The following is a 115,343-nucleotide window of genomic DNA, read 5'->3' as shown; positions in this document are numbered from 1 at the left end:
GCAGCTGGCGGAGCTGCTCGGCGAGTCCCGGCGACCGGCGGGCCGGCTGCGGTACCTGGAGGACGCCGAGGGTGCCCACGACCCGTCGGAGTGGTACCAGTGGGCGGACGCGGTGGTCTCGCACTTCGGGGACGGCCATGGCACGCGCTGAGAACGACCGGTGGTCGTGGGCGGGGATGCGCGGGCGGGCGGCCCGGCGCAGGGCGTTGTGGACGCTGCTGTGGCGGGCGGCCGGGTGGCGGGCTGTCGGGGTCGGAGCGCTGGTCGTGCTCCAGGGGCTGGCGCCGACCGCGGCGGTGCTGGCGTCGGGCGTGCTGATCGACAGCCTCCCGCACGACCCCGGCCGTGCCGTGCTCGCCCTGGGAGGGTTCGCCTGCGCGTTGCTCCTCGGAGCGGTTCTGGGGCCGCTGACCGGCTATCAGGTCCAGGTGATCAACGGTCGCTACGGCCGGACCGTGCACCGGACCGTTGCCAGGGCCACGCTCCGGACCCGCGGAGTGGCGGAGCTCGACGATCCGCTCGTCGTCGGCGAGCTCGCGGCGCTGGGGGAGTTCGAGCGGGCCGACGGGTTCGTCGCCACGGCCACTCACCTGCGCGAGCTGGTGCAGCGCCGGACTACCGGGCTGAGCGCGTTCGTGGTGCTGCTCATGTTCGCCTGGTGGGCGCCACTGGTGATGCTGGCGGGATGGCGCGCGCTGAGCCACGGGATCGACCTGTGGCTGGAGAAGGGTGTCGAGCTCGGTTCGAGCGCCGCGGCGACGGGGATGCGCCGGTCGCGGTACCTGCGGCGGCTCGTGGTCGGCGCGCAGGCGGCGAAGGAGGTCCGCGTCTTCGGCCTCGCCGACTGGCTGGTGCGCGGGTACGCCGACACCTACGTCGCGGCGCTGCGGGCGGTCTGGGAGGGCAGGAGACTGGGGATGCGCACCGTCCTGGCGGCGACGTCGGGCGTCGTCTGCGCGCACGTCCTGGTGCTGGGCTCGCTGGGGTGGCATGCCGCGTCGGGCGCGCTGTCGGCCGGGCAGCTGGTGGTGTTCGTGCAGGCGGTCCTCGCCGGCAGCGCGCTGGGACACGTCTTCGGCGCGGAGATCCCGCTGGCCAAGGCACGCCACGTGGCCTGGCAGGCGTTGCGGCTCGAAAGACTCCTGGCGAACGAGCCTCCGGTGGCGGTGACCCGGCCCGCCACCGGTTCCGCCGGGCCGGTCGGCGTCTGCCTGCGCGACGTGTGGTTCACCTACCCCGGCAGGGAAGAACCCGCACTGCGCGGACTCGAGCTGTCCGTCCCGGCTGGACAGTCGCTGGCGGTCGTGGGCGAGAACGGTGCCGGCAAGAGCACGCTGATCAAGCTGTTGTGCGGGCTGTACGAACCCGGCCGCGGCAGCGTCGAGGTGGCGGGTGTCGCGCCCGCGGACGCGCGGGAGCGGATCGGCGCGATCTTCCAGAACTTCGTCCGGTACGAGCTGCCGCTGCGGGAGAACGTGGCGTTCGGCGACCTGGCGATGTCCGGGGACGAGGAGGCACTGGCCGGCGCACTGGCCGACGCGGGCGCCGGTGGACTGGCCGATCGCCTGCCGTCCGGCTGGGACACGGTGTTGTCGTCGGGGCATCCCGGCGGCCAGGACCTGTCCGGTGGACAGTGGCAGAAGGTCGCGCTCGCGCGGGCACTGGCCGCGGTGCGCGGTGGCGCCGGCCTGCTGATCCTCGACGAACCCACCGCCAGCCTGGACGTGCGGGCTGAGCGGGAGCTGTTCGACCGGTTCCGGTCGGGCACCGCCGGGACCACCACGATCCTGGTGACCCACCGGCTGGCCTCGGTGCGGCACGCCGACCGGATCGTGGTGATCGCCGGTGGGCGGGTGGTGGAGGACGGTTCGCACGAGGAACTGATGGCGACCGGAGGACGGTACGCCGCGATGTTCCGGTCGCAGGCCGAACGGTTCACCCGCGCCGGGGAGAAGGTGGCGTGATGGGCGGCACCCGGCGGGCGATCACACTGCTGGTCTCGACGGCGTGGAACGTGGACAGGCGGCTGACCCTCGCGGTGGTGGCCGAGCCGATCGGCAACACCCTGGGACTGCTGGCCGGGCTGTGGCTGGCCCTGATCACGACCGGCGCGCTGCGAGGCGACACCGGCCTGATCGTGCTGGGCGTCGCCGGGCTGGTGCTCGGAGCGGGACTCGGCTGGCAGCTGGACCTGTCGAGCAGCCAGTGGCGCATGGTGCTCAGCGAGAAGGTGGCACACGCCTTCGAGGTGGAGATCGCCCGGATCTGCGCGGGCCTGCCGGGACTGGAACACCACGAACGCGACGACTACCAGGACAGGCTGGAGCTGCTGCGGCAGTCCCAGGGGCTGCTCGGTGAGTCCGTGAGCACCCTCGCAGTGACGTTCAAGGCGATCTGCGGCGGGATCACCGTCTTCGCGCTGCTCGTCGTCGTGCACCCGCTGATGCTCGCCCTGGTCGTGCTGGCACTGCCGTCGATCTGGATCGCGGGCGTCCAGCAGCGGTGGCTCCGGCACGCGGAGGAGGAGTCCGCGGCACCGGGGAGAACCGCGAGACATCTGCGCGCGCTGGCCTACGACCGGGACGCGGGCATGGAGATCCGGGTGTTCGGGCTGGCGGAGGAGATCGAACGCCGGGCCACCCACGCGTGGGACGTGCATCGCCGCCCGGTGGAGCGGGCGGCCCGGCGGGTGGCGGTGGCCGGCCTCGTGCGCGAGGCGCTCTACGCGGCCGGTGTGGTCGCTGCGGTCGGATTCGTGCTGTGGCAGGCGATCCGCGGGCGCGCGACGCCCGGCGACGTGGTGCTGGCGATCTATCTGAGCGGCCAGGTGCAGACCGCGGTGAGCTGGCCGATTCAGCAGGTGGCCGGATTGGGACGGACGTTGCGCAGCCCGGAACGGTTCCTGTGGCTGCGCGACTACGCCGCCACCGCGGCCGCCCGGAGCACCGGTACCCGGCAGGCGCAGGTGGCGCTGACCGACGGCGTCGTGTTCGACGACGTGTCGTTCCGCTACCCGGGCACGGACACCTGGGTGCTGCGAAGGGTGTCGATGCGCATCCCGGCCGGATCTGTGGTCGCGGTGGTCGGGGAGAACGGCGCGGGCAAGACGACACTGGTGAAACTGCTGACCCGCATGTACGAGCCGACCGAGGGACGCATCCTCGTCGACGGCGTGGACCTCGCCGACATCGACGTCGACAGCTGGCGGCAGCGGGTCTCGGCGGTGTTCCAGGACTTCGCGAAACTGGAGTTCACCGCTCAGCACTCCGTCGGGGTGGGCGACCTGGCCACGCTCGACGACGAACGGCACGTCCTCGGCGCGTTGCGCCGCGCGGGCGCGACCGATGTGCTCGCCTGCCTGCCCGGCGGCCTGGCGACCCAGCTGGGAACGCGCTGGGACGGCGTGGACCTCTCCGCGGGGCAGTGGCAGAAACTGGCGCTCGGCCGCATGATGACGCGCGCCGGACCGCTGGTCGTCTTCCTCGACGAGCCCACCGCGTCGCTCGACACGCACACCGAGCAACAGCTGTTCGAGTCCTACGCGGCCACAGCCCGCGCCGGTGAGCCACGCGGAATGGTGACTTTCCTGGTGTCGCACAGGTTTTCGACCGTGGGCGCGGCCGACCGCGTCCTGGTCCTCGCGGACCAGAGGGTCGCCGAGCAGGGCACCCACGACGAGCTGATCGCGGCCCGTGGGCTGTACGCCGAGCTTTACACGATGCAAGCCCGGTCCTTCAGATGACCACGATTTCGCACGGAGGGGGAAGCAACAGATGAGGTCGTTGTCCAGAGCGGTGGTCTTCGTGCTGACCACGGTCGCGGCGATGTTCGCGCCATCGGTGGGCACGGCGGCCGAATCGGACGTGTGGGCATTTCTGCACGCCGATCAACCGACCGTGAAGTTCTACGAACCCGCAAGGCAGGCGGCCGGGAGCCCCGGTGTCCGCGCCGAGGTGGCCAGGACAGGCACCGGCAGCTACCTGGTCCGCCTCAGAGGCGCGTCCTCGGCCGGGGTGCCGATGGTGACCGCGGTCAACAGGGCCGCCGTGCACTGCCAGGTGGCTCGGTTCGCCCCGGCCGGCTCGGCGGAGGAGATCCGGGTCGAGTGCTACGCGGGCACGACCCGTGCGGACAGCAGGTTCACCCTGTCGTACTTCGCTTCATCCAAATCGGACAGTGGGGCGGTGGGTGCGTACGGCTACGTGTTCAACGACCAGCCGCTGCTCCCGGTGCACACCACCGCGCCGAGTCACAACTCCGCGGGCGGGCCGGTGGAGATCTACCTGGACCAGCGGACCGGTACGTGGACGGTCCGCTTCTTCGGCCAGGCGTTCAACAACATCGCGGGCAACGCGCAGGTGACCGCCCTCGGGGGACAGCCGGTGCGCTGCGCGATCGTCGAGTGGTATCCGCACGCGCTGGGCGTGGACGCGCGAGTGCGGTGCGACAAGCTCGTTCCGCTGGCCGGCTTCTCTCCACAGTGGACACTCGTGTACGTGCACGAGCGTTCGATCGTCGGTGCCAGGAGCGGTCAGTTCGCCTACCTGCAGGCAGACCAGCCGGGCGCGTCGTCCTACGTCCCGTCCCAGCCCCGCAACCTCGGATCAGACGGCTTCGTGCACTCCGTGACCCGGTCAGGAGCCGGCCGGTACCAGGCCCAGCTCTACGGCACGTTCAAGGGCCCGGACACGCTGCAGCTCGTCGTCAACGGCGACACCAGCGACTTCTGCAACGTGGCCGGCTGGACCCCGCAGCCGGGCAGCCAGCCAGGAGGCCTCGTCGACGTCGCCTGCTACACGTCGGCAGGCGTGCCGAAGGACAACTGGTTCTCGTTCAACTACTTCGCATCCCCGTGAGGTGACCTCGGGGTGCGGCGGCGCCGATCTCGGCGAGGAGTGCGGCCGCGGCACTCCGCCGTGCCCGGGACTCGTCGGGATCGCCTCCGCGAGCGGAGATGTCCGCCAGCACGAGCAGGGCGTCCGCCTCGCCGAGGAGGTGGCCGGTGTCGTGGTGCGAGGTGCGTGCCAGTTCGGCCAGGTCGGCTGCCTCGCGCAGCTCGCCCTGGCCGAGCCGGATGGTGGCCAGCACGGCGCGGGCCTGACCCGCGAGCACCCGATACCCCGTGGTGCTCGCCAGCTCGACGGCTTCCCCGGCCGGTGTGGCGTCCTGTTGCGTCGCGGCCAGGCCGATCAGCGCGCGGGTCTCGCCGTAGCGGTGCGCGGTGTCGCGGGTCAGGTCCAGCGCCTGCCGGTGGTGGTCGGCCGCGGCCACCGGGTGACCGAGGCGCCGGTGGATCGTGCCCAGGGTGTTCAGCACGTCTGCTTCGCCGTGGCGGTAGGCGATGTCGCGGGCGACGGTGAGCGCGGTCTGCGCGTGGTCGAGTGCGGCGGTGAGGTCGCCGGTGTCGGCGAACACCGCCGCGAGCCCGTTGCCGGTGTCCACCTGCGAGCCGCGGTCGCCGACCTCGAGGTGCAGGGAGAGGGCGAGCCGGAGGTGGTCGGCGGCTTCGCCGAACCGGCCCAGATCGTGCAGCACCACGCCGAGGTTGCTCAGGCTGATCGCCTCGGCGTAGCTGGACCCGATGGTCCGGCTGATCTCCAGTGCCTCCTCGTGCCGGGTCAACGCCGAGCGCAGCTCGCCGAGGTGCTGGAGCGCGATGCCCAGGTTGCCGAGGTTGTTGATCTGGTTGGGGAGCCGGCCGGTCCTCCGGTTGATCGCGAGCGCGGTCCGGTGGTACTCGACCGCCTCGCGCAGCCTTCCCGACATCGTGTGCAGGTTGGCCAGGTTGTTGAGCGCCGCCGCCTCGCCCTCCAGCCAGCCGGTTCGCCTGGCGTTCTCGAGCGCACTGGCGGAGAAGCCGATGGCCCGCCGGTAGTTCCCCTGACGGAAGTTCACGTCCGCGAGGCTCAGCAACGCGCCGGTCTGCGCGGTCAGGTCGCCGCACGCCCGCGCCGCGGCGAGACCTGCCGCGGCGACGGTCAGCCAGTCCACCGTGTGCATGCGCATCCAGAAATATCCCCGCATCGCGTCGGCCAGCAGACACACGACCGGTAACGGCCGGTACCGGGAGTCGTGGCTGACAGCGGCGACGAGGTTGTGCCGCTCGGCGTCCAGCCATGCCAGCGCCAGCACGTCGTCGGTGAACGCGCCGGTCGGCGACCCGGTGTCGGCGATCGGCAGGGTGAGCCGCCGCATCTGCGGGTACAGCAGCGTCGCCGCGGTGTCGACGGTGTGCAGGTACCAGTCGTAGAGCCGGCTCACCGCTTTCTCCTGCTGGGCCGATGTGTCCTCGTGTTCGCCCCGCTCGCGCGCGTACAGGCGGAGCAGGTCGTGGCAGCCGTATCGTCCGGACACGTGCTGGTCGACCAGGTGCGCCGCGGCGAGCTGGGTCAGCAACCGTTCCGCGGTGTCTGGTGCGACACCCCCGAGCGCGGCGGCCGCATCCGCCGTGACGTCCGTGCCGGGCACCAGGCCCAGAAGCCGGAACATCCGTCCGGCGTCGTCGGGCAGTGCGGCGTAGGAGAGGTCGAACGCGGCGCGCACGGCCGTCTGCTCGTCGCCCTCGACCTGCAGGGCGGCCAGCCGGTTGCCCGCACGGAGCAGGGCGCAGTGCTCGGCGAGGGTGCGGCTGCCGAGGTTGGCCGCGGTGATGCGCAGGGCCAGCGGCAAGCGGGCGCACAGCTCGGCGAGCTCGCTGAGGGCCGCCGAGTCCGCGTGCGCACGATGGGCGCCGAGCAGGTCGGTGAGCAGCGCGTTCGCCTCGTCCGCGGTGAACACGCCGAGGCGGAACCCGCGTGCCCCGTCCCTGGCGACCAGGCCGGTCAGCGCGTCCCGGCTGGTGATCAGGACGAGGCAGCCGGGTGCTCCCGGCAGCAGCGGCCGGACCTGGTCGGGGTGGTGGGCGTTGTCGAGCAGGACGAGCACGCGCCGGCCGGCGAGCAGGCTGCGGTACAGGGCGGCGGCCTCCTCGACGTCGGCCGGCACGTTCTCGGCGGGCACGCCCAGCGCGTGCAGGAGCCTCGCCAGCGCGTCGATCGGCTCCACCGGCGGCCCGCTGTCATACCCCCGCAGGTTCACGTACAGCTGGCCGTCGCCGAACCGGTCGCGCACGCGGTGGGCCCAGTGCACGGCGAGCGCTGTCTTGCCCACGCCGGGAGTGCCGGCGATCGTCGCGATCGGCACCGCCCGTCCCCCGGAGGGCATCAGGTCGTCGAGTTCGCGCAGAAGCGAGTGACGGCCGGTGAACCCGGCGACGTCGGCCGGAATCTGTGCCGGGGTGACGCGCGGGGAGCCGGTGACGTTCAGGCTGGTGTCGTCGGCGAGCACGGCGCGCTGCAACTGGTGCAGCTCGGGACCTGGTTCCATGCCGAGCTCGGTCACCATGATGGCGCGCCCGTCCCGGTACACGTCCAGCGCCTCGGCCCGGCGGCCACACCGGTACATCGCGAGCATCAGGTGGCATCGCAACTGTTCGCGCAGCGGATGTTCGGCGACGAGGTGCCGCAGCTCGTCCACGACGTCGTTGTGCCTGCCCAGCGCGAGCTCGGCGCCCAGCCGCACCTCGAGCGCGGTCAGGCGGCGCTGCTCGAGCCGGTTCACCTCGGCGGTCACCGCGGGAGACGCCGGCACGTCGGACAGGGCATGGCCGCGCCACAACGCCAGCGCGTCGGCGAGCCGGCCGGCACCTTCGGACAACCGGCCGGTGGACACGTCGCGCTGTCCCGACTCGGCCAGTCGCTCGAACAGCTGGGAGTCCACCTCACCCTCGGCGACCTCGAGCACGTAGCCGCGCCCTCGGGTCACCAGGCGGATCTCCGGCCCGTTGCCGAGCAGCTTCCGCAGCCGTGCGACGTACCCCTGGACGGTGTTGAGCGCGGTGCGCGGAGGCCGGCCGCCCCAAAGCTCGTCGACCAGCTGCTGCGCGCTGACCACCCGTCCCGCCTCGATGAGCAGGATCGCGAGCACCACCCGTGGCTGGGTCGCCCGGATGGACGACCACGCCTCGCCGTCCCAGACCTGCACAGGTCCCAACACGCGCACATGCACGCCGGTCACCCCCTGCCCGCCATTATTCAGCGTTGACCCGACGCCGGTTCATGCCTTTGGCGGTCGCGTCGCGCGGACTGTCCCCGGCTGCCGTCGCCGCTGCTTCGCGTTCGGCCGAAACGGCCGCGGCAAGGGGAACTGACCGTTCAGCGATGTGAAGTCCAAGCGCGGCAATACTTTCGCGGGTCCAGTGGAACGGAGGGATGGCTGCGGATGAGCCGGCTGCCGGGCCACGGGGTTCTGCCCCGGCCAGATGTGCCGCCCAGCGCGGTTGCGACCGGACGCCGTGGCAGGTGCTCGGCTATCGGGAGCTCGCCGGGCGGGCCGTCGCCGTCGCCGGTGGGCGGGCCAGGCTGGGCGTGCGGCGACGGCGACAGTGGCCGGCATGTCGTTCGACCGCGACGAGTCCAGCCGCACCACCTGCCGGCAACTGTGCTCGACGGCCTCCACCTGCGTGACGAAGCCGCCCGCGAGGTTCCCGGCGCACGTGGCCTCGCCGGTGCAACCGCGCGCGTACCGGGTGCTCGCTCACACAGCACCGGCGGCGCGGTGGTTCGCACTCAGTCGGAGCTGTCCGTCTCCTGTGGACGGAGCTCGGCCATCACCTCGTCCGGCGAGGCGTAGTCCCGCTCGGGCAGCCGGTGCAGCCGTCGCCGGACCGCGGCCTCGAAACCGTGCACTTCGGCGCAGCTGACGATGTGCACCTTGTCGACCGGGTAGGTCAGCCCGTCGACGACTTCCTGCAACTCCGTGCCGACGTCGTCCATCAGCGCACTCATGGGGTTCGACTACCCGGCTGAGCGCGACATGACACCAGAGGTGTTCGTGAGAACCGGACTTCGGCGTTCAAACGTGGGTGTGGGACGGCTTGTCGTGCTGGTCCTCGGCCTTCTGCCGGCGCTTCCGGTCGAGCAGCCACATGATCGGCGACGCGGACAGCCCGTGCACCAGGATGGAGCCGATCACGACGAGCGCGACCACTCGCCAGAGCGCGTCCTGCTCGGGAAACCTGCCCGCCTGCAGGGCGTAGACGAGGTAGAACAGCGAGCCGACGCCGCGCACGCCGAAGAACGAGATGACTGCGCGTTCCCGAGGCCCGGACCTGCCGCCCAGCAGGCCGATCCAGCCGGCCAGTGGCCGCACCACCACGAGGATCGCCGCGGCGACCAGGATCTCGGCCCAGGTGGTGCCGGTGAGCAGGCCCGTGGCCGCGGCGCCGCCGAGCAGGAAGACGATCACCACGGTGAGCATGCGCTCGGCCTGTTCGACGTAGCGGTGCAGCACCTGGTGGTAGCCGTCGCGGCGTTCACCGGCCCGGATCGCGCAGGCGCCCACGAACACGGCGACGAACCCGTAGCCGCCGATCAGTTCGGTGAGTCCGTAGGCGAGGAACGTCGCGGCGAGGGCGACGAACCCCTCCGCGTGCTCGGCGAGCCGGAACTTCTTCGAGGGCGCCGAGAAGAACAGCTTGCCGAGCGCCCAGCCGACGAGCAGGCCGACGGCCAGCCCGGCCAGCAGCCGCCAGAACACGTCCAGCGCGAGCCAGTGGCCGAGCCACCCGGAGGGGGCGACCCCGGCGAGGCTGATCGCGATGGCGGCGTAGGTGAACGGGAAGGCCAGTCCGTCGTTGAGCCCTGCTTCGGAGGTGAGCGCGAACCGCGCCTCGTCCTCGTCGGACTCCGGGTTCTCCGCCGGCTCGGCGACCTGGACCTCGCCTGCCAGCACGGGATCGGTCGGGGCGAGGGCCGCCGCGAGCAGGACCGACGCCGCGACGCCGAGACCGAGCACGCCCCAGCCGAGCAGGCCGACGCCGAGCATCGACAACGGCATGGTGATGGCGAGCAGCCGCCAGGTGCTCGCCCACCCGCGCAGGCTCACCACCCGGTTGAGCGCCAGGCCCGCGCCCATCAGCGAGATGATCACGCAGATCTCGGTCAGGTGCAGCAGCAGACCGCTGTGCTCGACGGGATCGGGTGCGGGCAGCGGCTCGACCACGGAGAACGTCAGCGCGCCGGCACCGAGGAAGAGCATCGGCATGGAGATCGGCGCGCGGTCGAGCAACCGGGGCAGGAGAGCGGCGGCGAGCGTCGCAAGCCCCGCGCCGGTGTACAACAGGGGCCCTGCGTCCACGGTGTGCCTCTCGTTCGACCCTCGAACAGGCGACATACCCCGTTTGGTGCAAAGAGGAACCCCAAGGTGGCGGCGGACACTGCGGACGCGGCGACGTGGGTGGCTAGTCGATCGTCCGGAGCGCCTCGTAGGCGTCCGCGACGGTGTCGAACACCGCGAACTCGCGGTCGAGACCGCTGACCTCCAGTGCGCGCCGCGGGGCGTGTCCGGCTGCCACGACGGCGAACGCGACATGCTCGCGTTCAGCACGCTCATGGGCCTCGAACAACGTGGTCAGGCCCGCCGAGCCGAAGAAGTCCACGGCGAGGTCGACGATCAGGACGTCCGGGCGCGTGTCCAGCTGCGACTGCAACGCCGACCGCGTGTCCTGGGCGTTCGTCGTGTCGATCTCACCTGTCAGCGTCACCAGGACGACACCGTCCTGGGAGACCGTCTCCGCCTGCGCCAGCCGGGTGTCCTCACCACGCTCGCTCACCACAGCTCACGCTAACGCTTCTTGAGCCCCACGGCCACGAGAACGCCCAGCAGCAAGCCTCCAGCCACGTCGGTCGGCCAGTGGACCCGTGTCCGCAGGCGGCTGTAGGCGACCAGGAGCACGAGCGGCGTGACGAACAGGGCCGCCGGCGGGTCCTCCAGAGCGACCGCCGCACCGAACGCCGCCGCGATCATCGCGTGCTTCGACGGGAACGACGAGGAGCTCGGATGTTCGGGCAGCGCGCGACGGGCGGGCAGGTTCGAGTGCGGCCTGCTGCGGGGGATGAGCAGGCTCAGCAGGTGGCCGAGCGGCATCGCGACCGCGCCTGCCCGCAGTGCCAGCAACGCGGTCCTGCGCCGTCCGGACCCGGCCAGCAGCCAGGCGACCGGGAGCCACAGCGCGCCACCGCGTGCGGCGATGCTCGCCGCGATCACGGCCAGGCCGGGACGTTCGGCCGGGAGCAGGTCACTGTCCTGTGCGGACTTCCGGTCCAGTTCCTCCGGCGTCACAGCGCTGGGCTCGCGTCGACCCGGCCGCCTCGGCCGATGCCCCGCACGATCTCCCGGAGCGCCTCCTCCGAACCGAACGTGGGCTGCCAGCCCAGCTCCGTGCGTGCCCGCGACGCGTCCAGCAGCGGCGACCTCAACGCCAGGTCGACCCATCCGGACGGGGTGGGCTGCAACCGCAGATGCCAGGTGACGTTCGCCAGGTGCCGCAACACCCCCGGCGCGACGGGCACGTGCCGTGCGCCCAGCACCTCGGCGAAGGCACGGGGCGTCATGACGGGCTCTGCCACGAGGTTGACCGCGCCGGGCAACCGCTTCGCCAGGATCAGCGCCAGCGCGTCGGCCACGTCGTCGGAGTGCACGAACTGCAGGACCATGTCGTGTGGCAGCGGCAGCACCGGGATCCGGTGCCGGAACAGGGTTCGCGGTACCAGTCGGCCCAGGAAGTAGTCGCGGATCTCCGCTCCGGCGTCGGACTGCAGGATCAGTCCCGGACGCGGCCGGCTGATCACGAACCTGTCCTCGAACATGTTCAGCATGTGTTCCACGGCGGCCTTGTGCCTGCTGTAGAACGACGTCGTCACGCCGTCGACCGGCCACGTCTCGTCCACGCGGTGATCCTTGCTCCCCGGCGAGTACGCGCCGACCGACGACATGTGCACCAGGTGCGGCACACCCGCTGCTGCCGCCGCCTCGAACACCCGCGCCGATCCCGCCACGTTCGTCGTGTACAGCAAGCGCTCGTCACGAGCGGGCTGGATCATCCAGGCGAGGTGCACCACGGCGTCCGCGCCCTCGAACGCGATGCGGAGTGCTCTCTCGGCACCCTGCTTGCTGATGTCGACAGGGGTCCACTTCACGTCGTAGGGAGGTTCGGCCGCCGGACGTCTGCGGGAGATGCCGTGCACCTCGATGGCAGGGTCCTCGGCCAGTCGCCGGAGCAGCGCGGTGCCGACGTTGCCGCTCGCACCTGTGATGACGACCTTCATCGACTCACGCCCTTGCCGTGCCGCACGACTGCCTTCACGTCCGCCTCCCGGGATTTCCTCAGTGGTCTTCCCTCGATTCAGCGAAGCGAACCGCGGGTAGTTCAGGTGCGGGTGGTGATGTTGTGACCGAGAAGGACTCGCGCAAGGTGACGATGGTGCCGAACGGCCCGATGCTCGTCGAAGGACCGGTCGAGATCGTCACCGACGACGGGGTGACGCACACCAGCGACCGGTTCGTGGTCGCGGTGTGCGCGTGCCGCCGCAGCAAGCGTTACCCGTTCTGCGACACCAGCCACCGCAAGCGGGTCCGCAGCGACGACTCGCCCGCCTCCCACGACGACAGCAGGTGAGCGGAGAGCCGTTCTTCGAGCAGGTTGGTGGCCTGGACTCCGAACGTCACGTCGGCTTTGAGCGATGGTTCCTGCTCCAGCAGTGAGCCGATGACGTCGCGGCGCATGATCTGTTCGTGCACCGCGTCGGCCTCGATGTGCTCGGTGTAGAACTCGACACAGCGCGGGTCGGCGTTGAGCCGCGCGAGTGCCCGGGTCATGCGGTACGCGCTCGGTCCCGTGGTGATCTCGGCGGCGGCGAAATGGCCGACCAGTGCACCTCGTAGCGACTGGTGCAGGCCGAACAACGACATCATGTTGACGATCGCGATGGCCGGTGCCGGCACGTCGTCGAGGTAGTGCAGGTACTCGGACCGCATTCCGGCGCCGTCGAGCAGGTCCGCGAACAGCTGCGAGTGCATCCGGTCGGCGCGCCCGCCGCCGTACTCGTCGAACTCGACGGCGACCAGCGCCGCCTTGGCCTTGCCCCGAAGGCGGGGGATGACCCACGCGTGCGGGTCTGCCTCCTTGTGGTGGTACACCGAACGATGCGCGAAGAACTCGCGCATGTGGTCCCAGTTCCCGTTGTCCCGCAGGTAGTGCGACACGCCGTTGCCCGGGATCTGCTCGACCAGCAACGCGTCCAGCTCGGCGTCGAGGTCGTCGCCACCGTCCACATCGGAGCGAAGCTGTTCGAGGAAGACGCGTTCGATCCGGGCCCGCAGGCGCAGCAGTTCCGGATCCCACTCCCACGCGGGATTCACGGCGTCGAAGCCGCCGTAGTGCAGTTCGTACAACGTGTGCAAGGCGATGGTGAGGTCCTCGCCGTGCGGATCGGCCGCCACGAACGCGATCTCGCGCCCGTCCGGTTCACTGTTGAGCGCGGTGACGACCTGTTCGGACAGAGGGCCGCGCGGCGAAGGAAGTTTCACCTACCAGTCATACCCGCGTGGAGACGAGCCCAAGCACCAACGACAGCTCGCCGCGTTCGTCCAAAGCGGACGTCACGTGCTTGAGCAGGTCGTCGACCAACGCGGTCGCGGGCACCCGGCACTCCCGCCACGGATCGACGCCGGTGCCGTCGATGCCGTACCTGGACGCGGCCCACACCGCGGCTGCGAGCACGTCGTCCCGCACCACGGGAGGTTCCTTGTCTGCGAGGATGTCGTCGTAGGCGGTGTGCACGAGCGCGCGGCAGAGCGCCGCCTGCAGCACCGCGTCGTCCACCTCGGCGGCGGCATCGGCCACGCGGAACTCGACGGTCGGCAGCGACGAGCCGAGGCGCACCAGCCAGAACGACTGCGACGGGTCCACGAGCGTCCCGCAGGCCACCATCCGGCCGACGTGCGCGTCGTACTCCTCCGCGCCGGAGAACAGCGGAGGCACCCCCGCGCCGGGGAACCTCGACTGCAGCACCGTCCGCCAGCTCGCGTAGCCGCGGTCGGGGGAGTTGGCGGACAGGGCCAGCAACGTGGGCAGCCACGGCCGCACGTGGTTCAGCACGGCCACGGCGGTCTCGCGGTCCGGCACGCCGACGTGCACGTGGCATCCGCTGGCCTCGTAGTCGTCGATGACGCCCGCGTAGGAGTCGAGGATGCGGTGATACCGCGCGCCTTCCGTGACGATCGGATGCGTCGCGGTTCTGGGCGGCGTGCCACGGGAGAGCAGTTCCACGCCCTCCTCGCGGGCAGCGTCCGAGACCACTGCGCGGGCGTGCGCCAGTGCCTCGCCGAGAGCGGCCATGGTGGTGCACGGACCGGTCGAGGCCTCGACCTGCGTTCCGGCCAGTTCGGGGTGGAACTTGGTCAGTTCCGTGTCGTGCAGCCGAGCCAGCACGGCTTTCGCGCGCATCACCGTGCGACGGGAAGCCGGATCGACGAGCAGGAACTCTTCCTCAACACCCACGGTGTCGGCGCACGCGTCTGCCAAGTGACCGTCTCCGCTCTTCCTGAACATTGCGATCTGCGGTTACCCGTGCGGGGTAGGCGCGAACCGCCGCGGGGTATTCGGGTCGGCATGGACGACAAGACGACCGAGGCGCTGGGCAAGCTCCGCAAGGCGCTGGAGACCACCGAACGTGCTCGCGGGCACCTGTACTCGTTCCACCAGCTCACCGGTACCGCGGACTTCGAGCTCGACGACGCGATCGCGGCGCTGCGCGAGGCGGGTCACAGCGAGCACGCGAACCGGGTGCAACGCGACCTGCTGGGCCGCAACGTCCTGCCGGGACGGTGGACGTTCCAGATCGTCGAGGAGTACGACGACATGTACTACGACGTGTTCCGCGAGGTCGAACGCGCCGCCCGCGCCGACCTGGCCGGTGGGCAGCGGCACGGCCTGGAGAAGGAGCTCAAGCGCGACCGCCAACGGCGCAGCGCAGCCGCGTACGCCGACAACGACTGAGCGCGCCCTCACCGGGTACCCGGAGCACATCTCCAACGAAAGGTTCGACCCATGACCACCGTGTCCCGCACGTTCACCGTCGAAGCCCCGCCCCAGACCGTGGTGCCGTACCTGGCCGACTTCGGCAACGCCGTGCAGTGGGATCCCGGCACCGAGAGCTGCACCCGCAACGACAGCGGCCCCGTCCAGGTCGGGGCGAACTGGCACAACACCTCGAAGATCGCGGGCATCAGCACCGAGCTGACCTACACGCTCGAACAGCTCACCGACGGCCTGATCGTGCTGGTGGGCCGCAACGACACCGCCACCTCCACCGAGACCATCGAGATCACGCCTAGCGGCACGGGGTCGAGCATCACCTACACCAACGACCTCGAGTTCAACGGCGCGGCCAAGCTCGCGGCTCCGCTGGCCAAGGTCGTGTTCGAGAAGCTCGGCAACGACACCGAGAAGCAGATGACCGAGGTGCTCAACGGGCTGGCGCGCTAGTGCGCGGGGTGGACACGGCCGGCCTGCGGCGTGTGGTGGGCCTGTCCGCGGCGGCCGTGGCGGCGATCCAGGCGACCACCGCGGTGGTCGCACTGCGCAAGGGGCGCCGCGACTACGCCGACGTCGCCTGGGGACCGGGGCTGGCGGCGGTGGCGGTCACAGGAGCGCTGGCCGGCCGCGGTGACGCACGCCGGCGTTGGGCGCTGGCGGCCGCGGTGACGGCGTGGGCGGCCCGGCTGGAGCACCAGATGCTCGGCCGGGTGCGCGGCAGCGACGAGGAGGATCCGCGCTACACGGAGTTCCTGGACGGCGACTCGACCGCGGCTGTGATCGGGAAGGTCTTCGTCACGCAGGGGCTGTGCCAACTGCTGGTGTCCGTGCCGGTGCAGGTCGCGGCTGCCAGCGCGCTGCCGCGGACCGCTCGCCGCTGGCTCGTGCCCGCGGGCTTGGCCGTCATGGCCGGCGGCGCTGTGATCGAGGCGCTGGCCGATCGCCAGAAGACCGAGTACTCGAAGCAGGACGAGGACGAACGGCCCGACGTGCTCGACACCGGCCTGTGGGGGTGGTCGCGGCACCCCAACTACCTCGGCGACTCGCTCGTCTGGGACGGCGCCTGGCTGACGGCTGCCGCGTCGTCTCCGGGCGGTTGGACGTTGGCGGCGCCGGCGTTGATGAGCTATCTGCTGATGTTCGCCACCGGCGCGAAGCGCACCGAGCAACGGATGCAGGACCGCCCGGGATACCGCGACTACCAGAGGCGCGTCGCCTTCTTCTTTCCCCGGCCGGTGTAGCGAGACGCCTTCCTCAGCCGGCTCAGGGGAGCTGAAGGCCGACGACGCAGGTGTCGTCGTCCGTGTTCGACTCGCTGGCGGCCAGCAGGTCGTCCAGCAGGTCGTCCAGTCCCTTGTCGTTGTCCTGCAACGACGAGCGGAGAAGCTCCAGGCACTCGTCCAGCGGCATGTCCCGGCGCTCGACCAGCCCGTCGGTGTAGAGCACCAGGGTGTCGCCCTGCTCCAGCCGCAGCTCACCCTCCTCATAGGACACTTCGGCCACCGCGCCGAGCAGGACGCCGCGCAGCGCCGGCAGGAACTCGCTCTGCCCGTTCCTGACCAGCACGGGCGGCAGATGGCCCGCGCGAGCCCAGCGCAGGATCCGGGTGGCCGGGTCGTAGATTCCGCAGATCGCCGTCGCGATGATGTTGTCGGCGAGGTGGTGGGCCACCAGGTTCAGCCAGTGCAGCAGCTGCGAGGGCCCGGCGCCCGTGGCGGCGAGACCGCGCAGGGCGTTGCGCATCGCCACCATTCCGGTCGCGCCCTTGATGCCGTGCCCGGTGATGTCGCCGACGGACACCAGGATCTGCTTGGACGGCAGCACGATCGCGTCGTACCAGTCACCGCCCACCATCTCCTCCTGCGCAGCGGGCTGGTAGCGCACGGCGACGCGCAGGCCGAAGGCGTCGATCGTGGGGTGCGTCGGCGGCATGATCACCTGCTGGAGCTGCAACGTGAGCTTGTTGCGCTCCACCATCTCCTGCGCCGTGATGGCGAGCTGGTCCTTCGCCGCGGACAGCGCGACCTCGGTCCAGTGCTGCGCCGACACGTCCTGGTACGCGCCCCGGACGGAGATCAACGAGCCGTGCTCGTCGAGCACGGGTTCGGCGATGACGCGGACGTGCCGGATCACGCCCTCGGCGCGCTGCAGCCGGAAGGCCGCGGATCCGGGCCGGTGGTGGTGCAGGACGTTGCGGAGGAACCCGTTGAGGGAGGCGAGGTCGTCGGGGTGGGCGTGGGCGGTGATGTCGGCCAGCGGCACGGGATCCTCGTCGACGCGCAGGCCGTACAGCGCGTACAGCTGGCTGTTCCAGATGACCTTGCCCTGGTGCGGCTCCTCCTCGAACCCTCCGATGCGGCCGAGGCGCTGCGCGTGCTGCAGGAGGTTCGCCAGGCGCGTGGTCTCGTCGTGCACCCGCCACACGACCAGGACCAGGACGCCGTGCCTGGTGATGCTCACGTTGGCGTTGACGGCCAGGGGCACGTCGTCGACGAGTGCCGCCAGGGTCATGCGCTCGGTGCGGAACGGTTCACCGGTCGCGTGCACGCGCTCGACCTTGTCGAACAGGTTGCCTTCGGCCGCGGCCAGCGGATAGGCCTCCAGCAGCAGTTTTCCGGCCACCGCGTCGCGTGGCCTGCCCGCGAGGTCGGCGAAACGGCCGTTCACGTGGTGCACCCGGAAGTCGGCCAGATCGCCGTTCGCCGCGATCTCGGGTCCCAGCACGAGAGCCGGGTCGAGCAGTCCGTCCGCCAGGTCCACGAGCTCGGACGGTGCCGACAGCACGTGCCCTGCGGGCTCGGTGACGTTGAGGGTCGAGGCGCACAGCTCGGCCAGTGCCTCCACCTGCTTGCGCACGCTCAGCGGTTGCGGCTCGACCGCGCTGGGCCAGCAGATCTCCAGGACACCGGTGATGCGGCCGCCGGTGCCGGCGGGGACGGCGACGCGGCCGGGCAGGCCGGCGCCGATCGACGGCGGACCGGACTGGCCGAGGTCGCTGATCCAGACGGCGCTGCGTTCGTTGAGCGCGCGCCGGGCGAGCGTCGCCACGCCGGGCGGGACGTAGTGCCAGCGCTGGGCCTCACCCAGCGCGAAACCCGCGTGCCCCACGAGGTTCAGCGACGAGTCCGCGCCCGCGGACCAGATCGCCACCGCGGTCGCACCCAGCGGTGCGAGCGCGTGCGCGAACAGGGACCGGGCGACGGACTGGGTGTCGTCCGCGGAAAGGGCGCCGCTCTGGGCTTTCCGGAGACGGACCTCGACGCCGTTGTCCTGCTCGTCCGCCGGCTCGGCCGGCACGACGCCGAACCGGTCGCCGGACGCCTCGTTGATGATGTCCACCGCGAGGTCGAGCTGGGTGGTACCCGCACGCTCGGCGAGCAGGGCGAGCTGCTCGGCGGCCTGGGCAGGACCGCAGCGCAGCCGTTCGACGAGCACACCCTTCGCGAGCTCGACGACCGCACGGCTGTCGGCTGCGGACCGGCTCTCGTCGAGCTCGCGGCGCAGGCGCTCGACCGTGCCGGCGAGCCGGTCGACGCCCACCTCGTCGGTCGTCACCGCGGTCGCATCCAACGCCGCACGCAGGAGACGAGCTGGTCGGCGTCCACCGGCTTGGTGACGTAGTCGTTCGCGCCGGAGGCGATGCTCTTGTCCCGGTCACCGGGCATCGCCTTCGCGGTCACCGCGATGATCGGCAGCCGTTCGTGGTCGGGCATGGCGCGGATCGCCGTTGTCGCGGCATAACCGTCCATCTCCGGCATCATCACGTCCATCAGGATGAGGTCGATCTCCGGATGCCCGACCAGAGCCTCGATTCCCTCCCTGCCGTTCTCCGCGTGCAGCACGCAAACGCCGTGCAGTTCCAGGATGCTGCTGAGCGCGAACAGGTTGCGGGCGTCGTCGTCGACGATGAGCACGGTCCGTCCGGCGAGCTGACCGTTGGCCTGCTCCGGCATCGGCGGCCTCGGCTGTTCCGGCCGCACCAGCGGCAGCACGTCCTGCGGGCCCTTGGCGTTGAGGTGCAGGGCGATCCGCTCGCGCAGCTCGTCCAAACTGGACAGCAGCTCCAGCTGGCGGGAGCCGCCCCGTTCCAGCAGCTGCCGCTCGTAGGCGGCCGGGAGCCTGCGGTTGTGGTGCGCCAGCACGGGAACCGCGCCCGCCGCCGGATCGCCGTCGAGGGCTTCCAGGAACCGCAGGGCCGCCTCGTCGGGCATGTCGAGCTCCAGCACCACGCAGTGGCACGGCTCGGTGGCCAGCGCGGCCGCCGCCTCCACCTGTCCCGCGGCGGTGACGACGTCGACCGGGCCGCGGGGATCGTCGCTCGCGGACAGGTCGTTCACCGCGCTCTGCGCGACCAGCGAGAGCAGGCCCTTCGGTCGTTCCTCGATCACCAGCAGCCTGCGCCGGTGCGCGGTGACGGCGGCCGGCGCCGGAACCACCGGAAGCGCCTCCTGTCCTGATGCCCCGGGGGTGAGCTCGGGGAAGTCCGGGCGGTGCACCGGCAGGTAGAGGGTGAAGGTGCTGCCGGCGCCGAGCGTGCTCTCCGCCGCGATCGAGCCGCCCAGGAGGTAGGCGATCTCCCTGCTGATCGACAGGCCGAGCCCGGTGCCGCCGTACTTGCGGCTGGTCGTGCCGTCGGCCTGCTGGAACGCGCCGAAGATCGACTCGAGCTGGTGCTCGGCGATGCCGATGCCGGTGTCGCGGACCCGGAACACGATCGCCGGCCCGTGCTCGCGCACGCCCGCGGGCAGCTGGTCCGGGTCCGCGAGCTCGATGCGCAGCTCCACGCCGCCGGTCTCGGTGAACTTGACGGCGTTGGAGAGCAGGTTGCGCAGCACCTGCTGCAGTCGCGTGTCGTCGGTGACCAGCTCCGGGGGAGTGCCGGGAGCGGTGGTGATCTGGAAGCCCAGGCCCTTCTGGGAGGTGAGCGGCCGGAACGACACCTCGACGTAGTCCAGGAGCTGCCGCAGGGACACCCGCTCCGGCGTGATGTCCATCTTGCCGGCCTCGATCTTGGACAGGTCGAGGATGTCGTTGATCAGCTGCAGCAGGTCGGAGCCCGCGGAGTGGATGATGCCCGCGTACTCGACCTGCTTCGAGGTGAGGTTGCGGCTCGGGTTCTGGGCCAGCAGCTGGGCGAGGATCAGCAGGCTGTTGAGCGGGGTGCGCAGCTCGTGGCTCATGTTCGCCAGGAACTCCGACTTGTACTTCGACGCGAGCGAGAGCTCCCGCGCCCGCGTCTCCAGCTCCTGGCGCGCCTGCTCGATCTCCAGGTTCTTCGCCTCGATGTCGCGGTTCTGGGTGGCCAGCAGGGCCGCCTTCTCCTCCAGCTCGGCGTTGGAGAACTGGAGTTCCTCCTGGCGTTTCTGCAGCTCACCCGACCGGTTCTGCAGTTCGGAGGCGAGGCGCTGCGACTCGGCCAGCAGCTCGTCGGTGCGGGCGTTGGCGATGATGGTGTTGACGTTGACGCCGATGGTCTCCATCAGCTGTTCGAGGAAGTCGCGGTGGATGTCGGTGAAGCGGTGCACGGACGCCAGCTCGATCACGCCGAGCACCTGGTCCTCGACGACGATCGGCAGCACGACCAGGTTCACCGGCGTGGTCCGCCCGAGCCCGGACGTGATGGCGATGTAGTCGCCCGGCATCTCGTCCACGGCGATGATGCGGCGGCTGCGGGCGGCCTGGCCCACGAGTGACTGCCCGAACCGGAACCGGGTGGGCCTGGCGTCGTCGTCGGGGTGACCGTAGGAGCTGATCAGCCGCAGCTCCGGCCGGTCGTCGGCGTCGTCGGCCAGGTAGAACGCGCCGAACTGGGCCGACGCCAGCGGGGTCAGCTCGTCCATGATCAGCTCGGCGACCACGGCGAGGTCCCTGCGGCCCTGCATGAGACCGGAGATGCGGGCCAGGTTGGACTTCAGCCAGTCCTGGTCCTGGTTGGCCTTGGTGGACTCGCGCAGCGACTCCACCATCGAGTTGATGTTGTCCTTGAGCTCGGCGACCTCACCGGACGCCACGACGGTGATCGACCTGGTCAGGTCGCCCTCGGCGACCGCGCTCGTCACCTCGGCGATGGCGCGCACCTGCCGGGTCAGGTTGCCTGCGAGCTCGTTGACGTTCTCGGTGAGCCGCTTCCACGTGCCCGACACGCCCTCGACCTCGGCCTGGCCGCCCAGGCGCCCCTCGCTGCCGACCTCGCGCGCCACGCGCGTCACCTCGGCGGCGAAGCTCGACAGCTGGTCGACCATCGTGTTGATCGTGGTCTTCAGCTCTAGGATCTCGCCGCGGGCGTCGACGTCGATCTTCTTCGTCAGGTCGCCCTGCGCCACCGCGGTGGTGACCTGGGCGATGTTGCGCACCTGGTTCGTCAGGTTGTTCGCCATGAAGTTGACGTTGTCGGTGAGGTCCTTCCAGGTGCCGGCGACGTTCGGCACGCGGGCCTGGCCTCCGAGCATGCCCTCGGTGCCGACCTCACGTGCGACACGGGTGACCTCGTCGGCGAACGCGGACAGCGTGTCGACCATCGTGTTGATCACGCCGGCCAGCGCGGCGACCTCGCCCTTGGCCTCGACGGTGATCTTCTGGCTGAGGTCGCCGCGGGCGACGGCGGTGGCGACCTGCGCGATCGACCGCACCTGGTTGGTCAGGTTGGAGGCCATGACGTTCACGTTGTCCGTCAGGTGCTTCCACGTGCCGGAGACACCGCGGACGGTCGCCTGACCGCCCAGGTTGCCCTCGGTGCCGACCTCGCGGGACACGCGGGTGACCTCGTCGGCGAAGCCGGACAGCTGGTCGACCATCGTGTTGATGGTCTCCTTCAGCTCCAGGATCTCGCCGCGGGCGTCGACCCGGATCTTCTGGCTCAGGTCGCCCTTCGCCACCGCCGTCGTCACCTGGGCGATCGACCGCACCTGCGCGGTGAGGTTGTCCGCCATGACGTTGACCGACTCCGTGAGGTCCTTCCACGTGCCGGACACGCCCTTCACGTCCGCCTGACCGCCGAGACGGCCGTCCGTGCCGACCTCGCGGGAGACGCGGGTGACCTCGTCGGCGAACGAGCTGAGCTGGTCGACCATCGTGTTGATGGTGTTCTTGAGTTCCAGGATCTCGCCGCGGGCGTCGACCCGGATCTTCTGGCTCAGGTCACCGCCGGCGACCGCGGTCGCGACCTGGGCGATGGAACGCACCTGCGCGGTCAGGTTGCCCGCCATGAAGTTCACCGAGTCGGTCAGGTCGCGCCAGGTGCCGGAGACACCCTTCACGTCGGCCTGGCCGCCGAGCGCGCCCTCGGTGCCGACCTCGCGGGAGACGCGGGTGACCTCGTCGGCGAAGGAGCTGAGCTGGTCGACCATCGTGTTGATGGTGTTCTTGAGTTCGAGGATCTCGCCGCGCGCGGTGACCGTGATCTTCTGGCTCAGGTCGCCCCGCGCCACGGCGGTGGTCACCTGCGCGATGTTGCGGACCTGGTCGGTCAGGTTGCCGGCCATGAAGTTCACGGAGTTCGTGAGGTCCAGCCACACACCGCCGACGCCCGGCACCTCGGCCTGGCCGCCGAGCCGGCCCTCGCTGCCCACCTCGCGTGCCACGCGGGTGACCTCGTCGGCGAAGGAGCTGAGCTGGTCGACCATCGTGTTCACGGTGTTCTTCAGTTCGAGGATCTCGCCGCGCGCGTCAACGTCGATCTTCTGGCTGAGGTCGCCGCGCGCCACCGCCGTGGCGACCTGGGCGATGTCGCGGACCTGGCTGGTCAGGTTGCCCGCCATGGCGTTCACCGAGTCGGTGAGGTCCTTCCACGTGCCGGAGACGCCCTTGACGTCCGCCTGCCCGCCCAGGTTGCCCTCGGTGCCGACCTCGCGGGAGACGCGGGTGACCTCGGAGGTGAACTGCGACAGCTGGTCGACCATGCCGTTGAACACGGTGGCGATCTCGCCGAGCAGCCCGTCGGAGTCGTCCGGCAGACGGATCCCGAAGTCTCCGTCGCGCACGGCGGTGAGGCCCGCGAGAAGTTGCCGCAGCTCCGGCAGGTCGACGGCTCTCGGCGTAGTGGTGGTACCACTCATTCCTGCTGCCTCCACGGCACGGCGCAACCCAGGGGGAGAGGACACACCTGTGTGCTCAAGCGCGCCTTCGTGAACTCGATCGAGATTACTGGAACGACGAGGTCGTTCAGGTCCGTTGGACCTTGTCGAGAAGGTCGACGGCGATGTCGCGGAGCTTGATGTTCTCGTGCTGGGATCGCTGCACCAGCATCGCGAACGCCTCGTCCGCCGTGCACGAGTGCACGGCCATCAGCGCGCCCTTCGCCTGTTCGATCGTGGCGCGCGACTGGAGTGCGAGCTCCATGTGCTCGAGCTGGTCGCGCAGGCGTTGCCACCGCTGGGCGCTGGTGATCGTGGCGGACGCGGCCGTGGTGAACAGCCGCATGAGGCCCTCGTCGAACGGGTCGAACGCGGTCGCCGTGTAGCTGTAGATGTTGAGCGTTCCCACGTGCCGCGCCTTGGCGGTGTCCGACGCGGGGAGGACGACGGGAACCGACAGGTACGCGCGGACACCGGCCTCGCCGGCCGCGGCCTCGAACTCCGGCCACAGCTCGACGTGCTCGCCCACGACCGCACGGACCGGTTCCAGGGTCTGCGCCGACTGCAGGCACGGCCCGCGTCTGGCGCTGTACTGCTTCTCGTCGACCTCGATCAGGCGGGCATCCGTCGTCGCGGCCGTGCGCGGATGCTCGGGCGTCATCACGGTGACGGTCACGGCGTCAGCGTCCTGCACGGCCCTGGTCGCCGTCTCCGCGAGCCGCTGGAGCGCTTCGTCCAACGGCTCGTCACCGGTGAAGACCTCACGCAGCAACTCGAGCGCGTCCGCGGTCTCGTCGAGACGCACCAGCGGGTCAGGACGCTCTTCGTCGACCGAAGGTTCCTGTCCTTGTGCACCGTCTGTCATGCCGCGGCACCCTTCGCCATCCAGGTGGAGTTCGGGGCGCCGGCTGCTTGACGCACGTTCAGCGCATCGTACGGCCACAGACCGGCGGCGAAGGGAATCGGGCGAGGACGGCTCACCCAGAACCTGGACCGGTAACGGGACGCTGGAGTGTTCAACGTCCGGTCACCGGTCCAGGCCGGACCACCCGAAGATGGTCCTCCAGTGCGTGCACGCGTGCACGGCGATCCTTCAGTACCCCGCTCTCGTGCAACTCAAGCGATCTCGCCCGTTTCCGGTCCATCTCAATCCGGTACCGACGTACCGGGAGCGCACATGTAGCTTCGTGGCGACCGGCCAGCGGACCTGCGGAGGCGCCCGAGTGACTGCCGTCGGCGAGGACTCCACCTCGTTGGTGCTCGACCTGGCCATCGAGTGTGGTGCCGACCTGTCGCTGCTGCGAGGTCGTATCACCGGCGCGTTGTCCGATGTCGACGAGGACGACCGCTACGACGTCCTGCTCGTGGTGACCGAGCTCGTGAGCAACGTGCTGGACCACACGCAGGGATCGGGCCGGCTGCGGCTGCTGCGCGACGAGGCGCGGGGGGAGATCACGGTCGAGGTCGACGACTCGTCGCCGGAGAGACCCGTTCGCGGCCGCTCGCGGTTGGACGGCTCGCGTGGCCGGGGCATCGTGATGGTCGACGAGGTGGCTAGTGACTGGGGCGTGCGTGGGCTCCCTGGAGGCGGGAAGACGGTCCACGCCAGACTGCGCTGCACCGCTGCCGGTCCGCCTTCGTAGCCCGCTCGTCCGAAGAGGACCGTCCACGGTGGTCGAGCCGGCTGGCCCTAGATCACCCGGCGCCGTACCCGCCGCACCACCACACCGATCAGAACCGCCGCGACAGCGACGAACAACGCCGTCTCGATGAGCTGGAACGTCCAGAACCGGTCGGCCGGGTGGTAGACCTCGAACTGCTGGACGCCCCGCGCGTGCAGGAACTGGTCGAGGTCGGTGCCGGCCCGCTCGGCGGCGTCCTCCAGCTCGTAGTACTCGGTCGAGCTCAGCCTGCGCCCGGTGGCGTCCGCGTAGCCGTGCTCGATCACCCAGTCGGCGAAGCCGGGCGGCTGCGCCTGGTCCTTCGAGCCGCGGACGGGGACCGGCGCCGTGGCGGTGAGCGGCGTGGCGTACGCGGGACGCGCCAGCAGCGCCACCAGCATCCGGGCGCCCAGGAACGCCCCGAACGCGACGCCGAACGCGGGCAGGCTGCGCCGCAGGATCGCCCCGGCGGCGGTGGCGGCGCCGAACGCGAACAGCGCGTACGCGACCGGGACCAGTCCCTGCAGGTCGAAGGCGTCGTACTGGAACCGCCCCTCCCACGCGTCGAACGGCTGCCGGAACCAGGTGAGCACCGCGGTGAACATCCCGGTGAGCGCGACCGTGACGCCGGCCAGTGCCACGAGCTTGGCCGTCAGCCAGCGCATCCGCGGCACGGCCTGCGTCCAGGCGAGCTGCCAGGTGCCGTCCTCCAGTTCACGCGCGAGCAGCGGCGCGCCGAGGAACGCACCGATGACGACGGGGGCCACGTAGAAGGCCGCCAGGAGGTTCTCGACGAACCCGTACTCGTCGTCGAGCCGGCGGAAGGAGGCCGTGCAGGCCTCGCTGACGCGGGCCTCTCCCGCGCACCGGGCGGGACCGCCGGGGAACAGGTCGTGGGCCTGCGCCCCGAGCACGAGCAGGGCAACGCCGAACATGCCGACGAGCAGACCCAGGACGCAGACCTCGGTCCGGTGCTGGCGCCAGATCAACCACGGCATGCCGTCACCTCCGGCGTGTCCGCGCTCGGCCGGCGCAGGTACGCCAGCACCAGGTCCTCCAGCGACACCGGCTGGGCCTGCCATCCAGGTGCGGCCGGAATCGCGCCGTCGCGCACCAGCAGGGTCGTGTGCCGGTCGCTGTGGACGGCCTCCACGACGGAGCCGGCCCGGTCGAGGTCGGTGGGGGTGCGCGGACCGACGAGCAGCCGGTGCTCGGTGAGGAGGGTGTCGATGTCGCCGGCGAGCGTGACCCGGCCGTTGTTGAGCACGACCAGGTGGTCGCAGACGCGCTCCAGCTCGTGCACGACGTGGGAGGAGAACAGGACGGTCACCCCGTCCTCGGCCACCGCTCCCATGAGGACCTGCAGGAACTCGTGCCGCGCCAACGGGTCGAGGCTGGCCACCGGCTCGTCGAGGACGAGCAGGTCCGGCCGCTTCGCCAGGGCCAGTGCCAGCGCGACCTGGGCCTGCTGCCCGCCGGAGAGCGTGCCGGTCCTGCGGTCGAGCGGGATGTCCAGCTGCGCCAACCGGCGCTCGGCCAGCCCCTGGTCGAACCGCAGGTTGCAGGCCCGTCCGAAGTGGAGCATCTCGGCGACGGTGAAGCGCTTGTACAGCGGGTGGTCCTGGGCCAGGAACCCGATCCGGGACAGCGTGTGCGGCGTGCTGGCGGTGACGTCGTGGCCGAGGACCTCCACCTGCCGGTGCTCGGCGTCAGCAACCCGACGGCCAGGCGCAGCAGCGTGGTCTTGCCCGCGCCGTTCGGCCCGACCAGGGCGATCACACCGCCGGCCGGCAGGGCGAGCGTGCAGTCGCGCAGCGCCCAGGCCTTCCGGTACCGCTTGCCCACACCGTCGGTGCGCAGCGCGAACTCGGTCGCTGTCACGCCACGCCCTCGTTCCTCGTCTGCTGGTGCACGGAGGTGAAGAGCGCGTCGACCGCCTGCTCGTCGAGGCCTGCCGCGTAGGCGCGGCGCAACCAGGTCGCCAGGCCGCGCTGCAGCGACGTGTAGGTCGACGACGACATCGCGGCCGACTGCTGCTCGTTGACGAACGTGCCCTGGCCGGGCCTGCCGGTGACCAGGTCCTCCTGCTCCATCTGCCGGTACGCCTTGGCGACGGTGTTCGGGTTGATCGCCAGGTCCTCGACCACCTCGCGGATGAGCGGGAGGCGGTCACCGGGGTGGAGGAAGCCCAGCAGCACCGCCTGGCGGACCTGCTGGACGAGCTGCAGGTACGGCGGCACGCCGGAGTGGGTGTCGAGCCGGAAGACGAACACGGTAGCCCCTCACTGCTTTACTAGCACCATAGTAAAGCAGTAAAAGGCGGTCAGGACGTCAGATGCTCCACGAGGTGTGTGAGCGCGTCGGGGTCGTCCGTGATCTCCGGAACCGCCGACGGCGTGGCTCGCCGGAGCTGGACCCACCCGACGTAGGCGGCGTAGGCGACCACCGCCTGATGTCGTGCCTTCGCGGGCGGCAGGCCGAGTTCGGTGTATCCGTCGGTGAGGAACGCCAAGCGGCGTTCGGTGACGCGGTGCAGGACGGGTGCGACCACCGGGTCGTCGGCGTGCGCCACGAGCGCGGGCTCCAGCCCGCTGGTCGGGTCCTCGGTGATCGCGACGCGGAAGAGCGTGCGCATCCGCTGCCTCGGGTCCGCGATCTCCGTGACCCGTTCGATGACCGCGTCTGTGCCCTGCTGTTCCCACCACTCGAGCGCCTCGCGCAGGAGTGCGTTCCGGTCGGCGAAGTGCCAGTAGAAGCTGCCACGGGTCACGCCGAGCCGTTGCGCGAGCGGCTCGACGGCGACGGCGCCGACCCCGCCCTCTGCCAGCGCGGTCAGCGCCGCGGCAAGCCAGTCCTGTTTCGAAAGTCGGGGCTTCGCCACCTTCCATACAGTACTGTACGGACGACCATACAGGTCTGTATGGAACGTTGTGGAGGTCTCGATGACCGTGTTGGCCCTGTTCACCGCCACTGCGCTGACGCTGGTCGGAGCACTGCACGTCGTGTGGATGTTCTCGCCGTGGCCGCTGCGCACCCGTGAGGAGTTCGCCCGCCGAGTGGTCGACGTGCCGGTCGAGAAGCTGCCGACGCCCGGACTGACCGGAGTCGTGGCGTTGCTGCTCGGCGTGGCCGGCTACCTCGTGGTCGCCCGCGCGGGGCTGGTCACCGCTCCAGGGCCGGGATGGCTCTCGTTGGCGGGCACGCTCGGTGTGGCGGCGGTGCTGGCGCTGCGCGGTGTGGGCGGGCTGGTGGTGTCGTCCCGCAGGAACACGGAGTTCGCGCTGCTCGATCGGCGGTACTACTCGCCGCTGTGTCTGGTCCTCGCCGTGTCCTGTGCCGCCATCGCGGTGCTCGGCCCCAGTTCGGTGTGACGACCTATCGGCACCCGGCGGGCAGGAGCAGGGAGATGGTGAAACGCCAGCCTTTCTCGCCTCGGTGGGCAACGTGCACGGCGCTCGCACCGACGACGAGCGCTGTGCCGCCGCGTTGCAGGACGTGCCGCGGCGCGGCGACATAACCGTTCTCCAGCAACGATGTCGTGATGAACTGGTTGCCTCGGACCTGGTGTCCGTCGAGGACGCACAGAGCGTCCCGTTCGAACAGCAGGGACAGCGCCGCCCGGTCGCGGAGCAGGGCGGCGTCCTCCAGCAGGTAGTCCAGCTCTTCCGGGGTGTGTGCGCCTTGGGGTGGCACGACTTCCGCCTAGAACAGCAGTCCGTGGCGTTCGACGAGCGGGCCGGTGGCCGCGAAGTCGACGTCGCAGCCGTATTCCGCCGCCATGTCCGCCAGCGCCGACGGGTCGGGCGGCTCGGTCATCGTGCCCAGGGTGCGGAACAGGTTCTCCAGGCCCGAGGGCGAGATGATCTCGAGGAGGCGCGCGGGTTCGTCGCCCGCGTTCCAGAACGTGTGCCATTGGCCGCGCGGTTTGAAGATCAGGTCTCCAGGCCGGCCGACGATCTCCTCCTCGCCCAGCAGCACGCCGACCTGGCCTTCCAGCACGAAGCTGTACTCGTCCTCACGGCTGTGGCGGTGCACGGGCGCGGCGAGCGCTCGGGGTGCCATCGCGTGCTCGACCAGCGCGAACCGGTCGCAGCTGATCAGGTATCTGTCGGTGACGGCGGCCGGGTCACCGGTGATCTCGCCGGTGCCCGCGGTCAGGATCGTGGTCATGGGTCCTCCTTCGTCCTCACTCGAAGCTAGGAGCGGACGCGGCCGGAGCCCATTCCAGGTTTCTGGTATTTCTCGCGGGCGGGGACGCTCGTAGGCTGCTCCGATGGACGCGATGCGGCGGGCCGGGAGCGAGATCGCCCGGCTGGCGGGCAGGCAGCTGGACCTCGTGTCGTTCTGGCGCGAGGCGTCCGACGTGCTCGGCCACGCCGTGCCGCACTACCTGTCGCCCTGCTGGTACACAGTGGACCCCGCGTCCCTGTTGATCACGAGCCACTTCCAGGAGGGATTGCCGGAGTTCCCGGAGGAGTGGCTCACCGCCGAGTACTTCGCCGACGACGTGCACAAGCTCACCGACGTCAGCCGGTCGGCGGACGGCGTGTCGACGTTGCTCGACGCCACCGGCGGCGACCCGTCGACGAGCCCGCGATGGCGGGCCAACATGGAGTACGGCGCCGACCAGGAGATGATCGCGGCGCTGCGCACGCGTTCCGGCGAGGTGTGGGGCGCGGTCGGTCTCTACCGGGAACCGGGACGGCCGCTGTTCGACGCCGCCGAACTGGCCTTCGTCCGGGCCGTCGCACCGCATCTGGCCGAGGGTGCGCGCCGGGCGTTGCTGGTGGGCGAGGCCCAGGACCCGGAACGGCCCGAGGCGCCCGGTCTGCTGGTGCTGCGGGAGAACGGCGCGGTCGAGTCGGTCACGCCGGGAACCGAGCGGTGGCTCGACGACCTCCCGGACGGTGGCGCCGGCCGCCTGCCGTCCTCGGTGCTCGCGGTGGCGGTGCGGGCGTTGCGGTCCGCGCCGGATCCGGGCGATCCCGGTGAGGTGGCGATGTCACGGGTGTTGTCGCGGTCGGGCCGATGGGTGGTGCTGCACGGCGCGAGCCTCGTCTCGTCGGGGGAGCGGCGCGCCGCGGTGATCGTCGAGCTCGCTCATCCTGCCCGCATCTCACCGTTGCTGATGTCCGCGTACGGGTTGACCGAGCGGGAGCAGGAGGTGACCCGGCTGGTGCTGCAGGGCGACTCCACCACGGAGATCGCGTCGGCGCTGGTCGTGTCGGCCCACACCGTGCAGCAGCACCTCAAGAGCGTGTTCGACAAGACGGGCGTGCGCAGCAGGCGCGACCTCGTGGGCAAGATCTTCTTCACGCACTACGAGCCTCGGGTGAGGGACAACGAACGTCGCGCGGTGAATGGACAGCCGTTGCGCGGTGGCCCGTTCACCTCCCCGAGGTGACCACCTCCACCGGACGCTGCCGCGGCACCGGGTGTGAGCTGAGCGCTTTGTCGTAGCTGTGGAGCACGTCGTCGGCGATGCGGTCCCACGAGTACCGGACGCACGCCCGGTCGCGGGCGGCGATGCCGAGCAGCGTCCGCTGTGTCGTAGCGGCGAGGAGTGAGCGCAGGGTTCGGACCAGGCGCAGCACGCTGCCTTGCCGCACGTGCAGTCCGGTGATGGCGTGCACCATCATGTCGCTGGGGCCGCCACGCAGGAACTCGACGACCGGAACACCGCTCGACATCGCTTCCAGGGTCAGGTTTTCCTGTTCGGCGGACACGCCAGTGCAGACGGCGACGTCGGCGGACCGCAGAAGTGCCGCACGGCTGCCGGCCGAACCCCCGATGGTCGTGAACTCGACTTCCGGCATCAGCTCGGCGATGCCAGGACCGTTGCCCGGCAACGGTTCTCCCAGCCACACGACGCGGTGCGGTGGCACGCGGGGCTCTTCGGAGTCCTCCGGTTGGAACAGCTCGGTGTTCACGCCCGGTGGCACCACGCAGATGCGGGACCTGCGAACCCCCGCGTTGATCAGTGCGGCGGCCTTGAGTTCGGTCGTGGCGATGATCGCGCCCGCCGAGTGGTACAGCGCGTAGTCGTCCGGTGTGATGTGGCTGCCCGTCTCGTGTGCGGTCTGCACGACGGTGACTCCGGCCCGGCGCGCGCCCAGTGAGCTCACCAGATTGGAACTCCACGACAGCGAGTGCACGACATCCGGCTTGCTCGTCTGCCACCGCGCGACGAGCTCGTCGACGAACTCCGCCGGGCCGGAGTCGGCGGCGTACACCTTCACCTCGTGGCGCTGCCGGGAAAGTGCGGCGGCCAGCTCGTCGACATCAGCCGTCAGGGGACTGGCATCGAGGGACACCAACGCGATCTTCACCGGGAAGGCTCCTTCGGAGTGCTCGGAAGCGGGGAAACCGAGCTGTTGCCTCAACCCGTTGATGTGAAGCGACTACCCACCCGGACGAAGGTCGAAACCCGCGGAGGTGGAGCAGACTCCACCACGAGAACGCCCCTGCGCTGCACTGACTCCGGCAAGATCGATTTCTAGTGTTCCGACCATGACCTCGACCCCCACCGCAGGCTCCGGCCGCGCCGCATCGAACCGCTGGCAGGCGCTGGTCCAGCGCTTCCCGCTCATCACGTTCTTCACCCTGGCCAACGGCATCAGCTGGGTGGCCTGGTTGCCCTACATCCTGTCGCTGGACGGGTTCGGCGTGCTGCACTTCCGCTACCCGGACCTGTTGGTGGGCAACCAGCTCACCGCGATCCTGCCCGGCGCGTACCTCGGCCCGCTGGCCGCCGCGTTCACCGTCACCGCGGTCACCGAGGGCAGGGAAGGACTGCGACGGTGGCGCAGGCGGCTCTTCCAGTTCCGCGCCGGCGTCGGGTGGTACGCCTTCGCGTTGTTCGCCGTCCCCGCGGCGGTGCTGCTGGGCACGCTGGCGGTGACCGATGGCGAAGGCTTCCAGACGCCCTCACTGATGCTGCTGGCCGTCTACGTGCCGATGCTGGTGCTCCAGTTCTTCACCACCGGCCTCGCCGAGGAGCCGGGCTGGCGCGACTTCGCCCTCAGCCGCCTCCAGCAGCGCCACCAGCCGATGATCGCCACGTTCGTCCTCGGCGTCCTGTGGATCATCTGGCACCTGCCGCTGTTCCTCACGCCGTGGGCAGGCCCTGACGTCACGCCCGAGACGATCGCCCGCTTCGCCGTCGTGGCCATGGAGATGAGCGTCCTGATCACCCTGGTCTACAACAAGGGACGCCAGAGCCTGCCCCTGGTCATGCTGCTGCACTGCTCGATCAACAACTTCCAGTCCGTCGCCTTCGCGGAGTTCTTCCCCAACGCGGGCGACGAGGTGCTGTGGGGCTCCGTGCTGGGCCTCGGCGTGCTGTGCCTCGTGGTGGTCGTCGTCACCAAGGGACGACTCGGCTACACCGAGCCGGAACTGGTGACCGTCAGCCCTCGCGAGCCGGTCCGCGGTGAGGACTCGCCCGCGCGGTGAGCAGCGTCACCATCTCCGTGAGGTCGAAGTACCGGGCGATGTCGAGGGCGGACCTCCCTCCCAGGGCGGGGTCCGCCCCCGCGTCCAGCAGCAGTTCGACGGTGTGCCCGGAGCGGCGGAAGACCGCCGCTCCGAGCGCCGTCTGTCCCCGGTCGTTGACCCGCGCGGTGTCGGCACCTCGCTCGAGCAGCGCCCGGACGGTCTCCGGATGGTCGTGATAGGCGGCGAGGATCAGCAGGGAGTCACCCGCGCTGGTGGTGAGGTTCGCCGGGATCCCCGCGTCGACGGCCTCGGCCAGCCGAGCCGTGTCGCCGGCTCGGGCCAGGTCGAACATCGAGCGGAGAAAGGCGAGCTCCTCGTCGGTGAGTGCCTCGGTCACGACCGGTCTCCTCAGGCGATCGTCGCGGGGAAGCGTTCCCACACCCGGTGCGACTCGAGCAGGATCGTCGTCGCCTTGAGGACGTCCGCCGGGTCGTCGCCGATCACGATGCCCGGCGCCGCGGAGTACCCGGCGGCCTCGACGGCGAGGCGTCCGTTGCCCCAGGCACCGATCGCCTTGGCGTGGCGGTAGCACTCCTGGACCATGCGGATGACGCGCGGGTCGATCGCGTCACCGGGCTCCGTCGCCGCCCCGCCCGGGGTGTCCGCGCCGGCCGGGGAACTGCCCGCGACCAGCAGGGCGTCGAACTCGACCGACCGCGCGGTGAGCAACGTGCGCTGCGCCACCAGACCGCTGTCGGCGTCGAGCGGCCCGCCGGTCGGGGCGATCAGGAGCGGCACCATGCCGCCGGCCAGGACGGTCTCGCGGACGGTCCGCACGCCGTCGAGATCGGCCGGGTCGACCACGATCCCGATGACGCGCCCGTCGGTCGGCCACGTCTGCCCGATCTGGGACAGGACGGGACTCGGCTCGACCTTCCTCGGCCGCTTGGTGGCGGCCGGCACGGGAAGCCCGAGACCCCTGGCCACCTCGGCGCACAGCGTCTTGTCGACGTTGGCCAGCACGAGCAGCTGGCGTTCCTTGACGGTCTGCTCGTAGCACTTGCCGAGCTCGAAGGTGAACGCGCGCACGACGTGTTCCCGCTCGACCGGCGAGAGGCTCAGCCAGAACAGCCTCGGCTGCGTGAAGTGGTCCGCGAACGACGTGGGGGACTGCCGGATCTTCGTCGACCTGGGCAACGGCTGGGCCACCTCGACGAGCGGCCGGTCCGAGGCTCCTGCCTCGAACGGGTTGCCACCGTCGAGGGTGTTGGGGTGGTAGGGCGCGACCCCGGCGTGCACCGCGTGCTGGTGGAACCCGTCGCGGAGCATGTCGTTGACCGGCACGTGCGGGCGGTTGATCGGGATCTGGTTGAAGTTCGGCCCTGCCAGCCTGGACAGCTGGGTGTCGAGGTAGGAGAACAACCGGGCCTGCAGCAGCGGGTCGTCGGTGACGTCGATGCCGGGCACCAGGTTGCCGAGGTGGAACGCGACCTGCTCGGTCTCCGCGAAGTAGTTCGTCGTGTTGCGGTTGAGCGTCATGATCCCGACCGGCTGCACCGGCGCGAGCTCCTCCGGCACGATCTTCGTCGGGTCGAGCAGGTCGATGCCCTCGAAAGTCTGCCGGGGCGTGTCGGGGAAGATCTGCAGCCCGAGCTCCCACTGCGGGTACGCGCCGGACTCGATGGCGTCGGCCAGGTCGCGCCGGTGGAAGTCGGGGTCGACGCCACTGATCATCTGCGCCTCCTCCCACACCAGGGAGTGCACGCCCAGCTTCGGCTTCCAGTGGAACTTCACGAGCGCGGTCTCCCCGTCGGCGTTGACGAGGCGGAACGTGTGGACGCCGAAGCCCTCCATCGTGCGGTAGGAGCGGGGGATGCCGCGGTCGGACATGTTCCACAGGACGTGGTGGGTGGCTTCGGTGTGGGTGGACACGAAGTCCCAGAACGTGTCGTGCGCGCTCTGCGCCTGCGGGATCTCGCGGTCCGGGTGTGGCTTGGCCGCGTGGACGACGTCCGGGAACTTGATGCCGTCCTGGATGAAGAAGACCGGGATGTTGTTGCCGACCAGGTCGAAGTTGCCTTCCTGGGTGTAGAACTTCGTCGCGAACCCGCGGGTGTCGCGAACGGTGTCCGCGGAACCCCGCGAGCCCAGAACGGTGGAGAACCGCACGAACACCGGCGTCTCGACACCGTCGCCCAGGAAAGCGGACGTGCAGACGTTCGCAGCCGTGCCGTAGCCCACGAACACGCCGTGTGCGCCGTAGCCGCGGGCGTGCACGACCCGCTCCGGGATGCGCTCGTGGTCGAAGTGCGTGATCTTCTCGCGCAGGTGGTGGTCCTGCAGCAGCGTCGGCCCGCGGTCACCGGCCTTCAACGAGTGGTCGGTGTCGTACAGCCGTGCGCCGGCCGACGTGGTGAGGAAGTCGCCCTGCTGCCCGTTGGCCACCTGCGGGGCGCCGGTGGGCGCACCCGTCGGGGACACCGTCTCCGGCCCCTTCTGGTCCGGCTTGGGCGGCAACGGTCCACGCGGGACGGTCGGCTCGTCGAGAGCGGGCGGCTCGCCGGCCGGAGCGCCGGGGATCGGCGGGTTGGTCAGTTCGGTGACCTTCTCCACCGCTTTCTCGAGTGCCGCCTTCACGAGCTTGCCTGGTTTGCGGGTGGTGGCCACTGCATCCTCCTCGACCCGGCGTGTGTGCCGGCAGTGCGAGCTACCCCGCAGCGAACGGCGGAAACCAGGTCGAGTCGGTGGGAAGTTATTGCGATATAAGGATTTTGAGCGCCGATAGTGGGTAGAGCCCCGCCGGGCGGGCGTGCGAAACCCGGGATCCGGCCACGCCACGTCGTCCTGACGGGACAGAGCGGTTCGGTCAGCTGTAGATCAGGTCCTGCAGAGCCCTCATTGATCGCCCGTACAGCGCGCCGCCGACGCCTGCCCTGGTCAGAGCGGCACGGGCGGCGTTGGCTCCCGGCCCTCCGTGCACCGCGCCACCCGGATGTGCCGAGGCCCCGGCGAGGTAGAGCCGGTCGATCGGGGTGTCGGCGCGCCCTGCGCCCGGCAACGGGCGGAACACCAGCTGCTGGTGGATCGCGGAGGTGCCGCCGTTGATCGCACCGCCGACCAGGTTGGCGTCCTGGCTCTCCAGGTCGTGCGGGCCGGACACGTGCCGGCCGCGGATCGTGGCGGTGAAACCGGGTGCGTGCCGCTCGACGACCTGTTCGACGCGGTCGGCGTGGCGGCGGACCGCGTCGTGGTCCCAGCGCATCCCCCGCGGCACGTGGGTGTAGGCCCAGGCGGCTTCGGTGCCCTCGGGGGAGCGGGACGGATCGGTCGTGGTCATCTGGCCCAGCAGGAGGAACGGCCGGTCGGGCAGACGGCCACCGGCCAGCGCCGCCCCGAAGTCGGTGAGGCCGCCGAGATCGGCGTCCAGGTGCACCGTGCCGGCCGAGCCTGCCGCCGGGTTGTTCCAAGGGATGGGGCCCGACAGCGTCCAGTCGACCTTGACCGTGCCGTCGTCCCAGTGGAAGTTCCGCAGGTCGTCGAGCAGGCGCGCCGGCAGGTGCCCGGCGTCCACCATGCGTCCGTACAGGGTGGGGGCGGGCACGGTGGTCAGCACCGCGTGCCGCGCCCGGACGTGCGTGCCGCCGCTGTCCGTCACACCGACGGCACGACCGCGCGCTACGAGCACCTTCGTCACCTCGCGCCCGCACTCGATCCGGCCGCCACGCGCGGTCAGCCTGCGCACCAGTGCCGCGGTCAACGCGCCGGCTCCGCCTTCGGGCACCGGGAAACCGACGTCCTGGGCGAGCATGCAGAGCAACCAGCCGAACACGGCGCTGCCGGACTGGCCTGGCCCCAGGTCGGAGTGCAGGGCGTTGCCGGTGAGCAGGATCCGGGCGCCGTCGCCGGTGAAGCGTTCCTCGGCGAGCGTCCTGGCCGGCATGGTCAGCATCCTGGCCGTGCGCAGGGCCTCGGCGACGCCGAGCTTCCTGGCCAGCCGCGCGCCCGGCCGTACCGGCGGGAACGGGGTGAACAACGAGTCGAGCAGGTCTTCGCGGATGTGGCGCCAGAGGGCGAACTCCTTCTGCCACGCGTCTCCGTCGGCCGGCGCGAAGGAGGCCAGCGACGCGACGGTCTCGTCGAGGTCCCGCGACAGGACGGCGCACCGGTCGTCGGGCAGAACGTGCGCGACGACGGCGGGTGCGTGCACCCAGCGCAGCCCGTGGCTTTCCAGGTCGAGCCCGCGCAGGATCGGCGACGCCGCGCCCAGCGGGTAGAACGAGCTGAACAGGTCGCTGTGGAACCCCGGTTCGATCAGTTCGGCGGTGCGCACGGCCCCGCCGGGCTCGTCGGCCGCCTCCAGGACCAGGACGTCCCATCCGGCGTCGGCCAGCAGGTTCGCCGCCACCAGCCCGTTGGGGCCGGCGCCGACCACGACGGCGTCCACGGTCGTCGTCACTGAAGCGGTGCCTCGGTGGTGTTGTGGGCCGCCGTGTCGCGGCCGAGGGCGAGGTCGCCGAGCCTGGCGAGCGACTCCGTGTTGCGCGGCCGGAACATCACCCCCTGGACCAGGGCGGGCAGCCGTTTGGCCGGTCCGCCCACGATCTCCTCCTCCATGATCACCTGGGTGCCGGTGCCGTTGTGCATCGGCGCCATGCTGATGCGGACCTTGGCCGTGCCCAGGACCCAGAGATGTGCTTCCAGCTCGAGGTACTTGCCCGGTGCGACGGCCAGGACGGTGGTGGTGTCCTCGATCTGCGCGGGCCATGCTCCCGCGCTGTGGTGGATGCGGGTGCCGACCGACGGCCAGCCCGCGTCCACGTCGCGGATGTGCGAGTTGCCGACGACCCAGCCCGCGTAGGACCAGCCGTCGGCCAGTACGGCGAAGACGTTGTCCGGGCTCGTGCCCACGACCCGACTTGTCTTGATCATGACTGGTCCGATCTGTGCTTTTCCGAGTGGTGCCGTGTCCACTCTGTTCCCGGAATCGGAGCGTTCATGCGGCACGAGGCACACCGGCTGTGTGTTTGAGGTCGTTCATTCGGGCTACTCGCCTGGAGGAGCTTCAGTGGCCGCCCGGACCCGCGACCTCGTTGACCGGGGGAGGGTCGTGCCCGTCGCCATTTCCCGAACCCAGCCTGCTTCTGCGCCGTTCTCCCGTGCTTCCAGGAAGGCCTCACCTCATGACACGTACGGCCATCAGTTCGGTCCGCGACCCGTCGTTGCCCGCACCCGTTGCGAAGGCCGTCGGCTGGACCGATGCCGATGTCCGTGCCGTGGACACGGCCCGGGTATTGGCGGCAGACGCCGTCCAGCGCGTCGGCAACGGCCACCCCGGGACCGCGATGAGCCTGGCGCCGCTGGCACACCTGCTGTTCCAGCGGGTGCTGCGGCACGATCCCGCCGACGACCAGTGGCTCGGCCGCGACCGGTTCGTGCTGTCCTGCGGTCACACGAGTCTGACGCTGTACGTGCAGCTCTACCTGAGCGGCTACGGACTTGAACTGGCCGATCTGGAAGCGCTGCGCACCTGGAACTCGGCCACCCCCGGTCACCCCGAGCACCGGCACACCCGCGGCGTGGAGATCACCACCGGCCCGCTCGGGCAGGGGTTCGCGAGTGCGGTGGGCATGGCGCTCGCCGCGCGACGCGAACGCGGCCTGCTCGACCCGGACGCCGAACCAGGGCGCAGTCCGTTCGACCACCACGTCTACGTGCTCGCCTCGGACGGCGACCTCATGGAGGGCGTCACCGCCGAGGCCGCGTCGCTGGCGGGGCACCAGGAGCTCGGCAACCTCGTGGCGTTCTACGACTCGAACCACATCTCCATCGAGGACGACACCGACATCTCGTTCAGCGAGGACGTGGCGGCCCGCTACGCCGCCTACGGCTGGCACGTCCAGGTCGTCGACTGGACGAGCACCGGCCGCTACGTCGAGGACGTGGACGCGGTGCTCGCCGCGACGGAGGCGGCGAAGGCGGAGACCGGCAGGCCCTCGCTGATCGTGGTGCGCACCGTCATCGGCTGGCCGGCGCCCACCAAGCAGAACACCGGTGCCGCACACGGTTCGGCACTCGGTGACGAGGAGGTCGCCGCTCTCAAGACGCTGCTCGGGTTCGATCCGGAGCGGAGCTTCGTGGTCGAGGACGAGGTGCTCGCGCACACCCGCGAGGTCGTGGAGCGAGGTGCGGCCGCCCATCAACGCTGGGAAACGACTTATGAGCGCTGGAGGTCAGAGCACCCGGACCGCGCGGAGTTGCTGGATCGCCTGCGGGACCAGCGGTTCCCGGAGGGATGGACGGACGCGCTGCCCGTGTTCCCCGCCGACGCCGAGGGAATGGCGACCCGCAAGGCCTCCGGGCAGATCCTGACGGCGCTGGCGCCCGTGCTGCCGGAACTGTGGGGCGGTTCGGCGGATCTGGCCGGCAGCAACAACACCACGATGGACGGTGAACCGTCGTTCGTCCCCACCGGCAAGCAGACCGCGCAGTGGCGGGGCGGACCCTACGGCCGCACGCTGCACTTCGGGATCCGCGAGCACGCCATGGCCGCCGCCCTCAACGGCATCGCGCTGCAGAGCCTGACCCGTCCCTACGGCGGCACGTTCCTGGTCTTCAGCGACTACCAGCGTCCGGCGATCCGCCTGGCCGCGTTGATGAAGCTTCCGGTCACCTACGTGTGGACCCACGACTCCATCGGGCTCGGCGAGGACGGCCCGACCCACCAGCCGATCGAGCACCTCGCCGCGTTGCGCGCGATCCCCGGCCTGGACGTGGTCCGCCCAGCGGACGCCAACGAAACCGTCGTCTGCTGGCGGCGGATCCTGGAGAACCGGGACCGTCCCGCGGGCCTCGCCCTGACCCGGCAGGACGTCCCCGTGCTCGACCGCGGTCCCGGCGGTGCGGCCTCGGCCGAGGGAGCTGCTCGTGGCGGCTACGTGCTGGCCGGATCCGAGGAACCCGACGTGATCCTGATCGCGACCGGCTCCGAGGTCCAGATCGCCCTCGACGCCCGGCGACTGCTCGCCGACGACGACGGCATCACCGCCCGCGTGATCTCGATGCCGTGCCGGGAGTGGTTCGCCGCGCAGGAACTGTCCTATCAGGACGAAGTGCTGCCGCCGGAGGTGCGCGCCCGCGTGAGTGTCGAGGCCGCGGTCGCCCAGGGATGGCGAGACGTCGTCGGTGACGCCGGCCGGACTGTGTCGCTGGAGCACTTCGGCGCTTCCGCCGACTACCGGCGGCTCTACGACGAGTTCGGCATCACCGCCGCCGCGGTGGCAGCGGCGGCGCACGACAGCCTGCGCGACGCGGCCGGCCCGGTCCGTCCGGGAGGGGTGCAGCAGTCCGCCGCACCCACCACGGGCGGCACCGGCGACCGTCCTGCCTGAACCACGAGGATTTCCGACTACGGAGGCATCATGCCCACGGGCCACGACCACCCGCTCGCCGAACTCGCCGCCGCAGGGGTGTCGATCTGGCTCGACGACCTGTCCCGCGAGCTCCTGTCCGACGGCCGGCTGGAGGCGCTGATCGCGGACCGCGGCGTCGTCGGCATCACGACCAACCCCACGATCTTCGCCTCGGCCCTCGCGAAGGGCGAGAGCTACACGCCGCAGCTCAGAGAGCTCGCGGAGGCGGGGGCGGGTGTCGAGGACACGGTCTTCGCGATCACCACCGACGACGTTCGCGCCGCGTGCCGCGTCCTTCGCCCGATCTACGACCGCACGGACGGCGTCGACGGCAGGGTCTCGCTCGAGGTCGACCCCGGCCTCGCCCACGACACGGAGGCGACCATCGACCGGGCCCGCCTGCTGTGGGCGGCGGTGGACGAGCCGAACCTGCTCATCAAGATCCCCGCGACCACCGAGGGGCTCGCCGCGATCACCGCCGTCGTCGCGGAGGGCATCAGCGTCAACGTCACGCTGATCTTCTCCCTCGACCGGTACCGCGACGTGATCGACGCCTACCACACCGGTCTGGAGACAGCGGCGTTCAACGAGTACGACGTGTCCGCCATCCACTCGGTCGCCTCGTTCTTCGTGTCCCGTGTGGACAGTGCGATCGACGCGCGCCTCGACGACATCGGCACCGGCCGCGCGAAGGCGGCCAAGGGAAAGGCGGCGATCGCCAACGCCCGCCTGGCCCACGAGGTCCACGTGGAGAGCCTGGCGTCCGAACGCTGGCAGCGCCTGGCCGCGTCCGGTGCGCGCCCGCAACGGCCCCTGTGGGCATCCACCGGGGTGAAGGACCCCGCCTACCCGGACACGATGTACGTGTCCGAGCTGGCCATCCCCGGCACGGTCGACACGATGCCGGGGCCGACGCTCGAAGCCTTCGCCGACCACGGCGCTGTGCCCGCCCTGGTGCTGGAAGAGCTCTACGGCCCGGCCCAGGACGTGCTGGAGGAGATCGCCCAGCTCGGGATCGACTACCGCGAGGTCACCGACGAGCTGGAACGCCAGGGTGTCCGGAAGTTCGCCGACAGCTGGGACGAGCTCGCGGACACCGTGCGCGGCCAGCTCGGCCACGCCCTCACCGAGGAGACGTCATCAAAGCGCTGACATGGCAAGGCAATGAGAAGGTCGAAGTCGTCGACGTGCCGGACCCGCGCATCGAGACGCCGACCGACGCGGTCATCAGGGTCACCTCGACCGCCATCTGCGGCTCCGACCTTCACCTGTACGGGGTGCTCGGGCCGTACCTGAAGCCGGGCGACGTGCTCGGCCACGAGGCGATGGGCGTGGTCGAGGAGGTCGGTTCCGAAGCGAGCGGCCACCTGAAGGTCGGCGACCGCGTCGTCGTGCCGTTCAACATCTCCTGCGGCCACTGCTGGATGTGCGAGCGCGACCTGTTCGCGCAGTGCGAGACGACCCAGGTGCGGGGTGAGGGCAAGGGCGCGAGCCTGTTCGGGTACACCTCGCTCTACGGCCGGCAATGTCTTCGAGCCGGTCGCCGCCTTGGAACGGACGCATGGACGGTGGCCCGTCGAGCAGTGACTGCGGACGCGTCGAGCAGTTCTACCGCGTGCCGGTCGCGGAGTGTTGTCGGTCCACGGTGGCCGGGACCGCCGGCGATCACCGGGACGGACGCCTCCACTTTGGACAGATGCGGATCGTTGTCGTTGAAACCCTTGTGCGGCAGCGGTCTGCCCACCGCGGTTCTCCTCACGACGAGGTGACGAGACCGCGGGTCCGGGCGGTTGCGGCATTGCCGACGGCTCAGGCTACCTGCGCGTGACTGATCCGACACGCTCCGGCGCGGCCACGTGGCCGGTGACCCAGGCGGCGAGCCGTGGCCGCAAGGCGGTGTAGACGTCCGGGGCGACACCCATGCCGATGTGGGTGCTGTTCACCTCGACGCACTCGGCGGACGGGTCGAGGCTCAGCCGCCACGGCACGACGGCGTCGGAGCGGGAGTACATCGACACGGCCGGAACTCCGTGCGGCAGCGGCCCGGCCAACGCCTGGGTGCTGTTCTCGTAACAAGTCCCGTTGAAGCACTCTCGGTCCATCAGTCCGGGGACCCCCACCGCGGCGAGCCTGGTGAGGGCGTGCGCCGCGAGCATCACGTTCGCGTTGGCGGCCATCGGGTCGACGACGGGGCTTCCCAGCATCACGAGACCGCGGACCAGTTCTGGCCTGCGCACGGCGGCGAGCCGGGCGAGGCCACCACCGCGGCTGTGGCCGATCAGGACCACCGGTCCACCGGTGGTGTCCGCGTGTTCCTCGAGCCTTTGCTCGATCCGGTCGACCAGTTCGGTGGTGCACCCCAGGTTGAAGCCGATGCGGGCTCCGGCAGGACGGTAACCGCGGTGGGCCAGCCAGATGCTGGTCGGACTCAGCGCAGCGTCCGCGGCCCCGAAGCCGGGCACGAGCAGGACGCCCGCACCGGCACCTTCGTCGGGATCGGCGTGACGCCACGCGGGATGGCCCATCAACTGGATGCCGAGCATCGCCGTTCCTACGTGTTCACGGGCGATCGAATGCAACGAACGCAATGCGCGCATGCGCGGTTCTCCTCGGCTCAGTCAGTGGAGGGAGGATTGCCGCGCGAGAACACCACAAACGCGAGCCACGCGACGTTTTGCGTGTGAGATCTGCAACGTGGGCGCGGTTGTGCCTCACCAGGCAGAGGCATAGCGTTGAGGAGGTTTTCGGGACAACGGCAACGCGTGCGAGATGGGTCTAGGGTTTTCCGGTTGGGCAGCGGCGGACGTCGGCGCTTCTCGCGGTGGCCGATGGAGGTGTTCACGTGGTTCAGCAGTTCGGCGGGACTTTGGACGTGCTGACCGCTGATCCAGCGGACAACGATGGAATCGTGGTCGTGACCCTCGTCGGCGAGATCGACATGACGACGGACAAGTCTCCACTCGCTGCGACGCTCGACGTCGTGCAGGGAAACCCCGCCGGACTGGTCATCGATCTGCAGGCCGTGTCCTTCTTCGGTTCGTCCGGCATCAACATGCTCGTGGCCGTGCAGCGAGCCGCGCGGTCCAGGAACGTTCCGTTCGCGATCGTGGCAGCTCACGCCGTGCTGAGGCCGCTGGCCATGACGGGCACGGACGTGTTGTTCCTCCTGTGTCCCGACCTGCCCGGCGCTCTCGCCGCCGTTCGGGCGTTGCCTCCCTCGGTGCCACCTCAGTCGCGGCGCTGACGGTTCGAGTCACGGTCTTCTGGCGGTCGCGTGGTCGCGGCGCCGCATCCCGCTTCAGCGGCCTCCCGGAGCGCGCGGTTACTGTTCGCAGACACGCGACAGCCTGAGGAGGCTTGAGTGACTGCAGACGCAGGGCACGGCCAGCGCTTGACCGAGCTGGTGCGGGCCAGTGCCGACTCGTTGATCGACAGGTGGGTCGACGCGGTGTCGGCCCAGCTGCGCGGCCGGTCCACGAAGGCCGAACTGGAGCGTGACTTCCGGGAGCTCTTCGAGGCCCTGCTGCCGCTGATCGGCCTGGACGGCAGGGACATCTCGGGGCCGGAGTTCGGCGACATCAGATCGTGGCTGGACGAGTACTCGCGCTCCAGGGTGCGGGCCGGCTTCACGCCGTCGGAGACCGCGTCGAGCGTGTTCTCACTCAAGCGCGAGGTGTTCGACCTCAGCGCGAGCGACGACGACCCGAAGGTGTTCCGGCAGGTCCTCGCGTTCTCGGGGTTGCTGGACGCGCTGGGGCTGTGGACGTTCGAGTCCTACGCGCGGGCTCGCGAGGAGATCATCAAGGAGCAGTCGGAGCAGCTGCTCGAACTGACCACTCCCGTGGTGAAGATCTGGGAGGGCGTGCTGGCGGTGCCGCTGGTGGGCACGCTGGACTCCGCCCGCACGCAGGTGGTGATGGAGAAGCTGCTGCAGGCACTGGTGGACACCGGTTCCGAGCACGCGATCATCGACATCACCGGTGTGTTCGCGGTGGACACCCAGGTCGCGCAGCACCTGCTCAAGACGGTGGTGGCGGCGCGGCTGATGGGTGCGGAGTGCATCGTGTCCGGCATCCGGCCGCAGATCGCGCAGACGATCGTCGCGCTGGGCATCGAGTTCGGTGACATCGTCACGAAGGCCTCGCTCGCCGACGCCCTGAGGCACACGTTGCGGGACGCGCAGGTCCGCGGCGCCGCCGATGCGGTGCGTGGCGAGGTCGGCTGATGGAACGCGTCCCGATTCTGAAGATCGGCGGTCTGCTGCTCGTCTCCATCCAGATCGACCTGCAGGACCAGAGCGTGCTGGCGCTGCAGGAGGACCTGGCGGAGAAGATCAGCGCCACCGGTGCGCACGGTGTGATCATCGACATCTCGGCGGTGGAGATCGTCGACTCGTTCATCGGGCGGATGTTCGCCACGATCGCGTCCATCTCCAGGCTGTTCGACGCCGACACGGTGGTCGTCGGCATGCGCCCGGCCGTCGCGATCACCCTCGTGGAGCTGGGTCTCACGCTCGGCGGGGTGCGCACGGCACTCGACCTGGAGCGCGGGATGAGGATCCTCCAGCAGCTCGGCCGTCAGCGCAGGGGTGCGCTCGCGCGCCCCGACGAGTTCGCGCAGGACGCCTGATGCCGCCCCGGCCCGACGGGCCGGAAGAGGTCACCATCAGCGGGGACGACGACGTCGTCCGCGTCCGCCAGCTCGTGCGGGTGTACGCGCAACGGGCGAAGCTCTCCCTGGTGGACCAGACGAAACTGGTCACGGCGGCGAGTGAGCTCGCCCGCAACACGCTCGTGTACGGCGGCGGAGGTACGGCCCTGGTCGAAGAGGTCGACGACGGCCGCCGGACGGGTGTGCGCGCGTCGTTCCGCGACGAGGGCCCCGGCATCCCGGACCTCACGCTGGCGCTCGCCGACGGCTGGAGCAGCGGGAAGGGGCTCGGCCTGGGCCTGAGCGGTGCCCGCCGGCTGGTCGACCACTTCGAGCTCGACACCGAGGTCGGCCGCGGCACGGTCGTGACGGTGGTCAAGTGGAAGAGGTGATCGGCAGGACGTGCCTGCCCCTCGTGCGGGACGAGGTCTGGCTGCCCGTCGAGGAGACCGCCCAGGTCGGCAGGGCACGCCGTTCGGCGACCTCGCTGGCCGAGCGGCTGGGGTTCGACGCGACCAGGACCGCCGAGGTGGGCCTCGCGGTCACCGAGGTCGGGACGAACCTCTACAAGCACGCTCAGCAGGGTGCCGTCCTGATCCGGACCGTCCGCGGTGAACGGGATGCCGCGATCGAGATCGTCGCGCTGGACCGCGGACCGGGCATCAGGGACCTGACGCTCGCGCAGCAGGACGGGCAGTCCACGACGGGCACGCTCGGCGTCGGACTCGGCGCGGTCGCCAGGCTGGCGACCACCTGCTCGATGACCTCGCAGCCGGGGCGGGGGACCGCTCTGGTGGCGCGGTTCCTGCTCAAGGCGGATCGTGTGCCGGAGTGGGGCGAGGAACCCGCTGCCGGCCTCACCAGGCCGATCGGCGGAGAGGACGTCTGCGGCGACGCGTACGCCGTGTGCCGCAGTGCGGACAGGTTGGTGCTGATGATGTGCGACGGGTCCGGCCACGGACCGCTGGCGGCCGCCGCGTCCGAACTCGCGGTGCGGATCTTCCGCGACGAGCCGGCCGGGCAGCCGGAGGCGCTGGTCGCGCGCCTGCACACGGCCCTGCGGGGTACCCGCGGTGGTGCGGTGGCGGTCGCCGACATCGACCTCGTCACCAGGAAGGTGCGGTACTGCGGGCTCGGCAACATCGGCGCGGCGGTGCTGGCGGACGGCCGCAAGCAGGGCATGATCTCGGTTCCCGGCGTGGCCGGGCATCAGGCACGCACGATCCGCGCGTTCGACTACGCGCTGCCGGAGAGGGCCGTGGTGGTGATGCATTCCGACGGCCTCACCGAGCGGTGGGGCGCAGACCAGGCCGGCGACCTGATCGTCGATCCACCCGTGCTGGTCGCGGCGACGTTGCTGCGGGAGGCGGGTGTCCGCAACGACGACGCCTGCGTGCTCGTGGCCAGAACCGCATGACCGCTACCGAACTGCTGAGGCTGGTGATCGGCGGCGAGCCGGACGTGTTCCTGCTGCGCCAGCGCGGTCGCCAGGTCGCCACCGCGGTCGGCCTGGACGGGCAGAACCAGGTCCGGGTGGCGACCGCGTTGAGCGACGTCGGCCGGGAGCTGGTCAGGCAGGGCGTGACGACGACCGCGGTGTTCCGGTTGCGGCGCGGCAGAGCACCCGCCCTGCTCGTCGAACTGTCGTGGCTCGGCTCCGTGTCGACGGAGTCGGGTCCTGGCTGGGACACCGCGCGCAGGTTGATGAACGAGGTGCTCGTCACCGCCACGGGTGCCACGCTCACGAAGAACATGACCTCCGACGCCAAGACGGTCGACGAGGACCTGCTGCGCGGGCTTCAGGAGAACGTCGGCGGGAACGCGCTGGACGAGCTGCGCGCGCAGAACCAGGAACTGCTCGAAACGCTGGAGAACCTGGAGCTCAAGAGCAAGGAGCTGGAGAGGCTCAACGCCGAGCTGGAGGAGACCAACCACGGCGTCGTCGCGCTCTACCAGGAACTGTCCGACGAGCTGGAGCAGACCAACCAGGGCGTGGTGGCCCTTTACGCCGAGCTCGACGCCAAGTCCGCCGAGCTGCGCGACGCGGCCGCCGCACGCATCCGGTTCTGGTCCAACATCAGTCACGAGCTGCGCGCCCCGCTCAACTCGGTGGTCGGCCTGACCCGGCTGCTGGGCGCCCCCGGCGGCGACCCCATGACCGACGACCAGCGCCACCACGTCGACCTGATCAACGAGTCCGCGGCGACGTTGCTCGCGCTGGTCAACGAGCTCCTCGACACGGCCAAGGCCGAGTCGGGCAGCCTTCAGCCGAGGCTCGCGCCGGTCGCGCTCGACTACGTGATCACGCAGCTGCGCTCCGCGGTCCGGCCGACACTGCGCTCCGGTGACGTGAGCCTGGTCGTCGACCCCGTCGGTGACCTGCCGGCGCTGGTCACCGACGAGACCATGCTGGTCCGGATCCTGCGCAACGTGCTGTCCAACGCCGTCAAGTTCACCCAGCGCGGCGAGGTCCGCTTCACCGTTTACCAGGGCGACGGCCCCGACGAGATCCGGTTCGTGGTCACCGACACCGGCATCGGCATCCCGCCGGCCGAGCAGAGCAGGGTGTTCGAGGAGTTCTACCAGGTGCCGAACGCGCTGCAGGTGGGTGTGAACGGCACCGGCCTCGGCCTGTCCTACGCGCGCAAGCTCGCCGAGATCCTCGGCGGCACGCTGACGCTGAGCAGTACACCGGACGTCGGTACCGAGGTCGTGCTGACCCTGCCCAGCGCGAGGGACGAGTCCGCCCGGCCCGCGCCGGTCAAGCGCGCGCTGATCGCCGACGGCGGCGACGAGGGCAGGCGGCGGCTGCGCGAGGCGTTGAGAGGCCTCGCGAACGAGGTCGTCGAGGCCGAGGACGGTCGCACCGCCCTGAGCCTGGCCAGGTCCGAGAGGCCTGACCTGGTGCTGGTGCAGGCCAGCACGCCGCTGATGAGCGGCAGTGCGATCCTGTCGGTCCTGCGTCTCGACCCGGACCTGAACGACGTGCCGGTCGTGATCGTGTGCGGCGACGACCCCGGTGGCCTCTCCCGCACGGTCAACAGCCTCGGCGCCGTGATGCTGCACGAGTCCCGGATCACGGTGGACTCGGTGAGCCGAGCGGTCCGCGACGCCCAGCTCACCGCGCGCAGAACGGACAGCCGATGAACCCCACAGCCATGAGTGGCGGACCGGCCAGGGTCCTCGTGGTCGACGACCTGGACGCGAGCAGGTTCATCGCCAGCAGCTGGTTGCGCCGCAGCGGCCACACGGTCGTCGAGGCCACGACGGCGGCAGAGGCGTTCGTTGCGCTGGACGAGCAGTTGTTCGATCTCGTGCTGCTCGACGTGCATCTTCCCGACATGAGCGGGTACGACGTCACCGAGCGGATCAAGGCCGATCCCAGGACGAGCTCGATCCCGGTCGTGATGCTCTCGGCGACCTACATCGAGCCGGAGGACAAGGTCACCGGGCTCACCCGAGGCGCGGACGCCTACCTGACCGAACCCGTCGACCCCGGCGAGCTGCTGGCCAACGTCGAGGCGGCGCTGCGCTACCACCGCGCCCGTGCCCTCGCCGAACACCTCGCCGACCGGCTGACCCGGTTGACGGCGGCGACCTTCACGATCAACGCGGCGGCGACGTTCGACGCGCTGGTGGAAGCCGCGGCGGTCGGCGCGGCCGACGTGCTGGACGCCGAGGCGACCGCCGTGCTCACCACGCCGTCCGGTGCCGTCCGCGTGGCCACCGCCGCGGACCGCCGCTCGCCCGCGTGGTCGCACTCCGACGTCGCCGGTGTCGAAGCCTGGACGTCGGCCCTCAACCCCGGCGTCGGGGTCACCGTGACCGAGGCCGACGCCCTGCCGTGGCTACCGGAAGCCCCCGCGGTGGTGGCGCTGGCGCGCACCAAGCTGCGCAGGCAGCCGATCTGCATCGCGGTCGACCCCCATGCCGTCGTGACCGCGGACGACCGCAACCTGCTGCGGCAGCTCGCCCAGGCGACCGCGCTGGCCGCCGAAGGACTGCACACCTTCGCGGAGGAGCACTCGCTGGCGTTGACGTTGCAGCGCAGCCTCCTGCCGCGCACGTTGCCGCACCACCCCGCACTGCCGATGACCGCTCGCTACGAGCCCGCGTCCAGCAACGCCGAGATCGGTGGCGACTTCTACGACGTGATCGAGCTGGACGGCCGCATGCTGATCGCGATCGGCGACGTGTGCGGCCACTCGATCGAGGCCGCCACGGTGATGGCCGAGGTGCGGCACACGTTCCGCGCGTACGCCCTGGAAGGTCATTCCCCGGCCGAGATCCTGCGCAGGGTCGACACCATGCTGGAGCGGTTCCACCCGACGGGCGGCCTCACCACCATGTGCCTGCTGCTCGTCGACCTGGAGGCGGGCACGATGGCGGTGGCGAACGCCGGTCACGTGCCGCCTCTCGTCGCTGACGACCAGGGCACGCGGTACACGGAGGTCAAGGGCCCGTTGCTGGGCCTCGGCATGGACCGGCCGGAGGCGACCGAACTCCCGCTGCCGCGCGGCACCACCGTCCTGCTGACCACCGACGGTCTCGTCGAACGCAACGGCGTGGACCTGGACGAGGGGATGGAGAAACTGCGCGCGGCCACCTCGTACGCGGACGACATGGACGAGCTCGCCGACCGGCTGATCGCCCAGCTCGGTCAGGGCAAGCAGGACGACATCGCCCTGCTCCTGCTGCGCAGGCTCGCATGACGGCCCCCGGTGAAGAGGCCGGCGCGGTCCTGGACCTGCCGGTCCAGCCGGGCCTGACGATGTCGTCGGTCCGCCGCGCCCTCACCGCCGCGCTCGCCGATCTCGGCGAGGACCACCTCTACGACGTCCTGCTCGTGGTGACCGAGCTCGTGAGCAACGTGCTGGACCACACGCCGGGCGGGGGATGGTTGCGCGTTCTGCGCAGGCAGGCTCCGTGCGTGGTCACGATCGAGGTCGACGACGAGTCGACCGGCGAACCGGTGCGCGGCCGCTCCCGTCTGGGCGAGCACCGGGGCCGGGGGATCGTGGTGGTCGAGAACATCTCGCTGGAATGGGGAATCCGGCCCCGGAGCGACGGCAAGACGGTGTTCGCCCTGGTGAGCTGCGCCGGTTAGGTCACCGGACCGTGTGGTCCACTCCGGACAGTTCGAGGATGCGGGCAGGGGCGCCGTTCCGCTGTGCCGCCACGGAGAGCAGCCTGCCGCGTTCCTTCGCGTGCGCTGATGCCTCCAGCAGCAACGCGACGCCCGAACTGCTGAGGTACCGCAGTCCGGAGAGGTCGATCTCGACAGGGCGGCCGTCCGGCGTGTCGATCCTCGCCAGCAGCGGATCCCGCAGTTCGTCCACTGTGGACATGTCGAGGTCGCCGGTCAGCAGGAGCAGCTGGACCGCTTCGTCCGCGCCGTCCGTCCACCCGGTCACCACCGGCGGCCGGGTGGAGCGCGGAGGGCAGGCCTTCTGCACGCCCGACGTCGCGGGCACGTGGAAGCGGATGGTCGTCCCGTCGTCGCCGACGACCAGGTCGACCTCGTCGCCGATCGCGCGGATCATGGTCAGGCCGCGGCCCAGGTACCCCTTGTCCTGCGGCTCCGGGCGCCAATGACCGTGGTCGGCCACCGTCACCCGCACCCCGCGGCCGGTCCACTCGAGCGAGGTGTCGAACTCACCGCCGCCGTCCGGATAGGCGTGGTCGACGACGTTGGCCGCCGCTTCGCCGAGCGCGAGCTCCACGTCGTAGGTCGCGTCCTCGTCCAGGCCCACCAGTTCCGTCCACCTCGTCGCCGCTCGCCGCAGCGCTGAGAGTTCGTACGAGGACGCGGGCAGATGACGCTGCAACGGCGCCGGCAGGTGTCGTGCCACCACGAGGGCGACGTCGTCGGACCGGCCGTCCGTGAGGAGCGCCTCGATGACGTGCTGCGCCAACGCCGCCGGCCCGAGCGCGCCGCTCACGGCGCCGACGAGTCTGCGCAACCCCTCGTCCAGAACCTCGCCGCGCCGCTCCACGAGGCCGTCGGTGTAGAGCACGACCGACGCACCCGGCGGCACCAGCGCGGTGTGCTCGCGCGGCCTCGTCGGACCGCCGGCGCCGAGCGCCGGCCCGATCTCGTCGACGAGCAGCCGTGCCCCCGCCTCATCGACCACGACGGGCGGTGGGTGACCTGCCGCGGCCCAGCAGAGTTCGCCGGTGCCCCAGTCGAAGACGACGCACACGCAGGTGCTGCCGACCGCTCCGTTCACCCGAGTCGTGAACATGTCCAGGCGTCGCAGCGACTCGGCGGGGGAGTGCCCGTCGAGGAGGTATGCGGTGAGCGCGCTGCGCAGCTGACCCATGACCGCGGCCGCGGCGGGTCCCTTGCCGACGACGTCGCCCACCGACAGCCCCGCGCGGGTGGCCCCGAGCGGCACCACCTCGTACCAGTCGCCGCCGATCTGCGAGTGCTCCGCCGCCGGCAGGTAACGGGCGGCGGTGGCGAGCCGCGGCAACATCGGGAGTTCGCGCGGCAGCAGGCTTTCCTGCAACGCGGCCGCGATCGCGTGCTCGCGCTGCAGCGTCAGTTCGCGCTCGGTCACGTCCCGGCCGATCGCCTGCAGACCCAGGGGAGTGCGCTGGACGCTGAGCTCCAGTGCGACCGTCGTGCCGTCCGCGCGCCGCAGGTTCACCACGGGCGACGTGGACAGGTCCGCTGGCAGGTCGGCGAGGTCCGACAGCGGCGTGCCGAGCAGCCGGCCGGGCTGGTAACCGAGCAGGTGCTCCGTCGCCGGGTTCACCGACACGAACCGGAGGTCGTGGTCCAGCAACCAGATCGCGTCGGTCGCGCGCTCCACGAGCTGCCGATGCCGTTCCTCGCTGTCGCGCAACGCCCGGTCGGCGTGCACCCGCTGCATCGACTCCCAGCACCGGTTCACCACCACCGACACCAGGTCGACCTCGTCGCGCGTCCACTGCCGCACGGACGCGTGATGCACCGCCATGGCCGCCACGAAACGCCCGCCCTTGAGCAACGGCAGGCAGATCACGGCACGAATGCCCGTCTCCCGGTACGCGGTGAGGTCCTCGGCGTCGAGCCGTGGATCGTCGAGCGAGTCGACCACCACCCACGGCTCACCCGCCCGCATCGCCGCCAGCGCACCGTTGCCGAACTCGCGCATGGCGAACCTGCCGGGCAACGGCGGCAGCCCGGTGGCGTGGTCGCCGCTCATGACGAAGTGGTTCTCGTCCTCCTCCGTCCGGGCATACGCACACCGGTCCACATTCATGTGCTCGCCGAGCATCCTGGTGGCCTGCGCCATGAGGTCCTCGGCGTCGTCCAGCCGTTGCGACTCGCGGTCCAGCAGGTCCAGGAACTGCTCGCGTTGCTCGGCCGCGCGTTGCACGGTCACGTCGATCAGCACGCCGCTCCGGCGCGTGCCGCGCACGCTCGCCTTCTCCAGCAACCACATGAGTTCGCCGGATGCCGTGAAGACGCGGTACACCGACTCGTAGTCCCCGTCGGAGGTGGACTTCTCCCTGTCGTCGGGATGCGTCATGCGGTCCCAGAAACCGGTGTCGCCGAGCCAGTGCTCCAGCGGATGACCGAGCAGCTGCTCGATCGAGCGGCACAGGTAGGTGAGGGCGCGGGAGTCGGACTCGCCCTGCCAGACGACGACGGGCAGCTCGTCGATGAGGGAGGCGAAGTCCTGCCCCGGACCACTCATTCCAGCCGCCTCCACAACGCCGCGAACTCGCGAGGAGTGGCCTGGCTGCTCAAGCGCGCCTCGGTGACCGACTCTGCTGGAGCCGCCTCACCTGCACCGATCTCTGCCGCAGCTGAGGCGACCCAGACCGGCTGAGCCCAGGTGCCTGGCAGACCCGGCAACGGCTGCGGCCATGCGGACACCCGGTGGTCCCGTGCCGTGATCAACGGCACGGGACCACCGGGTGGAAGAGTCCGGGCGGCTCGCGGAGTGCTGCGCCCATGCGCTCGGGTGGCTTCAGCTCGGCTGGCCACCGCGGGGTCGGTCCGACAGTGCGAGCGGTCGGCCGGACTTGTTCCTGTTGTTCACCGTGTCCACGCATCACCTGCCTTCCGTGACGGAGGGGAGCGTTGCCGTGCCGATCGTCCCAGCGGGACGTGGTCGCGCCACTGCGGGCGGAGCACGTTCCGATACGGCGTCGACGGGACTGGCGGGCGCGGTGCCGGGGGAAGCGGTGGCTCCCCCCAGTTCGCCGAGATGATGGCGTCGAACTCCGCGCGCACCAGGTCCTCGTCCTCGCACAGCAACGCGACGAACTCGTCGTCGATCGTCCGCGCGACCATGACCGGTCCTCGTCAGGCGTCGATCTGCTTGACGTCCTGTTCGGTGTTCTTGATGGCGATCTTGCGGGGCTTGGCCTTCTCCAGCACCGGGATCCGCAGGGTCAGCACACCCGCGTCGTAGGCGGCCTGGATGCGTTCGGTGTCGAGGGTGTCGCCGAGGAACAGCTGGCGGGAGAACACGCCCAGCGGTCGTTCCGCGACCTGCATCTCGACGTTGTCACCGGTGATCGTCGGCCGCCGCTCCGCCTTCACGGTCAGCACGTTGCGTTCGACGTCCAGCTCGATGGCGTCCGCGGACACGCCCGGCAGGTCGAACGCCACCACGAACTCGTCGCCCGCGCGGTAGGCGTCCATCGGCATCGCCGTGGGCCGTGACCACGTGCCCGGTCCGGTGAACACCTGCTGCGCCAAACGGTCCAGCTCCCGGAACGGGTCAGTGCGCATCAACATCCGGCACCTCCTCGATGTTTTCGACTGCTGTCAACGCGCACATCTGTTGTAACATGTCGTCGGAACGATGACAAGTAGGATGTCGTCGAAAGGATGACAAGATGCCGATCGGCGATTACGAGGCCGTCCGCGCCGCCGCGAACGCGGACGCGGACCTCAGCTCGACCCAGGTGCTGGCGGCACTGGTCCTGCTGCGCGAACTGCGAGCCGAGCTGGCCGACTGGGAACCCCGGCTGATCGGGGCCGCCCGCGCGCTCGGCACCAGCTGGGCGGACCTGGCGCCCGCGCTGGGGGTCGCCAGCCGCCAGGCCGCGGAACGCCGCTACCTGCGCCTGCGCCCGTCCGACCTCGGCGGATCCACCGGTGACGAGCGCGTGCAGGCCGAGCGCGACCGGCGTGCGGGTGATCGCGCGGTGTCGTCGTGGGCCCGCGACAACGCGGCCTCGTTGCGCAGCCTGGCCGGACATGTCGGCGCGGTCGACCCGTCGGTTCTCGAAGCGCTGTCCGGCAACGACGCCGCGGAGCTGCTCGGCCCGCTGGCGGACGCACACGACCAGCTCCAGGCGACGCACCCGGCCCTGGCGGACCAGATCGCCGCGATCGGCGCGCAGACCGACCAGGTGCGCCGCGACACGCAAGACCGCCGTGCGGGACTCGACTGAGCACCTGGCCAGAAGTCTTGTCCGAAACCTCGGTTCCCTGTTGGTGCCGAGGCGTTTGCAAGTACCACCAACTCTTGATCGAATCGCCGTCAACCACACCCAACCTGTTCGCCGCCTGACGAACAGATGCGGTGCTCTCGGGGCTCGCCAGTCTGTTGGTAGTAGGAAAGTGCCTGTTGATGTTGAGTTGGTGGTGAGCCTTTTCCATCCTGATCTTGCTGGTCACAAGATCGGATCGGTGTAGCTCGACGGCCTTGAACATGGCGAAGCCCCTGGTAGCACTGGCATCACGACCAAGATCAACCGATGCCGACCAGGAGCTTCGTGTGTTGTTCTATCCGTCCGTGATCACGTTGTCCAATCGCACCCTGGACTACGTCGCACGCCTGATCCGCCGCCACCGCACCAGCATCGGGTCCCGCTGGCGCCGCCTGCCCAGCAACCGCCAGGCCCTGCTGGTGCTGGCGCATTTACGCAACGGCGACACCTACCAGCGCCTGGCCACCGGGTTCGGCATCGGCCTGGCCACCGCCTACCGCTACATCCGCGAGACCACCGACCTGCTCGCGGCACGAGCACCCAGCCTCACACACGCGGTCGCCCGGCTGGCCGGATCGTTCTCCAACTACGCGCTACTGGACGGCACCGTCATCCGCATCGACCGCGCCGGCGACCGTGAGCGCCTGAAAGCCTGCTACAGCGTCAAAACCCGCCACCACGGCATCACCGTGCAGATCCTGACCGACCCCTACGGCCGGCTCGCCTGGGTCTCCGACGGACTCCCCGGCTCGGTCTACGACCTGACCGCCGCCCGCACCCACGGCATCCTCGACACCTGCCGTGACGCCGGGCTCCACCTCGTCGCCGACCGCGGCTACATCGGCGCCGGCGAGGGCGTTCATCTGCCCTACCGCCGCTACAAAAACGAGTTCACCCCAGGCAGACGCGCCGCCAACCGCGCACACTCCGCCATCCGCTGCCTCGTCGAACGCGGCATCGCCACCCTCAAGAACTGGCGCGTCCTCACCCGAGTCCGCGCCAGCCCCCACCGAGTCACCCACTACGCCCGCGCCATCCTCACCCTCGAACAACGCACCCGATCATGAAGATGGAAAAGGCTCGGTACTTGCAGACGCCATCAGGGCCAGGCGCGGGGCCGCTCGGGCGAGTAACGGACACAACTTCTGGCAACAGGCTTAGCCGTGCGGACTTTCGAGCGGTGGTCGAGACACCGCCTTCACGAGGTGAGAGGGCAGGGGATCAGAGCCCAGACGGATTTCCCGATCGCGTGTTGAACCACGCCCCACTGCTTGGCGAGCCGGTTCACGATCACCATGCCTCGTCCTCGCGGCGAGTCGGATGAGGACTGTCGCAGAACGGGCGCGGTCGCTGAAGCGTCGTCGACCGAGATCGTGACGACACAGGGCTTGGCCGACCTGTTCAGCCGGAGTCGTGCCGGGAACCGCGAGTGGTCGTAGACGTTCGAGACGAGCTCGGTCACGACCAGCAGCACGTCGACGAGCTCGTCCGGGTGCAGACCGGCCAACGTGGACCGCGTCCACCTGCGAACCCCGCCCAGATCAGCGACCTCACCGTTCAGCTCCAACACCTGCACCTGGTCGGAAGAGGCATCGGTGTTCATCGATCTCACCCCCCTTTCGTGGTCAGGTACTGGGCGGGTGCCCGCTCGTTCTGGCGATCAACCGCTCGCGACGTGTGAACCTGATCTGCGGTGCCGCCGTCGCGGTTCAACCAGCGGCATCGGCCACGGCCAGACGATCACGGGGCCCGGCGCTCCCGCTCGGCAAGGTCGAGTGCGATGGCACAAGTGGCGCGCCCCTAAGATTGCGCGGCTCAACGCGTGTTGAGCACGGCGCCTTCGCGTCGTGGTCAGGGGAGGTGCCGTGAACGCGGGTCTGGATGCCGGGGCAGGGCCTGGCGGTCCTTCGCTGCGCCGGTGGTCGGTGTGGATCTCGCTGGCGCTGGTGGTGGTGCTGCTGGGAGCGACCACGGCCGTGCTGCTGGCCATCGGCGAACTTTCCCGGGCGCGGTCACGGCTGCTGGACGTGGTGGGTCCCGCTGTGGTCAGCGCGCAGCAGCTCGGCACGGACCTGGTCGACCAGGAGAACGGGCTGCGGGGGTACGTGCTCAGCGGCAGCGCCGACTTCCTCGCACCCTATGAGAACGGCCTGGGGCGGCAGAGCGCGGCGCGGGGGACCGTTGCCACCTTGAACACCCCGAAGGTGACCGAGAGCGTGGCCGCGCTGGACGAAGCGATGTCCGCGTGGCGCAGCGAGTACGCCGATCCGACGATCGCCGCGGTTCGCGCTGGGCTCCCGGTGCCGGACGAGGCGGCCGGCAAGCAGCGGTTCGACGCGGTCCGCGTCGCGCTGTCCACGTTGCAGGCCGAGTTGGCGGTCCAGCGTGCCGAAGGACGTGCCGCGCTCAACGACTCGGCCACCAGGATGGCGGTCACCTGCATCGTCGCCTTGGCCGTGCTGCTGATCGCCGTGCTGGGCTGTGTCGCCGCCGTGCTCGTGTACGTCGTCGGTCCGGTGAGCAGGCTGCGTGAGCACGTCGGGCTGGTCGCCGGTGGCGACTTCGCCCACACGGTCACCGCGACCGGTCCGCTGGAGCTGCGCGCACTGGGCCGCGACGTCGACACGATGCGCACCCGCATCGTCGACGAGCTCGGCCAGACGAAGGACCAGAACGCGGCCCTGGCCACCGCGACGGAGGACCTGCGCCGTTCCAACGCGGAGCTCGAGCAGTTCGCCTACGTGGCCTCGCACGACCTGCAAGAACCCCTGCGCAAGATCGCGAGCTTCTGCCAGCTGCTGCAACGGCGCTACGGCGGGCAGCTCGACGAACGCGCCGACCAGTACATCGACTTCGCGGTGGACGGCGCGAAACGCATGCAGGTGCTGATCAACGACCTGCTCGCGTTCAGCCGGGTCGGCCGCCTCCGCGACAAGCACGTGACCGTGACCGCCGGCGAGCTGGTCGACGAGGCCCTCCGCAGCCTCGCCCACACGCTGGAGGAGTCCGGTGCCCAGGTCGAGGTGGGCACCCTGCCGCAGGTTCAGGGCGAGGCCAGGCTGCTCGCCGGCGTCTTCCAGAACCTGATCGGCAACGCGGTGAAGTTCCGCACCGAGCAGACCCCGCACGTGCGCATCGACGCCGAGCCCGGCGAGGACGACATGTGGGTGTTCTCGGTGCGCGACAACGGCATCGGCATCGAACCGCAGTACGCCGAGCGGATCTTCGTCATCTTCCAGCGACTGCACACCAAAGACCAGTACAGCGGCACCGGCATCGGCCTCGCGATGTGCCGCAAGATCGTCGAGTACCACGGTGGCCGCATCTGGCTGGACACCGAGACCACCAGTGGCACCACCATCCACTTCACGTTGCCGCGAGCTGAGGCGAAAGCGGCGACGCCCACCGAGTAGCGACGTGCAGCTACAACCGCGCCGACGCGTCCTGCCCGTTCTCGAAGTACGACACCAGTTCCGGGGCGAGGTCCGGCACCTCGTGCGGGACACCCCCGGCGCGGAGCGACTCGGTGGCCCGGACACCGGCGGCGACGGCCATCCGAGCGGCAACGGGTGAGGTGTCCGTGACGCCGCCTTCCCTGGCGAAACGCAGGAACTCGTCCACGAGGAGCGGATCTGCGCCGCCGTGCCCGTCGTCCTCCTCGGCGTCCGGCACGGGGTACTGGACGTCGGCTTCGCTGTAGGACGGGCGGCGGGAGTTCCAGACCTTCACCACGGCGCCGGGTCCGTCGCCGAAGTTCTCGAGGCGGCCGGCGTCACCGATGACGGTGTAGTTGCGCCAGTAGTCCGGGGTGAAGTGGCACTGCTGATAGGCGGCCAGCACTCCGCTGTCCAGACGCAGGTTGACCAGTGAGACGTCCTCGACGTCGATGACGGGGTTCAGTCCGCGCTGGGTGTGCGGTGGCCAGTTGCCGTTCTGGTCGTGCCAGTCGGCGTGCTTGGGTTCGCCGGGCTGGCGGCGGTGCGGGTTGTCGCCGTAGACCATCAGGTCGCCGAAGGCCTGCACCTGCCGGGTGTAGCTGTTCGCGAGCCAATGCAGGACGTCGAGGTCGTGGCTGGCCTTCTGCAGCAGAAGTCCGTTGGTGTAACGGCGTTCGGCGTGCCAGTCCTTGAAGTAGTAGTCGCCGCCGAAGCCGACGAAGTGCCGCACCCACACCGTTTTGACCTCGCCGATCTCGCCCCGCGTGATGATGTCGCGCATCAGGCGCACCACCGGCATGTGCCGCATGTTGTGGCCGACGTAGAGGCGGCTGCCCGTCTCGTAGGCGGTGCGCAGCAGTTCGTCGCACCGCTCTATCGAGATGTCCAGGGGCTTCTCGACGAAGACGGGCTTGCCCGCTTTGAGGGCCTGGCACGCGAGGTCGGCGTGGGTGTGGTCGGGGGTGAGGACGATGACCGCGTCCACGTCCGGGGACTCGATCACCTCCCGGTGGTCGGCGGTGACCAGTGCACCGGGGAAGGTCTCGTCCGCCTCCGCACGCATGGCCGGGTCGTGCTCGGCCAGTGCGACGACGAGGCTGCCCGCGCCGGGGCGGTGGGCGATGCGGGCGATGGACCCGCGGAGCCCGAAGCCGAGGACGCCGAGACGGAGGTCGCGGTGGAGATGGGTGTTCATGGGAAAGCCTTCCGCACGGCGCGAATGGTGGTGGAAGGCGGCCCGGGACCGGACGCCCCGGGCCGCCCGTCGATCAGCTCACGGTGATCTTGTCGATGTCCGGTGCCCAGCCGGAGGGATTCGAGATGGTGACGGTGTTTCCGCGCCCGGCGCGCAGGTTCAGCGACACGGTGGTGGTCCTCGTCGTGACCCAGTCCGGAGTGGACGGAAAGCTGACGGTCTGAGGAGTCAGGTCGTTGGCCTGGATCCTGGCGGAACGGGACTCCTGGCTGGTGTAGTGCAGCGTCACGGTGCGCGTGCCACCGGCGCCACCGTCGACGTTGTTGAACCTGAGGGTGCCGCCGTTGCCGATGTAGCCGACCTTGCTGCCGCCGGAACATCCGCCGCACGCGCTGGTGACGGCGCCGCCGGCCAGGGTGTTGCCCGCGGCTTCGGCCTCGTAGCTGCCCGCCGACTGGCCGGCGCCGACGGTCATCGCGCCGAGGTCGAGCCAGCCGTCGGCGTTCTGGCCGGCGTTGGCGAAGCGCAGTTTCTTGGCGTTGGCGTTGATCGTCTCAAGTGGATTCTTGGCCTTCAGGACGAGCCGGTAGCCGCCGGTGTTCAGACCGGACAGGTCGACCGGGGCGTCGAAGTACCTGGCGTAGCCGAAATCCCGGTACGTGGGGTCGGCGCCGACCTGCCAGTCGGGGAAGGCGCGGATGCGGGTGGGCTGGACCTGCCGCAGGTCCCAGGAGGTGTCCCACGTCCTGACCAGGTTGCCGGCCGCGTCCTTCAGGCCGAGGCTGACGGTCCAGGGGTAGTAGAACGGGGCCACACCGGTGTTGTCGATCTGGACGCCCACCTTCGTGGTGCCCTGCGCCGTGTTGTGGAAGTAGGCGTTGCGGACGGTGAGGTTGTAGCCCATCAACCGGACCGCGGCGGCCACGTTGGGATCGGTGGGGGAGTACTCCAGGCTGCGTTCGTTGATCTTCCACGTGGTGTGCTCGAGCTCGATGCACGCCTTCATGTTGTCGACGGGGCCGGAGCCTCCCGGCCAGCCGGCGAACGCGACGGACTGGATCTCCGGGCGGACCTCACCGCCCATCGACGCCGTGGTCCACCGGTTCTCCACGCCGTGTTCCAGGGCCTTCTGCAGCTGTGCCCAGGGCGCGCCGCCCATGGAGACCGGCAGCGTCACCCCCTGACCGCCTTCGCGGTAGCAGAACGAGTCGTCGTGGTAACCGATGCGCGGCAGGTTGTCGGCGGCACCGCCCGCGTTGTCCGCGTAGCGCAGTTCGAGCCTGGTGCGGGTGAACGCCCGGTTGTAGGTGTTGAGGATGTCGGCGGCGTTCGCGTCGGTGGGCATGTAGTTGGGATAGGTGTCGCCCGACGTGTCGGTGTCGTAGGGCCAGGTGTGCCACTCACCCCACAGGCCGATCAGTCCCAAGTGGATGTAGCCGAGCCGGGGGTCACCGTCGTAGCGCGCGCCGAACGCGGTGATGAAGTTCTTGAGCCCGGTCATCAGGAACGGGTTGTCGTAGTCGGGGCTCGTGGTGTCCCAGTAGGCGTTGTGCCGCATGGGGACCTGCCCGTTGAAGCACGCGGGGACGGCGTTGCCGGGGTGGGTGCCTGTGCCGCCGCCGGGATACTCCATGTACAGGCGGATCGCCGCGTGGTTGCCGGCCGCCGCGATGGTGTTGAGCGCGTTGTCCACGATGCCCCAGTTGTAGCTGGAGCAGTTGTTCGGGTCCGTCATGACCTCGGACAGGCCGAAGTAGGCCCACGTCAGCGAGAGCGGGTAGCCGGCGTTCGGGTCGGTGCCCGGCTGCAGGAAGCGGGCGAACCCCTTGAGCGGGTTGTCCAGCGGCGCGTCGGCGGTGGCGAGGGCGTGGACGGGCAGGCTCGGATCCGGGGCGGGGCCGGGGGCGGGCCGGTCGGGAACGCCCTGCGCGGACAGGTCCGCGGCCTGGGTCGACACGGGCGTCACGGCGGGCAGCAGGGCAACGGCCGCGGCGCACAGTGCGGCCACCAACCTCCGGCGTCTGGGCGTGGCGGTGGACATGGCGCGACCTCCAGGGGGATGAGGAGAGAGGCAGGGTCCCAAATAGTTCCGCTTGAGGATTGACAAAGTTTCACTATTCCTCATCAATATGTAGCAACAGCGCCCCACTGGCAAGAGGTGAGGTGCGAAGGTCCCGATGCGGAGGCGTGTCCATGAGCGCCAGCAAGACCGCGACACCGCGGCGACGCGATGATCGCAAAGTGTTCGTGGACGCCGGCACACCCGCTGTACCGCCGCGGCGGCGCGACGACCGCAAGGTGGCGTGGCTGTTCCTGGCTCCGGTGCTGGTGGGCTTCGCGCTGTTCTACGCGTACCCGACCGTTCTGGGCGTCTACTACTCGCTCACCGACTACGGCATGCTGGCGGCGCCGAACCTCGTCGGCGCGGAGAACTACCGCGACCTCGTGGACGACGACAAGTTCTGGAACGCGCTCAAGGTCACCGGCTACTACGTCGTGCTGAACATCGTTTCGCAGACCGTGCTGGCGCTCGCCCTGGCCACGTTGATGCACCGCCTGACCCAGTCGGTGGCGATCCGCGCGATGCTGCTGGTGCCGTGGCTGGTCCCGAATGTCACGGTGGGCCTGCTGTGGATGTGGATGCTCGACGCCAACCTCGGCTTCATCAACCACGCCCTGGGCGCGATGGGGCTGGGCGCCACAGGTTTCCTCACCTCGCCGACGTGGGCGATGCCGACCGTCGCGGGCATCAACACCTGGGCCTACGCGGGCTACACGGCTCTGCTGCTCTACGCCGGAATGCTGCAGATTCCCCGGTATCTCTACGAAAGCGCCTCTTTGGACGGCGCCGGCGAGTGGCGGATGTTCACCCGCATCACGCTGCCGCTGCTGCGCCCGGTGCTGGCCCTGGTGCTGGTGGTCTCCCTGATCGGCTCGTTCCAGATCTTCGACACCATCGCGGTCACCACCAAGGGCGGGCCGGTCGGCGCCACCAGGGTCATCTACTTCTACATCTACGAACAGGCGTTCACGAACTTCCGCATGGGTTACGCCTCCGCCATCGCCGTGGTGCTCGCGCTGGTGCTCGGGGTCCTGACCGCCGTGCAGATGCGGCTGCTGCGCGCTTCCCGCTCGGACCTGGCATGAGGAGAGTCCCCATGACACCCGCCCGCACCCGGATGCCGCTGGGTCGGATCCCGTTGGGCCGGATCGCCGCCTGGGCGTTGCTGGCCGTAGCGGCCGTGGCGACCATCTTCCCGTTCTACTGGATGGTGCGCACCGCGCTCACGCCCGCGGCCGACCTGTACACGGACGGTGTGGGCCTGCTGCCGGACAACCCGACGATGGTCAACTTCCTGCGCGTGCTCGGGCTGACCAGCCAGCAGGAGGCACGGGCGGCCGGTGGTTCCGGGGCCAAGGTCGACTTCCTGCGCTACCTGCTCAACTCGTTCGTCTACTGCGGACTGATCACGGTCGTGCAGACGCAGTGCTGCGCGATGGCGGGCTACGCGTTCGCCCGGCTCCGCTTTCCCGGCAGGGACCTGGTCTTCGGCGTGCTGATCGCCGCGCTGATGGTGCCGCCGATCTTCACCCTGCTGCCCAACTTCGTGCTCGTGAAGAACCTCGGCTGGCTGAACACCTTCGCGGGCATGGTCGCCCCGAGCGTGCTCATGACCCCGTTCGCGGTGTTCTTCCTGCGCCAGTTCTTCCTGTCGATCCCGCGTGAGATCGAGGAAGCGGCCACATTGGACGGTGTGGGCGGCTGGGGCATGTTCTGGCGCGTGGTGCTGCCGATGAGCCGCGGCCCGTTGCTCACCATCGGGCTGACCACGGCGGTGTGGTCCTGGAAGGACTTCCTGTGGCCGTTGCTGACCGGCCGTGACGAGAAGACCAGGGTGCTGACGGTCGCGCTCGGGATCTTCCAGCAGCAGTCGCCCAACACCCAGCCCGACTGGACCGGGCTGATGGCCGGTTCGACGCTGACGGTGCTGCCCGTGCTCGTCCTGCTGATCTTCCTCGGCCGCCGCCTGGTCGAGTCCCTCAACTTCACCGGCATCAAGTGAGCCGGCCCGACCCGAGAGGCACATCCACCATGCGATCCACCCGACGGCGCGCCGGCGCCCTCCTGCTGAGCCTGGCCCTCACCGCACCCCTCGCCGCCTGCTCGAGCGGTGGCGACGGTGCCGCAGGTGCGACGACGCTGGACTACTGGCTGTGGGACGACCGGCAGCAGGCCGCCTACCAGGACTGCGCGGACGCCTTCCACGCCGCGAACCCGGACATCACCGTCAAGATAACGCAGACGGCCTGGGCCCAGTACTGGCAGAACCTCACCACCCAGCTCGCCTCGGGCGACGCCCCCGACGTGTGGACCAACCAGAGCACCTACTACCCGCAGTTCGCCACCCAGAACCAGCTCCTGGACGTGGAACCGTTCGTCAAGCGCGACAACGTCGACCTGTCCGCCTACCAGCCGGGCCTGAGCGAGGTGTGGGTCAAGGACGGCAAGCGGTACGGGTTACCGAAGGACTGGGACACGATGGCTTTGGTGGTCAACACCGGCCTGCTCGGCAAGCAGGGCGTCGACCCCGCGCAGCTGGAGAACCTCAGCTGGAACCCGACCGACGGCGGCACGTTCGAGCAGGTGATCGCCAAGGCCACGGTGGACGCCAACGGCCGCAACGGTCTCGACCCCGCCTTCGACAAGAACAGCGTTCAGGTCTACGGGTTCCTGCCCGAGTGGGCCGACGGCGCCAACGGGCAGAACGGCTGGGCGATCTTCGCCGCTGCCAACGGGTTCAGCTACCTCGACAAGAACCCGTGGGGCACCCACTACAACTACGACGACCCCAAGCTCGCCGAGACCATCGGCTGGTTCAAGCGCCTGATCGACAAGGGGTACGCGCCGCGTCTCGACAAGCAGTCCAGCGTCGCCAACTCCGAGCTCCTCATCGCGGGCAAGGGCGCGATCACGATCGCCGGCTCGTGGACCATCCTCACCTTCACCGACCCGAAGGTGAAGCAGGAGCTGGCCTTCAAGCCCCTGCCCACCGGACCGCAGGGCCGCAAGAGCTCCATCAACGGCCTGTCCGACGCCATCTGGGCCGGCAGCGAGCATCCGGACCAGGCCTGGAAGTGGGTCAAGTACCTGGGCTCGTCCGACTGCCAGGACCGCGTCGCCCAGCGCGCCGTCGTCTTCCCCGCCATCACCGACGCCAGCCAGAAGGTGGATGCCGCGCACCAGGCAGCGGGCCGGGACGTGCACGCCTTCACCGACGCCGCGAAGAAGGACACCTTCCTGCTGCCCGTCACGGAGCACGGCACCGAGCTCAACCCGATCGTCCAGGACGCCATCCAGTCCGTGATCCTCGGCGACGCCAAGGCCGCGGATGCGTTGAAGGAAGCCAACGACAAGGTCAACGCCCTCTTCAAGTAGCCAGTACGTCGTTCCGCGAGAGGACACCCATGGCCCAGTTCCTGACCGTCGGCGGCCGCACGTTCGGCGCCGAGCTCGAGGGCAGCGCCGTGCCGCGGCTCGTCAACGGAGGCCTGCTGCTGCCGCCCGGGAGGGTCGCGCTGCTGCACGGTCTCGGCGACGCGTTGTTCTACCGGCACGGACACAACTCCTGGAGTCCGTGCGGATGGCGCCGTCTCTCCGACGTCCCCCTGCGCATCGCCAGTGCGGAGCGCCGTCTCACGGCGGACGACACCACGTGGGACGACCCCAGCCGCCACCACTCGTCCGCGGTCGCCGCCCTGGAAGGACCCGACGGGAAGGTTCTCCTCCTGGGGGCACTGGGCCTGGGGGTGCCCCGGCTCGCCGCCGACCGGGACACCCTCGTCGGCTGGTACGAGTCCGGCGGGGCCCCGTGGCTGCTCGCCTACGGCGACGAGGACGAGGTCTTCACGGCCTACGCGGAACACCTCAGCACACGCCTGGGACGCAGCACCAAGCGCGCAGGCAACGTGTGGTGCAGCTGGTACGCGTACTACGAGAACATCACCGAAGAACTGCTCGCCAAGGACGTCAAAGCCTTGCAGGGCCTGCCTTTCGACGTCGCCCAGATCGACGACGGCTGGGAGGAGCAGGTGGGGGACTGGCACGCCAACGGCAAGTTCCCCGCCGGGATGCGCGCGCTGGCCGAGCGGATCACCGACGCCGGACTTCGGCCCGGCCTGTGGCTGGCCCCGTTCATCGTGCACCCCGACTCGCGGACGGCGCGCGAACGACCGGAGCTCCTGCTGCGCGACGAGGGCGGAGCACCGGTCGTCGCGGGGAACAACTGGGGGACCGGGTACTGGACGCTCGACCTCACCCTGGGCTCGGTGCAGGAGCACCTGCGGGAGACGATCCATCGCGTGACCCACGAGTGGGGGTTCACCTACCTCAAGCTCGACTTCCTCCAGGCCGGCACCACACCGGGGGCCCGTTCCACCGCCGTGGACCGCGAGGAGGCGTACCGGTCCGGCCTGCGCGCCATCCGGGAGGCCGCGGGGGAGGAGGCCTACCTGCTGGCCAGTGGCGCGCCGCTGCTGCCCTCGCTCGGCCTGGTCGACGGGCTGCGCAGCGGCCCCGACGTCGCCCCGATGTGGGACCACTACGCCACGCAGGACCCCTCGGACGCCTTGGCGCGCAATGCCGTCGTCAACACCCTGCACCGCCTGTGGCACGCGCCGCTGCTCGAGGTCGACCCGGACGTCGTGTACTTCCGCAGCCGCCTCAACCTGCTCACCGATCAGCAACAGGGCTGGCTGCGCGACCTGGCCGACATCTGCGGCTTCCGCGCGATCTCGGACCCGCCCGGCTGGTTGCGTCCCGACGAGCTGGAGGCGATGACCCGGTACCTGGACCACCGGCCCGGCATCCGGAGGCTGGGGCGCTACCGGTTCTCGCTCGACGGCCGCGAGGTCGACTTCGCCCCGGCGGTCGACCCGGACGTGGAGCAGGTGTATCCGATCGCTTGAGCCCGGCGCGCGACCGGACTTAGTAAACTGCGTAGCATTATTCAGAGGTGGCTACGCGCTTTTCAGAGGGGCACAGCATGGCGATGAGCGGAACGGACCTCTCCCGGATGCGGGAGCTGAACCAGCTGTCCGTCCTGTGGGCCCTGCGTGGCACCGCGCCCTCGACCGTCACCGAGCTCGCGGGCCGGACCGGCCTGTCCCGGCCCGCGGCGGACGTGCTCGTGCAGCAGCTGGTGGCCGACGGCTGGGCGGAGGTCGAGGTGCCGGGGGCCAGCAGCACGGTGGGGCGGCCCGCCCGGCGCTACCGCTTCCGCGCCACCGCCGGACACGTGCTCGGCATCGACATCGGCGTGCACAAGATCCTCGTCATGCTCTGCGACCTGGAGGGGAACCTGGTCGGGTCGCTGCGCCGCCCCGCCGACCCGCAGGCCGGTCCCGACGAGCGGCTCGCGGCCGTGGACCAGACGATCGACGACGTGCTGAGCGAGGCAGGCATGGCGGCCCCCGACCTCTGGGCGATCACCGTGGGGGTGACCGGCCCGGTCGACGAGAACGGGCGCACGATCGTCTCCACCCCGCTGCCGGGGTGGCGCGACGCCGATCCCGTCGCCCACCTGCGGACGCGGTTCACCTGCCCCATCAGGGTGGAGAACGACTGCAAGCTCGCCGCGGTCGCCGAACGCTGGAAGGGCGTCGCCCAGGACGCGGAGGACATCGTCTACCTGCTCGCCGGGCTGCGCACCGGCGCGGGCCTCATCATCGACGGCACCCTGCGCCGCGGGCACGGCGGTGTGGCGGGGGAGATAGGAGCACTCAAGGCGGTGCGGTGGCTCAACGCGCCGGACCACCTCACCGCCTACCCCGGAGCGCCCTCGGGGGCCAAGCCTGGCGAGGCCGCAGCGTGGGTCTTCCAGGCCGCGCGGGAGGGCGACAGCGCGGCGAAAACGGCCGTGCAGCGCTACATCCGCGACCTCGCCGTCGGCGTCGCCGCGCTCGTGCTCACCCTCGACCCGCAGATCGTCGTCTACGGCGGCGGGTTCTCCCGTTCCGCCGACCTCGTCCTCGACCCGTTGCGCCGCGAGCTCGCCAAACACTGCCTGCGCGTACCGGAACTGCGCGCGTCCACTTTGCGCGACGAAGGTGTCGCATTGGGAGCGCTGCGGCTGGCCCTGGACCAGGTCGACAACACGTTGCTCAGCAGCCAGCTCGCAGCGCCGGTCGCACCCCAGTTCTCCTGACGCTGTCCGGTCAGACCCGCACGACCTCGACACCGCGCTCGCGGAACCTCCCGACGTCGTCCTCGCCGACACCGGTGTCGGTGATCAGCACGTCGATCTCCGGCGTCGTGCAGATGGAGGCGAACGCGCGCGTCCCGATCTTGGACGAGTCCGTCACGACCACGACCTTGCCGGCCCGCCCGGCCAGCAGCCTGTTGATCGCCGCTTCTCCCTCGTGGTGCGCGGAAGCACCGGCGACAGGGTCGATCGCGTCCACGCCGAGGAAGGTGATGTCGAGGCTCAGTTCGCTGAGGATCCTCTCCGCCAACGGGGACATCAGCTCGTAGGACTTGGCCTGCGCCACACCACCCGTCACGACGAGCTTCACCTGAGGACGTACCGAAAGCTCGCTGGCGATGTTCAACGCGTTGGTCACCACCGTGATCACGGCATCGCCCTCCGACCGCGCGACGAGCGTTCGTGCGACCTCGGTCGTCGTCGTCCCGCCGTTCAGCCCGACCACCGCGCCAGGCCACACCATCTCCGCCGCCGCCCGCGCGATCCGCTGCTTCTCCTCCGCGTGCCGCACCGTCTTGTAGCGCAACGGGAGGTCGTAGGCGACAGCGTGGGACACGGCGCCGCCGTGCGTCCGGGTCAGCAGCCGCTGTTCGGCGAGATGGTCCAGATCCCGGCGGATCGTCGCACCCGAGACGTGCAGCCGCTCCGAGACCTCGTCCACCTCGATGCGCCCTCGCTCGCCGAGGATCTCCAACAGCGCGTTCAGCCGCTCGTACCTGTTCATCGACGCCTCCGAGCGACCATCACTGCGGGGTGATCGCGGCCAGAGCCGCACCCCGGCAGCCCGCCATGCCACCGAGCGTCGCGCGGACCAACCGAGGCTCGCGCTGGAAGGTCAGGCGCGCCGACAGACCTGTGGCCAGTGGTTCGAGCAGGAGCCGGTCGGCGCCGGACAGTCCACCTCCCACCACCACGACCTCGGGAGCGAGCACGCTCGCCGTCCAGGCCAGTGCCGTGACCAGCCCCTCGACGGCCTCCTCCCACACGCGGACCGCCTGAGGCTCACCCGCCTCGACCCGGCGCGCGACATCGACGGCGCCGGCCACTTCCCGGCCCGTGAGAGCCGTGTAGCGGCGGGCGATGGCCGACGCGGAGGCGACGGCCTCCAGACACCCCGTGCTCCCGCACAGACAACGCTCGCCGTGACCGACGTCCACGTGCCCCAGTTCGCCGGCGTACCCGTCGCCGTCGTGCACGTGTCCGTCGGTCACGAGAGCGGAGGCGATGCCGGTGCCGATCGGGACGAACAACATCGTGCGCGCGCCACGGCCGCCGCCAAGCAGGTTCTCCGCCAGCGCACCGGCACGCACGTCGTGGGTGAACGCGACAGGCCGCCCGAGGCGATCGGTGAGCAGGTCGGCGAACGGCACGTCCCGCCAGCCCAGGTTCTCCGAGAACACGCCGACACCGCGCCGCTCGTCCACGATGCCGGGCACCGCGACGCCGACAGGGCCGGACGGAAGTTCTGCTGCCAGAGCGCTGACCGCGTCGAGGACTTCCGGCACCACGGAAGGACCCCGTCGGGGTGTCGGACGCGACCGCGTTTCGAGCACGGTCCCTGCGTCGTCGACGAGCACCGCTTTGATGGCGGTGCCACCGACATCCACGCCGAGCACTGCCACGGAGTCCCCGATCTGATCGAAGATGCTCATTTGATGCGCCAAGTATGCAGTTGTGCACACCGGTCAATCAAGGTGCGGTCACGGCCACCACGACTGAACGTTCTCCGCCGCCCGCAGGAGCCGTACCGCGGTGTCCGGCCCACCGAGCGCGCACAGGCTCGGCAGGTTCGCGCCGAGGATCTCGAAGCTGTCGTTGCGGCGGTTCTTGCTGAGCACACTGCGCAGAACGTCCAGGTAGAGCCGGCCGTCGGACAGTTCGGCCGCACGGGTCAGCAACGCGCACGACGTGTGGAAGTCGGGTCTGCCCAGGGAAAGGACAACGGGAAGCTGGTCTGCGGACAGGTGAGGGACCAGTTCGGCCAGCGCGTCGCCGCCTGGGTGGAAGCTCGTGCAGAACGCCTCCAGCGCCGCGTCGATCACCAGAGTTCGCTCCTCTGCAGGAAATTGCTCGACGAGTGCACTGAGCACTGTTGCGCGGCGGCCGTCGTCCGAGATCGCCATCCCGGCGGTGAACGCTTTCCGCCGCAGATCCGGTGACAGGTGCGGGGTGAGGGCGGCCAGCGCGTCCACGCCGTGCAGGAACTCGTTGTCGTTCCAGGAGTCCAGGTCGTCCGTGATCGTGGTGAGAGCCCTCGTCAGGACCGGCTCTCCGGAGCGCACGGCCACGGCCGCGAGCACTTTCGCCCGCGGTCCCGGTCTGGAGAACGTCTCGACAAGTGCTTCAGCGCGAGGCAGTGCGGCCACGGGGAGGACGGAAATGGCTTCCTGCAACAGGAAACTCCGCGGGTTCTCCTCATCCGGGTCCACCTGCTCGACGACGGAGAAGAAGAGCGGGACGTGGTCCGTGGTGAGGTGGGGCGCGAGGTCGGCTAGTGCGATGGGCGGCAGAACCCGTTGTCGTGCAACCACTTCCCGCAGCACATCCGTCACCACGGTGGGACGCTGGTGATCGGGCAGGTGTGGCAGGAGAGCGATCAGCGCGTTGAGCCGGGAGGTGCCTTCCAACCCGTACGCGACGGCAAGTGCGCAATAGCGGTCCGGCATCGACAACCGGGGCGCCAGCCGGCTGAGCAGCTCACGTTCCAGGGAGTACGACGTGCGCCTGAGCAGGTCGGGCAACCGCGGCAGGACCGCCAGCTCCGGATGCCCGGCCAGGGCCACCACCAGGCCCGGCGCGGCCTCGTCCAGCAACGGCTCCAGCTGGTCCGCAGGGAGGAACGGCAGCGCTCCGTCGAGCACGCGCAGCATCCCCCGTCTGCCTTCGCGATCGGTGAGCCATTCTCCGGTCACCCGTGAGACCACCACACGACGTTCGTCCTTCGGCAGGTGCGGGACCAGCGCGACGGACAGCGCGATCAGGCTGTCCCGGTCGCCGATCTCACTGGAGGCCGCCAAGGCCGACGCCACAGCGGCGCGCCGCTGTGGCGTCGGCAGGTACCAGCTCAGATTTATCAACGCGTATGCGTTCAACGGACGGGGAATGGTCGACTCTGCCAGCTCCACCGCGAGAGCGAGCTGATCCGGTGGCAGTAGTGGGCCGAGTTGCTCGAGGAGAGCCGCACTTTCCATCGGCGGCATTCTCCGTGCCGCGTCCAGTAACTGGGGAAGCAGAGCGGCGGGCAGGTGCCGGGCGAGTGCCACCAGAGGCTTGGTGTCGGAGGGCCCGTCCGACTCCGCTGTCTCCACTACCAACCGGACCGCGTCATCGAGCACTGCGGCGAGCTCTTCGACTGGCAGGTGTTCCGCGAGAGCAGGGAGCAGGCGGGCACGCGTGTGCCACCCGTCCGCGCTGGCGATCGTGCCCACCGCGGCGACTCGCTGTTCTGCTGGGAGGAAGGGAACGAGATCGGCAAGCAGTGTCATCCGCGTTTCCGGGTCGTCCACGGCTTCGACCGCACGACGCAGCTCGACGATCTGCTCCTCGGTCATCAGGGCGGCGAGGCGCGTCCTGTGCGAGAGCGACCGGTCCTCGGTGCCGAGTTCCCGGAGCGCACTTCGTCGCATCTCTGACCGCTCCGGCTCCGGCAGGAGGCCGAGCTCGTCCAAGACCGCACCGATCCTGGCCGTGAAGACCAGCTCCTGGGCGAACCTGGAGGAGAAGCGGGCTATGCCAGACATGGGCAGATGGTGGTACAGGTTCTCGGCGTCCTGGTCGGTGAGCAGCACCGCCGCCGGGAGTGTCCGGCGGCGCTGGTCCTCCGACAGGTACGGCGCCAAGGCGACCAGTGTCGTGTGCCGCAGGCTCGCGTCCTCCAGGGTCGCGACTGCCGAGATGACCTGATCCAGTTGCGCGATCGTGAGATGGGGCGCCATCGTCGTCAGTGCGCTCCGCTTGGCCTTGGGCGAGGTGAGCGCCAGGGCCGCGGCGATCATCTGGTCACGCACCTCCGCCGGCAGGTGTCCGGCGAGGTGGGCCACCGCGGTCGTGCAGAGTTCTGGATCGGTGATCGAGCCGGCGACGGTCAGCGCCTCCTTCAGCGCGTCCATCCGTGGCGCCTTCGGCAGAAACGGCAGCAGCGCAGCCAAAGTCACCACGTGGTCGTACGGAGAGGGCGTGCGGCGGGCGTAGCTGATCGTCCGTTGTGGACTCCACACGTTCGTCGACGCCATCGCGCACAGGAGATCGAGCGAGATCCTCGCGGTGAGGTCGCCGATCGACGCGATCATCAGGAGGTAGCGCAGTTCCGACGACAGACTCGGCGCGACGCCGGTTGCGGACAGCTCGGCCTCGGTCGCGGTTCCGTGCCACCACCGCGCGAGTTTCAGGTCGTCCACGTACCTGTCGAGGCTGTTGGCGTTGTCGTGCGCGGTTAACCACGTCGGCTTGCCGTCGGCCTCCTCGGACAACAGCGTGTCGAGGTCGCCGGCCCGGCCCGCCAGCAGTAGATGGCTCGGCAGGTGACGCAGGGCGTAGGAGTCCCTGGTGGCCAGGCACTGGTCCGTGATCTGGTTGTGCGCTGCCAGCACCGCGGGACCGAGCAGATCCGACCAGGCCTGCTGCTCCTCGCTCTGCGCCGGCACCGAGGCCGTGAGCACTTCACGCAGGCTCGCGTGATAGATCTCGAACAGCCGCGGCGATCCCGGAAACGCGGTCAGGAACGGCCGGAGTCCGCCGAGACACCACCGTTCCACCCGATTCCGGTCAGCACCGGCGAGTCGCGCCAGGGCGTCCAGCGGCAGCGCCTCACCGGCCACCGCCAACGTCGAGACGAGCGGCAGCACCGTGTTGTGCCAGTGCTCGTCGTCGCGCCAGCGGGCCAGCTGCGCCAGGTAGTAGGACGACAGGTCACCGGGGAGGTCAGCGAGGTCCTCGGGCTGCCGCAGGCCGAGCCGGATCTCCTCGAGCACGTACCTGAGGTAGATCCACACACCGCCGCACCGCGCCGCCAACTCGTCGACCGGCACCCCGGCCGGAGCGTGCTGGAGCAGATGTGCCCGCAGGTCCTGGAGGTTCTCGTCGCCCAGCGCGGACAACCGCAGGACGGCACGCGGTGACTCGCAGCGCGCGGGCGTGCTGCCGGTGCGGAAGGTGCCGACGACGTAGACGCCGGCCGGCAACAGGTCAGGCAGTCCCCACGGCTGCGGCCGGGTCTCTGCCTCATCGGCACCGTCAACGAGCAGCACGACCTTCTCGCCGGAGTCGCTCGCGGCCGCGGTGGCCTCCGACAGCAGCTGTTCGAACCCGCCCGGCGTGCTCGCCCAGGAGGGCAGCGTCCGATCCGGTACCAGGTGCCACAGGTCGTACCGGACGATCAGCTGGGCGGCGAGGTTCTGCAGGCCGGCGTGGACCGATCCGCCCTCCGCGTACCGGGAGAAGTGGCAGATCCAGTCACGTTCCTGCGCCAGGTGCGCCGCCAGCGCGGTCTTGCCCATACCGGCGTCGGCCTCGACCCACACGTAGCCGCAGGGGTGTGCGTCGAGGAAGGCGTCGATCCTGGCGATCAACCACGTGCGGCCGGTGAAGCCGTTGGTGAGCGCACTCGCGACCACAGGACTCTGGTCGCGCACGGCCATGTTCACCGGGATCGCCGCAACGGCGGGACTTGTGATGGTCAGCTCGCCGGCCTGAACCACGGTCCCGTAGTTCGTGCCGGTGAACACGTTATGGACGTGGTCGGCCACACGACCAGTATGGCGTCCGGCGAGGCGCCGGTACTGCGGGCACGGGGTCTCGGTGCGCCGCGGTACTGGGCTGAGGGGTCAGCGCAGGGCGCGGAGGCCGTGCGGACCTCGTCGCAGAAGAGCGCGGGCTGCTCCCAGTCGGCGAAGAAGTTGAACTTGTTCTCCCAGTAGAGCCTGCCGGAACTGACGCCTGTGTTGGTCCGCCATAAGAGGGTGATGTTGTCGAGCACGTCGTCGCGGGACAACCCTTCGGTTTGACCGGCGAAGACCCGGGAGATCAGCGCCATGCTGGCGGCGTCGTGGTCGAGCAAGAAGGTGGCCAGGGCGATCGGTGAGTCGGACAACCCGGTCAGGGTCTGCGGGCGGTCACCCATCATGCCGGCGTAGCCGATGTGCTTGTAGAGCGTGACCAGCTGCGCGCAGGTGGCCTTCTCCTCGGCTGACAACCCCGGCGGGAGCGGGCTTCCGGTGACCACAGCCGCCTCGACGGCCGGCGGGATGACCCCGGCCATGGTGGTGTGGATGCCCAGCAGGCCAGGCCTTGGCGATCCGGTCGGGACCCCAGCCGGTGGTGGTCGGCCGCTGCGAGAACCCGTAGCCCGGCATCGACGGGATCACGAGGTGGAAGGCGTCGGAGGCCTGGCCGCCGTGCGTGACGATCGGCGGCAACGCGTTCTCGTGCTTGGAGCGCACGTGGACGAAGTGGATGTCGAGTCCGTCGATCTCCGCCAGCGCCTGGCTGGTCGCCAGCTGGACGCCCTGCGACTGGTCGGACACAGGAGCGCGAGTTTTCTCGACCGAGTCAGGGTCGATCTGGTTGACCGGCCCGTTCTCGAAGACCACCCGCTAGTACGACGGCGAGATTTCGTCCACGTGGAACTGGGTTGTAGCCACCGATGCTGCCTCCTTCGACCTGGAGGCCCAGCTTCGCCTCCAGCAGACTCCGCGCGCACCAGTCGTTCTCACTGGTATTTCGCCGAAGGTCGTCGGGGCAGCTGCTGCACCGACTGTGCCTTACGCACCGTGACTATCATTCGCCCCCTTTCCCCGTCTTTCACCGCACACGTCCGAATGGTGGGCAACGTCAACCGTCAAGAGCGGTGAATCGCTTCACGCCAATGGCGGGCGAGTGGGCGAGACGTCCTTCCTTACGTTGGATGGCGGAACCCAGAAGTTCCATTCTTCGCACCCTGCAAGCGAGGAGAACCCATGTTCAGGAAAGTCGTCCTGTCCGTCGCGCTCGCCGCGGCCACGACCTTCATCGCACCCCTGACCGGCCAGGCGTCGGCGGCCGAGGGCCCGATCAACGCGGCTGCGGTCAACGTCTACTACGACACCAGCAGCGCACCCACGTTCGCGAGCGCCATCCGGCAGGGCGCGGCGAACTGGAACGCCCGAGTGAGCAACGTGAAACTGGTGGAGAACCGCAGCGCGGCCACCCTGCGCTACCGCGAGGGCAACGACCCGCGCGGTTCGTACGCCTCCACCAACGGCCACGGCAGCGGCACCATCTTCATCGACTACACGCAGGCGCGGCAGTACTACGTCACCCGCATCACCGCCCACGAGACCGGGCACGCCCTCGGCCTGCCCGACCACTACAGCGGCCCGTGCTCGGAGCTGATGTCGGGCGGCGGTCCGGGCACGTCGTGCACCGTCGCGTCGCCGAACTCGACCGAGGCTGCCAGGGTGAACTCCCTGTGGGCCAACGGGTTCTTCGGCGCCTACGAGTGGAAGACGATCTACGAGCAGGTCCCGGTCCACTCCTGATCACGCACGACCGCGGGGCCCGGGTCCCTTGTGGACCCAGGCCCCGCACCTGCCACCGAGTTCAGTGACCGAAGACGACCAGGAAGACGGTCACGACGGCGAGGAGGTAGGCCGGGTAGGCGATGCGTGCCGCCCTGGCGAGGGTCTGCTCCGTGCTGTCGCGGTTCGTCGTGACGAGACGCTTGCGCAGCATGGCGATCAGCACGCAGGTGGCGGCCAGCAGGATGAACGCGTAGTAGCCCCATTCCAGAGCCACGATGTAACTGATCTTCGGCAGTTGGGCCGTCACGTTGTTGAGCAGCACGGCGGTGCTCAGGATCGCGGTGACCCCCATCGACACCGGTGGGCCGCCGTCGGACGGCTTGAAGAACAGGGACAGGTACGTGACGCAGATCAGCAGCACCAGCGGAAGCAGGTTCTTGACCAGGAACGGCAGGGTGTCCCGATCGAGGGAGATCTCGGCCGCGTACTGGCTGTAGTAGATGCCGTTGGCCGCTCCCGCGCCCTGGCCGTCGCCCAGCGCGTCGCTGCTGCCGACGGTCTGCCGGAAGAAGCGCACCGACGAGGCGAGCCAGTTCGGGACCTGGTTGATGTCGGCGCCCGCGTCGGCACCACTGCGCAGGTAGTCGCGCGGGTCCTGGTCGAGGATCTCCTTGTCGGTCACGTAGGACACCTGGTCCGCGGTGCGGGTCCTGTTCTGCAGCAGGACGGTGAGCTGCTGGTGGTCGAACGGGAAGTCGTGGAACTGCAGGCCGGTCTTGAAGCGGTCGGCAACCCGGTGGAGCCGGTAGGTCTGCCCGTTCTCGGTCACGTTGCGCAGCGGCTCCCCGAGCTTGAGGTCCGGCTTGACCGCGTTGACGAACTGCACGTCGGCCGCCGCGTGGTCGCCCGCGTACTTCAGCCACACGAAGAAGTCGACGAAGTACGTGCCGTCGGTGGTGTCGAGGTCGCGGACCTCGTTGATGTTGATCCCGGTCGCCACCACCTGCCTGATGCTGAGGTACCGGTTCTTGACCGCGATGACCCGTCCCTGCGCCAGGTCGTCTTTCAGCGCGTCGTCGCTGAGCGGGTCGTAGATCGTGAACTGCGTCGGTGCCGAGACGAACCTCGAGCCGTCGCTGGTCACCACCGACACCGGCATCTGCGCCGACCCGCTCGCGTTGAAGTACAACGGTCCCAGCAAGGCGGCGAAGGAGTTCTTGCGGTCCTTCAACGACGCCCACGAGTCACGCACCCGCCTCCGGTCCTCCGCCCGGTCCGCCTCGCCGAAGCCGAGCCCGGCGGTCTCCATCGCGTGCAGCCCCACGTTCACGGCCTGGCGGGCCGTCGCGGCCTGCCACGAAGGACGTTCGTGGTACCGCTGGGCGTAGTCGTCCGCCCAGACCTGCGCGGGACCGGACAGCGAGTCCTGGGCCAGTGGAGTGCCCATGAACAGGTCGGCGGTGAGCGATCCGGGCCGGGCCTTCGCCGTCTCCCGTTCCACCAGCGCCGCGTGGAACGTCTGGGAGCTCAGCGAGGAGGTGCCGAGAACGGGTGCCGTGACGCCGGCGGACCGGAGTCCGTCGATCAGGTCGAGACCGTTCTTCTCCTTGAGGGCGAGCACGACGGGCGCGCCGGCGGCGCGTGCCTTCAACTCCGCGACGGCGGCCTCGACCGACTTCTTCCCGCGGTCCGCGGCGGTGGAGATCGCCACGGCGGCGGTCACCCTGCCGAACTCGCTGAAGGACTCCACAAAGGTCTCGTGACCCGATCGGCCGTCCTCGTCGTCGTCGTAGACCACGGCCGCGGTCTTCGAACCGAGAACGCGCGAGACGTACGCGGACAGGAAATCGCTCTGCGTGCGGTTGCCGAACATGCTGCGGAAGTACCAGTCGCTGCCATCGGTGATCCGGGGCGAGCTGGCCGAAGGTGTGATGGCCGGGAGCTTGGCCCGCTGGTAGATCGGAGCTGCCGCGAGTGCGGTGTCGCTGCTGCCGTGCCCCACGACGTACAGCACCTTGTTCTCGCGAACGATCTGCTCCGCGATGGCGACGGCTTTGTCCACCCTGTCCGCGTCGTCGTAGACGAGCAGTTCCACCGGATGCCCGTGCACACCGCCCGCGGCGTTGACGGTGTCGAGGTGCATGCGCACAGCACGTTCCATGTGCGCCGATGTCAGCGCGTTGTCCGCGGTCATCCCGGCCACCAGTGCGACGTGGACGGGCTCGCCCTGCCCGTCTCCCGATGCCGTCCACGCACCCAACGAGGAGAGCAGGACCATCGCCGCGGCACCCGCGGCGATCCACGACCACCGGCGCCTTCCGCCGGTTCCGCCGGTGACCTCTGCCGCCGGGGGCGGCGGATCGACCAGGTCGGCGACCTCGGCAGGTGGAGTGGGAGACACCGAGCCCAACGCCTTGCGCGCACGGCCGGTCGCCGGGTCTGCCTTCAGCGCGTACGCCCGGTTCAGGCAGAACAGCCGCTCGCCGTCGTCGCCCGCCACTTCGGCGAACCAGCGCCAGGCGGGCTCGTACTGGTCGTTCTTCGCCAGAGCGGCACCCAGCAACGCGCGGGCGTGGCCCCGGTCGGAGTGACGTGACTCGATCGCCTTTCGTGTCAGGGCAACCGCGGTTTCGGGCGTTTCGGGCACGGACAGGACCTCCGGATCTCAGCTGAGCCGACGGTATGCGGGTCCGAGTTTCCCGATGGATGAACCCCTCACCCCCCGAACAGGGGAACGACAACGGGCGCTTGGGGCCATTCGGTCACACGAATTCGGTGCGGTGATTCAGCGCACGGCCGAATGGCGGGTGCTGCGGTATCCGGCGGTACGCGCCGGTGTGCGGGAGACGTAACGTCGCGGTGTTGCCCTGGACCCCGGTAGCGCAAGCATCGGGAGGACGCGTTTTCATGCCCGGCAAGGACACCGCTCAGCTCAGCGAGATGTTCGCCGATCTCGCGCGACGACACGGTGTTCCCGCTGCCCAGCTCTCCATCCACACGGACGGCCGGGCGATCGACGTGACCGCCGGCGAAGTCGACGCCGACGCCAAGTTCCCGGTGGGGTCGATCACCAAGACGTTCACGGCTTCGCTCGCGATGGTGCTGGTGGCCGACGGCGACCTCGACCTGGACGACCCCGTCGGTACGCACCTTCCCGAACTGGGCACCGATGCGGACGGCCTCGGTGGCCGACTGACTCTGCGGCAGATCCTCAGTCACACCAGCGGTTTGCCGTCGGGCCTGGACGAACGGTCCGACGCGGCCTCCTCGCCGCGCCAGTACCTGCGCGACTGCCGCGAGCTCACTCTCGTCCAGCCTCCCGGCTCGGGGTTCACCTACTCCAACGTGGGGTACGTGCTGATCGGCCGAATGGTCGAGGAGATCACCGGGATGAGCTGGTGGGACGCCGTCGAGGCGCTCCTGCTCAAACCGCTCGGCGTGGAACCGTCGTTCCTGGTGCGGCCGGGTGCGCGCGCCTCCTTCGTGCCGGGGCACGCCGTGAACGAGACGACCGGCAGGGCCATCGAGGTCGCCCAGACGATCCGGGCGGTCGAGGCTTCCTGCGGTGCGCTCGCGTTGAGCGCCAAGGACCTGGTCCGGTTCGGGCTCGCGCATCTCGCCGGCGCCGCGCCGCTGGATTCCCAGATCTGCCAGGACATGCGACGTCCTGTCGCTGGTGCCGAGGCGTTCGGTCTCGCCGACGGGTGGGGGCTGGGCTGGGCCGTCTTCCGTGATGCCGACGGTGACTGGGCCGGTCACGACGGCAACGCCGACGGCACGTCCTGCCGTCTTCGGATCGATCCGGCGCACGACCGCGTAGTCGCCCTCACCACGAATTCCAACACCGGCTCGGCGTTGTGGGACGAGTTGGTTTACGAGCTCCGGTCGAGGGACATACCCGTGGGGGACTACGCCCAGCCAGGGTTGAACGAACAAATTCCATTGCCTGGCAACATGTTCGGCAGTTACCGGAATGGAGACGTGGAGTACGTGGTGGACGGGCCGGACGGTGACACGGCCTCCCTCGCGGTCAACGGAGAGAGGTACCAGGACCTCGTGCTGCACGAGGGCTGGCTCTTCTCCGTCGTGGAGCCTGCCTCCGGGCGCCGGATCCTCGGTGGTCGTTTCCTGGGTGACCCGTCGACGGGACGGGTGAGTGGGATCCAGACCGGCGGTCGTGTCGCCGGTCGCCGTAAACCCTGACACAGAACAACCTTGTGCACTGAGTTCCCGACGTCCTCTGACGGGCGCCGGTCGGTTCGACGCGCCCGGAAGGTTCGACATCCCCCATGGCCCACGACACGTTGCTGGTGAACGAGAACGAACATGTGGTGCTGTTTTCCGTGCACCGTAACGAAGTCGACGAACGCTCGTTGTACGTCTTGCCGGAGACGCTCAGCGTGCACATTCCCTGCGACCGCGCCACTCTCCGCGCCGCAGTCCACAGTGGATGATGCGTGCCCGCTCGCAGGCTTCTTGGCCCAGGTGGGCGGTTCGGTGCACGAACGAGCCTGAACGACTCATGGCCGACGGTGGTCGCGGCGGATCGCTTCGCCGGTACGCCGTCGTTGTCGGGACTTCAACTAGCCGATCTGGCGGTGTGCCAGGTCGAGCACGAGGGTGGTGTGTCGGGCGTGGTCGAATCTCAGCGAGATGGCGTTGATCCGGTTGTGGCGAAACGGTTCGCCGACCTTCCGGGACTGACGCTGGCGGAGCTGATCGAGGCACAGGTCGACCGCTCGCCGGAAGCGACGGCCTTGGTGTTCGACGGCGGGACGTTGAGCTTCGCCGAGTTGGACGAGCGGGCGAACCGGCTCGCGCACGTGTTGATCGGGCGTGGGGTGGGGCCGGAGGGGATCGTGGCTCTGGTGTTGCCGCGGTCGGTGGACATCGTTGTTGCGCAGCTGGCGGTGGCGAAGGCGGGCGGGGCGTACCTGCCGGTCGATCCCGCCTACCCGGCCGAACGGATCTCGTTCATGCTGTCGGACTCGCAGCCGGCGCTGGTCGTGACGACGGCGGAGTTCGCCGGTGTGGTGCCTGGTTCCGATGTATTGCTGATCGATGAACCGTCCGATGAGGATGGTGCCGGACACCGGCCGGATCGCTCGTCTTCGCTGTCACCGGCGAACGCGGCGTACGTGATCTACACATCAGGCTCGACGGGACGTCCCAAGGGTGTCGTCGTCTCGCACGCCGGGTTGGCGAGCTTCTCGGCGGCGGAGATCGAGCACTACCAGGTCGGGCCCGGTGATCGGGTGCTGCAGTTCTCGTCGCCGAGTTTCGACGCGTCGGTGCTCGAACTGTGCATGTCGTTGCCGGCGGGTGCGGCGCTGGTGATCCCTCCGCCAGGGCCGTTGCTGGGGGAGGTGTTGGCGGACGTCGTGACGTCTCGGGGCGTGACGCACGCGTTGATTCCGCCGATCGCGTTGGCGACGGTGCCCGAAGGCGTGGACCTGCCTGGTCTGCGGATGCTGACGGTGGGCGGAGACGCGTGTTCGGCGGAGCTGGTGGCGCGTTGGGCCCTGGGCCGACGGCTGATCAACTCGTACGGACCGACCGAGGCCACGGTGGTCTCCACGTGGAGCGAGCCGTTGACGGCCGGGGAGGTTCCGCCGATCGGCAGACCGATCAGGAACACCCAGGCGTTCGTGCTGGACGACAGGTTGTGTCCGGTTCCCGAGGGTGTCGCGGGCGAGTTGTACGTGGCCGGTGCCGGGCTGGCGCGCGGGTATCTGGGGCGTGCGGGCCTGACGGCGGAGCGCTTCGTGGCGTGCCCGTTCGGGCCTGCTGGTTCGAGGATGTACCGGACCGGAGACCGGGTCCGGTGGAATCCGGCTGGGGACCTGGAGTTCATCGGCAGGGTGGACCACCAGGTGAAGGTGCGCGGGTTCCGGATCGAGCCCGGTGAGATCGAGACGGTGCTGCGCGGGCACGCGGACGTCGACGATGTTGTTGTCGTGGCGCAGGAACAGCAGTCGGGCGGTAAGCGGCTGGTGGCGTACGTGGCCACGTCGAACGACGATGAGACGTTGACGGCCGACCTGCGGGCCCTGGTCGCCGGAAGTCTGCCGGACTACATGGTTCCGGCGGTGTTCGTGCTGCTGGACCGCTTGCCGTTGAGCCCGAACGGCAAGCTGGATCGTGGCGCGTTGCCCGAGCCGTCGGACATGGCGGTGGGATCCGTGGCGCCGCGGACCGACAACGAACGGATTCTGGCCGAAATCTGGGCAGAGGTTCTGGGTGTGCGCAGTGTCGGTGTCGAGGACGACTTCTTCGCCCTCGGTGGTGACTCGATCCTCGGCGCTCGGGTGCTGGCACGAGTGCGCGCCGCGTTCGGGATCGGGCTGTCCGCGCGTGCGGTGTTCGACGCCGGCACGGTCGCGGAGCTCGCCGAACTGCTGCCGGACCGGCCGGAGTCCGCACAGACGGAGGTAACGCCTGCTCTCAGGGATCAGGCGTTACCTCTTTCCTCCGCGCAGCAACGGTTGTGGTTCCTCGACAACCTGACCGGGGGAGGGACGGAGTACAACACCGGAGTCGGGCTGCGCCTGTCCGGGTCGCTGGACGTCGAGGCGCTGCGGGCCGCGCTGACCGCTCTGAGCGCCCGGCACGAGTCGTTGCGGACAACGGTCCACACGGTGGACGGCCGTGGGGTCCAGGTCGTGGCCGCGGAGGCCGGCCTTCCGCTGCGCGTGGTCGATCTGTCCACAATGGATCTCGATCAGGTGCTGGCGGAGGAACTGGCTCTGCCGTTCGACCTCCGGCAGGGCCCGCTGACCCGTGCGGTGCTGGTGCGGATCGCCGACGACGACCACGTGCTGATGCTCAGCCAGCACCACATCGTCACGGACGGCTGGTCGGTCGGCCTGCTGGTGGACGAGCTCGGCAAGCTCTACGCGGGTGAGGATCTGCCGGAACTGACGATCCAGTACCCGGACTTCGCGGTGTGGCAGCGTTCTCAGCTGGCCACCCCGGCCACAACCGGGCAACTGGACTACTGGAAGCGGAAGCTGGCCGGTGTCCAGCCGCTGGAACTGCCCACCGACCGGCCACGTCCGCACCTGCGCACGAGCTCTGGCGCGATCCACCGCGCGTCCTTGCCACCGGAGCTGATCGACGGACTGACGGCAGTGGGACGTGAGCACGGCGCCACCGTGTTCATGACGCTCACCGCGGCCGTGCAGGTGTTGTTCTCGCGCTATGCCGGCCAGCAGGACATCGCGGTGGGAACCGTCGTCGCCGGACGTGCGAGAGCCGAGCTGGAGAGACTTGCCGGCTTCTTCGTCAACACCCTCGTCCTGCGTTCGCGGGTGGAGCCCGTCCGGCCGTTCACCGAGTTCCTCCGCGAGGTCAGGGAGACCGTGCTGGAGGCGTTCGCCAACGGGGAGGTTCCCTTCGACAACGTCGTCGAGGAACTGCACCCCGAACGCGACCCCAGCCGGACACCGCTCGTGCAGGCCCTCGTCGTCCTGCAGAACGCGGTCGTGCGGCCGCACGAGATCGGTGGACTGCGGATCACCGAGCAGGATCTGCCGCGACCGTCCGCCAGGTTCGACCTCGTGGTCGAGTTCTGGCCGCGCGGATCCGACGGCATGGACATCGCGGTCGAGTACAGCACCGACCTGTTCGACGCGGTCACCGTGGAACGGATGACCGAGCACCTCGTGGTGCTGCTGAACGGAATCGCCGCCCAGCCGGGTAGCACACTGGCGCAGCTGCCCTTGCTGACCGATGCTGAACGGCAGCAGGTCGTCGAGGCGTGGAACGACACCGCGCAGGACGTTCCCCCGATGACGCTGCCCGCGTTGTTCGAAGCGCAGGTGACACGGACACCGGAAGCCACGGCCCTGGTCTGTGATGACGTCCGGCTGTCCTATGTGGAACTCAACGAGCGAGCCAACCGGCTGGCACATCTGCTGATCAGCGCGGGCGCGGGACCCGAACGGTCCGTCGTGCTGGCGATGCCCCGGTCCGCCGAGCTGGTCGTGGCGGCCATGGCCGTGCTGAAGTCCGGTGCCGCCTACCTGCCGATCGACCCCGGCTACCCGGCGGAACGGATCTCCCTGATCCTCGACGACGCCAAGCCCTCGCTGGTCCTGACGACGACCACTGACCGGATCCCTGACCACGAGGGCGTGGTCAGGCTGGTCCTCGACGAACCCGCTGTCGTCGAAGCACTCGCCGCGAGCCCGGCAGACGATCCGGCGAGCACTCTGCTCGTGGACAACCCGGCGTACGTGATCTACACGTCCGGCTCGACCGGCCGCCCCAAGGGAGTCGTGGTCTCCCACCGGAGCATGGTCGACCTGGTGGCCTGGGCGGCGGCCGAGTTCGGCGCGACCGGTCTGGCCCGTGTCGTGGCGTCGACCTCCCTGACCTTCGACGTGTCCGTGTTCGAGATCTTCGGCCCGCTGGCCGTCGGCGGCACCGTCGAGATCGTGCGCGACCTGCTGGCGCTCGGCGAGGGCGCGGTGACCGGGCAGGTAAGCCTGATCGGCGGGGTTCCGTCGGCGTTCGCCCAACTGCTCGCTCAGGACCGGTTACCCCTCAGCGCGGACACCGTCGTCCTCGCGGGTGAGGCGCTGCCGGCGGCACTGGTCCGGGACATCCGCACCGCGCTGCCCGGCAGCAGGATCGCCAACATCTACGGCCCCACCGAGGCGACGGTCTACGCGGCGGCCTGGTATTCCGACGGCGGCGACCAGCAGCAGGCACCGCCGATCGGCCGGCCCATCGCCAACACCACGGCCTACGTGCTCGACCCGTCGCTGCGCCCCACCCCGATCGGCGTTCCCGGCGAACTCCACCTGGGCGGCCGCGGCCTCGCGCGTGGCTACCTCGACAGGCCGGGCCTGACGGCGGATCGCTTCATCGCCGACCCGTTCGGCGAGCCGGGTACCCGGCTGTACCGCACCGGGGACGTCGTGCGGTGGAACCGCGCCGGCGAACTGGAGTATCTCGGCCGGGCCGACCACCAGGTGAAGATCCGCGGGTTCCGGATCGAGCTCGGCGAGGTCGAGGCCGCGCTGCGGCAGCACGACGACATCAAGGAAGCCGTTGTGGTGGTTCGGCAGGAGGAGTCCGGGCACAAACGGCTCGTCGCCTACGTCGTCGCTGCGGCCGTCGACGTCGCCGAACTGCGTGATCTCCTCGGCCGGACGTTGCCGGACTACATGGTCCCGTCGGCGTTCGTCGCCCTCGACGCGTTCCCGCTCAACTCCAGCGGCAAGCTCGACCGTTCCGCCCTGCCCGAACCGGACTTCGGCGCAGGCCGCACCGGTTACGTGGAGCCCAGGACCGACGTCGAACGCGTGCTCGCCCAGATCTGGGCCGACGTGCTCGGCATTGAACGGGTCGGCGTGCAGGACAACTTCTTCGGCCTGGGCGGTGACTCGATCCTGAGCATCCAGGTCGTGTCCCTGGCGCGCCAGGCGGGCCTGTCGGTGATGTCGAGGGACCTGTTCCTCCATCAGACCGTCGCGTCCCTCGCCCCGCACGTGACGACGGCGCCGTCCGGGGTGTTCGACCAGGGCCCGGTGACGGGCCCGGTGCCCCTGACGCCGGTTCAGCGCTGGCTGTTCGACTCCCGCACGGCCCCGCAGCACTTCGGCCAGTCGCTCGCGGTGGAACTGGCCGGCGACGTCGACCAGGACGCACTCCGCAGCGCGTTGAACAGGGTGATCGAACATCACGACGCCCTGCGAATGCGGTTCGAGCTCGTGGACGGCCAATGGGCGCAAAACAACGCGCCCGCCGAGATCGCGAATGTTCTCGAGGTGCGGAACCTGTCCGACGGCGAGGTGACCTTCGACCTCGGTCGCGGGCCGCTGCTCAAGGCGGTGCTGCAGGTCGGTGGCGAACGGCCGGTGCTGTCGCTGGCCGTGCATCACCTGGTGGTCGACGGCGTGTCGTGGCGGATCCTGTTGGAGGACCTCGACGCCGCCTACCGCAACGCGGCCCTGAGCCCGAAGACCACGTCGTTCCAGGACTGGTCGCGCAAACTCACCGAGCACGCGCTCAGCGGCGGGTTCGACGACGAGCTGACCTACTGGGACTCGGTCACCCCGACCGCGGAGACCGACTCGGGCAGTGTCGCGTCCACGCGGTCGGTCTCGGTGGCGTTGACCGCCGCGGAGACGAAGGCGGTGCTGCAGGACGTTCCCGAGGTCTATCGGACGCAGGTCAACGACGTGCTGCTGGCCGCGCTGGGCCGGGCGCTGGGGCGTGACCGGGTCGTGGTGGAGCTGGAAGGCCACGGTCGTGAGGAAATCCTCGCCGGGGTGGACACCTCTCGCACGGTGGGGTGGTTCACGACGATGTTCCCGGTGGTGCTGGAGGCGACCTCCGGCGACTGGGGCGTGGCGCTGAAGTCGGTCAAGGAGCAGTTGCGCTCGGTCCCGCGGCGCGGACTGGGGTACGGCGCCCTGCGTCACCTCGCGAACAAGCTGCCGCACACGCCCGCGCCACCGGTGCGGTTCAACTACCTCGGCCAGGCCGACTGGGTGACCGGCGAGAGCGCGCTGTACCAGGGACTCCACAGTGGACTGGAGCTGAGTGACGACCCGGCGGCCAGGCGTACCCACGTGCTCGACATCGTCGGCATGGTCGAGGAAGGAACGCTCAAGTTCACCTGGTTCTACTCGGAGGACGTGCAGGACGAGAGCACGGTCCGAGCACTGGCCGAGGACCTGGTCACGGCGCTGCGGGAGATCGTCGCGCACTGTGCGGAACCTGAGACAGGCGGACGCACTCCGTCGGACTTCCCGCTCGCGCGCCTGGACCAGGCGGGTGTGGACCTCCTCGCCGGTGACGGCCGCACGGTCGAGGACGTCTACCCGCTCACCCCGGCCCAGCGGGGCATGGTGTTCCACGGGGTCTCGCAGGGTGATCAGGGCGTCTACTTCCAGCAGCTGACGTTCGTGCTCGACGGTGTTCGCGACTCGCGGACCTTGGCACAGTCCTTCCAGCACGCGGCCGACCAGAACCCGGTGTGCCGCAGCAGCATCGTCTGGGAGGACGTCGACGAGCCGGTGCAACTGGTCATGCGCGAGGCGTCGGTTCCAGTGTCCTTCATGGACTGGAGCGACCTGTCCGCCACTGATCGGGCACAGCGGCTCGCCGAGTTCCTGGCCGCGGACCGCGAACGGGGACTCGACCTGCGGACCGCTCCCTTGATGCGGCTCGCGCTGGCGCGACTGTCCGCCACCGAGGTGCAGGTCGTGTGGACGTTCCACCACGTGCTGCTCGACGGGTGGAGCATCTTCGGCGTTCTGTCGGACGTGTTCGCCGCCCACGCCGCGTTCGCCGGAGGCCGCGCTCCCGAACCGGTGAGCCGCCGGCCGTTCCGCGACTACCTGCGGTGGCTGTCCGACCAGGACCAGAACGCGGGTGACAAGTACTGGCAGGACGTCGTCGGCGACCTCGACTCGCCCACGCCCCTGCCCTACGACCGGCCGCCGCTGGACGCCCACCACGCCGAGTCGTCGGACACCGTGGATGCGACTCTCTCCACGGAGCAGACGGACCGGCTGCGCGCGATGACCCAGCGGGCCGGGCTGACGCTGAGCTCGGTCGTCCAAGGCGCCTGGGCATTGGTGTTGTCCGCCTACAGCGGTCAGCGGGACGTGGTGTTCGGGACGACCGTGTCCGGCCGCCCGGCCGAGCTGGCCGGGGTCGAGTCGATGATCGGCATGTTCATCAACACCATCCCCACCCGACTGGCCGTCGACCCACGGCAGAACCTGCCGGCGTGGCTGCGGGAGGTGCAGGCGGGCCAGGCAGAGGCCCAGCGGTTCGGCCACGTCTCGCTGGCGCGGCTGCAGAAGAGCGGCATCACCCTGTTCGACAGCATCGTGGTGGTCGAGAACTACCCGATCGACGTCGAGGCCGCCGCCGCGCACGGCCTGGGACTGCGCGAGCTGTCCGCGGTGGAGACGACGAACTTCCCGCTGAGCGTGATGGTGACGCCCGGACGGCAGCTGTCGGTCGAGCTCGGCTACGACCCGGCGCTGTTCGACGCGGCCACGATCAACCGGCTGACCGACCACCTCGTGCTCGTGCTGGGCGGCATCGCCGAGGACGCGGAAAGGCGGGTGTCCCAGCTCCTCGTCACGACAGCCGACGAACGCCGGCAGATGGTCGTCGAGTGGAACAGCACGGGCAACGAGCTGGCGCCGGCCACGGTGTCGAGCCTGTTCGCGGAACAGGTGAGCCGCGCGCCGGAGGCGGTGGCCGTGACGTCCGACGCCGGATCGCTGACCTACGCCGAACTGGACTCGCGGGCGAACCAGCTCGCGCACCGGTTGATCGACCTGGGCGTGCGGGCCGATGACCTCGTCGGTGTGCTGATGGAGCGTTCGATCGACGTGGTGGTCGCGGAGCTCGCGGTCGTCAAGGCGGGTGGCGCGTACGTGCCGGTCGACGTGCGCGCTCCCGTCGAACGGATGCGCGCCGTACTGGCCGATGTCTCGGTGCTACTGGTCGATCAGCGCTGGGAGTCGGCTGACGTCCACAGTGGACACCGCATCGTGGTGGACCGCGATCTGGTGTGGGAGCCAACTGATCCACCCGCCGTGGTCGTCGATCCGGAGAACCTCGCCTACGTGATGTACACGTCGGGTTCGACGGGCACCCCGAAGGGAGTGATGGCACGCCAGCGCGACGTCACCTCGTTCGCCCGTGACCGCCGGTTCCGCGGCGGTGGGCACGAGTGCGTGCTCCTGCACTCGCCGCTGGCCTTCGACGCCTCGACGTACGAGCTGTGGGTGCCCCTGCTCAACGGCGGACGGGTCGTCCTGGCACCGCCGGGCGACGTGGACGCCGACGTGCTGCGCCGGATGATCGACCAGCACGGCGTCACCGGGATGTTCCTCACGTCCGGGCTGTTCCGGATGGTGGCCCAGGACGCACCGGACTGCCTCGCCGGCGCACAGGAGGTCTGGACGGGCGGCGAGATCGTTCCCGCCGCGGCGTTGCGGCGCGTGGCTGCCGCCTGCCCAGGGCTTGTCGTGGTCGACGTCTACGGGCCGACCGAGACCACGACGTACGCCACTCAGCGAAGCATGGTCGGTGTGGCCGAGGTCCCCGATGTCGTGCCGATCGGGCGTCCGCTGGACAACGTGCGTGTGTACGTTTTGGACAGTGCGCTGCGGCCGGTGCCGATCGGTGCACCGGGGGAGTTGTACATCGCCGGTGCCGGGCTCGCCCGCGGGTATCTGGACCAGCCGGGGCTGACCGCGGACCGGTTCGTGGCGGTGCCTGGCTTCGGCGTCGCGGGCGAACGGATGTACCGCACCGGTGATGTGGTCCGCTGGACCGCCGGCGGTGAACTGGAGTTCGTCGGCAGGACCGACGACCAGGTGAAGATCCGCGGGTTCCGGATCGAGCTCGGCGAGATCGAGGCCGCGCTGCTGGGCCACGACGACGTCGCCGAGGCCGTCACCGTCGCGACCGCCGACAGCGCCGGTCGCAGGCGGCTCGTCGCCTACGTCGTCGGAACCCCCGACACCACCGAGCTGCGGGCGTTCCTGGCGCGCACCCTGCCGGACTACATGGTGCCCTCGGTGTTCGTGCCGCTGGACCGGTTGCCGCTCAACGTCAACGGCAAGGTCGACCGCCGCGCGCTGCCCGAGGTCGACTGGGCGGCGCTGACGACGTCCGGCCACGTGGCACCCCGTGATGCCGAGGAACTGGAACTGGCCCGGATCTTCGCCGAGGTCCTGCGCGTGCCACAGGTGGGTGTGGAGGACAACTTCTTCGAACTGGGCGGCGACTCGATCCTCAGCATCCAGATCGCCTCCCGCGCCCGTCAGGCCGGTCTCACGGTGCTGCCCCGGGACCTGTTCCGGCATCCGACCGTGGCCTCGCTGGCCGCTGCGGGTGCGGGCGCGGTGCTGAAGGCCGTCGACCAGGGCCCGGTGACCGGTGACGTGCCCCTGACGCCGATCCAGCACTGGTTCTTCGCGAACCAGACCGTGCACCCGGAGCACTTCAACCAGTCGATCCTCGCCGAACTGGACCTCGGCATCGACCGTGCGGCGCTGGCGAAGGCGCTGGCCACGGTGACCGCTCACCACGACGCCTTGCGGATGCGGTTTGACGAGATCGACGGCCGCTGGACGCAGCACAACGCCCCGGTCGAGCCCGCCGACGTTCTCCAGATCCACCACCTGCCCGACGTGCAGGCGGCGATCGACGAGGTCCACGCGAGTTTCGACCTGCGGCACGGGCCACTGCTCAAGGCCGTGTTGTTCGACCTCGGCGAGACTCAGCAGCTGTTCATCGCGGTGCACCACCTCGTGGTCGACGGCGTGTCGTGGCGGATCCTGCTGGAGGACATCGACACCGCCTACCGGAACCTCGCGTTACCACCGAAGACCACGTCGTTCCGCGACTGGTCCATGCGGCTCACCGAGCACGTGCGCGGGGGCGGATTCTCCGACGAGCTGGCGCACTGGGCGACCGTGACCACCGATCCGGCGCTGCCCACCGACGATCACGGTGCCAACACCATCGGGTCGATGCGGGAAGTGGTGGTGCGCCTGGAGGCCGAGGACACCAGGGCGTTGCTGCAGGACGCTCCCGCGGCCTATCGCACGCAGGTCAACGACGTCCTGCTGAGCGCGCTCGCCAGGACGCTGTCCGGGTGGACGGGCCGTGACCAGGTGCTCGTCGACCTGGAGGGACACGGCCGGGAGGAGCTGTTCGGAGACGTCGACCTGTCCCGGACCGTCGGGTGGTTCACCAGCATGTTCCCGGTGGTGCTCGACGCCGGTGCCGACGACTGGGGTTCGGCGCTGAAAGCGGTCAAGGAGCAGCTGCGCTCGGTGCCCGGACGCGGCCTGGGTCACGGCGCGCTCCGCCATCTCGCCGGCACCACCCTGTCGGTGTCCGAGGCGTCCCCGCAGATCAGCTTCAACTACCTCGGCCAGTTCGACTGGGACACGACCGGTCTCTTCCAGGAGATTCACGGCGGTGTGGGCGGTAGTGCGAACCCGCAGGCACCGAGGCCGCACCTGCTCGACGTTGTCGGCAAGGTCGAGCACGGAGCGTTGGAACTCACCTGGTACTACTCGCCGGACGTGCACCGCGAGTCGACGGTCGAGTCGTTGGCGCGGCAGATGATCCAGGCGCTGCGCGAGATCATCGCGCACTGCGCCGAACCGGGAGCAGGCGGTCGCACGCCCTCGGACTTCCCGTTGGCAGGTCTCGACCAGACCGCGGTGGACCTCCTGGTGGGCGACGGGTCCCGCGTCGAGGACGTCTACCCGCTGACCTCGATGCAGGCCGGGATGTTGTTCCACAGCCTGGTGGAGGACGCGGGGTCGAGTGCCTACCTGAACCAGGTGCGTCTTCGCCTGTCCGGAGTCGGCGATCCGCAGGCGATGGGAGCCGCATGGCAACGAGTCGTCGACCGCGCCCCGGTCCTGCGCAGCGGTGTGGTGTGGGACGGGTTCGCCGAACCGTTGCAGGTCGTCGAACGCGATGTGGTGCTGCCGGTCCGCTACGACGACTGGACGGAGTGGACGGACGAGCGGAAGGACGCCGAACTGACCCGTGTCCTCGCCGAGGGCCGGGCGGAGGGACTGGATCTCGCCGCACCACCGCTGATGCGGCTCGTCGTGATCACGACCGGGCCCGGCGAGGTGCTCCTCGTGTGGACGTTCCACCACGTCCTGCTGGACGGGTGGAGCGCGGCCCAGCTGTTCGCCGAGGTGTGCGAGCAGTACGCGGCGATCGTCGAGGCTCGGGTGCCGGACCTTCCCGTCAGGCGTCCGTTCCGCGACTACCTGGAATGGCTGTCCGAACGCGACCTCGGTGCCGCCGAGGAGTACTGGCGTTCGCTGCTCGGTGACGTCGACTCCGCGACCCCGTTGCCCTACGACCGCAAACCCGGCGAGGCGCATCGGACGCATTCCTCCAAGACGGTCCGCGTCACGCTGTCCGCCGAGGAGTCCGAACGTGTTCGCACGGCGGCGAAAGAGAACGGCTTGACGCTGAGCACGGTCGTCCAGGGCGCGTGGGCCGCGTTGTTGTCGGCCTACAGCGGTCAGCAGGACGTGGTGTTCGGCACGACAGTCTCCGGCCGGCCGGCCGAACTGCCCGGCGTGGAGACCATGATCGGCCTGTTCATCAACACGGTGCCGACGCGGGCGAACGTCGAGGGCGCCAGGCGGCTGGTCCCGTGGCTGCGGGATCTCCAGGCCTCCCAGGCGGAGTCGCGGCGCTTCGGGTACGTCTCCCTGGCCCAGCTGCAGAACTGGTGCGGCACCAACCTCTTCGACAGCATCGTGGTGTTCGAGAACTACCCGTTCGATCCGGGCGCCACGGCCGGTCACGGCATCGGCCTGGTGGAGTCGCAGGACGTGGAGCCGACCAACTACCCGCTCACGGTCGTGGTGAGCCCCGGCCCCGAACTGTCGATCAGGCTCGACTACGACCCGGCGTTGTTCGAGGCCACCACGATCGAGCGGATGACGGCGAACCTCGAAGCGCTGCTGGCGAGCATCGCCAGGGACTTCGACCGTCCTCTGCGCAAGCTGCACACGGTGTCCCCGTTGGAGCGCATCCACGTGCTGCTGAAGTGGAACGAGAACGTCCGCGAGGTCGAGCACGCGACGGTTCCCGGGAAGTTCGCCGCTCAGGTGGCCCTCACGCCGGACGCGGTCGCGGTGGCGTCGGACGAGCAGTCCCTGACCTACGCGGAGCTCGACGGGTGGTCGAACCGGCTGGCGCATCGCCTTCAACGGCTGGGCGTCGGCGGAGAACAGCGGGTCGGCCTGCTGATGGATCGTTCCGTCGACTTCGTCGTCGCCGAGCTGGCGGTGCTCAAGGCCGGTGGGGCGTACATGCCGGTGGACCTCCGCGCTCCGGTGGAACGGATGCGGACGATCCTGGCCGAGGCCGACGTGTCCGTCCTGATCACCGATCAGGAGTGGAACGTGACCGCGTCCCTGGCGCACAACGGTTCGGTGATCCGTGCCGCGGACGTCGACGACGAGTCGAGCGAACCGCCCGCGGTCCACATCGATCCGGACAGCCTTGCGTACGTGATGTACACGTCGGGCTCCACGGGTGTACCGAAGGGCGTGGCGGTGTGCCATCGCGACGTCGTCACGTTGGCTGCTGACCGGCGGTTCACCGGTGCGCACGACCGGGTGCTGCTGCATTCCGCCTCGGCGTTCGACGCTTCGACGTACGAGGTGTGGGTTCCGCTGCTGACCGGCGGCCGGGTCGTGGTGGCGCCGGCGGGTGACGTCGATCCCGACGTGTTGCGCGCCTTGATCTCCCGGCACGGGGTGACGGCGTTGTGGCTGACGGCGGGCCTGTTCACCGTGCTGGCACAGGACGATCCGACCTGCCTGGCGGGCGTGTCGGAGGTGTGGACCGGCGGCGACGTCGTGTCCGCGGGCGCGGTGCGCCGGGTGCTGGAGGCCTGCTCGGGACTGACCGTCGTCGACGGCTACGGCCCGACCGAGACGACGACGTTCGCGACCGCCTTCCGCTCGCCGGACCCGGTGCCGGACATCGTGCCCATCGGAAGTCCGATGGACGGCAAGCAGGTCTACGTCCTGGACGGCGGCCTCGGGCCGCTGCCCATCGGTGCGCCGGGGGAGTTGTTCATCGCCGGAGCCGGCGTCACGCGCGGCTATCTGGGCCGCCCCGGCCTCACCGCGGAGTCGTTCATCGCCGATCCGTTCGGTGAACCGGGCGGCCGGATGTACCGGACGGGCGATGTCGCGCGCTGGACGGACGACGGCGTGGTGGAGTTCGTCGGCCGCGCCGACGACCAGGTCAAGGTGCGCGGGTTCCGGATCGAGCCCGGCGAGATCGAGTCGGCGCTGACCGGGCACGACGGTGTCGGTGAGGCCGTGGTCATCGCCCGCCAGGACCGCAGCGGCGTCAAACGCCTCGTGGCCTACGTCGTGCCGGAGAACGGTGGCGGTGTCGAGGTGGAGGACCTGCGGCGGCACGCGGCCGTGCAGCTGCCCGACTACATGGTCCCCTCCGCGGTGCTGGTGCTGGACGAGCTGCCGCTGACCCTCAACGGGAAGGTCGACCGCAACGCTTTGGCGGCCAAGGACTTCCACAGCGCCCTGGCCGACCACGTCGCGCCGCGCACCGCCGCGGAGACCGAACTGGCGCGGATCTGGGCGGAGGTCCTGGGTGTGCGGCAGGTCGGTGTTGAGGACGACTTCTTCGAGCTGGGCGGCGACTCGATCCTGAGCATTCAGGTGGTGTCGAGGGCCCGGAAGGCCGGATTCGGCATGACGCCGAGGGACCTGTTCCGCAACTCCACGGTCGCGGCGCTCGCCGCCAGTGTCAGCGAGGTGGTCGTCGAGCGGGTCGACCAGGGTGTGGTGACCGGCGACGTGCCGCTGACGCCGATCCAGCACTGGTACTTCGAGATCAACCCGGATCACGCCGGGCACTTCGACCAGTCGGTGACGGTCGAGCTGAGCAGTGGAGTGGACGAGAAGGCCCTCCGCGGCGCGCTGGAGGCGGTGTTCGCCCACCACGACGCGCTGCGGATGTGCTTCGACGTGGTCGACGGCCGCTGGACGCAGCACAACGCTCCAGTCGAACAGGCTGATCTGCTGCAGATCCACGACCTGTCCGAAGCGGAGAGCGACTCGGTTGTGCGCAAGGTTTCCGCCGAGGTGCACGCGGGCTTCGACCTCGCCGACGGACCGTTGCTGAAGGCCGTGCTGTTCCGGTTCGAAGGTGACCGGCGGCCGGTGTTGTTGCTGGCCGTGCATCACCTGGTGGTCGACGGCGTGTCGTGGCGGATCCTGCTGGAGGACATCGACGCCACCTATCAGAAGCTGGCCGCGGGTGAGCCGGTCAACGCCGAGCAGAAGACGACCGCGTTCCGCGACTGGGCGTTGCGGCTCAACGAGTTCACGCTCGGCGGCGGGTTCGACGACGAGCTGGCGCACTGGGCGGAGATCCCGGCCGACACCGGACTCCCGGCGGACCACGACGGCGAGAACACCGCCTCCTCGGTCCGGTCGCTGTCGGTGGGGCTGGGCGTCGCGGAGACCGAGGCGTTGCTGCGCGACGTTCCCGGGACCTACCGGACGCAGGTCAACGACGTGCTGCTGGCGGCGCTGGGCCGGGTCCTGGGCCGATGGGCCGGACGTGACCGCGTTGTCGTGGACCTGGAAGGGCACGGTCGTGAGGAAGTCCTGGCCGGCGTGGATGTCTCGCGCACGGTGGGGTGGTTCACGAGCATGTTCCCTGTGGTCCTGGACGGCGGCACGGGGGACTGGGGCTCGACGCTGAAGTCGGTCAAGGAAGGGCTGCGGGCCGTGCCACGCCGTGGCTTGGGCTACGGAGCCCTGCGCTACCTCGCGGGCCGCGACGTGACGCCCACGGCACCGGTCAGCTTCAACTACCTGGGCCGGTTCGACTGGACGAGCCTCGGTGACGGGCTGTTCCACGAGGTGCTCGGCGGTCTCCAGTCCGACATCAGCGCCGAGGCCACGCGCGGACATCTCCTCGACGTGGTGGGAAGTGTCGAAGCTGGGCGACTGGAGTTCACCTGGCTGTACTCGGACAACGTGCACGAGGAGAGCACGGTCCGCGTGCTGGCGGAGAAGCTGGTGGCGGCGCTGCGCGAGATCATCGCGCACTGCGCCGAGCCGGGCGCGGGTGGTCGCACCCCGTCCGACTTCCCGCTGGCCGGGCTCGACCAGGCCGCGGTGGACCGGCTCGTGGGAGACGGGCGTTCGGCCGAGGACGTCTACCCCATGACGCCGATGCAGGCCGGCATGGTGTTCCACGGGCTGTCGCAGGAAGGGCAGGGTCTCTACTTCGAGCAGGCGACGTTCGTGCTCGACGGCGTGCCCGATCCCGAGGTGCTGGCCCGCGCGTTCCAGCACGTCGTCGACAGCACACCGGTGCTGCGCAGCGGCATGGTCTGGGAGGGTGTCGCCGAGCCGTTGCAGCTGGTCCACGCCGAGGCTTCTGTCCCGGTGACGTTCCTCGATTGGGACTCGCCCTCCGAGGAGGACCGGGAGCGCAAGCTGGCGGAGCTTCTCGCGGCAGATCGGGCCGAGGGGCTGGACCTGCGGACCGTGCCGTTGATGAGGCTCGTGCTGGCACGGCTGTCGGCCACCGAGGTCCAGGTCCTGTGGACCTTCCACCACGTCCTGCTGGACGGCTGGAGCGTCTTCCGGGTGCTGTCGGACGTGTTCGACGCGCACGCCGCGCTGTCCGGTGGACGGCCGCCCACGCCGTCGAGTCGCCGGCCGTTCCGCGAGTACCTCCGGTGGCTGGCGGAGCAGGACCACTCCGCTGCTGAGACCTACTGGCGTCAGCAGCTCGCGGGCTACGAGGCACCGGCGACCTTGCCTTATGACCGAACGCCGGCTCAGAGGTACGCCACCCGCTCGTCGGAGTGGCTGCCGTTCGAGTTGGCCGCCGAGGAGACGAGTCGTCTGCGGGACATGGCCCAGCACAACGGGTTGACCGTGAACACCGTGGTGCAGGGCGCCTGGGCGTTGCTGCTGTCCAGGTACAGCGGGCGTCACGACGTCTGCTTCGGCGCCACGGTGTCCGGTCGTCCGGCCGATCTGCCCGGCGTGGACGACATCACCGGCATCTTCATCAACACGCTGCCCGTCCGGGTGGACGTGGAGGAGACGGCCGGCCTCGCCGACTGGCTGCGGGAGTTGCAGGCCGCTCAGGCGGAGTCCCGGCGGTTCGACTTCGTGTCGCTCGGGAAGCTGCAGGGGTGGAGCGGACTGCCGAGCGGGACAGACCTGTTCGACAGCATCCTGGTGTTCGAGAACTACCCGATCAACGACGAGGCCGCCGCTGTGCGCGGGTTGAGGCTGCGCGCGTTGTCGGCGGTGGAGACGACGAACTACCCGTTGAGCGTGGTGGTGTCGCCTGGCGAGCGGCTGTCGGTCGAGTTCGGTTACGACCCCGAGCTGTTCGACGGGGCGAGTGTCGAACGGATCGCCGGGCACCTGACCCGTGTGCTCGGGCTCGTCGCGTCCGACCCGTCCGTCCTTCTGGGACAGATCGACGTGCTGGCCGGGCGCGAACGGGATCAGGTCCTGGTGGAGTGGAACGACACCGCGCGGGACATGCCTCTGCTGACGCTGGCCGAGCTGTTCGAACGTCAGGTGGCGCGGACTCCTGAGGCGCCGGCCGTGGTGTTCGAGGACTCGGCGTTGAGCTTCGCCGAGCTGGACGCACGCGCGAATCGGCTCGCACACGTGCTGATCGGGCGTGGGGTCGGGCCAGAGGCGATCGTGGCGCTGGTTCTGCCGCGGTCGGTGGACATCGTGGTGGCGCAGCTGGCCGTCGCGAAGGCCGGCGGCGCGTATCTGCCGGTCGACCCGGCCTATCCGGCGGAGCGGATCGAGTTCATGCTGGCGGATTCCCGTCCCGTGCTGGTGGTGGCCACCGCCGATCTCGCCGCGGCGCTGCCTGGCGATGTGCTGGTCCTCGATCAGTCCGTTGTGGAGGGATCGGCCGAGGTGGAACGGCCGGCTGTGTCGCCGGGCAATGCCGCCTACGTGATCTACACGTCCGGATCCACCGGGACGCCGAAGGGCGTTGTGGTGTCCCATGCCGGGCTCGCGAGCTTCTCGGCGGCGGAGGCCGAGCACTACCAGGTCGGCGCCGGTGATCGGGTGTTGCAGTTCTCGTCGCCGAGCTTCGACGCGTCGGTGCTGGAGCTGTGCATGTCCTTGCCGGTCGGTGCGGCGTTGGTGGTGCCTCCGCCGGGGCCGTTGCTGGGTGAGGCGTTGGCCGACGTCGTCCTGTCCCAGGGCGTCACGCATGCGCTGATTCCGCCGGTGGCGTTGTCGACTGTTCCGGAGGGTGTGGAGTTGCCGGGGTTGCACGTGCTGACCGTGGGCGGAGATGCGTGCTCGGCGGAGCTGGTGACGCGGTGGGCGCCGGGCCGCAGGATGATCAACTCGTACGGCCCGACGGAGTCCACGGTCGTGTCGACGTGGAGTGGTCCGCTGTCGCCGGGCGGTGTGCCCTCGATCGGCAGGCCGATCTGGAACACCCAGGCCTACGTCCTGGATCGTGCGTTGCGCCCGGTTCCGGTGGGCGTGATCGGGGAGCTGTACGTGTCCGGAGCGGGACTGGCTCGGGGATACCTGAACCGAGCGGGCCTGACAGCGGAACGGTTCGTGGCGTGCCCGTTCGGCCCGGCCGGATCCCGGATGTACCGGACCGGGGACCTGGTGCGGTGGAACTCTTCGGGCGAGCTGACCTTCGTCGGCCGGGCGGATCACCAGGTGAAGGTCCGCGGGTTCCGGATCGAGCCCGGCGAGGTCGAGACGGTCCTGCGTCAGCACGGCGAGGTCGACGACGTCGTCGTGGTGGCGCGTGACCAACGGCTGGTGGCCTATGTGGCGACGTCGAACGAGGCTCTCGCCGGCGAGCTCCGGGCCATGGCGGCCGAGTCGTTGCCGGAGTACATGGTCCCGTCTGCGTTCGTCGTGCTGGACCGGTTGCCGTTGAGCCCCAACGGGAAGCTGGACCGGCAGGCGTTGCCGGAACCCTCCGGCGTCGTGCAGTCGACGGAGTACGTCGAGCCGGAGTCCGACACCGAACGGATCCTCGCCGAGATCTGGGCGGAGGCGCTGGGCGTGCCACGGGTCGGGATCCACGACGACTTCTTCGCGCTCGGCGGTGAGTCGCTGAGCAGTCTCGGCATCGCGGCCAAGGCCAAGGAGGCGTTCGACATCTCGTTGACACCGCGGGACGTGCTGGTCGCGAGAACGGTCTTGGCACTGGCCGAGGTGGTCGAGGAACAGGTCCTGCTCGAGCTGGAACGGCTCGTCGGGGAATCCGGGCACGGAACAGCGGGGGAACAGCGATGACCGGATCCAAGCAGAGTCGGATCGACGCACTGCCCGCCGAGATGCGGGAGCTGTTGAAGCGCCGGTTGGCGGGAGGCGCCGAACGGACCGACGTGATCCCTCGGGCCGAGCGGGGCGGTTCACTCCCACTGTCCTTCGCCCAGCAGCGGCTGTGGTTCCTCAACGAGTTCCATCCGGGGGACTCCGAGTACAACAGTGCGGTGGCCCTCCGGCTGGTGGGGGAGCTGGACGTCACCGCACTGCGGTCCGCGCTGGACGAGCTGGTGGCGCGGCACGAGTCCCTGCGGACCACGATCGACGATCTGAACGGTGACGCCGTGCAGATCGTCCATTCCCCGGCCGGCCTCCCGTTGCCGGTCCTGGAGCTGGGACAGGACGAGCTGGACCGCGTGCTGTTCGAGGAGTACTCCCGGACGTTCGACCTGGAGCAGGGACCGCTGTGGCGGGCGCTGCTCGTCCAGGTCGACGCCAAGGAGCACGTCCTGCTGCTCACCGCGCACCACGTCGTCACCGACGGCGCGTCGATGGGCATCGTCGTCGATGAGCTGAGCAAGCTGTACGGGCGAGTCGAGCTGCCGGCGGTTTCCCTGCAGTACGCCGACTTCGCGGTCTGGCAGCGCGCCCGGCTGGCCGGTGCCGCGATGGAGCAGCACCTCGACTACTGGACCGGGAAACTGGCCGACGTCGTCCCGCTGGCGTTGCCGACGGACCGGCCGCGGCCCGCTGTGCGGACCTCGGCGGGGGCGACGCACGAGTTCGAGATCGCTGCGGAGGCCGCCACCGGTCTGGCCGCACTGGCCCGAGCTCACGGCACGACCCTGTTCACCGTTCTGGTCGCGGCCTGCAAGGTGCTGTTCGCCAAGTACAGCGGTCAGCAGGACGTCGCCCTCGGCACGGTCGTCTCCGGCAGGGGACGGCCCGAGGTGGAGCGGATGGTCGGGTTCTTCGTGAACACGGTCGTCCTGCGCTCCACTGTGGACGCGTCGGCGAGGTTCGCGGACTTCCTGGACGCGGTGAAGGACACCGTGCTGGACGCCTTCGCGCACGACGAGGCGCCGTTCGAGAAGCTGGTCGAGGTGCTGCGGATCGAGCGCGATCCCAGCCACAACCCGTTGTTCGACGTCATGGTCCTGTTGCACGGAGCCCAGGGCGAGTCGCCGCAGTTCACCGGCCTCGACGTCGGCCCGGTCGCCTTGACCAGGCGCACGACGAACTTCGACATCACCGTGGAGTTCCAGGAGTCGGCCGGTGTGCTGCGCGGCTCGATCGACTACAGCACGGACCTGTTCGACGCCACCACGATCACCCGGCTGGCCGGGCACCTGGTGCGGCTGGCCGAGGCCATCGCCGACGATCCGGAACAGCCGGTGTCGCGGCTGCCGTTGATGTCCGGTGCCGAGCGGGACCGGGTGCTGGTGGAGTGGAACGACACCGAGCATGACTGTCCAGAGGGGACGGTCGCGGGCTTGTTCGCCGAACAGGTCCGGCAGAACCCCGACGCCGTCGCCCTGATCGCCGACGGACTGTCGTTGACCTATGCGGAGCTGAACGCCCGAGCCAATCGGCTGGCGCACCACCTGATTCAGCTCGGTGCCAGGCCGGAGCACGCGGTCGGCCTGCTGATGGACCGCTCGGCCGACCTGGTCGTCGCCGAGCTGGCGATCGTCAAGGCAGGCGGGGCGTACCTGCCGCTGGACGTCCGAGCACCGGCAGACCGGCTGCGCTCGCTCCTGCTGGAGACCGGCGCGACGGTGCTGATCACCGACCCTGCCTGGGAGACGACGGCCAGGGAGATCCACTCCGGTCACGTGATCCTGGTGGACGGCGAGCACGGGCCGGACACCGATCCCGATGTCGCGATCGACCCCGACAACCTGGCGTACGTCATGTACACCTCCGGCTCGACGGGCGCGCCGAAGGGCGTGGGGATCCGGAACCGCGATGTGGTCGCGCTGGCCGCCGATCGCCGCTTCGAAGACGGCCACGACTGCGTGCCGCTGCACTCGCCGTGCGCGTTCGACGCCTCAACCTATGAGCTGTGGGTGCCGCTGCTCAACGGCGGCAAGCTCGTGGTCGCACCACCCGGCGATGTGGATGCGGATGTACTGCGGCGGATGGTCGCCGAGCACGGTCTGACCGCCGTGTTCCTCACGGCCGGGTTGTTCCACGCCGTGGCCCAGGAGGCGCCGGACTGCCTCGCCGGCGTCCGCGAGGTCTGGACCGGCGGCGACGTGGTGTCCGCGTCCGCTGTGCGCCGGATCCTGGCGGCCTGTCCCGGTCTCACGGTCACGGACGTCTACGGCCCGACCGAGGCCACGGCGTTCGCGACCTCACACCAGTTGTCCGATGCCGAGCAGGTGCCGGACGCGGTGCCGATCGGGCGCCCGTTGGACAACATGCGGGTCTACGTCCTCGACGACGCGCTGGCACCGGTGCCGGTCGGTGTCGCCGGCGAGCTGTTCGTCGCGGGTGCCGGACTGGCTCGCGGTTACCTGAGCCGACCGGGGCTGACCGCCGACCGGTTCCTGGCCGATCCGTTCGGCGAACCGGGTACGCGGATGTACCGGACCGGTGACGTCGTGCGGTGGACGGCCGACGGGCTGCTGGAGTACCAGGGCCGGGCCGACGACCAGGTGAAGATCCGCGGGTTCCGGATCGAGCCCGGCGAGATCGAGAACACGCTGACGCGCCATCCCGATGTCGCCGAGGCGATCGTGGTCGCGAGGGAGGACAACGGTCGCAAGCGCCTGGTGGCCTACGTGACCTCCGCGGGGACGGCGGTGGGGGACCTGCGGCCGTGGCTGAAGGAGAGCCTGCCCGAGTACATGGTGCCGTCGGCGTTCGTGGTGCTGGACGAACTGCCGCTGGACGCCAACGGCAAGGTGGCTCGAAAGGCGTTGCCCTCTCCTGAAACGGAGGTGGGGGCGCAGTACGTGGCGCCGCGCAACGCCGTGGAGACCACGCTGGCCGAGATCTGGGCGGAGGTCGTCGGCGCGGAGCGGGTCGGCGTGCAGGACAACTTCTTCGAACTGGGCGGCGACTCGATCCTCAGCATCCAGGTCGTGTCCAGGGCCCGGCGTGCCGGGCTGCGGCTGAGCTCGCGGGACCTCTTCCTGCACCAGACCGTCGCCGACCTCGCCGCCCGCGTCGAGACGGTCACGGAACCGGTGAGCGATGATCACCAGCTCACCGGTCCGGTGCCGCTGACTCCGATCCAGCGCTGGTTCTTCGAGACCGTGCCCGTGGCGCGTGAGCACTTCACGATGTCGATGCTGGTGGAACTGCCCGCCGACGTCGACGAGAAGGCGTTGCGAGAGGCCGTGGATGCCGTTGTGGCGCACCACGACGCACTGCGGATGCGGTTCGTGGAGGTCGATGGCGAGTGGCGCGTGGAGATCGCGCCGTCCGAACCGGCCGAGGTGCTGCACCTTCACGATCTGTCCACACTGGACTTCGCGGCGCAGGAGGCCGCGATCGAGACCGAGGCGTTGACCGCTCAGACCAGCCTGAGTCCGCAGACCGGCCCGGTGATCCAGGCCGTGCTGTTCGATCTCGGGCCTGAGCGGCGACCGCGGCTCTTCCTGACCGCACACCACCTGGTGATCGACGGGGTGTCGTGGCGAATCCTGCTCGGCGACCTCGAAGCGGCCTACCGCCAGAGCGAACTGGAGCCAGTCGGCACCTCGTTCGCCCGCTGGGCACAACGTCTGACGGAGCACGTCGAGTCCGGTGCGTTCGACGACGACCTCGCACGGTGGACGGCGATGTCGGTCCCGGCAGACCTACCGGTGGACCACTCCGGCCGCAACACCGTCGGTTCGACCCGCACCGTCACGGTCCGCCTGGACGCGGAACGCACGGACGCGTTGCTGCACAAGGTTCCCCGGGCCTATCGCACCCAGGTCAACGACGTCCTGCTCAGCGCCCTCGGCCGGGTCCTGTCGGGTTGGACCGGGCGGGACGGCGTGCTGGTCGCGATGGAGGGGCACGGCCGCGAAGAGATCCTCGACGGCGTTGACCTCTCCCGCACGGTCGGCTGGTTCACGACCATGTTCCCGCTCGCGCTCACGGTTCCCGGCGGTGGCTGGGGGCAGGTTCTCCAGTCGGTGAAGGAACAGCTGCGTGCCGTGCCGCGGCGGGGACTCAGCTACGGAGCCCTGCGCCATCTCCGCCGAACCGCGTTGGCCGACGACCCGTCGCCGCAGATCAGCTTCAACTACCACGGCCAGTGGGACGTCGCGCCGGAGGAGAACTCGCTGTACCAGGCCAGATGCGCCAACGTCGGCCAGGACCTGGCCCCTGAGCAGACCCGCGCCCACCTGCTGGACATCTCCGGCGCGGTGGAGGACGGGGCGCTGGCCCTGAGCTGGATCTACTCCGACCAGGTGCACGACGAAGCCACGGTGACGCGCCTGGCCGAGGAGATGCGCCAGGCACTGCTGGAGATCATCGACCACTGCGCCCTGCCGGACGCGGGTGGGCGCACGCCGTCCGACTTCCCGCTGGCACGACTCGACCAGGCCGCGGTGGACCGCCTGGTGGGCAACGGGAAGACGGTGGAGGACGTCCACCCGCTGACGCCGTTGCAGGCGGGGATGGTGTTCCACAGCCTGGTGGACGCCGAGTCCGGCGCCTACTTCGACCAGGCCAGGCTGACGCTGGCCGGCGTCTCCGATCCCGAAGCGCTCGGCGCGGCCTGGCAACGCGTGGTGGACCGCACGCCGGTGCTGCGCAGTTCCGTGGCCTGGGAAGGTGTGGCCGAGCCGCTTCTCCTGGTGCACAGCCAGGTCACGGTCCCGATCTCGTACCACGACTGGCGCGCGCTGTCCGATGTGGACTCCTCGCGCGTCGCGGCGGAGGAGCGGGCCGCCGCGAAGGACCTCACCACGGCCCCGCTGATGCGCGTGAGCATCGCCGCGTTGCCCGGCGACGAGGTGCTGCTCGTCTGGACCTTCCACCACGTCCTGCTGGACGGCTGGAGCCTCGGACAGGTCTTCGCCGAGGTGTGCGAGCAGTACGCGGCGATCGTGCAGGACCGGCAGCCGGACCTGCCTGCCCGGCGCCCGTTCCGCGACTACCTGCAGTGGCTGCACCGGCAGGACAGGTCCGCGTCCGAGGAGTACTGGCGCGGAGTGCTGTCCGGGTTCGAGGCGGCCACCGCCCTGCCGTTCGACCGGAAACCCCTGGAAGCGCACCGGACCGAGTCCTCCGAGTCGGCGCACATCGCCCTGTCGGAGGCGGAGTCCGAACAGCTGCGCCAGGTGAGCAAGCAGAACGGCCTGACCGTGAACACGGTCGTCCAGGGCGCGTGGGCGTTGCTGCTGGCCCGCTACAGCGGTGAGCAGGACGTCGTCTTCGGCACCACCGTGTCCGGGCGTCCGGCCGAGCTGGCCGGGGTCGAGTCGATGATCGGCATGTTCATCAACACCGTGCCGACCCGTGCTCGGGTCGACGAGGCTCAGCAGCTGGTGGACTGGCTGCGCGACCTGCAGGTGCAGCAGGCCGAGTCCAGGCGGTTCGAGGCGGTGTCGCTGGCCGAACTGCGGACCTGGAGCGACCTCGCGGCCGGGAATTCCCCGTTCGACAGCTCCGTCGTCTTCGAGAACTACCCGTTCGACGAGTCCTCCACCGCGGGCGTCCGGGTGACCGGGGTGCAGGCGGTGGACACGACCAGCTTCCCGCTCAGCGTGCGCGCCCACCTCGACGAACGACTCCACGTCGCGCTCTCCTACGACCCGAGGTTGTTCGACGCGGACACCGTCGAACGGATGGCGACGCATCTGGGCGTGCTGCTGACCGGGTTCATCACCGACCCGGCCCGCACTGTGTCGGAAACGCCGATGCTGACCGAGTCCGAGCAGCACCAGGTGCTGGTGGAGTGGAACGGTTCCGCCCTCGATCTGCCGGCCGGAACCCTGACGGAGCTGTTCGAGGCACAGGCGGCCAGGACTCCTGACGCGATCGCGGTCACGTGCGAGGGCGAGAGCCTTTCGTACGCGGAGCTCGACGCGCAGGCCAACCGTCTGGCTCACCGGCTGATCGACCTGGGTTCCGGACCGGAGCGGTTCGTCGCCCTGGTCCTGCCGCGCTCGGCCGAGATGATCGTGGCGATCCTCGCCGTGCTCAAGTCGGGCGCGGCGTACGTGCCGGTGGATCCGGGCCTCCCGCAGGAGCGGATCAACGCGATGCTCGACGACGTCCAGCCCGTTGTGGTGCTGGAGGACATCGGTGACAGCGACAGCTGTCCGGAAACCGCACCAAACGTGCGGTTGGCCCCGGCGAACGCGGCGTACGTGATCTACACGTCCGGATCGACCGGTGTGCCCAAGGGAGTGGTCGTCCCGCACAGCAACGTCACGCGCCTGTTCGAGGCCACCCGCAAATGGCTGTCCTTCGACGAGCACCACGTGTGGACGTTGTTCCACTCCTACGCGTTCGACTTCTCCGTCTGGGAGATCTGGGGACCGCTGCTGCACGGCGGACGGCTGGTCGTCGTGCCCCTGGCCGTGTCCCGGTCACCGCGGGAGTTCCTGCGGCTGCTCGCCGACGAGCGGGTGACCGTGCTCAACCAGACCCCCTCGGCGTTCTACGAGCTGATGGACGCCCCTGAGCTCGACGCGCTGCGGTACGTGATCTTCGGTGGCGAAGCGCTCGACGTGCGGCGGCTGGGGGAGCGGTCCAGCTCCGGGCCGACGCTGGTCAACATGTACGGGATCACCGAGACCACCGTGCACGTCACGTGTTCCGTGCTCACGGACGACTCGGCGGACACGATCGGCGTGGGCCTGTCCGACCTCAGGGTGTACGTGCTGGACGCCCGCCTGCGTCCGGTCCCGATCGGGGTGGCCGGCGAGATGTACGTGGCGGGAGCTGGCCTCGCGCGTGGCTACCTCAACCGCCCCGGCCTCACCGCGGACCGGTTCGTCGCCGACCCGTTCGGCGTGCCCGGCACCCGGATGTACCGCACCGGTGACCTCGCCCGGTGGAACGGGGAAGGCGCGCTGGAGTACCTCGGCCGCGCCGACCGCCAGGTGAAGATCCGCGGCTTCCGCATCGAACTCGGTGAGGTCGAGGCCGCCCTGCTCGCACTACCGCAGATCACCTCGGCCGTCGTGCTGCCGCGCGACAACAGGCTGGTTGCCTACGTCGTGCCGGACGGGGACCTGCCGAGCACAGCGGACCTCCGTGCCGCGCTGATGCGCACCCTGCCCGACTACATGGTGCCGTCGGCCTTCGTCCCGCTCGCCGAGATCCCGTTGACCCGCAACGGGAAACTGGACCGGCAGGCGCTGCTGGCGCTGGACGCGGGCGCGGTGGCGAGCAGCGGGTACCGGGAGCCGCGCACGGAGACCGAACGGACCGTCACCGCCATCTGGGCCGAGGTCCTTGGCGTGGAGCGGGTGGGCGCGGACGACAACTTCTTCGAACTGGGCGGCGACTCGATCCTGAGCATCCGCGTCGCGTCCCGGCTGCGCGCGGCGTTCGGTGCCGACGTGTCGCCGCGCGTCCTGTTCTCCTCACCCACGCCCGCATTGCTGGCCGCCGGGCTGCCTACGAGCAGCGGCCCGGTCGTGTCCGCGATCCCGGCCGTGCCTCGTGACTCCGACCTCCCGTTGTCCTTCGCACAGCAGAGGTTGTGGTTCCTCAACGAGTTCGACCCGGACAGCGCCGAGTACGTCACGGTCTTCGCGATCCGGCTGAACGGGTCGCTGGACGTCGATGCATTGGGCCGCGCGCTGAACTCGTTGGTCGCCAGGCACGAGTCGTTGCGGACCACTTTCGAGTCGGTCGACGGGAGGCCGCGGCAGATCGTGCACCCGCCGCACGAGATCGCTGTGTCCGTGGTCGAGACCCAGGACGTCGAACTCCGCGAACTGACCCGGCCGTTCGATCTGAAGAACGGCCCGCTGCTGCGAGTCCTGCTGGCGCGAGTGGCCGCGGACGAACATGTTCTCGTGCTGTCCATGCACCACATCATCACCGACGGCTGGTCGATGGGTGTGCTGTCCGAAGAGCTGAGCGCGCTCTACAACGGGTCTGTCGAACTGCCCGCGTTGCCGATCCAGTACGCGGACTTCGCTGCCTGGCAACGGGAACGTCTGGCCGACGACTCGATGAAGGAGCAGGCCGAGTACTGGCGTGGCCAGCTCGCCGGGCTCGCTCCGCTGGAGCTGCTGACCGACCGCCCCCGGCCCCCGGTGCAGACCACCAACGGTGCCTCGCGTGAGTTCACCGTGCCCGCGGACGTCACCGCGGCGCTCAGGGGCTTGGGAAGCCAGAAGGACACGACGCTGTTCATGACGCTCGTGGCCGGGTGTCAGCTGTTGCTGCAACGCCTGTCCGGTCAGAACGACATCGCCGTCGGCACGGTCAGCTCCGGCCGTGAGCAGCCGGAGGTGGAGCGGCTGGTCGGAATCTTCGTCAACACCCTCGTGCTGCGGTCCCAGATCGACGGTCGGCGTGGGTTCCGGGAGCTGCTGGCGGACGTCCGGGGGACCGTGCTGGACGCGTTCGCGCATCAGGACCTGCCCTTCGAGCGGGTGGTGGACGAACTCCAGCCCGACCGCGACACCAGCCGGTCACCGCTGTTCCAGGTGATGGTGACGTTGCAGAACGCGGGCAACCGGCTGCCCGAACTGGACGGCCTCGCCGTCAGCGAGTTCGCGCTGCCGATCACCAAGGCGACCTTCGACCTCGGGTTCGAGTTCGAGGAACACGATGGCGGCCTGCGCGGACTCGTCGACTACAACACCGACCTGTTCGACGCGGACACCATCGACCGGATGATCGGGCACCTCGGCGTCCTGTTCGCCGCTGTCGTGGCCGACCCCGAACTGCCTGTCGCACGGCTCGACCTGCTGACCGACGCCGAGCAAGAGCGACTTTTGGTGTCGTGGAACGACACCGATGTCGCTGTGCCTCCGGCGACCTGGCCTGAGTTGTTCGAGCAACAGGTGGCGAAGACCCCGGACGCGACCGCGTTGGTCTTCCAGGACCAGGAACTGACCTTCGCCGAGCTGAACGCCCGCGCGAACCGGCTGGCGCGCCATCTGATCGACAACGGCGCTGCTCCCGAACGATTCGTAGCCGTGTCCCTGCCTCGATCCGCGGACGTGGTCGTGGCGATCCTCGCGGTGCTCAAGTCCGGCGCGGTCTACCTGCCCCTCGACCCCGAGCTGCCACCCGACCGGATCGACTTCGTGCTGCGCGATGCGCAACCGGTGGTGGTCCTCGATTCGATCCCAGCACTCGACGGCGCTGACGCCAATCTGGACATCGCGGCTGATGGCGCCGCCTACTGCATCTACACCTCGGGTTCGACCGGCGTGCCGAAGGGCGTGGTCGTCGACCACCGCGCGCTGGCCGGGCTGAGTCACGATCACCGGACCGAGTTCGGTGTCGCGCAAGGAAACGAGCGGATGCGGGTCGCGTTGACGTCCGCGTTCTCGTTCGACGCGTCGTGGGACGGCCTGCTCATGATGGCCGACGGTCACGAGCTGCACCTGATCGACGACGTCCTGCGGCTCGACCCCGAAGCGTTGGTGGACTACGTCGTCAGCCGGCGGGTCGACCTGGTCGACTCGACGCCTTCCCATGTCCAGCAACTGGTTCTGGCCGGTCTGTTCGCCGGCGCACGCCACCGTCCGTCGGTCCTGATGCTCGGCGGAGACGCCGTCGACCAGGCGTTGTGGCGCGACCTGTCCGCGATCGAGGGGACGGTCGCGTACAACCACTACGGGCCGACCGAGACCACGGTCGACGTCGTGTGGACGCGGCTCGACTCCGCAGACCGCCCGGTGATCGGCCGGCCCGGCCACAACGTGCGGGCGTACGTGCTCGACGAACTGCTGCGCCCGGTGCCGATCGGCGTCCCCGGTCAGCTCCACCTGGCAGGCAGCCGCCTCGCCCGTGGCTACCTGAACAGGCCGGGACTGACCGCGGAGAGGTTCACGGCCAACCCGTTCGGTCCGCCCGGCAGCCGGCTCTACGGCACCGGCGACCGGGTGCGCTGGACGGCCGGCGGACTCCTGGAGTACCTGGGACGTGTCGACGAGCAGGTCAAGATCCGGGGCTTCCGCATCGAACCCGGTGAGGTCGAGGCGGCACTGCGCGGCCACACCGAGGTCGCCGAGGCCGTGGTCGTCGCCAGGGAGGATGAGGGGCACCGCAGACTGGTCGCCTACCTCGTGCCCGCTGAACGGACTCCCGAGGCGCTGGAGTTGCGTGCGTGGCTGAAGCAGACTCTGCCGGACTACATGGTGCCGTCCGCGTTCGTCGTGCTCGACCGGTTGCCCATGACCACGAGCGGCAAGGTCGATCGCAACGCCCTGCCCGCACCGGAGCGCCGGCAGGAAGGTCCGAGCGGGACTGCCCCGCGCACGGAGACCGAACGCCGGCTGGCCGACGTCTGGGCCGCCGTGCTCGGCGTCGACCGGCTGAGTGTGGAGGACAACTTCTTCGCGCTCGGCGGCGACTCGATCCTGAGCATCCAGGTCGTCTCCCGTGCCCGGCAGGCAGGACTGCGGCTGACCTCGAAGGACATCTTCCGCCACCAGACCATCGCCGAGCTCGCGGTCGTGGTGGGGGAAGGACCGGAAGACGAACCCGCGGAACCCGACCTCGTCCTCGGCCCGGCGCCGCTCACCCCGATCCAGCGCTGGTTGCTGGAGACCGAGCGCGACGACCCGCGGCACTTCACCATGTCGACGCTCGCCGAGCTGCCCCCTGACCTCGACGAAGAGGCGTTGTCCTCGGCGTTGAACGCGGTCATGGCCCACCACGACGCGCTGCGTGCCCGGTTCACCCAGGTCGACGGCCAGTGGCAGCAGGAGTTCGCGCCGACCGGGCGCATCGTGCTCGTGAAGCGGCACGATCTGTCCGAGGAGGACGTTCAGGAGCTTGCTCTCAGGGCCCAGTCGGGCCTGGACCTGGAGAACGGGCCGTTGGTCGCGGCAGTGCTGTTCTCCTTCAGCGACCGGGCACCGCAGCTGTTCCTCGCGATCCACCACCTCGTCATCGACGGCGTGTCGTGGCGCATCCTGCTCGGTGACCTCGAGACCGCCTACCGCCAGGCACGGACGGGTCAGCGCGTCGACCTCGGTGCCAAGACCAGCTCCTACCACCTGTGGGCGCGGCGGCTGAAAGAGCACGTCGTGGCCGGTGGCTTCGCCGAAGACCTGGCGTACTGGGACAACGCCGTGGCGTCACCGGAACTGCCAGTGGATCGCACCGGTGCCAACACGGCCGGATCCAGTCGCACGATCTCGGTGCGGTTGGACCCGGAGAGCACCGATGCCTTGCTGCGCAAGGTTCCCGACGTGTACCGCACCCAGGTCAACGACGTGCTGATGGCGGCGCTGGGACGGGTGTTGTCGTGGTGGACGGGTCGTGAGCAGGTCCTGGTGGCGATGGAGGGCCACGGCCGTGAGGAGATCCTCGACGGGATCGACCTGTCGCGCACCGTCGGCTGGTTCACCGCGGAGTTCCCCGTCGCGCTCACGGTGCCGAAGACGGGCTGGGGCGACGCGCTCAAGTCCACCAAGGAACAGCTGCGCGCGATCCCCCACAAAGGACTGAGCTACGGCGCGCTGAAGACCGATCAGCCAGCCGAGATCTGCTTCAACTACCACGGCCAGTGGAACGCCAGCGCAGACTCGGACGGTTTCTACCGCTCGTGGGGCACCGGAATCGGCCAGGACGTGGCCCCTGACCGGCAGCGCGGCTACCTGCTGGAGGTGACCGGCGTCGTCGAGGACGGCGAGCTGGAGCTGGGCTGGACGTACTCCACCGCCGTGCACGACGAGGAAACCGTGCGGGACCTGGCAGACCAGCTGATCGCGTACCTGCTGGACGTCATCGACCACTGCGGTTCACCGGGAGCGGGCGGACGGACCCCGTCGGACTTCCCGTTCGCCCGGCTGGACCAGGCGCAGGTGGACGCGCTGGTCACCGGGTCGGTCGAGGACATCTACCCGCTGACCCCGATGCAGGCAGGAATGTTGTTCCACAGCCTGGTGGACGCCGACTCGACCGCCTACTTCGAGCAGATCCGCCTCCGGCTCTCCGGCGTGACGGACCCGAGCGGGTTGGGCGCGGCGTGGCAACAGATCGCGAACCGGACCCCGGCGCTGCGCAGCCGACTCGCCTGGGCCGGCCTCGAAGAGCCGGTGCAGGTCGTCGAACGTGACGTGGTGCTGCCCGTCACCCAGCACGACTGGCGGGACCGGTCCGAGGCCGACCGCGAAGCCGCGCTGCGAGACCTGCTGGAACGCGATCGTGCCGACAGGTTCGACCTGGCCACGGCGCCGCTGTCGCGGGTGGCGATCATCGCGCTGCCCGGCGACGAGGTGCTGATGGTGTGGACCTCGCACCACGTCGTGCTCGACGGGTGGAGCGCCGCCCAGGTGTTCGCCGAGGTCTGCGAGCAGTACGCGGCCGTGGCGGGAGGAAGCGAGCCCCAGCTCGTGACCCGCCGCCCGTTCCGCGACTACCTGACCTGGCTGTCCGGGCAGGATCCGCGGCAGGCGGAGGAGTACTGGCGGCGGACGCTCTCCGGCTTCGAGGCTCCGACCCCGCTGCCCTGCGACCGTCGCCCGCTTCAGGCGCACCGGACGCAGTCGGCCGAGTCCGTCCGCGTCGAACTTCCGGCGTCCGGACTCCAGGAGGTCGCCCGGCGCACCGCGCTCACCCTCAACACGATCATCCAGGGTGTGTGGGCGCTGCTGCTGTCGCGCTACAGCGGCGGCGAGCAGGACGTGGTGTTCGGCACCACGGTGTCCGGCCGCCCCGCCGAGATCCCCGGTGTCGAGTCGATGCTCGGGATGTTCATCAACACCGTGCCGACCCGCGTCCAGGTCCACAGTGGATGGACAGTCGCCCGATGGCTGCAGGAGGTGCAGGCCGAGCAGAGCGAGTCGCGGAGCTTCGACTTCGTCTCCCTCGCGGAGCTGCGGCCCTGGAGCGACGTGCCCGCCGGGCAGAACCTGTTCGACAGCATGGTCGTGTTCGAGAACTACCCGGTCAGCGAGCCCGCGACCACCGGGGCGCCCCAGGTGCTGGAGGTGAGCTCGTCGGACGCGACCAGCTTCCCGCTGTGTCTGCGCGCCTCACTCGGTGAGAGCCTCGCCCTGGACCTCGCCTACGATCCGGCGCTGTTCGACGCCGGCACGGTCCGTGCGATGGTCCAACGCCTGCGTCTCCTGCTCGACGGCATCGCGAGCGACCCGGACGTTCTGGTGGCCGCGCTGCCGTGGATGTCCGACGACGAGCGCGGCCGCGTCATCGAGGAAAGCCAGGGGGCTCGGCGTGACCTGCCTGCGGCGACGGTTCCCGAACTGTTCGCCGTGCAGGTGGCCCGCACGCCGGACGCACCGGCGGTCGGCACCCTGTCGTACGCGGAGCTGGACGCCCGTTCGAACCACCTGGCGAATCAGCTGGTGGAGTTCGGTGTCCGGCTGGAAGACCGCGTCGGACTGCTGTTGGAACCCTCGGTCGGCCACTGCGTCGCCGAACTGGCGGTGCTGAAGGCCGGCGGGGCGTACGTTCCGCTGGACGTTCGCGCGCCTCGGCAGCGACTGCGTTCGATGCTGGCCGAGGTATCGGTGCTGATCACCGATACCAACTGGCACGCTGTGGCTGAAGGCGTCCACAGTGGACGAACTGTGCTGGTCGGCGACGATGAGTCGACGACGGGACCAGAACCGCGCATCGATCCCGACAACCTGGCCTACGTCATGTACACCTCGGGGTCGACCGGAACCCCCAAGGGCGTCGCGGTCCGGCACCGGGACGTGGTGGGTCTGGCCTCCGACAACCGGTTCCAGGATGGTGCCCACCAACGGGTGCTGGCCCATTCACCGCTGGCGTTCGACGCGTCGACCTACGAACTGTGGGTGCCGTTGCTCAACGGCGGCCAGGTGGTTCTGGCGGACACCCCGGACTTGACCGCGGAGTCGTTGCGCCAGACCATCGCCGAACACCAGGTGACCGGACTGTGGCTGACCGCGGGCCTGTTCCGGTTGGTGGCCCAGGACGCACCCGGTTGCCTGGCTGGTGTCCGTGAGGTGTGGACCGGCGGTGACGTGGTCCCGGCTACTGCGGTGCGCCGAGTCCTGGAGGCGTGCCCCGGTCTGGTGGTCGTGGACGGCTACGGCCCGACCGAGACCACCACCTTCGCGACCGCCCACCGGATGCACGAGCTGGTGGCCGACCCTGTGCCGATCGGGCGTCCGTTGGACGACATGCGCGGCTACGTGCTGGATCAGGACCTGCGGCCCGTCCCTCTCGGCGTGCCGGGCGAACTGTGCATCGCCGGTTCGGGACTGTCTCGCGGCTACCTGAACCGGCCGGGCCTGACGGCGGAGCGGTTCGTGGCCGACCCGTTCGGCGCTCCAGGGGAACGGATGTACCGGACCGGGGACGTCGTCCGGCGGACCGCCGACGGTGAGCTCGCCTTCCTCGGACGGTCCGACGACCAGGTGAAGCTGCGCGGGTTCCGGGTCGAACTGGGCGAGGTCGAGGCCGTGCTGGCCGCTCACCCCGCCGTCAGTCACGCCGTGGCGGTTCTGGACGGCGGCAGGCTGGTCGCCTACGTCGTACCGGCGACCGTCGAGCCCTCGGACCTGCGCGAACACGCCGTGGCGACGCTGCCGGAGTACATGGTCCCGGCCGTGATCATGGCGCTGGACGAGCTGCCGTTGAGCCGCAACGGAAAGGTGGACCGCCGGGCACTTCCGGCACCCGACGCGGTGACCACGGGTCGTTACGTGGCACCACGTACCCGCCTCGAACAGGCGGTCGCGGATCTCTGGGCACGTCTGCTCGGTGTGGAGCGCGTCGGCGTCGACGACAACTTCTTCGAGCTCGGCGGCGACTCGATCATGAGCATCCGGCTGGTGTCCGGGCTGCTGGCCGAGTGCGGCACGAGCGTGTCGCCGCGGATGGTGTTCAGCAACCCGACCGTCGCCGGTCTGGCCGCCGCGATCGGTGCGGAGAGCGCCGGTCGGATTCCGGTGTTGCCCAATCACGGCACCGTGAAGCAGTCGTTCGCCCAGCAGCGGCTCTGGTTCCTCGACGACTTCGAACCGGGCGGCACCGAGTACGTCACGTTCACCGCCGTGCGGCTGGTGGGCGAGTTGGACGTCGGCGCGCTGTCGACGGCGTTCACGGCATTGGTCGCCAGGCACGAGTCCCTCCGCACGACGTTCGGAAGCGGCGTCCAGGTGGTGCAGGAGCCGTTCGAGGTGCAGGTGCCGGTGACCGACCTGCCTCAGGACGCCGACCTGATGGCCTTGCTGGCCGAGGAGGGCCGCCGCCCGTTCGACCTGCGTCGTGGTCCGTTGATGCGGCCGGGCCTGATCAGGCTGACGGACGACGAGCACGTGCTGACCCTGGCCCTGCACCACATCATCACCGACGGCTGGTCGAACGGCGTGATCGCGAGCGAGCTGAGCCTGCTGTACGGTGCCGCGCTGCGCGGCGAGCAGGCCGAACTGCCGCCGCTTCCCGTGCAGTACGCGGACTTCGCCGCCTGGCAGCGCGGACTGCTGTCGGAGAGTGCTCTGGACGAGCAGGTGTTGTACTGGCGCAACCAACTCGCCGACGTCCCGCCGCTGGAGCTGCCGACGGACCGCCCGCGGCCCGCCGTGCGCTCGACGAATGGCGCCGTGGCGGAGACCGTCGTTCCCGAGGTGGTCACCGCACGGCTCGCCGAACTGAGCCGTCAGCGGGAGACCACCCTGTTCACGACGCTGGTCGCGGCCTGCCAGGTCCTCTTCGGACGGTTGGCGGGGCAGGACGACGTGACCGTCGGAACCGTGGCCTCCGGTCGTGAGCGGGCCGAGCTGACCGGGCTCGTCGGGTTCTTCGTGAACACGCTGGCGTTGCGGTCCCGTGTGCGCGGCGACCTCGCCTTCACAGACTTCCTCGGCGAGGTGCACGACACCGTCCGGGACGCGTTCGACCGTCAGGACCTCCCGTTCGAACGGGTCGTGGACAGCGTCCAACCCGACCGCGACACCGGCCGCACCCCGCTGTTCCAGGTCATGGTGGTGCTGCAGAACGCACCGCAGGAGGCACCGCTGCTGCCCGGCCTGGTGGCCGAGGACGTGGAGCTGCCGCTGACGACGGCCAACTTCGACCTCACTGTCGAGTTCCAGGAGCTCGACGGCCGGCTGCGGGTCGCACTGAACTACAACACCGACCTGTTCGACCCCACCACCATCGAACGGTTCGCCGACCAGTTGCAGGTGCTGCTCGCGGACATCGCGGACGATCCGCAACGAGCGGTGTCCCGCCTGACGCTGCTGTCCGAGACCGAACGGCGACGGCTGCTGGTCGACTGGAACGACACGGACCGCGAGGTTCCCGCCGGCCTGCTGCCGGAGTTGTTCGAGGCCCAGGTACGGCGTGGTCCGGACGCTCCGGCGCTGCTCAGCGAGGACGGGGTGGTGAGCTTCGCCGAGCTCGACGCCCGAGCCAACCGGCTGGCCAGGGTGCTGGTCGACAGGGGAGCGGGCCCGGAACAGATCGTCGCGCTCGTTCTGCCGCGCTCGGTGGAGATCATCGTCGCCCAGCTCGCGGCCCTGAAGGCAGGAGCGGCGTTCCTGCCGATCGACGCGGCCTATCCTGCGGACCGGATCGCGTTCATGCTCGACGACGCCCGTCCCGCCCTGATCCTGACCCTCCGCGACATGGACACGAACCTGACCGGCAGGGAAGGGGTGCTGGAACTCGACGAACCAGAATTGTTGTCCGAAGTGGACGCCGGTGACCTCACGGACGCCGACCGGACCAGTCCACTGCTGCCGGAGCACCCGGCTTACGTGATCTACACGTCCGGATCGACCGGGCGACCCAAGGGTGTCGTCGTGCCGCACACCGGCCTGGCCAGTCTTTCGGCGGCCGCGGCAGAACACTTCGGCGTCACGGCGGCTGATCGCGTCCTGGAGTACGCGTCCCCGAGCTTCGACGTCTCGGTGCTGGAACTGTGCATGTCGTTGCCCGCCGGAGCTGCGCTGGTCGTACCGCCACCCGGCCCGTTGCTGGGGGAGGAGCTGGCCGAGCTCCTGGCGGATCGCGCGGTGACCGTCGCCGAGATCCCGCCCGCCGCACTGGCCACCGTGCCGGAGACGTCACTGCCGGACCTCCGCACGCTCATCGTCGGTGGTGACGTGTGCAGCGCGGACCTGGCGGCTCGCTGGGCGCCGGGCCTGCGGATGTTCAACGGCTACGGGCCGACGGAGTTCACCGTGTCGACGACCTGGAGCGACCCGCTGACCGGTACGGACACCCCGCCCATCGGAAGGCCGATCCGCAACACCCGTGTGTACGTTGTGGACAGTGCCCTTCAGCCGGTGCCGGTCGGTGTGCCCGGTGAGCTGTACGTTGCCGGGCTCGGTCTGGCCCGCGGCTATCTGAACCGTCCAGGGCTGACCGCGGACAGGTTCGTGGCGAACCCCTTCGGACCGGCCGGATCGCGTCTCTACCGCACGGGAGACGTCGTCAGGTGGAACGCGGCCGGCGAGCTGGAGTTCCTCGGACGGACTGATTACCAGGTACAGGTCCGCGGGTTCCGGATCGAATTGGGCGAAGTCGAGTCGGCACTGCTGCGGCACCCGGAGGTCAGCGAGGCGGTCGCTGCCGTGCAGGAAGAACGCCTGGTCGCCTACGTGGTGGCGAACTCGACGGCGCCCGGCACGGCCGAGCTGCGCGAGTTCCTCGGCCGGACGTTGCCCGACCACATGGTGCCGGTCGCGTTCATGGCGTTGGACTCCTTGCCGCTGAACGCAAGCGGAAAGGTCGACCGGCGCAGGCTGGCCCCGGTCACCGCGGCTCCCGACCCAGGAGTCTCCTACGTCGAGCCGAGCACTCCGGCCGAGCGCGCGCTCGCCGGGATCTGGGCCGACGTGCTCGGACTGGAACGCGTCGGCGTGCGGGACAACTTCTTCGACCTGGGCGGCGACTCCATCCTCAGCATGCAGGTGGTCTCGCGGGCCAGGAAGGCGGGCCTCGGGCTGACGTCCAAGGACCTCTTCCTGCACCAGAGCATTGACGTGCTCGCCGCCGAACTCGGCGAGGTCGGCACGTCGGCGACACGGGGACAGGAACCGGTCTTCGGCCCGGCGCCGCTCACACCGATCCAGCACTGGTTCTTCGAGAGCCACACCGTCAACCCGCACCACTTCAACCAGTCGATGCTGCTGGAGCTGACCGCCGACCTGGACGAGAAGGCGTTGCGAGCAGCCCTGGACACCCTGTGGTCCCACCACGACGCCCTCCGGATGCGCTTCGAACAGGTCGACGGTCAGTGGCGGCAACACAACGCCGCCCCCGAGCTGGTCGAGCTGCTGCAAAGCCAAGACCTGTCCGGTGTGGACGATCAGATGGCCGCGATGGAGGAGGTGGCTGACGCGGTCCACGCGAGCTTCGACCTGCGGACCGGCCCGCTGCTGAAAGCTGTTCTGTTCACCGGGGGAGAGCGGCCGTTCCTCTTCCTGGCCGCGCACCACGTCGT

General features: G+C 69.8%; 70 protein-coding genes and 2 pseudogenes (2 of these 72 running past the window's edge). 36 read left to right on the top strand and 36 right to left on the bottom strand.

Features of this window, described 5'->3' with window-relative positions; genetic code table 11:
• The 4 genes in view from ACSHWB_RS39710 to ACSHWB_RS39695 are tightly spaced (at most 31 nt apart) and all read left to right on the top strand, a layout consistent with a single transcriptional unit that may run on beyond the window.
• Window positions 1–151 carry the 3' end of an alpha/beta hydrolase family protein gene (locus tag ACSHWB_RS39710; protein ID WP_439658462.1) on the top strand. Its footprint begins 1,601 nt before the window's first position, so 151 of the gene's 1,752 nt are visible here — the last part of the coding sequence; its start codon lies beyond the left edge, outside the window; the stop codon is at window positions 149–151.
• Window positions 138–1,964: an ABC transporter ATP-binding protein gene (locus ACSHWB_RS39705; protein WP_439658461.1), complete on the top strand. Its 1,827-nt coding sequence runs from the start codon at window positions 138–140 to the stop codon at window positions 1,962–1,964. The genes ACSHWB_RS39710 and ACSHWB_RS39705 overlap by 14 nt, the downstream gene beginning before the upstream one ends.
• On the top strand, window positions 1,964–3,742 hold the full coding sequence (locus ACSHWB_RS39700) for an ABC transporter ATP-binding protein (protein WP_439658460.1): 1,779 nt from the start codon (window positions 1,964–1,966) through the stop codon (window positions 3,740–3,742). The genes ACSHWB_RS39705 and ACSHWB_RS39700 overlap by 1 nt, the downstream gene beginning before the upstream one ends.
• A 31-nt stretch (window positions 3,743–3,773) precedes the next feature.
• Complete coding sequence (locus ACSHWB_RS39695; RefSeq protein ID WP_439658459.1) at window positions 3,774–4,856, top strand: hypothetical protein; 1,083 nt, start codon at window positions 3,774–3,776, stop codon at window positions 4,854–4,856.
• Here ACSHWB_RS39695 and ACSHWB_RS39690 read toward each other — a convergent pair.
• The 6 genes from ACSHWB_RS39690 to ACSHWB_RS39665 all read right to left on the bottom strand — a co-directional run bounded on the left by ACSHWB_RS39690 (window position 4,834) and on the right by ACSHWB_RS39665 (window position 12,146).
• Window positions 4,834–8,046 carry a BTAD domain-containing putative transcriptional regulator gene (locus ACSHWB_RS39690; RefSeq protein ID WP_439658458.1) on the bottom strand — a complete coding sequence of 1,071 codons (3,213 nt, stop codon included), beginning with the start codon at window positions 8,044–8,046 and terminating at the stop codon, window positions 4,834–4,836. The genes ACSHWB_RS39695 and ACSHWB_RS39690 overlap by 23 nt on opposite strands.
• Before the next feature lie 560 nt (window positions 8,047–8,606).
• Window positions 8,607–8,825 carry a DUF2795 domain-containing protein gene (locus tag ACSHWB_RS39685; RefSeq protein ID WP_439658457.1) on the bottom strand — a complete coding sequence of 73 codons (219 nt, stop codon included), beginning with the start codon at window positions 8,823–8,825 and terminating at the stop codon, window positions 8,607–8,609.
• Window positions 8,826–8,892: 67 nt separating this feature from the next.
• Window positions 8,893–10,176 carry a cation:proton antiporter gene (locus ACSHWB_RS39680; protein ID WP_439658456.1) on the bottom strand — a complete coding sequence of 428 codons (1,284 nt, stop codon included), beginning with the start codon at window positions 10,174–10,176 and terminating at the stop codon, window positions 8,893–8,895.
• A 103-nt stretch (window positions 10,177–10,279) separates the two neighbouring features.
• Window positions 10,280–10,651: an STAS domain-containing protein gene (locus tag ACSHWB_RS39675; protein WP_439658455.1), complete on the bottom strand. Its 372-nt coding sequence runs from the start codon at window positions 10,649–10,651 to the stop codon at window positions 10,280–10,282.
• An 11-nt stretch (window positions 10,652–10,662) separates the two neighbouring features.
• Window positions 10,663–11,160 carry a phosphatase PAP2 family protein gene (locus tag ACSHWB_RS39670; RefSeq protein ID WP_439658454.1) on the bottom strand — a complete coding sequence of 166 codons (498 nt, stop codon included), beginning with the start codon at window positions 11,158–11,160 and terminating at the stop codon, window positions 10,663–10,665.
• A complete protein-coding gene (locus tag ACSHWB_RS39665) occupies window positions 11,157–12,146 on the bottom strand; it encodes an NAD-dependent epimerase/dehydratase family protein (RefSeq protein WP_439658453.1) in 990 nt (329 codons plus the stop codon). Before ACSHWB_RS39665 ends, ACSHWB_RS39670 begins: the two co-directional genes overlap by 4 nt.
• Before the next feature lie 152 nt (window positions 12,147–12,298).
• Here ACSHWB_RS39665 and ACSHWB_RS39660 point away from each other — a divergent pair, with 152 nt between their 5' ends.
• Entirely contained in the window at window positions 12,299–12,496 is a 198-nt protein-coding gene (locus ACSHWB_RS39660) for a CDGSH iron-sulfur domain-containing protein (protein ID WP_360030378.1), read from the top strand.
• Here the strand turns inward: ACSHWB_RS39660 and ACSHWB_RS39655 are convergent.
• Complete coding sequence (locus tag ACSHWB_RS39655; protein ID WP_439658452.1) at window positions 12,418–13,407, bottom strand: iron-containing redox enzyme family protein; 990 nt, start codon at window positions 13,405–13,407, stop codon at window positions 12,418–12,420. The genes ACSHWB_RS39660 and ACSHWB_RS39655 overlap by 79 nt on opposite strands.
• Before the next feature lie 7 nt (window positions 13,408–13,414).
• A complete protein-coding gene (locus ACSHWB_RS39650) occupies window positions 13,415–14,404 on the bottom strand; it encodes a carboxylate-amine ligase (RefSeq protein ID WP_439658451.1) in 990 nt (329 codons plus the stop codon).
• A gap of 87 nt (window positions 14,405–14,491) precedes the next feature.
• On the opposite strand from ACSHWB_RS39650, the gene ACSHWB_RS39645 reads away from it, so the two are divergent.
• Genes ACSHWB_RS39645 through ACSHWB_RS39635 form a run of 3 tightly spaced genes read left to right on the top strand, consistent with a single transcriptional unit; the run spans window position 14,492 to window position 16,158 of the window.
• The gene (locus ACSHWB_RS39645) at window positions 14,492–14,878 is read left to right on the top strand and encodes a hypothetical protein (protein ID WP_439658450.1); all 387 of its coding nucleotides are present in this window, start codon (window positions 14,492–14,494) and stop codon (window positions 14,876–14,878) included.
• Between the two features lie 51 nt (window positions 14,879–14,929).
• Window positions 14,930–15,367 (top strand): SRPBCC family protein, encoded by a 438-nt coding sequence (locus ACSHWB_RS39640; RefSeq protein WP_439658449.1) that lies wholly within the window; start codon window positions 14,930–14,932, stop codon window positions 15,365–15,367.
• An 8-nt stretch (window positions 15,368–15,375) separates the two neighbouring features.
• Window positions 15,376–16,158 carry a DUF1295 domain-containing protein gene (locus ACSHWB_RS39635; RefSeq protein WP_439658448.1) on the top strand — a complete coding sequence of 261 codons (783 nt, stop codon included), beginning with the start codon at window positions 15,376–15,378 and terminating at the stop codon, window positions 16,156–16,158.
• A 22-nt stretch (window positions 16,159–16,180) separates the two neighbouring features.
• Here ACSHWB_RS39635 and ACSHWB_RS39630 read toward each other — a convergent pair whose 3' ends face one another.
• From ACSHWB_RS39630 to ACSHWB_RS39620, 3 genes are all read right to left on the bottom strand, one after another.
• Window positions 16,181–18,472, bottom strand: coding sequence for a SpoIIE family protein phosphatase (locus tag ACSHWB_RS39630; protein ID WP_439658447.1), 2,292 nt, complete (start codon window positions 18,470–18,472; stop codon window positions 16,181–16,183).
• The gene (locus ACSHWB_RS39625) at window positions 18,469–22,971 is read right to left on the bottom strand and encodes a HAMP domain-containing protein (RefSeq protein WP_439658446.1); all 4,503 of its coding nucleotides are present in this window, start codon (window positions 22,969–22,971) and stop codon (window positions 18,469–18,471) included. The genes ACSHWB_RS39630 and ACSHWB_RS39625 overlap by 4 nt, the downstream gene beginning before the upstream one ends.
• A 106-nt stretch (window positions 22,972–23,077) precedes the next feature.
• On the bottom strand, window positions 23,078–23,854 hold the full coding sequence (locus ACSHWB_RS39620; protein ID WP_439658445.1) for an ANTAR domain-containing response regulator: 777 nt from the start codon (window positions 23,852–23,854) through the stop codon (window positions 23,078–23,080).
• Window positions 23,855–24,212: 358 nt separating this feature from the next.
• Here ACSHWB_RS39620 and ACSHWB_RS39615 point away from each other — a divergent pair, with 358 nt between their 5' ends.
• On the top strand, window positions 24,213–24,632 hold the full coding sequence (locus ACSHWB_RS39615; protein WP_439658444.1) for an ATP-binding protein: 420 nt from the start codon (window positions 24,213–24,215) through the stop codon (window positions 24,630–24,632).
• Between the two features lie 47 nt (window positions 24,633–24,679).
• Here the strand turns inward: ACSHWB_RS39615 and ACSHWB_RS39610 are convergent, their stop codons facing one another.
• The 5 genes and pseudogenes from ACSHWB_RS39610 to ACSHWB_RS39590 form a co-directional block, all read right to left on the bottom strand.
• Window positions 24,680–25,648, bottom strand: a complete 969-nt coding sequence (locus tag ACSHWB_RS39610) for an ABC transporter permease subunit (protein WP_439658443.1) — start codon at window positions 25,646–25,648, stop codon at window positions 24,680–24,682.
• Window positions 25,636–26,073 carry a hypothetical protein gene (locus ACSHWB_RS39605; RefSeq protein ID WP_439664749.1) on the bottom strand — a complete coding sequence of 146 codons (438 nt, stop codon included), beginning with the start codon at window positions 26,071–26,073 and terminating at the stop codon, window positions 25,636–25,638. The genes ACSHWB_RS39610 and ACSHWB_RS39605 overlap by 13 nt, the downstream gene beginning before the upstream one ends.
• Window positions 26,074–26,106: 33 nt before the next feature.
• Window positions 26,107–26,429: pseudogene (locus ACSHWB_RS39600) on the bottom strand (ATP-binding cassette domain-containing protein); the annotation flags it as partial.
• 98 nt (window positions 26,430–26,527) lie between these two features.
• Window positions 26,528–26,923, bottom strand: a complete 396-nt coding sequence (locus ACSHWB_RS39595; protein WP_439658442.1) for a GntR family transcriptional regulator — start codon at window positions 26,921–26,923, stop codon at window positions 26,528–26,530.
• Window positions 26,924–26,973: 50 nt separating this feature from the next.
• On the bottom strand, window positions 26,974–27,531 hold the full coding sequence (locus ACSHWB_RS39590) for a TetR/AcrR family transcriptional regulator (protein ID WP_439658441.1): 558 nt from the start codon (window positions 27,529–27,531) through the stop codon (window positions 26,974–26,976).
• A gap of 61 nt (window positions 27,532–27,592) precedes the next feature.
• Here ACSHWB_RS39590 and ACSHWB_RS39585 point away from each other — a divergent pair, with 61 nt between their 5' ends.
• Window positions 27,593–28,021, top strand: a complete 429-nt coding sequence (locus tag ACSHWB_RS39585; RefSeq protein ID WP_439658440.1) for a DUF3995 domain-containing protein — start codon at window positions 27,593–27,595, stop codon at window positions 28,019–28,021.
• Between the two features lie 4 nt (window positions 28,022–28,025).
• On the opposite strand, the gene ACSHWB_RS39580 is transcribed toward ACSHWB_RS39585, so the two are convergent.
• Complete coding sequence (locus ACSHWB_RS39580) at window positions 28,026–28,343, bottom strand: hypothetical protein (RefSeq protein WP_439658439.1); 318 nt, start codon at window positions 28,341–28,343, stop codon at window positions 28,026–28,028.
• Between the two features lie 9 nt (window positions 28,344–28,352).
• Window positions 28,353–28,820, bottom strand: coding sequence for a cupin domain-containing protein (locus ACSHWB_RS39575; protein ID WP_439658438.1), 468 nt, complete (start codon window positions 28,818–28,820; stop codon window positions 28,353–28,355).
• Between the two features lie 103 nt (window positions 28,821–28,923).
• On the opposite strand from ACSHWB_RS39575, the gene ACSHWB_RS39570 reads away from it, so the two are divergent.
• Complete coding sequence (locus ACSHWB_RS39570; RefSeq protein ID WP_439658437.1) at window positions 28,924–30,054, top strand: helix-turn-helix transcriptional regulator; 1,131 nt, start codon at window positions 28,924–28,926, stop codon at window positions 30,052–30,054.
• Here ACSHWB_RS39570 and ACSHWB_RS39565 read toward each other — a convergent pair.
• Window positions 30,038–30,979, bottom strand: coding sequence for a glycosyltransferase (locus ACSHWB_RS39565; protein WP_439658436.1), 942 nt, complete (start codon window positions 30,977–30,979; stop codon window positions 30,038–30,040). The two genes, ACSHWB_RS39570 and ACSHWB_RS39565, sit on opposite strands and share 17 nt — an antisense overlap.
• 181 nt (window positions 30,980–31,160) lie before the next feature.
• Between ACSHWB_RS39565 and ACSHWB_RS39560 the strand changes: the two genes are divergently transcribed.
• Window positions 31,161–32,105, top strand: coding sequence for a CPBP family intramembrane glutamic endopeptidase (locus ACSHWB_RS39560; protein ID WP_439658435.1), 945 nt, complete (start codon window positions 31,161–31,163; stop codon window positions 32,103–32,105).
• Here ACSHWB_RS39560 and ACSHWB_RS39555 read toward each other — a convergent pair.
• From ACSHWB_RS39555 to ACSHWB_RS39540, 4 genes are all read right to left on the bottom strand, one after another.
• Window positions 32,059–32,484: an ankyrin repeat domain-containing protein gene (locus tag ACSHWB_RS39555; protein WP_439658434.1), complete on the bottom strand. Its 426-nt coding sequence runs from the start codon at window positions 32,482–32,484 to the stop codon at window positions 32,059–32,061. The two genes, ACSHWB_RS39560 and ACSHWB_RS39555, sit on opposite strands and share 47 nt — an antisense overlap.
• Before the next feature lie 11 nt (window positions 32,485–32,495).
• Window positions 32,496–34,754, bottom strand: a complete 2,259-nt coding sequence (locus tag ACSHWB_RS39550) for a catalase (protein WP_439658433.1) — start codon at window positions 34,752–34,754, stop codon at window positions 32,496–32,498.
• 199 nt (window positions 34,755–34,953) lie between these two features.
• Window positions 34,954–36,543 carry a phytoene desaturase family protein gene (locus tag ACSHWB_RS39545; protein WP_439658432.1) on the bottom strand — a complete coding sequence of 530 codons (1,590 nt, stop codon included), beginning with the start codon at window positions 36,541–36,543 and terminating at the stop codon, window positions 34,954–34,956.
• Complete coding sequence (locus ACSHWB_RS39540; RefSeq protein WP_439658431.1) at window positions 36,540–37,016, bottom strand: SRPBCC family protein; 477 nt, start codon at window positions 37,014–37,016, stop codon at window positions 36,540–36,542. The genes ACSHWB_RS39545 and ACSHWB_RS39540 overlap by 4 nt, the downstream gene beginning before the upstream one ends.
• A gap of 251 nt (window positions 37,017–37,267) precedes the next feature.
• Here ACSHWB_RS39540 and tkt point away from each other — a divergent pair, with 251 nt between their 5' ends.
• The 3 genes and pseudogenes from tkt to ACSHWB_RS39525 form a co-directional block, all read left to right on the top strand.
• A complete protein-coding gene (gene tkt, locus ACSHWB_RS39535) occupies window positions 37,268–39,475 on the top strand; it encodes a transketolase (RefSeq protein WP_439658430.1) in 2,208 nt (735 codons plus the stop codon).
• Window positions 39,476–39,505: 30 nt separating this feature from the next.
• Window positions 39,506–40,648, top strand: a complete 1,143-nt coding sequence (tal, locus tag ACSHWB_RS39530) for a transaldolase (protein WP_439658429.1) — start codon at window positions 39,506–39,508, stop codon at window positions 40,646–40,648.
• Window positions 40,636–41,019, top strand: a pseudogene (locus ACSHWB_RS39525) (alcohol dehydrogenase catalytic domain-containing protein); the annotation flags it as partial. The gene tal and the pseudogene ACSHWB_RS39525, both read left to right, overlap by 13 nt.
• Window positions 41,020–41,310: 291 nt before the next feature.
• On the opposite strand, the gene ACSHWB_RS39520 reads toward ACSHWB_RS39525, so the two are convergent.
• Entirely contained in the window at window positions 41,311–42,093 is a 783-nt protein-coding gene (locus tag ACSHWB_RS39520; protein ID WP_439658428.1) for an alpha/beta fold hydrolase, read from the bottom strand.
• Between the two features lie 245 nt (window positions 42,094–42,338).
• Here ACSHWB_RS39520 and ACSHWB_RS39515 point away from each other — a divergent pair, with 245 nt between their 5' ends.
• From ACSHWB_RS39515 to ACSHWB_RS39480, 8 genes are all read left to right on the top strand, one after another.
• Complete coding sequence (locus ACSHWB_RS39515; protein ID WP_439658427.1) at window positions 42,339–42,740, top strand: STAS domain-containing protein; 402 nt, start codon at window positions 42,339–42,341, stop codon at window positions 42,738–42,740.
• A 117-nt stretch (window positions 42,741–42,857) separates the two neighbouring features.
• Window positions 42,858–43,721: an STAS domain-containing protein gene (locus tag ACSHWB_RS39510; RefSeq protein ID WP_439658426.1), complete on the top strand. Its 864-nt coding sequence runs from the start codon at window positions 42,858–42,860 to the stop codon at window positions 43,719–43,721.
• Window positions 43,721–44,125: an STAS domain-containing protein gene (locus ACSHWB_RS39505; protein ID WP_439658425.1), complete on the top strand. Its 405-nt coding sequence runs from the start codon at window positions 43,721–43,723 to the stop codon at window positions 44,123–44,125. The genes ACSHWB_RS39510 and ACSHWB_RS39505 overlap by 1 nt, the downstream gene beginning before the upstream one ends.
• Window positions 44,125–44,538: an ATP-binding protein gene (locus ACSHWB_RS39500; protein WP_439658424.1), complete on the top strand. Its 414-nt coding sequence runs from the start codon at window positions 44,125–44,127 to the stop codon at window positions 44,536–44,538. The genes ACSHWB_RS39505 and ACSHWB_RS39500 overlap by 1 nt, the downstream gene beginning before the upstream one ends.
• On the top strand, window positions 44,526–45,563 hold the full coding sequence (locus ACSHWB_RS39495; RefSeq protein ID WP_439658423.1) for an ATP-binding protein: 1,038 nt from the start codon (window positions 44,526–44,528) through the stop codon (window positions 45,561–45,563). The genes ACSHWB_RS39500 and ACSHWB_RS39495 overlap by 13 nt, the downstream gene beginning before the upstream one ends.
• Complete coding sequence (locus tag ACSHWB_RS39490) at window positions 45,560–47,293, top strand: ATP-binding response regulator (RefSeq protein WP_439658422.1); 1,734 nt, start codon at window positions 45,560–45,562, stop codon at window positions 47,291–47,293. The genes ACSHWB_RS39495 and ACSHWB_RS39490 overlap by 4 nt, the downstream gene beginning before the upstream one ends.
• On the top strand, window positions 47,290–48,858 hold the full coding sequence (locus ACSHWB_RS39485; RefSeq protein WP_439658421.1) for a SpoIIE family protein phosphatase: 1,569 nt from the start codon (window positions 47,290–47,292) through the stop codon (window positions 48,856–48,858). Before ACSHWB_RS39490 ends, ACSHWB_RS39485 begins: the two co-directional genes overlap by 4 nt.
• On the top strand, window positions 48,855–49,253 hold the full coding sequence (locus tag ACSHWB_RS39480) for an ATP-binding protein (RefSeq protein ID WP_439658420.1): 399 nt from the start codon (window positions 48,855–48,857) through the stop codon (window positions 49,251–49,253). The genes ACSHWB_RS39485 and ACSHWB_RS39480 overlap by 4 nt, the downstream gene beginning before the upstream one ends.
• Window position 49,254: 1 nt before the next feature.
• On the opposite strand, the gene ACSHWB_RS39475 is transcribed toward ACSHWB_RS39480, so the two are convergent.
• From ACSHWB_RS39475 to ACSHWB_RS39465, 3 genes are all read right to left on the bottom strand, one after another.
• On the bottom strand, window positions 49,255–51,834 hold the full coding sequence (locus tag ACSHWB_RS39475; protein WP_439658419.1) for a SpoIIE family protein phosphatase: 2,580 nt from the start codon (window positions 51,832–51,834) through the stop codon (window positions 49,255–49,257).
• Between the two features lie 344 nt (window positions 51,835–52,178).
• Complete coding sequence (locus ACSHWB_RS39470) at window positions 52,179–52,436, bottom strand: hypothetical protein (RefSeq protein ID WP_439658418.1); 258 nt, start codon at window positions 52,434–52,436, stop codon at window positions 52,179–52,181.
• A 12-nt stretch (window positions 52,437–52,448) separates the two neighbouring features.
• The gene (locus tag ACSHWB_RS39465) at window positions 52,449–52,886 is read right to left on the bottom strand and encodes an Hsp20/alpha crystallin family protein (RefSeq protein WP_439658417.1); all 438 of its coding nucleotides are present in this window, start codon (window positions 52,884–52,886) and stop codon (window positions 52,449–52,451) included.
• Window positions 52,887–52,987: 101 nt separating this feature from the next.
• On the opposite strand from ACSHWB_RS39465, the gene ACSHWB_RS39460 reads away from it, so the two are divergent.
• The gene (locus ACSHWB_RS39460) at window positions 52,988–53,548 is read left to right on the top strand and encodes an HSP18 transcriptional regulator (protein WP_439658416.1); all 561 of its coding nucleotides are present in this window, start codon (window positions 52,988–52,990) and stop codon (window positions 53,546–53,548) included.
• 326 nt (window positions 53,549–53,874) lie between these two features.
• Window positions 53,875–54,654 carry a transposase family protein gene (locus ACSHWB_RS39455; protein WP_439657970.1) on the top strand — a complete coding sequence of 260 codons (780 nt, stop codon included), beginning with the start codon at window positions 53,875–53,877 and terminating at the stop codon, window positions 54,652–54,654.
• 131 nt (window positions 54,655–54,785) lie between these two features.
• Here ACSHWB_RS39455 and ACSHWB_RS39450 read toward each other — a convergent pair whose 3' ends face one another.
• Complete coding sequence (locus tag ACSHWB_RS39450; protein WP_439658415.1) at window positions 54,786–55,190, bottom strand: ATP-binding protein; 405 nt, start codon at window positions 55,188–55,190, stop codon at window positions 54,786–54,788.
• 262 nt (window positions 55,191–55,452) lie between these two features.
• Here ACSHWB_RS39450 and ACSHWB_RS39445 point away from each other — a divergent pair, with 262 nt between their 5' ends.
• Entirely contained in the window at window positions 55,453–57,000 is a 1,548-nt protein-coding gene (locus ACSHWB_RS39445) for a sensor histidine kinase (protein WP_439658414.1), read from the top strand.
• 10 nt (window positions 57,001–57,010) lie between these two features.
• Here ACSHWB_RS39445 and ACSHWB_RS39440 read toward each other — a convergent pair whose 3' ends face one another.
• Together ACSHWB_RS39440 and ACSHWB_RS39435 are read right to left on the bottom strand one after the other, a co-directional pair.
• Window positions 57,011–58,219: a Gfo/Idh/MocA family protein gene (locus tag ACSHWB_RS39440; protein ID WP_439658413.1), complete on the bottom strand. Its 1,209-nt coding sequence runs from the start codon at window positions 58,217–58,219 to the stop codon at window positions 57,011–57,013.
• A gap of 73 nt (window positions 58,220–58,292) precedes the next feature.
• On the bottom strand, window positions 58,293–60,260 hold the full coding sequence (locus ACSHWB_RS39435; RefSeq protein ID WP_439658412.1) for a DUF4832 domain-containing protein: 1,968 nt from the start codon (window positions 60,258–60,260) through the stop codon (window positions 58,293–58,295).
• A gap of 152 nt (window positions 60,261–60,412) precedes the next feature.
• Here ACSHWB_RS39435 and ACSHWB_RS39430 point away from each other — a divergent pair, with 152 nt between their 5' ends.
• The 5 genes from ACSHWB_RS39430 to ACSHWB_RS39410 all read left to right on the top strand — a co-directional run bounded on the left by ACSHWB_RS39430 (window position 60,413) and on the right by ACSHWB_RS39410 (window position 66,423).
• Window positions 60,413–61,366, top strand: a complete 954-nt coding sequence (locus ACSHWB_RS39430) for a carbohydrate ABC transporter permease (protein WP_439658411.1) — start codon at window positions 60,413–60,415, stop codon at window positions 61,364–61,366.
• Window positions 61,367–61,377: 11 nt separating this feature from the next.
• Window positions 61,378–62,283 (top strand): carbohydrate ABC transporter permease, encoded by a 906-nt coding sequence (locus ACSHWB_RS39425; protein WP_439658410.1) that lies wholly within the window; start codon window positions 61,378–61,380, stop codon window positions 62,281–62,283.
• 29 nt (window positions 62,284–62,312) lie between these two features.
• Entirely contained in the window at window positions 62,313–63,656 is a 1,344-nt protein-coding gene (locus ACSHWB_RS39420; RefSeq protein WP_439658409.1) for an ABC transporter substrate-binding protein, read from the top strand.
• 29 nt (window positions 63,657–63,685) lie between these two features.
• A complete protein-coding gene (locus ACSHWB_RS39415; RefSeq protein WP_439658408.1) occupies window positions 63,686–65,185 on the top strand; it encodes a glycoside hydrolase family 36 protein in 1,500 nt (499 codons plus the stop codon).
• 77 nt (window positions 65,186–65,262) lie between these two features.
• Window positions 65,263–66,423, top strand: a complete 1,161-nt coding sequence (locus ACSHWB_RS39410; RefSeq protein WP_439658407.1) for an ROK family protein — start codon at window positions 65,263–65,265, stop codon at window positions 66,421–66,423.
• 10 nt (window positions 66,424–66,433) lie between these two features.
• On the opposite strand, the gene ACSHWB_RS39405 is transcribed toward ACSHWB_RS39410, so the two are convergent.
• Genes ACSHWB_RS39405 through ACSHWB_RS39385 form a run of 5 tightly spaced genes read right to left on the bottom strand, consistent with a single transcriptional unit; the run spans window position 66,434 to window position 73,067 of the window.
• Window positions 66,434–67,204, bottom strand: a complete 771-nt coding sequence (locus tag ACSHWB_RS39405; protein WP_439658406.1) for a DeoR/GlpR family DNA-binding transcription regulator — start codon at window positions 67,202–67,204, stop codon at window positions 66,434–66,436.
• Between the two features lie 19 nt (window positions 67,205–67,223).
• Window positions 67,224–68,132: an ROK family protein gene (locus ACSHWB_RS39400; RefSeq protein WP_439658405.1), complete on the bottom strand. Its 909-nt coding sequence runs from the start codon at window positions 68,130–68,132 to the stop codon at window positions 67,224–67,226.
• Between the two features lie 48 nt (window positions 68,133–68,180).
• Window positions 68,181–72,224: a hypothetical protein gene (locus tag ACSHWB_RS39395; RefSeq protein ID WP_439658404.1), complete on the bottom strand. Its 4,044-nt coding sequence runs from the start codon at window positions 72,222–72,224 to the stop codon at window positions 68,181–68,183.
• Window positions 72,155–72,700 carry a hypothetical protein gene (locus tag ACSHWB_RS39390; protein ID WP_439658403.1) on the bottom strand — a complete coding sequence of 182 codons (546 nt, stop codon included), beginning with the start codon at window positions 72,698–72,700 and terminating at the stop codon, window positions 72,155–72,157. Before ACSHWB_RS39390 ends, ACSHWB_RS39395 begins: the two co-directional genes overlap by 70 nt.
• Window positions 72,591–73,067, bottom strand: coding sequence for an epoxide hydrolase N-terminal domain-containing protein (locus ACSHWB_RS39385; RefSeq protein ID WP_439658402.1), 477 nt, complete (start codon window positions 73,065–73,067; stop codon window positions 72,591–72,593). The genes ACSHWB_RS39390 and ACSHWB_RS39385 overlap by 110 nt, the downstream gene beginning before the upstream one ends.
• A 366-nt stretch (window positions 73,068–73,433) precedes the next feature.
• Here ACSHWB_RS39385 and ACSHWB_RS39380 point away from each other — a divergent pair, with 366 nt between their 5' ends.
• Window positions 73,434–73,994 (top strand): snapalysin family zinc-dependent metalloprotease, encoded by a 561-nt coding sequence (locus tag ACSHWB_RS39380; protein ID WP_439658401.1) that lies wholly within the window; start codon window positions 73,434–73,436, stop codon window positions 73,992–73,994.
• A gap of 61 nt (window positions 73,995–74,055) precedes the next feature.
• Here ACSHWB_RS39380 and ACSHWB_RS39375 read toward each other — a convergent pair whose 3' ends face one another.
• Window positions 74,056–76,623, bottom strand: a complete 2,568-nt coding sequence (locus ACSHWB_RS39375; protein WP_439658400.1) for an ABC transporter substrate-binding protein — start codon at window positions 76,621–76,623, stop codon at window positions 74,056–74,058.
• 260 nt (window positions 76,624–76,883) lie between these two features.
• Between ACSHWB_RS39375 and ACSHWB_RS39370 the strand changes: the two genes are divergently transcribed.
• From ACSHWB_RS39370 to ACSHWB_RS39355, 4 genes are all read left to right on the top strand, one after another.
• Window positions 76,884–78,179: a serine hydrolase domain-containing protein gene (locus ACSHWB_RS39370; RefSeq protein ID WP_439658399.1), complete on the top strand. Its 1,296-nt coding sequence runs from the start codon at window positions 76,884–76,886 to the stop codon at window positions 78,177–78,179.
• Window positions 78,180–78,265: 86 nt separating this feature from the next.
• Window positions 78,266–78,430 (top strand): hypothetical protein, encoded by a 165-nt coding sequence (locus ACSHWB_RS39365; RefSeq protein WP_439658398.1) that lies wholly within the window; start codon window positions 78,266–78,268, stop codon window positions 78,428–78,430.
• A 216-nt stretch (window positions 78,431–78,646) separates the two neighbouring features.
• Window positions 78,647–96,829, top strand: coding sequence for a non-ribosomal peptide synthase/polyketide synthase (locus tag ACSHWB_RS39360; protein ID WP_439658397.1), 18,183 nt, complete (start codon window positions 78,647–78,649; stop codon window positions 96,827–96,829).
• Window positions 96,826–115,343, top strand: partial view of a non-ribosomal peptide synthase/polyketide synthase gene (locus tag ACSHWB_RS39355; protein ID WP_439658396.1) — the 5' portion only. The gene runs 901 nt beyond the window's last position; 18,518 of the gene's 19,419 nt are visible here — the first part of the coding sequence; its start codon is at window positions 96,826–96,828; its stop codon lies off the right edge, out of view. The genes ACSHWB_RS39360 and ACSHWB_RS39355 overlap by 4 nt, the downstream gene beginning before the upstream one ends.

This window comes from Lentzea sp. HUAS TT2, assembly GCF_051853195.1.
Lineage (GTDB): Bacteria > Actinomycetota > Actinomycetes > Mycobacteriales > Pseudonocardiaceae > Lentzea.
Note: the sequence above shows the minus strand (reverse complement) of the source record. Positions and strands in the feature narration are given on the sequence as shown.

Coding starts and splice junctions, on each gene's coding strand:
- ACSHWB_RS39705 (WP_439658461.1), top strand. CDS start 138: ATGGCACGCGCTGAGAACGACCGGTGGTCGTGGGCGGGGATGCGCGGG.
- ACSHWB_RS39700 (WP_439658460.1), top strand. CDS start 1,964: ATGGGCGGCACCCGGCGGGCGATCACACTGCTGGTCTCGACGGCGTGG.
- ACSHWB_RS39695 (WP_439658459.1), top strand. CDS start 3,774: ATGAGGTCGTTGTCCAGAGCGGTGGTCTTCGTGCTGACCACGGTCGCG.
- ACSHWB_RS39685 (WP_439658457.1), bottom strand. CDS start 8,825: ATGAGTGCGCTGATGGACGACGTCGGCACGGAGTTGCAGGAAGTCGTC.
- ACSHWB_RS39665 (WP_439658453.1), bottom strand. CDS start 12,146: ATGAAGGTCGTCATCACAGGTGCGAGCGGCAACGTCGGCACCGCGCTG.
- ACSHWB_RS39660 (WP_360030378.1), top strand. CDS start 12,299: ATGGTGCCGAACGGCCCGATGCTCGTCGAAGGACCGGTCGAGATCGTC.
- ACSHWB_RS39645 (WP_439658450.1), top strand. CDS start 14,492: ATGGACGACAAGACGACCGAGGCGCTGGGCAAGCTCCGCAAGGCGCTG.
- ACSHWB_RS39640 (WP_439658449.1), top strand. CDS start 14,930: ATGACCACCGTGTCCCGCACGTTCACCGTCGAAGCCCCGCCCCAGACC.
- ACSHWB_RS39625 (WP_439658446.1), bottom strand. CDS start 22,971: ATGAGTGGTACCACCACTACGCCGAGAGCCGTCGACCTGCCGGAGCTG.
- ACSHWB_RS39620 (WP_439658445.1), bottom strand. CDS start 23,854: ATGACAGACGGTGCACAAGGACAGGAACCTTCGGTCGACGAAGAGCGT.
- ACSHWB_RS39610 (WP_439658443.1), bottom strand. CDS start 25,648: ATGCCGTGGTTGATCTGGCGCCAGCACCGGACCGAGGTCTGCGTCCTG.
- ACSHWB_RS39585 (WP_439658440.1), top strand. CDS start 27,593: ATGACCGTGTTGGCCCTGTTCACCGCCACTGCGCTGACGCTGGTCGGA.
- ACSHWB_RS39575 (WP_439658438.1), bottom strand. CDS start 28,820: ATGACCACGATCCTGACCGCGGGCACCGGCGAGATCACCGGTGACCCG.
- ACSHWB_RS39570 (WP_439658437.1), top strand. CDS start 28,924: ATGGACGCGATGCGGCGGGCCGGGAGCGAGATCGCCCGGCTGGCGGGC.
- ACSHWB_RS39560 (WP_439658435.1), top strand. CDS start 31,161: ATGACCTCGACCCCCACCGCAGGCTCCGGCCGCGCCGCATCGAACCGC.
- ACSHWB_RS39540 (WP_439658431.1), bottom strand. CDS start 37,016: ATGATCAAGACAAGTCGGGTCGTGGGCACGAGCCCGGACAACGTCTTC.
- tkt (WP_439658430.1), top strand. CDS start 37,268: ATGACACGTACGGCCATCAGTTCGGTCCGCGACCCGTCGTTGCCCGCA.
- tal (WP_439658429.1), top strand. CDS start 39,506: ATGCCCACGGGCCACGACCACCCGCTCGCCGAACTCGCCGCCGCAGGG.
- ACSHWB_RS39520 (WP_439658428.1), bottom strand. CDS start 42,093: ATGCGCGCATTGCGTTCGTTGCATTCGATCGCCCGTGAACACGTAGGA.
- ACSHWB_RS39505 (WP_439658425.1), top strand. CDS start 43,721: ATGGAACGCGTCCCGATTCTGAAGATCGGCGGTCTGCTGCTCGTCTCC.
- ACSHWB_RS39500 (WP_439658424.1), top strand. CDS start 44,125: ATGCCGCCCCGGCCCGACGGGCCGGAAGAGGTCACCATCAGCGGGGAC.
- ACSHWB_RS39490 (WP_439658422.1), top strand. CDS start 45,560: ATGACCGCTACCGAACTGCTGAGGCTGGTGATCGGCGGCGAGCCGGAC.
- ACSHWB_RS39485 (WP_439658421.1), top strand. CDS start 47,290: ATGAACCCCACAGCCATGAGTGGCGGACCGGCCAGGGTCCTCGTGGTC.
- ACSHWB_RS39480 (WP_439658420.1), top strand. CDS start 48,855: ATGACGGCCCCCGGTGAAGAGGCCGGCGCGGTCCTGGACCTGCCGGTC.
- ACSHWB_RS39475 (WP_439658419.1), bottom strand. CDS start 51,834: ATGAGTGGTCCGGGGCAGGACTTCGCCTCCCTCATCGACGAGCTGCCC.
- ACSHWB_RS39470 (WP_439658418.1), bottom strand. CDS start 52,436: ATGGTCGCGCGGACGATCGACGACGAGTTCGTCGCGTTGCTGTGCGAG.
- ACSHWB_RS39465 (WP_439658417.1), bottom strand. CDS start 52,886: ATGTTGATGCGCACTGACCCGTTCCGGGAGCTGGACCGTTTGGCGCAG.
- ACSHWB_RS39460 (WP_439658416.1), top strand. CDS start 52,988: ATGCCGATCGGCGATTACGAGGCCGTCCGCGCCGCCGCGAACGCGGAC.
- ACSHWB_RS39450 (WP_439658415.1), bottom strand. CDS start 55,190: ATGAACACCGATGCCTCTTCCGACCAGGTGCAGGTGTTGGAGCTGAAC.
- ACSHWB_RS39440 (WP_439658413.1), bottom strand. CDS start 58,219: ATGAACACCCATCTCCACCGCGACCTCCGTCTCGGCGTCCTCGGCTTC.
- ACSHWB_RS39435 (WP_439658412.1), bottom strand. CDS start 60,260: ATGTCCACCGCCACGCCCAGACGCCGGAGGTTGGTGGCCGCACTGTGC.
- ACSHWB_RS39430 (WP_439658411.1), top strand. CDS start 60,413: ATGAGCGCCAGCAAGACCGCGACACCGCGGCGACGCGATGATCGCAAA.
- ACSHWB_RS39425 (WP_439658410.1), top strand. CDS start 61,378: ATGACACCCGCCCGCACCCGGATGCCGCTGGGTCGGATCCCGTTGGGC.
- ACSHWB_RS39420 (WP_439658409.1), top strand. CDS start 62,313: ATGCGATCCACCCGACGGCGCGCCGGCGCCCTCCTGCTGAGCCTGGCC.
- ACSHWB_RS39415 (WP_439658408.1), top strand. CDS start 63,686: ATGGCCCAGTTCCTGACCGTCGGCGGCCGCACGTTCGGCGCCGAGCTC.
- ACSHWB_RS39410 (WP_439658407.1), top strand. CDS start 65,263: ATGGCGATGAGCGGAACGGACCTCTCCCGGATGCGGGAGCTGAACCAG.
- ACSHWB_RS39405 (WP_439658406.1), bottom strand. CDS start 67,204: ATGAACAGGTACGAGCGGCTGAACGCGCTGTTGGAGATCCTCGGCGAG.
- ACSHWB_RS39400 (WP_439658405.1), bottom strand. CDS start 68,132: ATGAGCATCTTCGATCAGATCGGGGACTCCGTGGCAGTGCTCGGCGTG.
- ACSHWB_RS39380 (WP_439658401.1), top strand. CDS start 73,434: ATGTTCAGGAAAGTCGTCCTGTCCGTCGCGCTCGCCGCGGCCACGACC.
- ACSHWB_RS39370 (WP_439658399.1), top strand. CDS start 76,884: ATGCCCGGCAAGGACACCGCTCAGCTCAGCGAGATGTTCGCCGATCTC.
- ACSHWB_RS39365 (WP_439658398.1), top strand. CDS start 78,266: ATGGCCCACGACACGTTGCTGGTGAACGAGAACGAACATGTGGTGCTG.